Below are 115,343 nucleotides of genomic sequence, written 5' to 3'. Positions count from 1 at the left end.
AATTGCGTTACGTTCTCTTGCTAAATTAATATTAAGTTCATTCTTCGTTGAGTTATATTTTAAATTTATGCCGAATCTTTTATATATGTTAAATAATACGCTTTCGTTAATGGTATTTCCCAGAGAGTAACGTTTTATAGTTACTTTGCTTGGCCGATTAATGCTTAATATTGATGAAGCAATGTAGCTTAGTGATGTGAAATCAGTAGGAATGTTAATGATAATATCCCTTGCTTGATATTCAGTTGAAATAAATGCATTGCCTATGCGGGTGATTTTACTCCCCAGTGATGCCATCATTTTAATTGTTATATCAACATATCCATTCTTGGTTTCACTGTCGTTGTTAATGATAATACTTTTCCCTTTAATAAATGGTGAGACAAGAAGAGAGAATGAGAGAAACTGGGTACTTTTATTGAAGTTTAATGGAGATTGTGAGGGATATATCCGCCTGGAAATAACAACGATATTCTCTTGCTGCTTTTCTGCAAGTACATTCAGATATGAAAAAAATGCTTCGTCATACAGACTTTCTCTGTTAAACAAGGAGTCATTGCATTTTATGTAAACTTCTTTTTCTGTCAGTGAGGCTAAGGCGACACTTATTCTGAATAGCATACCAGAGCCATTAGCATGAATAATCCCATTACAATGATATATTGGATGTGCCCCTTTCAATGTGATGTGATTTTGGCTTCTATCCAGAATTTTTAGACCAAATTGTTGTAAAGCGGTAAGTAAATCTTCTGTTTCAGTACACCATGATAAATTATTTATTGTTGTTTTTTCTTCATTTAACAGTGCTAATAGTAGAGCCCTTTGGATATGAGGCTTAGATGAAGGTATGACTATTTCCCCATTAAGAGTGGAACCAGGGAGCACGTTAATTTTATTCATGCCAAGCCTCCAGATAGATCAATTTCCATTGATATTGTTATTTGATTTAATTATTTGCTGTCGATAGCAATAGTGGTAATTTCAACATAATGCTCTGGCTTCACCATCGATTTAACCGCAATCGTTGTATTAACAGGACGTATATCGCCAAATTTCTCGTTAAATGCCCGGCAATAATCATCAAAATGTTCGAAGTCAGTTAAATGCGTTACCGTACTGACAACATCGGTTAGTTCTGTGCCAAGCTCTTTTAAATATTTTTCAATTTTTTCTATAATAAATAGCGTTTGTTCGTAAGCATTTTCCCCTATAACATTTCCATCGCCGTCTGAGGCGACACATCCTGCAATAAAGATTTGATTACCAACCCTTTTCCCTCTTGAGTATCCCATTTTGTTTTCCCATGGAGATGGGCTGAATACTGTTTTCTTAAATTCATGAGACGACATAAATACTCCTATAGATAAAAAATACCCGGGAACAATAAATTAATTTAAACAATTTATTCCATTAACTAAAAAATATCCGTAAATTGATGTTGCATTAATAAAAGTATATAAATGATGATATGTCAAAGTAAATTAAACATTAAAATAGAATAGTTTTTGATTTTTTTATTTAAAAAAGTAATAAATGTTTTTTTCTGACGGTGAAGTTATTTTTTGTGAAAAAAATTATTAAAATTTAATCAGTTACGTATTAAAGACTTTAAGTATGTTGCGTTTTGATGGTTTTTATATTTGAAAGTTACCCTTGTTGAGACTATACATGATAATTAGCTTGTTTTAATTCTAGTATGAAATTTTATTATTAATAAATATAGATTGTTTTCGGAGTGAAAAAGATAAGTATATGTTAATAAAAAGCAACTAATGGTGGGGTAGATATGGGCGTTTTTATTTTTCTTGAAGTAAGACCGACTGAATGCTCGGCAATTGATTATATTAGATATTTGGGATTTTCTCCGGTTTTGTTAACTTCAATGGCATCAATGAATAAAGGATTATATGATGATTTAAAAAAGGAATTATTTGATAATATTTACTATATAGATACGGGAAGTAGCACAGATATTATTAATTTAATTAAAGATAATCGCATTCCTGTTGCCGCGATCCTTGGTTGTTATGATGATGTGATGATCACTGCGTCTGAAGTGGCGTTAGAGTTCGGTTTGCCTCATCCCGATCTAAAGGGTTTGAGGAATGCATTCAGTAAGAAAAATGCCAGGGATATCCTTGTACAACATGGTTATTATCAACCTGCCTACGAGGTTTTTTCTTATAATAATATTCCAGAACATCCTAAAGTTCCTTTTCCATTTGTTATTAAGCCACTCCGTGATGCGGGAGCTTATGGGGTATCACTTTGCAAATCTAAAGATGATTATCGTAATGTGACTTCTGGCATTTCGTCTAATGGCACGATGTCAATGCTCGGTAAAGTCAATGAGGAATTCTTGATAGAAGAGTTCCTTCAAGGCAATTTCTATGGGGCTGAATTGATCTATAATCATGATAAATGGCATTTAATTGGCATCAATAGAATTTTTGTTTCTCCTGATGATGGCTTGTGTATGATAGGTTTATCTCATCCTGCTGATGATCTGTCTGAAGTTGAATTTGCTATTGCTTGTGAGCTGGTGAAAGGGTGGGTAACCGCTCTGGGGTTACGGGGTGGTGCAATAAATGTTGAATTTATTTATACATCTCATGGGCCTGTATTAGTGGAAATAAACTTGCGTATAGCGGGTGCCAGAGCGGCTCAACAGATTTTCATGTCCACCGGGGTGAATATGGTCAAATATTTGATTGATTTCGTTTGTGGTATAGAAAGCACTATATCACCAGAATCAGTAATGACCTATCCATTCGTCGCTGATGCCTTTATTTTCCATCGTGGCGAAGCTATTGTGAATGATATTAGCGTAGATTCTGATTCCCCTTATTTTATTTTCGCCGGGTTTAAAAAGACACCTTTCAGTATTTCGTCGAAAAATAAAAACTTTGGTTCTATTATCGGTTATGCCTTGGCTCATGGTGATAGCTGTACGGAAGCTATGGAAAATGCAATGCGCATTGCTAATAGTGTGAAATTAAAAACAAATTAATAAGAGATCATAATTATGGCTATTTTGATGGGATTGATTTCGGCATTGTGTTGGGGAAGCACTGATTTTTTAGCTGGGCAAGCGGCAAGAAAAATCGGTGTGGCTAAATCGTTATTCTATAGTCAGTTATTTGGTTTTTCTGTTTTATCTTTATTGCTGTTTTTTTATTTCAAGATGTCGTTTGTCAATGCTAGTTTTTTTCAATTGACCATTTGTATTATTGCTTCTGTTTGCAATTTAATGGCAATGGTATTTCTACTTAAAGCGTTATCGATTGGGAAAGCTTCTATTGTTGCACCGATTGTTTCGCTTTATGGAGCAGTGACGACTATTTTGTCACTAATAAGTGGGAAACCGATCACCGCTTTGGTTTTATTTAGTCTATTTATGTGTGTTGTGGGTGCATGTTTAACCAGTGTGCCGAAATCTAAAGATGGACAGCGAGAATCGTCGGTTTCGATTCTCTTTGCGCTTTTATCTTCGCTGATGTTTGGTTTAGGTTTCTGGTTGCAAGGGGAATTTGCTGTTAGAGATCTTGGTGTTATCAATGCGTTATGGGTTTACTATTTAACCGCTGTCGTGCTTTTATTTCTCACATTGTTAAAAAATGGGGATTTATCATTACCGCCAGTTTCAATTGTAGCGTTGGTTTTTTCAATTAGTTTCTTTAGTCTGATAGGGTTTGCCTCATTGGCTTACGGTTCTGTAACTGGGCATGTTGCGATTGTTACTGTTCTGAGTTCATTAGCAAGTGGAGTCACCGCTTTGTTAGGTTTTTTTATTCGTGGAGAACGATTGAGCCGCATTCAGTGGATGGGCATTATTGTCATAATCGCAGGGGTCATTCTGTTGAAGTTGTAGTCGTTATAATGGATTGTTTCCCCGAAAAATTCGGGGAAACAGTGAGAAAATTAAGCTGATTGACGAGAGTTGTGGTGCCAGATTGATTATTTTTTATTTTGATGATTCCTCTGCTATTTCTAGTTGCCAACCCGTAACGTTATGCCAATATTCTTGCTCTTTTTCCAGATCAAGTTGCATCAGGGTATTTTCTGATAAGTAATTGTCAGGCAGATAGAGTGCCCAATGACCATCATCAGTAACCAGTCTGAGTGATTCAGGGGTGGTTGTGGATTGACGTTGATTATTGAGTAAAGTTGCCAGACGCAGGATTTGAATTAATGGCAGATATTGTTTTTTCTTAAATAGATTGAATCTTGGCAAATCATCCAGTTTTATTGTTTTGCGGTGACAGCGAACCAGTGTTGCCAATAGTAATTGTTGTTCCTGATTAAAGCCTGGCAAGTTGGTGTTTTGCAAAATATAAGCAGAGTGCCGTTGTAATCCGCTTAAATTAATACTTAGCCCAACTTCGTGCAGCATTGCCGCCCAGTGTAAAATCGCTTCGAGTTGGGGCTGCACCAGTTTTGGGTTCTGGATGGCCCATTGTTGGTAAAGCGCTTCAGTGGTATCGAGCACACGTTTTGCCTGTTCTCTGTCGATATTGTAGTGTTCAGCCAGGCTTTTTGCCGTTCTCCGGCGGATGTCCTGGTGGCGGAAGCGACCTTCCATTTCATATAAAACACCTTCGCGCAGAGCGCCATCTGATAGTTGTAACTCTTTTATATGCAAGGCATCGAATACACCGCATAAGATAGCCAGCCCGGGAACAAAAACGTGTTTACGATCATCGGATAATTCAGGTAAGTCGAGGGTTTTAAACTTTTTGAATTTAAGCACCTCTTTGACCAACATTTCCAGCCGTTCAGGTGTGATTAATCCATCCTTCTCTCCCATTGCGACCAGTACTTCATAAACGGCTTTGATTGTCCCGGATGCTCCGAGCACGGAGTTCCAGCCTTTTATGCGGTATTGCCATGAGAGGTTCTCCAATTTTTGAGCTGCTTCAAGCCGTGCTCGGCGGAATTTCTCCGCACTGATTTCGCCGTCGGAAAAGAATTGGTGAGAAAAACTGATGCATCCCATCCGGCGGCTTTCTATTAATAAAGGTTCAAAATTTTCGCCGATCACCAGTTCAGTAGAGCCACCGCCAATATCAATCACTAGCTTACGATCTTGTTCCGGCTGAGTGTGTTCGACGCCCATGTAGATCAGGCGGGCTTCTTCGTGACCGGAAATAATTTCAATCGGGTAGGGGATGACCTCTTGTGCCCGCCTGATGAATTCTTTGGCGTTGCTGGCTTCACGTAAGCTGTGAGTGCCGACTAGACAGACGTTATCTGCCGGAAAGCCTTGTAGTCGTTCAGCAAACAGCGCAAGGCAAGCCAGGCCGCGCGCCATGGCTTCTTCGCTTAATTCGTTTCTTTGATTAAGACCGTAAGCAAGGTAGACATGTTGTTTTATACGGCCAAGGATCTGCAATGCGCCGTTAACGATCCGTGCAATGATCATATGGAAACTGTTTGAACCTAGATCGATAGCAGCAATTTCCATTGGTCTGGGCGTAGATTTATCGTGTGTTAGCGGCATAAATTAGGCTCTTGGTCCAGGTTGTTCGAGGGCTTTTATATAGTCATAAATCGCCAGTTGTGCACGGATTTTCCGTTTATTGCCCCGTGGTACATAGCTGTTGCTCAATTCTTTATCGACGTAACGGGCTTTTACCGTATCGTTGAATTGTAGTTCGAGAATATCCAGCACACGTTGTTTCAATTGTGGATCAAGCAGGCAGACGGCAACCTCAATCCGGTAGTCGATATTACGGGTCATCCAGTCGGCAGAGGAGAGAAAGACTTTTTCATCGCCGCTATTGGTAAAGACATAAACCCGATCATGTTCGAGGTAACGGTCAACGATACTGGTGATTTGAATATTTTCGCTGAATCCTGGCTGATTGGGCACCAGTGAACACATACCACGTATTAGCAGGCGTATTTTCACACCCACTTCTGAGGCGTCATACAGACGGTCCACCAGATCTTTATCAACAAGGTTATTGATTTTTAACGTAATGCCAGCGGGTTTATCTGCTTTGGCGTTTGCTATTTCCTGAGAAATAAGCTGGTTGAGCATCGCGCGGGAATTTTGCGGCGAAACCATCAGGTTTTCAAAGTTGACCGGGCGATAGGGGTTTTCAATAAAGTTGAATACCCGACGCACTTCGTTGGTAATTTGCGGATTGGCTGTCAGCAGGGAATAGTCGGTATAAAGACGTGCCGTTTTTTCATTAAAGTTACCTGTACCAATATGGGCATAGCGAACAATTTCTTCGCCTTCCAGACGGGAAATAAAAAACAGCTTTGCGTGGATCTTTAGCCCCGGTGCTGAGAAAATAACATGCACACCTGCTTCGGTCAGCCGTTTGGCCCAATGAATATTGGCTTCTTCATCAAATCGTGCTTGTAATTCAACAACCACGGTAATTTTTTTACCGTTATGGGCTGCATGGATCATTGATTCAATAATGCGGGAGTCTTTTGCTACCCGATAAATATTGATCTTGATGGAAAGTACGCTTGGGTCAAAAGAAGCCTGGCGCAGTAATTCCAGCACGTGTTCAAAGGTGTGATAGGGATAATAGAGCAGAACGTCCTGTTCACGAATAGCATCAAAACCATTGCGAAAATGATCAAACCAGGTGTGCCGTAATCTCGGCAAGGGTCTGTTCAACAGGTTTTTCTTTCCCTCATTGGGAAATTTAATGAAATCTTTAAAGTTGTGATAGCGTCCGCCGGCAATCACCGAGTCATCATTTGACAAGCCAAGCTTGCTACGCAGTAATTCCACCATTTCATCCGGCATTTCTCTCTGATAAACGAATCTTACCGGTTCCGCAGTCAGTCGTTGTTTCAGCGTGGATGACATCAGTTCGAGCAGGCTTGATTCCATCTCTGTTGCTAAATCATATTCAGAATCACGGGTCATTTTCATTGAATAGGCATTTAGTGAATCATAGTCAAAGAAGCCTTTAAAAATTTCATCAAGACAGTAGCGCAGAATATTGTCCAGCAGGATCATTGATTTGCGTCGTCGTGGCATTTCAGGCGGCAAATTAACAAAACGTGGTACCTTATCTGACGGAATTTCCAGTAATGCGTATTGGATATTCTGGCTGTGGACAATTTCAACCGCCAGATAAGTGTAGTCATCTTTCAGAAATTCAACCAGATTTGTTTCCGGATTAATCAGGATTGGCGTGATATGAGGTCGCAGATGTTGACGAAAATATTGGCGTAACCAGATTTGCTGATTCGGTGAAATTTGCCGTTCATTGATCAGGAAAATTTGATTGCGGGCCATTTCCAGCAGTAACTCATTATAGAGCACATCAAATTCCTGATCGGTTTTAGCCACTTTAGATTGAATCTTTTTCAGTATGTGTCGGGAGCTGGTGGCAGCTCCCCGCGCTTCATTAATCAGTATTCTTCGCTTCACATCAGCAAAACGAACTTTGTAGAATTCGTCCAGATTATTGGAGTAAATACCCAGGAACCGCATCCGTTCTATCAATGGGTTGCTCTTATCCGCCGCTTCCTGAAGCACACGCTCGTTGAAGGATAACCAACTAAGTTCTTTCTCGGTATAGAGCCTGTCTTGGGACATTGTTACTCCAAGTGTTGAGGTAAAGGTAATATTATTAGTCGTGGCCGGTTGTTGTAATCTCGTCTGTCATGATGGGTTCAGGTCTTTTCATTTGCCTTGGATGCGAAATATTGAGGTTGGAAAACACACATGCGAATGGCTGTGCGGTAACAGCCATTAATAAAGAATTCATCTATTAATTCTCCCTCAGTGTAAAAACCCAGCTTATTATAGATATGAATGGCTTTGGTGTTTTCCTTATCAACAATCAGGTAGAGTTTATACAGGTTAAGGACAGAAAACGCGTATTCCATTGCCAGTTTTGCCGCTTTGATTGCATGGCCCTGACCCTGATAGGCCGGATCGATAATGATCTGAAATTCTGCCCGGCGATGGATGTAGTCGATTTCGACTAATTCAACCAGCCCAACTTTGGCGTTAGAATTCGTGATAATAAACCGACGTTCGCTCTGATCGTGAATATGTTTGTCGTAGAGATCGCTCAGTTCAACAAAAGCTTCATAAGGCTCTTCGAACCAGTAACGCATGACGCTGGCGTTGTTATCTAATTGATGGATAAATGGCAGATCTTCCCGCTCAAGGGGACGTAATCTGACAGGTGGAGAATGAGAACCACCAGACATTTGATACCTCGGTGTTTTTAATCAATAAGAGAGTATTATTAACAATAGTTCGCAGTGCCGGGTATATTACCACAGCACTGTAATTAGGGGGGAATAAATAGATTATTCTGCGGCATAGCCTTGTGGAGGAAGGATATTCCCATCCAAATGGGCTTTGCCATTAACCATGCTCAGGCGCCCTTCGACAAACCAGTTGATCACTAATGGGTAGATATCGTGCTCCTGAGTTTGAACTCGTTTAATCACCTCACTTTCTTGATCATTTGCAAAAATAGGGACTTTGGCTTGCAGGATCACTGGGCCGCCATCCAGCTCTTCTGTCACAAAATGAACGGAAGTGCCGTGTTCTGTATCGCCATTTTCCATTGCCTTGCGGTGAGTATGCAGACCGGGATATTTGGGCAATAGAGAAGGGTGAATGTTTAGCAGGCGACCAAAGTAGTGTTGAACAAAATCTGGCGTCAGAATACGCATATAACCTGCGAGAACGACTAAATCGGGTTGATACTGATCGATGGCGTGTTTCAGTGATTGATCATAAGTCTGGCGATCCGCATAGTTTTTCGGGCTGACGACATGGGCGGGAATTTCCGCCTGTTTAGCCCGTCGCAGACCGTAAGCATCGGCGGTATTACTGAATACCGCACAAATTTGTCCACTGATTTTGTTCTGTTGGCAGGCGTCAATCACCGCTTGGAGATTGCTGCCGTTGCCGGAGATCAATACAACGATGTTTTTCATTGAATAACAACCTGTTGTTCGTTCTCTTTCTGTGTGGCAATAGAGCCGATTTGCCAGGCTTTCTCACCGGCGGCGTTGAGCAATTCAAGCGCTTGCTTAACAGCTGTTTGTGGTAACGCAATGACCATGCCGACACCACAGTTGAATGTACGGTACATTTCATGACGGCTGACATTACCGGTTTGTTGCAGCCAGTTAAATATTGCCGGCCATTGCCAACTGGATTCATTAATTTGCGCCTGGGTATTTTCAGGCAGGACACGTGGAATATTTTCCCAGAAGCCGCCGCCGGTCAGATGAGCAATCGCGTGAACATCAAGGTGTTCAATCAGGGATAAAAGGGATTTCACATAAATTTTTGTCGGGGCGAGCAGGTGATCTGCCAGTGATTTGCCTTCAAGCTCAGTTGCTTCCGGATCTGTGTTGCTGACGGCCAGAATTTTGCGTATCAGAGAATAGCCGTTTGAATGAGGACCACTGGCGGCGAGAGCAATCAGGGCATCACCCGCCTGAACTTTACTGCCATCAATGATTTCTGATTTCTCAACGACACCAACACAGAAACCAGCAACATCATAATCTTCACCGTGATACATCCCCGGCATTTCCGCGGTTTCACCACCCACCAGAGCACAGCCGGATAATTTACAACCTTCCGCGATACCGGTAATAACGCTGGCGGCGGTATCAACATCCAGTTTTCCGGTTGCATAATAATCAAGGAAGAACAGGGGTTCTGCGCCCTGGACAACCAGGTCGTTGACGCACATTGCAACTAAATCAATGCCGATAGTGTCATGGCGTTTCAGATCCATCGCCAGACGCAACTTGGTACCAACACCGTCGGTACCGGAAACCAGAATAGGTTCGCGGTATTTTTGCGGTAATGCACATAAAGCGCCAAATCCACCTAAACCGCCCATGACTTCTGGACGACGAGTCTGTTTTACAACACCTTTGATACGGTCTACCAAGGCATTACCAGCATCGATATCTACACCGGCATCTTTATAGCTGAGAGAGGTTTTGTTGGTCACTGAGAAGCCCTCAAGGCGGTTGCATTTGATAAATTAAGATAGAACACTGACAATTCTAACAGCCTGAGCAAACGTTTGCGAGACTCTTATTTAGGATCTCAGTTATCGGAGAAAAGCCGTGCGTTTGATTAAAATCAACGGATTGGTAGTGGTGTTGTGGTTAAAAGGCGGTATAATCTCGCGATTTTTTGTCTGCCGATGACTTGACATACAGTAGGAGAAGTCCATGAAGATCGTTGAGGTGAACCACCCACTTGTTAAACATAAACTCGGCCTGATGCGAGCGAATGATATCAGCACCAAACGCTTTCGTGAACTGGCCGCAGAAGTCGGAAGCCTTCTGACTTATGAAGCCACCGCTGATTTAGAAACCGAAAAGGTCACGATTGATGGCTGGTGTGGCCCGGTAGCTGTTGAGCAGATTAAAGGTAAGAAAATAACCGTTGTGCCTATTTTGCGTGCAGGATTGGGTATGATGGATGGCGTATTGGAGAACGTACCAAGTGCCCGGATCAGTGTCGTAGGTGTGTATCGCGATGAAGAAACGCTAGAACCGGTCCCTTATTTCCAGAAACTGGCTTCTAATATTGATGAACGTCTGGCGCTGGTGGTTGATCCCATGCTGGCGACCGGCGGTTCCATGATTGCAACTATCGATTTATTGAAAAAAGCAGGCTGTCAGTCAATTAAAGTTCTGGTTTTGGTTGCGGCACCTGAAGGTATTACTGCGCTGGAAAGAGCCCATCCCGATGTAGAACTGTATACCGCTTCTATTGATGAGAGACTTAATGAACAGGGCTACATTGTGCCCGGTCTGGGGGATGCAGGCGATAAAATATTTGGTACAAAATAATAAGTTAGCCGACTTTTGAGTCGGCTTTTTTTTGGTTCGTGATGCGATAATATCAAGAGGATAAACAAATGACCCGTCGCACTATTGGGGTAGATGAGCGGCTTCCACTTTTACAGACCATTCCACTGAGCTTCCAACATCTTTTTGCTATGTTTGGTGCGACGGTATTGGTGCCGATTCTGTTTAAAGTTAACCCGGCGACGATTCTGCTATTTAACGGGATCGGTACATTGTTATATCTGATTATTTGTAAGGGAAAAATTCCGGCGTATTTGGGATCGAGTTTCGCATTTATTTCGCCGGTTTTATTGTTGTTGCCATTGGGGTATGAATTAGCATTGGGCGGTTTTATCCTGTGTGGTGTGCTGTTTTGTCTGGTTGCATTAATTGTTAAAGTGGCGGGACGAGGCTGGATTAATGTGCTGTTTCCACCTGCGGCAATGGGGGCGATTGTTGCGGTTATCGGGCTGGAGCTTGCTGGTGTTGCGGCTGATATGGCCGGTTTGCGTCCGGCAGAAGGCGCTGATGTTAATCCAACGACGCTGACAATTTCGCTGGTCACACTGGCGGTGATTGTTCTTGGCTCCGTAATGTTCCGTGGATTTCTGGCAATCATTCCGATTTTGATTGGGGTGTTGGTGGGCTACGCACTGGCATTCCTGTTGGGGGAGGTTGACTTGACTCCTGTGCGTGAAGCACCGTGGTTTGCATTGCCAACTTTTTATACGCCCCGTTTTGAATGGTTCGCCATAATGACGATCCTGCCTGCGGCATTGGTTGTTATCGCGGAACATGTTGGTCATTTAGTTGTTACGGCAAATATTGTGAAGAGAGATTTGTTGAAAGAACCCGGTTTGCATCGTTCTATGTTCGCGAATGGTTTCTCAACTGTGATTTCTGGTTTCTTTGGTTCAACCCCGAATACGACTTATGGCGAAAATATTGGTGTGATGGCAATTACCAAAGTTTACAGCACCTGGGTTATTGGTGGCGCGGCGGTATTGGCGATTCTGCTCTCCTGTGTCGGTAAACTGGCGGCAGCAATTCAAGCCGTGCCTGTTCCGGTCATGGGCGGTGTTTCTCTGTTGCTTTATGGGGTTATCGGAGCATCCGGTATTCGGGTGCTGATTGATTCCAAAGTGGATTACAATAAAGCACAAAATCTGATTCTGACCTCCGTTATTCTTATTATTGGTGTCAGTGGCGCGAAAATAAATATTGGCGTTGCTGAACTTAAAGGGATGGCGCTGGCAACCATTGTGGGTATTGGTATGAGTCTGATTTTCCGCTTGATTAGTATTATTCGTCCTGAAGAACGATATATTGAATCTTCTGTTGAATCTGTTAAGCGCGATAAGTCATTGAAGCAATAAATTCGATTTATTTCCCCGTTTTGAATGGTTTTAATCAGGGAGAGCGGGGGAGGTGGACGTAAACTTATTTACGGTACCTGCGTTATGGAGGAAAAAGGAGCGAAAAGCTCCCTTTTCAGTTTATCGGACTACGTACCAGTTTCGTTTTTCATTGAGATACTGAACAGTACCTTCTCTTTCGGATTTTTTTAGGGCACTGTAAGCGGCTCTCATACGTTCAGCTTTTTTAGCTACCGCTTTTTCGAGTTCAAGCTTTTCTTTTTCGGCTTGTTTGTTATGTATGTATGACATAACCCCTCCTATTTGGATCTAACTTATCTGTCATGGTAAAGCCGTTTTGTGTCACAAATCGATTAATATATCGTTTATAGACCCTGTTCAGTCGCTCATCTGCGGCTAGCAAAATATATCCACTAGGACTAACCGCATTATAGTGCTCATTAATCAACCTCTCAACTGCGGACATAATTATGATCATTTGAGCATGGTTATTTGTCGGGTACCTCTCAAATAGTGTGTTATTGTCTAAATTGTTTTTTGCATATTCCACGCCAGACACTTCAAAGTCTGAGAGATGTGCTTCGCCATATCTGAGGTTTTCTATTTTAAAAGGCATAGATTTTCCCAAAGTTTCAACATGTTGAAACCTTATATTTTCAGTATTCTTCAATTAATTGCTTTCATGGCAGAATTATAATACTGATTTTACTGTTCAAACTTGGCAGGAGAAATAAATGCGCGTTACGCCGCAAAAAAAAGAGGTTATAAGGTCAGTTAACGATAAAAGATATCAGTATTAGTCTATTAGTTACTAATAACTGATATCTCTTTAATTTTATGCTCGTTCTGGTTTCAGGTTATTCAACCAGGTGCAGATTATTCATTAAAATTGCGGCAGATAATCACGATTTATCGCTAATACGTCATCCAAAAGCGGAAAAGCAATATCCACATCGGCAACCAGTGGGTTGGTGATCAATGCCCGCAATGCAGCGTTGCGATCGCCATGAACTGCTGCTTCAATCGTCAAACGTTCGAAGGTTTTTATCTGCTGGGTCAGAGAGTACATACTGTCAGGTAGGCGGCCAAATGTCAGCGGGTGAGCGCCCTCTGCATTAATGATACAGTTGGTTTCAATGACGGCATCGTCCGGCAGGCCACGAATAGCACCGCGATTAGGGGTATTAACCACCAGCTGGCTGCCAAGATTGTTGTGAATAGCGCACATCAGATCCAATGCAACCTCAGAATAGAATGCACCACCGCGGAAACTGAGCTGTTCTGGTTTGTGAGCAAGGTTTGGATCGGCATACAGTTCAAACAGCTCCTGTTCTACTTTCATGACTTGTTCTGCCCGTGTGCCTTGTTTGGCGGCGGCTTCGCGCTCTTCTTGCAACATGCTGTGGGTCTGGTAGAAGTAACGGTGATAAGGGCAGGGGATTGCACCTAATGCTCTGAGTAATGGCGGGGGCCAGGGGGATTCTTTAATGTTATTCATGGTTAATGCTACACCGTTGCATAACATATCAAGTACCCGATGTGTTTCATCCCGCCCTGAAACCAGTACCTGATGTACCCAAACCATATGATTAAGCCCGGCAAAACGTAATTGCACATCTTGATAAGGGTGTTGCAGCATATTGGCAATCATATGGTGCATGGTGACCGGGACATTACACAGGCCGATAATTTTTGCTTTGCTGTAACGGGAAACCGCTTCGGTGACGATCCCAGCCGGGTTAGTGAAGTTAACAATCCATGCATCTGGCGCAAGTTGTTCAACTTTACCGGCGATATCCAGCAAAACGGGGATGGTACGCAGCGCTTTGGCAAATCCACCTACGCCTGTCGTTTCCTGACCGATTAAGCCATATTTCAGCCCCAGACGTTCATCCATAGCACGCGCCGGAAGCTGGCCGACACGCAATTGAGTCAAAATAAAACTGGCGCCGCGAATTGCATTATCCGGTGTGAAATGTACGCTGACGATAACGTGTTCCAGGCCATGGCGGGCCAGCATACGACGGGTAAGTGCAGCGATAATTTCTACTTTCTGTTTTCCACCATCAATGTCAACTAATGCCAGTTCAGAGAGTGGAATGCTTTTGTTGCGCTGAATGAGTCCTTCTACTAACTCAGGTGTGTAGCTGCTACCGCCACCGATAACAGCTATTTTGATCTGTTTCATATTTTTTCCTCCTGTGATGGCATCCGGCGGTAGAGTTCAATCATATCGCCGGCAAGATCCTGAATAACCATCGCGTTCATCAAGTGATCCTGTGCATGTATAGTGATCAGATTGACAGGCAATTTACCGCCGCCTTCATCCAACCCGATTAAAGTAGTTTGAATGGCATGCGCTTCCTTGATTGCCTGTTGGGATTCAGCCATCAGTGTTTGTGAAGCTTGAAAGTCACCGTTTCTGGCATGTTGTAATGCCATCAGCGCATGGCTGCGTGCGCTCCCGGCATGAATCAGCAGTTCGACAATAGTTTGTTCCAAATCCATGTGTAAATCCTCCGAAGATCATGGCTAAGATTGCGTTTCTACGCTGGTGGATATCGTCTCTTCTTGTTGTTTATTTTCTTCATTGATTAATTGCTTTTCATAAACTTTGAAGAAGGGATACCAGATAAATAGATCGATTATCATCAGCACAATAACCAGCACTGCCGCACGGTAATCCCAGGCGGCGGAAAGCATTGCACCGAATGGGGCCGGTGTGGTCCAAGGAGAGATAGCGACCATTTTATGCACCAGATCAAGATGTAGGGTGCTGTAAGACAAGACTGCATTGACCAATGGCACAACCAATAATGGAATTAATAGGGTTGGGTTCATAACAATCGGTGAGCCAAATAGCAGTGGTTCATTAATGTTGAACATGGCCGGAACTGCGCTCAGTTTTCCGATAGTACGCAAGTGTATAGAACGGCTGCGTAGGTAAAGAATAGCCAGAGCCAGGGTGGAGCCGGAGCCGCCAATACAGACATAAAATGACCAATAAGCATCAGTGAGAATTTGGGTTGCCGCAGCTCCTTGAGCCATTAATGCTGCATTGGTGGCAATATTTGCCATAAATATTGGGCTCAACAGGACAGTAACAATGTTGGCACCGTGAATACCGGCAAACCACAGTAGATTGGCAATCAGCACTGCTAGCATAATGGCGGGCAGTGTGTCACCAACGGAAATGAGAGGTTGGAAAATTTGCATTATGGCGGCAGGAAGCAGCAGATTGAATTCACTCTGCAAGAACACGCTGATCGGGTAAACCGTTAGCAAGATACCGATGACCGGATACAGAAGTTCAAAAGAACGGGCAATTGCCGGTGGTACTTGTGCCGGCATACGGATGGTGATGTTATATTTTTTTAATAAACGCGTCAGTTCAACTGACCAGATAGCGCAAATCAATGCGGTGAATACACCTGCTCCTCCGAGAAAATCGAGTGCTATTTTGTTTTCTATTTGCGGTGCTGCCGCTAATAAAAATGCCATTAGTGACAGTAAAGCAGAAGTTAACCCATCCAGACCGTAGGATTTAGCCAGGCTGTAGGCCGTGCCGACGGAAACAAATATGCTCATTAATCCCATGGTCATAAAGTAAGGCATGGTGATGGTGTCCCAGTGAGTTTTCGCAAAGGACAACCAAACTTGACCAAATGAGGATGAAGTTTGTGCATCAAATGGCGGGTTTGCCACAATTAGCATGATACTGCCGATGAGCAAAAATGGCATGGCTGAGATAAAACCGTCACGTATCGCACTAATATGTCGCTGGTTACCGATTCGTCCTGCAAGTGGGACAATATGGCTTTCTACGACACGTATGAAAGCAGTATAGAGGCTCATAGGGCACTCCGTATGATGATGAAGTTAATTATTCCAACAGGCTTAATGCCTTATCGAGAATTTTGTCACCACGGAGAGCGCCGTAATCCATCATGTCAATAATGTCTATCGGCTTGCCGAGTGGTTTGGCGATAGCGGAAAAATGAGCCAGCTGATGTCTTACTTGCGGGCCAAGTAAAACAACGTCGGCATCGGTTATTAGATGTTTTAATTCGATGGTAGAGGCGGCCTTGATCTCAATGTCCAATGCTCGTTTTGTCACTTCTGCCTGCATACGTTGTACCAGCATGCTGGTGGACATGCCAGCAGAGCAACACAATAGGATTTTTTTCATTACTCAGCTTCCTGTTTATTATGTCAGTTGATAATGGGGTAGGCGGTAAATCAGAGCGCCCCCACTTCTTATTAAGATTAGCACTTATGTTAAATTTGTTGCGATTTTGTTGGCATATTATTCCATCCAAAAACACATGCACACAGATACTTGTATGGCGTACAGTCCTTCCTCAGCATGATGGGCTGTGAGAGGCTTACCACAAGAATTTTTCAGGTTCTTTCTTGAAAATTATTCTATTGTCGTGTCTGTTAGTGAGCAGACATCAGATGGGCGCAGGTTCTGGGAGCGTATGATTGCTTGGGCAATCAATGCTGATGGATATCACGTATATGTTTCTGATGGTACCAGAGAGGAGCGTCCGCTGAATTTGATTACATCATGGGATGATTTCTATATAACTTGGGCTGATTATTGTTGGGGCTATGACAAGGATTACCACTATCATCGCCTTTTTGTTATCAGTAAAGAACTATTACATTGATCCTTCTGAAAACTGACAAATCTCACCATCTGACTATTCCCTCTTAGATAGCATGAAATTAAAAACTTAGCCCTTTCCTGCTTTCGCATTCAGAATATTTCACCAGTGCTTGCAGGTTGTTCTGTATTGTGAAGAAATATTGTACATTTAAGGCGAGGCTGACATGGGTTTAACTTATTGAATCCAAAAAATAGTTTTTTTATTATTTATCTATACAGTTCATTTACAACTATTTTCTGTGATAAACTTGTTTGCGCTTGTTACCTGCTCTGTTTGAGGTGCTTCTGAACACACCATCGCAGCTTTCATTACCTTTATATCTTCCCGATGATGAAACTTTTGCCAGTTTCTTTCCGGGGGAAAATGCTACCCTGTTAGCTGCACTCAAATTGGCCATTAATCAGCCGCATGGCAGCTATATTTATTTTTGGTCCCGTGATAGTGGGGGGCGAAGTCATTTGTTGCATGCCGCATGTGCTGAATTGTCCCTGAAAGATGAAGCTGTGGGCTATGTTCCGCTGGATAAACGTGCCTATTTTATCCCTGAGGTGCTTGAGGGCATGGAACACTTATCACTGGTTTGTATCGATAATATCGAATGTATTGCTGGTGATGAAGAGTGGGAAATGGCGATTTTCAATCTTTATAATCGCATTCTGGAAATCGGTCGCACTTGTTTGCTTATCAGTGGCGATCGTCCGCCTCGTCAAATTGATCTCAGGTTACCTGATTTGGCTTCCCGTCTGGACTGGGGGCAAATTTATAAATTACAACCGCTTTCCGATGATGAGAAATTACAGGCTTTGCAACTGCGTGCAAAATTACGTGGGTTTGAGTTGCCGGAAGATGTGGGGCGTTTCTTACTGAAAAGATTAGACAGAGAAATGCGGACGCTGTTTATGACATTGAATCAGTTAGATCATGCTTCGATCGTTGCCCAGCGCAAGCTGACGATTCCATTTGTGAAGGATATTCTGCATCTTTAAAGATGATGGTGATTTCACCATCATCATATCTACCAGATTAGGCAAGAATTTCTTTTATTTGTTCCGGCGGGCGCCCAAGCCTGGCTTTATCACCACAAACGACAATAGGACGCTCAATCAGTTTAGGATTGGCACCCATCACTTTCAGTAGATCGTGTTGAGTGAGTTTTTCATCGGCCAGATTTAACTCTTTGTATAGCTCTTCTTTCGTTCGCATCAACTGGCGCGCATCATGAAAACCAAGCTGTTTTAACAGAACAGATAATTGCTCTACTGTAGGAGGGACCTCCAGATAGAGAATAATCTGTGGCTTAATTCCTTGCTCTTCAATAAGAGCCAAAGTTTCACGGCTTTTGGAGCAGCGGGGGTTATGATAAATGATCACCTGTTGCATGAAAATTCCTTAACGTTTGTATTGATTGTAACGTTGTTGTAGCTGGCGTAACTGATCGATACGGGCATCATAACGTTCTTGATCGTAACTGCCTAATTTTACCAATGCGCTGGCACTGCTGAGGTATTTAATGGCATTGTCAAACTGACCAAGAAGTGCCATTTCTTCAGCATATGCTGATAATTCTTCATGGCGTTTGCCTTGTTGGGCGGCGGCTTCCCTCATCAGGCTCCAACCGTTTAGATCATCAGGATTATTGAATGTATAACGGTAGAGCAGCTTTACAGCCTGTGGGTATTGCTTTGCGTGAACCAGTGCGTTTGCCAGATTAATCTGTAAGACCACATTGTCTTTTTGTTTCTGTAAGGCGTTTTGTAATCGGGTGATCGCCTGAGCCGTTCGGTTCTGTTCAATATCAATATCGGTCATCGTGTCAATAAACCAGAGGTTATCTGGTTGTTTTGCTAATAATGGTGCCAGAATTGCCCGCGCCTCAGTGTATTTTTTATCCTGAGAAAGTAAGATTGCCTGCCCATAAGCGGCGGCAAGTTGCTCTTTAGCTGTGCCTTGACGGTAATTTTCTAAAATCTGTTCCAGATAGTCGCGTTGCTTTGTGGTGTACATTGCCATAATACGGACCTTGGCGAACAGAAAATCTTGAGATTGTGGAACACGCTTGGCGGGGTGTTGGTTAGCACGGTTACGAGCATCAGCAAGGCGGCTGTCAGGTAATGGGTGAGTGAGCAACATCTCTGGTGGTTTAGAACTGTAACGGGTCTGATCTGCCAGGATCTGCATAAAATCCGGCATACCTTGGGGATCAAAACCCGCTTTGCGTAGCGTCTGCATGCCAATGCGGTCAGCTTCCTGCTCATTGGATTGGGTAAAGCTGATCATACCTTGTTGTATACCGGCAAAAGTTCCGCTGAGTGCTGCCATTCCCGCTTGTGGGTTAGCCATCATCAACAGAATAGAGCCCAGCATACTTGCCCAGGCCAGTGGTGCGGTACGCTGCTGATCTTCCATCATTCGTGCCAGATGGCGCTGAGTGACGTGGGAAATTTCGTGGGCTACAACGGATGCCAGTTCGCTTTCATTACGGCTATAACGAAAAAGTGCGGCATGGAGTACGACGTTACCGCCAAAGAAAGCGTAAGCGTTAATATTTGGGTTATTGATCAGATAAAAATGAAAAGGTGTTTTAACTGAATCGGCATTAGCGACCAACCTTTGTCCAAGGGTGTTGATATATTGCGTCAATAATGGGTCATAAATCAGCGGAGCGTTGTCACGCATCTGGCGGACGTAAAAATCGCCCATTGCCAGTTCCTGATTGATGCTCAGGGTTGAACCTGCCGTGGTACCTATATCCGGCAATGAATCTTCAATAGAGGCGCTGAGAACAGGGGGACTTACTAGCAATAGTGTACTGATCAATATTGCTATCAGGGATTGTTTAGACCTTATTTTCATAAAACAAAAATGCTCTCATTTGGCCATCGTTTTAGATAATACGTGTATGATGAACAAGGGTACCTTAAAATTAACCAATTAGTACAATTTTTAATAAAAATAGAAACATGAAGATTGCTATCAAGGAGCCTGGTCAATGCTGGATATGATTATACAGTGGTATCGCCGTCGGTTTACTGATCCGCAAGTTATTGCGTTGTTTGTCATCCTCCTGGCAGGGTTTTGCATTATTTATTTTTTACATGGCATTTTGACGCCATTACTGGTGGCGATTGTTCTCGCGTATTTATTGGAATGGCCAACTGCCAAACTTGAGACGCTGGGATGTTCGCGGACAGTGGCTGTTTGTATTGTGCTGATTATTTTTTCCGGGATCAGCTTGCTGGTTATTCTGATTGTGGCACCAACGGCATGGCAGCAGGGAATTAATCTGTTGTCAGATATGCCTAATATGCTTAACCGGTTTAATGAATATGCTCAAACATTACCGGCCCGTTATCCGGCTTTGGTTGATGCCGGCATCATTGATATGATGGCCGAAAATCTGCGCAGTAAGATTTCAACGGCTGGAGAATCCGTGGTGAAGTTTTCGGTAGCTTCATTGATTGGTTTGCTGACATTGGCTATCTACCTGATTCTTGTGCCACTCATGGCCTTTTTTCTGCTAAAAGATAAAAACCAGATGCTGCAAGCGTTACAACGGGTTTTGCCACGTAACCGTATTTTGGCCGGGCAGGTATGGCGCGAAATGAATCAGCAAATTACTAACTATATCCGTGGTAAAGTGACGGAAATGGTGATTGTTGGTATCTGTACTTACGCTGTATTCGCATTTCTTGGGTTAGATTATTCATTACTGCTTGCGGTTCTGGTTGGGCTGTCAGTGTTAATTCCTTATGTAGGCGCGGTGATTGTTACTATTCCTGTTGTACTGGTTGCTTTATTTCAATGGGGCGTCGGGACAGATTTCTGGACCTTGATTATTGCTTATTTGGTTGTTCAGGGGCTGGATGGCAATTTACTGGTGCCGATTTTGTTCTCTGAAGCCGTAAACTTGCATCCGCTGGTGATTATTCTTTCTGTGATTACTTTTGGTGGCTTATGGGGATTTTGGGGCATATTCTTTGCTATTCCGCTAGCGACGCTGATTAAAGCCGTTATTCATGCATGGCCGGAGGAGATGGTTATAACAGAAGACGATGAAATAAAAGAATAAATCTATTTTTAATATGAAAGTGGACTTTGTATTTATTTCTGGGTTAATACCGGTTATTCGTTATTAGGGCAAGTACGGAATGGGAATCTCTCTCCCGTACTTGCCACAGGTATCTTGAGTTGCTGAATGAGTACGATTAATTTTTTAGCGGTTTTTTATTAAAGATACTGTTTCAGATAATCCACCACGATCTGATGGTGATCACTGGTCTTAAATTTATCAAAAACATGCTTAATATTACCTTTGGTATCAATCAGGAAACTGATACGGTGGATACCATCATAGGTTTTCCCCATAAACTGTTTCTCACCCCAGACACCAAATTGTTCAGCAATTTGATGATCTTCATCGGACAGCAATGTGAAGTTCAGCATTTCTTTCTCCACAAAGCGTGACAGTTTACTTGGGTTATCGGTACTGATACCCAGCACCTCAACACCTAATTCCTTTAATGTATGCATTTCATCGCGCAGACCACAGGCTTGTACAGTACAACCAGGAGTCATTGCTTTAGGGTAAAAATAAACTAAAACACGCTGACCTTCGAAATCAGACAAGTTGATTGTTTCTCCATCTTGGTCAGGAAGGCTGAATTGAGGGGCCTTATCACCGGCTTTCAATGGGCTCATCACGTATTCTCCGTTTAATCTTTCTACTAAAGTGGTTCAAGAATACTAATACTGCCTTGTGCATTTAGATCTGTACATAGCTTATTAAACGTCTGCTTAATAATTATGCCGTCATCATCTAATAGACTGTGAGCGGTAATCTGGATTTGTAGCCGGGCAGGGATATCATCTTCTGGTGACTGTGTTTTTGATACCAGTTCAGCAATATTAAAATCCTGCGTGGTAAACAGATTGGTAAACTGCTCAACAATACCGGGTGAATCATCAACATCAACCTTAACGGAAACCGTGGAAGGAAATGTTGTATGATCATCACATCTTGTACGTTTCATGACGAGAAGAAGATCCAGCTCGGCCCCTTTCTGTGGCAGCGAAGATTCAATCATGGTGATGGCGTTCCAGCTACCGGAAAGCAGCATAATGAAGGTGAATTCCTCACCAAACATCGCTAAACGGCTGTCTTCAATGTTACAACCACATTCACTCACAAGACGAGTGATCGTGTTGACGATACCAGGACGGTCAGCGCCTAAAGCGGTTATAACGAGAAAATGTTGTTCTGATTGTGGCAAAGTCACTTTTCCTTCTCTGCTGTAGTTTATTTAAGGTAAACACAAAAAGGGTATACTGCCAAGGTCAATCGTATCAAAGTTGCTCTATTGTTCTCATTCCCCACCTTTGAATTTCAATAAATTACTTTGGTTATCACTTCTTTTTAATGGAGATTATCCGGTATTAACAAAATTCATTGAAATCCTGTGTTAAATAGTTTCCTTCTGTATGACTAGAAAGTACCATTAAACTCTTGTTTGTATAGGGGGGTATGTAATGTCTAGCGGGAGTTTTGAATTTACAGGCAGCATTGTTGCACTGGTAACACCAATGGATGCGAATGGTCATGTTGATAAGGCCAGTTTGAAAAAGTTAATTGATTACCATGTTGCCAGTGGTACATCAGCGATCGTTTCGGTAGGAACAACCGGAGAGTCTGCCACATTGAGTCACGATGAGCACGGCGATGTTGTTTTGACAACGGTGGAACTGGCCGACGGACGTATTCCGGTCATCGCCGGAACAGGCGCGAATGCGACTGCTGAGGCAATATCTCTGACGAAACGTTTTGAAAACAGTGGTGTTGTTGGTTGCCTGACGGTAACGCCTTATTATAATAAGCCATCACAGGAAGGTTTATATCAGCACTTTAAAACGATCGCTGAACATACTGATTTGCCACAAATTCTGTATAATGTGCCCTCCCGTACAGGGTGTGATCTGTTGCCGCCAACTGTAGCGCGTTTGGCGAAAATTAAAAATATTGTCGCAATTAAAGAAGCTACAGGGAACTTAAGTCGTGTCAGTCAAATCCAAGAGTTAGTTAATGATGATAACTTCATCTTGTTGAGTGGTGATGATGCAAGTGGGTTGGATTTTATCCAGCTTGGTGGTAAAGGGGTAATTTCTGTTACTGCAAACATTGCGGCTGCTGAAGTGGCTGAATTTTGTAAGTTGGCGTTGAGCGGCCAGTTTGCAGAAGCGCGTAAACTGAATAACCGCCTGATGGATTTACACCATCAACTCTTTGTTGAACCTAACCCAATTCCAGTCAAATGGGTATGTTACAAATTAGGGCTGATTGCTGATGACACGCTGCGTCTGCCGATGACGCCATTGACAGATGCAGGAAAAGTCTCAGTCGAAAAAGCCTTGAAAACGGCTGGATTACTGTAAAATTTAGGGAATTTTAATGGCAATATTGTTGCAAAAATCAAAGGTGATGAAAGCTGCTGGTATGTCACTGGTAGTGTTATTGGCCGCGTGTTCTGGTGACCAAAGTTATAAGCGTCAGATCAATGACGATGACACGTATCTTGAAACTCCTCCTCTGAAAGCGCTGAATGTTCCTGCGGGTATGATATTGCCATTACAGAATGGTGAATATGATATTCCTCCAACAGTATCAAAAGGACAGGTTGGCAAAGGGCTTGATATTCGCCCACCGTCGCAGGCATTGGCCCTGTTGAGTGGCACCCGTGCTGAAAATAGTGTGAAGAGCAGTAAATTGCTGCTTGAAAACACACCTGAGAATAGCAATCTGTGGTCACAGATTAATCATGTTCTGCTGAAAAAAGGTTACAAAGTTAGCCAGCGCGATGATGCTGGTCAGACACTGACAACCGACTGGATTGAATGGCCGCGTGCAGATGAAAATGTTCCGTATCAGATTCGCTATCGTATCAGTATTGCACACCAGAGTTATCAGATTGAATTATCAGTGACCAATGAAGGACTGAGACAAGGTGATCAACTAATCACTGATCCTATCGAAATCCAACGTTATAACGCACTGATGCTCAATGAATTGATCGAAGGTGTGAACCAACAGCGTGAACGGATTAGTGATAATACAGCAGCCCGCAATTTGGGGCCATTAGATGTACAGAGTGGCGGTGATACTTCTGGGTTACCTCAGATGATTGTTCGTGCGCCATATAATATCGTCTGGGATAGGTTACCGGCAGCGCTGGAAAAAGCGGGTATGAAAGTGGGTAGCCGCAGCCGTTCGACGGGTTCTATCGCTGTAACTTATAAAGGTCTTAGCGCATCGGACTGGAAATCAATGGGGGTTAATGAACCTTCCATCAGCGAAGGTGATTATAAATTACAGGTTGGTGATTTGAATAACCGCAGTAGCTTGCAGTTTATTAGTGATAAAGGTAAACCGTTGACTCAATCACAAAATGATGAACTGGTTGCAGCATTGAAAGCCGCTTTCAGCCAGACGACAGGATCATAGATATAAATAAAGGGGCGAAATGAATTGCCCCTTTGTTGTAATAGTTAATGCAGCAAGTAATGGCCCTGAAAGAATTTTTGGATTCACGAAAAGCGGAATTTTATTTGCAGGTAATAATTCTGGTTATTTTAATTGGATGAGGAGAAGGCTGTTGGCCTAAAAATGAGTTCGTTTTGTAGACTAATTTGATAACGATAGAAAAAATCGACCTTTTGAACAGGATTTTGTTAGCAATCTGCTTTATTATTTATCTCTGACGTTTATTCAGTAGTGATATTTTGGAGTATATAAGATGCAGAAAAAAGCTGAGTTGTATCGTGGGAAGGCAAAAACGGTGTACACCACTGATGATCCTGATTTGCTGGTGTTGGAGTTCCGTAATGATACATCAGCATTGGATGGCGAACGCATTGAACAGTTTGACCGCAAAGGGATGGTGAATAACAAATTTAACCATTTCATCATGAGCAAACTGGAAGAAGCGGGTATCCCGACACAAATGGAACGTCTGTTATCAGACACCGAAGTCTTGGTTAAAAATCTGGATATGGTGCCGGTTGAATGTGTTATTCGCAATCGTGCTGCGGGTTCATTGGTTAGACGCCTTGGTGTTGAGGAAGGTGTAATATTGAATCCACCTTTGTTCGATCTGTTTCTGAAAAATGATGCCATGCATGACCCAATGGTGAATGAGTCTTATTGTGAAACGTTTGACTGGGTTAGCAAAGAGCATCTGGCTGAGATGAAAAGATTAAGCTACAAGGCTAATGAAGTATTGAACAAATTATTTGATGATGCCGGTTTGATTTTGGTTGATTTCAAACTGGAATTTGGTTTGTTTAAAGGGCAGGTGATTCTGGGGGATGAGTTCTCTCCTGATGGCAGCCGTTTGTGGGATAAAGAGACTTTAGACAAAATGGATAAAGATCGTTTCCGCCAAAGTCTTGGTGGCCTGATTGAAGCGTATGAAGAGGTAGCGCACCGTATCGGTGTTATTTTGGATTAATTGCGCAAACGATTACCTGGGCCGAAAGGCCCTTTTATTGATATAAATTCATTTTGGTTATAATTCTTTTATTTATTTTTTGTGACCAGATATTATCCGATAACATGGGTAGTGAATATAAATTAATTCAATGTAAGAGTAGATTACCGTTTTATTAGTCATAACTCGCTGAAATTATGGGCAACTCAAGGTGTGTCAATATTGAATGGAAATTCATTTATATAATCGCTATATATTTGTCAAAATCATTATAATTCGTTGGGATTATCACCGGTTTTTCCTCTATTTATGATTCATGGCTTGGAGCCAGTTATTTATTATTCACATTGGTGATATATCTTCCAATTAGGATGTTAAATAACCTTACGAAGGTATTGACATTATAGAATAAGATATAAATTTTGTTTTCTTGTGATAGTGTTTATAAAGACTTTAATCAGATAGTGATAAATGCGGATATTTTGCGATAATTGCATTTTGCTAACTGTGAACAAAATCTTGCTGTTGTAATCGATCTGTTATTAATAATCCCGATGTTGTGAATAACATCCCTAATTTTACTGAGGTGCCATAACCCAAAGATGGAAAACATCATGTCAAAGAAGTTAACTGTATGGCGGATATTGCTACATAGCGCCATACCGTTTAAGGGAACGGTTATATGTGCTTTTCTGGCTTTAGCCGTGACATTATCCTGTGATCTGAGCGGTCCTTATATTATCAGGAATTACGTTGATGAGGCGACATCAGGTACGACTGCTGATCAACTTATCGTACTGGCAATCATTTATATTTTTATCGCGTCGATTGGTGTGATCGGTAGTCTGGTAACCAGTTACATGAGCACTAAGGCCGGTTGGGGTATTGCTGATACCATTAGATATAAGCTCTTTCATCATGTGATGACTGTTCTACCTGTATTGGAAATAGAACGAAGATCGCAGGGCGAGTTGCTGGAAAATATTGAAGGCAATGCTGACATTATAGGAAAAACGATTTCTAAAGCGGGTTTCAAAGCCATTGCTAATTTAGCAATGACAATAGGTACATTGATAATTATATTCAGCGTCATGCCTCAGGCCGGTATTGCTATGGCTATTGTTGTCATACTGGTGGCCTATGTATTAATTCAATTAACTCGACTTTCTGTTCGTCGCTGGCTTATTGCACGCAATGAGAAAGCCCGAATCTTTGGTTTTATCGGTGATTCACTACATGCAATGGATGATTTACAACCATTGTCACAGGCGCATTGGCCGGCCACTGCATTTCGTAAGATGCTGTTGGTATTACTCAAATTTGAACGCAGTGCCTATATTGGTGGCAGAGCGTTTTGGCCAATTACTCAGCTCTTCTTTGCATTGTGTTTCGGTATAGGTTTTGGTTTTGGGCTTCAATTACTTGGTGAGAACAGCTTAAGCATCGGGACATTGACCATGATTTATCTCTACGTTGATAAACTTCGCGAGCCGGTGGAGGAGATGTCATCAGAGATAGAGCTGATACAGAAATTATTTGCTGCTTTATCACTGGCGACAAAAACGTTAAATGAAGGTGCGCCAGGTAAACCATCAAATAATTTGTTGCCGGATGGTCCTCTTTCTATCCATTTTGATAATGTTGATTTCAGTTATAACGGGGAAGAAGCACTGGTTTTGCATGGTGTTAACTTTTACGTCGCTCCGGGAAGTAAAATTGGCATTATCGGCAGAACAGGCGCGGGAAAAAGTACCATTCTTAATTTGATGTGTGGATTTGCGAGACCCGACTCAGGAAGAGTGACTATTGGCAATATTGATGTCTCAACAATTAAACCTGAAGAGTTTGCCAAAAAGGTTTCCGTTCTTAGTCAGCATTCTCATCTGTTTTCTGCAACGCTGCGAGAAAATTTAACGCTGTTCAGTGATGAAATATCTGACAAACAAATTTGGGAGGTCCTTGAGGAGTTAGATGCGCTTGAATGGGTCAGAGCGTTATCTGATGGTCTTGATACGCAGGTCGGCACTAATGGCCGAATGCTGTCAGAAGGTGAAATTCAGATGATTGCGGGTGCCAGAGTGATGTTGCAGCATTGTTCGCTGGTGATTATTGATGAAGGAACATCTCAGCTTGATCCTCGGACTGAAGCGAGTTGGCTGAAATTGCTTGAAAAATTAAGCCGCAATCGCACCGTAGTAATGGTCGCACACCGTCTTCACACGCTTTCAGCCGTTGATGAAATCATCATTGTTGATGATGGACGGATCCAGCAGCGGATCCCAGAAGCTGAAATCGCAACGTTAACGAGCAACCATGGACTTATTGTATGACTGTATCCAGTGTATCAACTAAACCTAAAATGTTACCGGCTTTGATTGACCTCGTGAAAAGGTTTGCGCCTCTCTATTTCATCACTATGGCTGTGTGGACACTTATGCATGGTTTTCCTCTACTGGTTGGTTATTTGATTAGTCAGTTACTGGATAGAGCGATGAATGAACCTGCTAACCCTGTGGTCTGGTGGTTACTTGCTTCTGCGATAGCAACAATGGTTTTACGATCGCTGGTTCTCTTCCTGGGATTAAGCCTGGATTTTACGCTGATCTTTAAAGTCAGTGCTTACCTGAAAGAACGGGTATTGTGGGGTGTGAGCCATTGTTCCCACAATCAGAGACACACTTTTTCGCAAGGCGATCTTTTGAACCGCATTCGTGATGACAGTGATGAAATTGCAGAATTTTTGAGCTGGACCTCTGATTTTCTCTACCGTGCCTTACTTTTAATTATCGCATTAGTTGTGCTTATCAACACCGACACAATAACCACGCTTGCTCTTATGCCTATGATTGCGGGCCTTTGGATTGGGGCGATACTTAAACGCAAAGTAGGTAATTTACAGGCGAGTAAACGTCAATCCCAGGGAGATATTGCCGGCAAGATTACTGATGTTTTAACGGGTATACGCGATTTGCGTCTTGGCAACAAAATTGAGGGGCAGATTGAGAGATTGTCGCAGAAATTTGTCAGTCGCCGGGCTATTCAAGCCAGACATCAGGTATTTACTGACCTGCTTTCTGGTTTGTTCAAAAATATTGTGATCCTTGGAACGTCAGCTGTTTTATTGATAGTCAGTAAACGAATTGTTGATGGCAGTTTTACCGTAGGTAATCTGGCATTATTTTTGACCTACATCGGCTGGATCAGTGAACAGATATTTTTCTTTGGTCGGGCCGTTGCCTATTACAAGAATGCTGATGTGTGTTATGGGCGAATCAAACAGCTTTTGTTAGATAAAAAAGAGACCAAAGAATATGAGCAAGATGAGAAAGGTGAGGCGCTGCATAAGTTGAGTGTTAATCATCTTGCCTGCTCAAATACTCAGCTCCCGGTTTCGTTTGAGGCGACGGCTAATCAAATTATTGGCATTGTTGGTGATATTGGCGCGGGTAAAACCACCTTTTTGCGTTACTTGATTGGCTTGGAAAAATCCAGTTCCGGCAGTGTGCTGTGGAATAACAGAGAAGTGTTGGGGAATGAAAACTGGTGGCGGAATCCACGTATCGGTTATGCCAGGAAGAAAGCAGGTTTTTTTGGTGGAACGGTAAGACAAAACTTAGCATTGGGTGATACGGATATTAACGATGATGTCATGGCAGCGGCTTTGGAGGCGGTAGGTTTGACTCCCGGATCATATGAATTACCGGAAGGGCTTGATACTGTCATTAATTCTGGCAATGCCGGGCAATTGTCGGGTGGTCAGCGTCAGCGTTTGGCTCTGGCCCGGATGCTATGCCGTCCTGCTGACGTTTATGTCGTTGATAACTGTGATTCGTCATTAGATGCAGATACGGCTCGTCGCTTGTGGTCCACTTTACCTGAGCGCTGGCCCGGTTTGTGGATTGTGGTTTCACACAATGCCGATCTGCTCGCTAAAGCTGACCATATTGTGACTGTTCAACGGCAGAGGAAATTAGCATAATCCACTTGACATCCACTTCTGGCTAAGTCGATGGAAGTGGGTGTCAATAATGAAATGGGATATATTTTTTCTATATCAAACGAGGAGAGACTATGGTTAAACAAGCTGTTTTTACTATGAAACTTGAATCAGATTTGCGTGATCACTTTATGGCTGCCACGGCAGCAGAGCACCGTCCGGTCTCTCAAGTTGTCCGTGAACTGATGCGTGAGTATGTTCAACGTCATAAATATCGCGCTTTCCTTCAGGAAAAGGTTGATGTCGCACGCCAATCTGTAAAAGAGGGTAACGGTGTTGAACATAGTGATGTAAAAACTATTTTTGCGGCTCGAAGAGAACAGGCAAAGGTTCGTAAGTGAACGTGATTTGGACACCTCAGGCGCTTTGCGATAGTGAGGCAATATGGGACGAGATTGGCAGTGAAACTGTCTGGATTTTAGCTTTAGTACATACATCACGGTTGTGGCCGTCGGAAACTGAGTAAAGACATGCTTGTTAAGCACTTAATTGCCACATTGGATGGGGAAATACAGGTATTAATAACTGTGTTGCTTGACGAGCAGTGGGAAAGGGCCAGGGAATTGATGAGTGAGCCATTGCGTATGGCGGCTGATGATCTGGCCTTAACAGCGTTGGCAGACAGTTTGTGTAACTCAGATATTGATATTATCTCCCGGCAGCAAAATGCTTGCCATCTGCGACTAAATACCTTGAATGGAAAATTCAACCTTTATATTGGGCTGAAAGATCAGCTAATTAGCTCGCTTATGCTGACTCCGTGCCCGCTACCTGATGCGCATGAACAGTCAGGCATCTTCACCGAAAAAAACCTAAGAGAGTTTGGTCTTGAAGATGTTCCAGACGGTCTGGTGTGTTTGCCATCCTCCCCAAATACTACAGCGCTTGTACTATTGGTTGCGGGTTCTGGTCCGCATTCGATGGATTATGATGTTGGGCCAAATCCACTGTTCCGCATGTTGGCACATGAATTAAGCCAACATGGTATCGCCAGTGTACGTTTTGACAAACGCTATTATCGCGCCTGTCAGGGGAATACCGACTCTGAGGCTATCGATCTCAACACAGAAATTATTGATGATGCATGCAATATTTTAGCTAGTCTGATGGAACATGCTGAATTCTATAATGTGCCCGTCTTCCTTATCGGGCATAGTTTCGGCGGATATGTCAGCCCGCTAATTGCAAAGCGTTTGCGGCAAAGATCAGGCAGAAATATTATGGGCATTGTGATGCTGGCTACGCCTTTTCGTAGTTTACTCCAGGTGATTTTATCCCAGTTACAAGATGTTAATTTGTCCCCGGAATGTACCGCCAGCCCAGATACCTGCGGGAAAAACACCACATCTCTCGCAGATTTCCTTGCCGTGCCAGATAGCTATCTCAAGCAGCTTAAGGATTACCACGCATTTACCTGCTTAAACAGCTTACCCGCAATGCTTCTCTTCTTCGTTCAAGGCGATCAGGATTTTCAGGTTCCGCATGATATTGACTTCACAATGTGGAAAACCGCATTGCAGGGCAATAAACAGGTGGCGTTCAAACTCTATACGGGATTAAATCATATTTTGTTGCCCACGACAGGATGTACCGGTAGCGAGGATTATCTGCAACCAAGGCAGATCCCAGCGCAGGTGATTGCAGATCTTGCTGCATGGATCAGCCACCACTCATCATGAAACAGCAGACTGTGACATTAATCTTTTGCCATCAGATTGACCCAGTCATTGATTGTCGGCCACCGGACCAAATCCGCAAATTTGACTGGATACCCTGCATATTTTAGCCGATCAACCAGCATCAGCATTTTTATCGAGTCGAAACCGATATCAAAAAGATTTTCATCTGCCGGTATGGCCTCAACTTCTGGGTGAAGAGCCATAATTTCCCGGTGTAGAATTTCATACAAAAGCTGATTTTTCATTGAGCCTCCAAAGTTGCATTAAACAAAACAAACTACAATTCCCTGATCCCTTCGATCGGTGCAGAGGCTGCTGCACGATGTGATGGATAGACACCAAACACTATCGTGATAAAGCATGCCGAGAGGGAAGCTAATAAAAAGGAGTAAAAAGAGAAACCAACAGCAATATCAAATAACGATAATATTCTGAAACCGATAAATGAGAATAATAATCCCAATAACGCACCCAATAATGAAATCAAAAATGCTTCGGTAAGAAACTGATAAAAAATATCGGAATAACTTGCGCCTACGGCAAGCCGTATACCAATCTCCCGTCTACGTTCTCTGACACTGATCAGAATGGTATTCATAACACTGACACCGGCAACAAAGAGTGTGACTGATGAAATTGCCAACAGGAAAAGGTTAATTTGTGATTGAGTTTCATGCAGTGTGTTCAACAACTCGGTGGTATTACGTATCTCATAGCTTTGTTGACGTTTAAACCGTGACAACCGTTCTTCAACGGCGTGTTTAACCGATTCGACATGGGCGGCATCTTTGGCTTTCAATACTATGCCATTGGGAGATGTATTGCCGAACAGTCGCACCAGATAACTGTTTCTTGGTAAAAACGCGGTATCATCGACCCCGGCATCCATACCTTCCCCTTTCTGTGCCAAGATACCAATAACCCGCATGGAGATGTCGTTGATCTTGATACTCTGCTCAGATGCGGTTTCCTTTTGCGGCAATAGTCGTTCGGCTAGGGAGGCACCCAAAACAACGACATTTGCCAGGGCAGCGTCTTCTTGTGGTGTATAAAAACGTCCTTGTTCAATGACCAAATTACGGATAACCGCTATATCCGCATTGGCACCGATTAATTGCGCATCAGCAGTGCCTTGTGGAGAAACTATTGTTCCTGTAGCCGTGGAAAAAAGGATGCTGTGGCTGATATGTGGATTACCTGAAAGTAACGTTATATCTGCTTGTGTCAGATAGTCATGATGAGAAGCAAAAGCGCCGTTTTCCTGCCCTTTGTATTTCACTGAAATGATATTACTCCCCATTGAGGAGACCATTTTGACAATATGATCCTGAGTTGCCGATCCGACGGCTTGCATGATCACAATTGAGGCTACCCCGACAGCAATACATAACAAAGTCAGGAAGACCCGTGTTTTATGTGCGGTAAGGGAACGTGCTGCCATCTTGAGATTAAACAGGATAACAGTAGAATAAACGTTAAACTTTAAGGATATTTTACTCATGCCTATTGGGTCACCAAAGAACCATTATCCAGGTACAGCCTGCGTTTTGCATATCCAGCGACAACTTGATCATGCGTCACTAGGATGATGCCACATCCACGATGATGTAATTCAGTAAAAAGCCGCATGAGATTGGCCGCATTGGTGGTATCCAATGCACCGGTAGGTTCATCGGCAATAATAAATTTCGGATTGTTGATTAATGCGCGGGCTACAGCAACGCGTTGTTGTTCTCCCCCAGAGAGGTGACGCGGGTATTTAGCTAATAACGGATTAAGATGGAGGCGATCTATTAAATAATTGAAGTGTTCTCTGTCATAATCGAAGTTTCTTTTTAAATAGTACCTGGGCATCAGGATATTTTCATCAATGCGGTAGTTATCGAGCAGATTATAGTTTTGAAAGACAAAACCAAAATATTTCCGCCGTAAAAGCGCTAATGAGTGAATCTTTTGCTGAGTAACCTTGAGGTCGTTAATAATATATTCTCCCGCACTGGCGATATCTAAAAGCCCGATGATATTCAGTAAGGTACTTTTCCCTGAGCCGGAGCGCCCAAGAATGGCAATATAGTCATTCTGGCCGATTGTTAAGCAAATATTTTTCAGGACAAGATGCTTTTTACTCTCATTGCTGTAGGTCTTGCAGATATTATTGAGTGTTATCATTTTTACCCCCGGTATTATCTTGTTTGACCAGCACAACGATTTGTTCGTTATTCTGCAATCCGCTGGTAACGATTGAGCGTACGCCGTCGTTATGCCCGACAAGTAATTTTCTGACTACGATATTGCCATCTTTCATCTCACGTAAAAAATAGGCGGTTAGATTATCATCCAAAGGTTGATGCCGCTTATTATTCAATACATCACTGGGGATAGTCACTACCCCGGTGCTTTCGTGTGTCACAATAGTGACATCAGCACTCATACTGGGTTTTAGCAGGAAATTGTCATTAGGCACATCAAACAGAACGGTATAATAAACTGCATTATTAATTAAGTCAGGTTTATACATAATCTTCTTAACATTACCATGCCATATATGCTGATTCGCCCCATAGGTCCTAAAGGAGGCCTTTTGCCCCAGTACGATTTGGTTAATATCTGCCTCGGAAACTTTTGCATAGACAGTCATATTCTTGAGATCGGCAATCTGCATGAGAACCGGTGTTTGTTGATTAACATTCAGGGTTTGCCCTGGATCAACATGGATTGCGGTCACTACGCCGGCGATAGGTGAATAGATTTGGGTATAACTGAGGCTGACTTCTTCATTACGCAAAATATGTTCATTTTGCCTGATATCAGCGTTGAGGCTTTCAATTCTGGCCTGACTTTTTTTCACGCCAAAAGTGGCTTCATCCAGCAATTGCTGGCTGGTTGCAGAGTGCCGGTTAAGCTGTCTCTGGCGTTTTTCCGTGATGGACAGAAGTTCATAGGTGTATCGTTCCTCCCTTAGCATGGCACGTAATTTTTCCAGCCGTGCGCGGCTTGCTTCAACTTTGGTGCGATAAAAAGTGTCATCAATACTGGCAACCAGCTTACCTGCTTCGACAACATCTCCGACCTCAACATGCAATTGGATTAACTGGCCTGAGATTTGGCTACCAACGTTAACCTGGCGGGTCGGTTGTATAACACCGGCAGCGCCTACTATGGTGATAACATCACCCAGTGTTCCGGTGATGATTTGTTCTGTTATAACCGCAGGCGTTTCTTGCCGATTGAATTTGTCATAAATTACAGTAAGAAAAGCGATCATGATGATAGTGATAACTATCCATTTCTTTTGTTTAACCAGCACAATCAGCATCCATATTCGTGTTTGTTATCATTGCGGATCGACAGGCGCCAAGCCATATTGCGCACCCGTACAATCCAATAGGTCCAGCAAAAATAGCCCCATGTCGCTGATGATATCTTCTGAGAAAATATCATCGTCGTAGAGCCACTCCAGGCCTATCCCGGTTGGTGAATTGACCAGTTCAAGCGCGATATCCCCTTTAGGCTTGAGCCCTTTGATTTTCTCTTTTGTGCAATGGGTTTCACCAAGATGTAAACCGGTGGAGAATCCTATTTGAGAAGAGAAGTAATAAGCGATTTCCGGTAACTGTATGCCGTGGTGGTGGTGAAGGTGTTGTTTCAGATACGTCAGCGAGATATTTGAATGGGCGTTTGCATCCATCAGGAAATCACGAACATACCTGGATACGTTCATTAATGAGGTTTCCGCAGTAACATAGGGCAGTAGCAACGTTGTAGCAAAGCTGCCGACACTCTCGAATGACACAGGAGGAACGCGGTTGGCACAAGGGATACCCAGGATCAATTCGTCTTTATTAAGTAATGATCGGATAGTCATCAGAAATGCCCCAATCACGATCTGTTCCAGAGTCACCAGGTGTTTTTTCTGCACGCAGGACAGTGTGGTAATTAATTGAGGAGACAACGGCATTGAGTAGCGTCGGCCACGAACCCGAAGATTAGCCCCTGATATAATATCTCGCTGTCCGGCAACAGAAAGTACGTTGAGCAATTTTTCTGTCCAAAAATTTAATGTTTCGTCCGACATGCGCTGATTAATGACGCTAACGCTTGTTTCTGTAGTCGCTGCAATTTTCGCTGCATTATCCGTATAAGCTGAGGATAATTGTTGTAATACATGAGCAATCGACATTCCATCACAAAATGCATGATGGAAATTTAACAAAAAATAATGTTTATGCTCTGCTATTTTCAACAATTTAAAACATACCGGTGGATTGTCCTGCAATGACATCGGCTTGAATGCCATATCATTTAAGATTTTGCGCAACGAAATCTCAATATTGATGCCAGTAGCATGAGTCAGATCGATATATTCAAAGGGCAGGTTTTCTTCGGTTGCAGGTAAAAGGGTTAAAGAGAGTTGCCCATCCGTCATGGTGACTCTTTGGCAAAGAGCAGGGAAACATTGCAGGGTATACAGCAAAGCAGAGCGTAATTTCTTTAAATCGATATTACCGGCCAGATGATAATATAACGGGATATTATGGGCACCTGAACGATTAGAAATAGTATCAATTATCCAATAATACTGGTCATGTTGTTCTGTTAGGCAAGTGTTATTTTTGTAGGTTAGAACTGGCATCTGCCCCTGTTGAATGACAGATTGCAATAAATAACCCAATCTGGGGGAGTGGTAGAAATCTTCCAGGCGAATAGAACAATCAAAACATTGCTGGATCTTATTAATGAGCAATAATGCTTTAAGCGAAGTACCACCTGCGTCAAAGAAATTCGTATCTTCATCAACAACTCCATCGCTATCGCCAAAGACTTCGCGCCATAATGTAAAAAATATTTCGCGTTTTTCTCCTTTAATCTGTGAAACATTCTCTTCTTTATTCAACCCTGTCACGGAGGTGGAATAGTGGGATAATGCTGATTCGACAATAAAAGGCACCTGTAATTTTGGATAACATCCACGCAGGAATGAGACGATTTCGTGACGTGCAATTGAATATGAGTCATGAGGGATAAATATATTGATATACTGATACCCGGTTTCATTCTCCTTTATCGTTAAATGAATTTCATCAATATGAGTTGCCGCTGTAAGTATTTTTTGCATCTCTGCTAGATCGACACGTTTCCCATCAATTTTATGCTTTTTGTCCAGTCGTCCAACGAAATTTAAATTTCCCTGGGCATCGTAAAACCCACGATCTCCTGTTAAATAATAGATTTCTCCATCGTTTAACTGTAAGAATTTACACGAGGTTGACCGATTGTCGTTAATATATCCAGTACATATAGAATCCCCACGAATACATATTTCTCCACTGCTACCGCTGATAATATTATCAGTTCCATATTCCCGAATGACAATGGTACTATTTGCCAATGCTTTACCAATAATATTACCGGGTTGGAACTCATCATCTATTTTGTGACAGCTTGCCACAACACAACATTCTGTTGGGCCATAAGAGTTAATCAGAGAAATTCCGCCTCCTACTTTTTCCAACCAATGGTGGATGGCTTTATCCATTGCCAGATCGCCACCGATAATTGTCATTCTGATGGTTGGTGACAATTCTTTAATGGCTGCGTGCAGGAAAAAGACAATTTGGTGCCAATAATTCGTAGGAAAGTTAACGACAGTTACCGATTGTGCATGGCAAAATGAAAACAGTGAATCAAGCTCAACGATCATGTGATCACTGGCAATTGCCAGTGTCGCTCCCTGATAAAAACAGCCAAATACTTCCTCAATATAAGCATCGAAAACCGGAGTACTGAAATTAAGAATAACGTCATCTTGTTGAATACCATACCTATCTGTCATAGCGGCTAAATAAGCATAAAGCCCCTTGAAAGTTATCGGTACCGCTTTTGGTACTCCGGTGGTGCCTGATGTAAAAAAGATATAGGCTTCATCCTCTTTGGTCGCCGGGCATTTTATGTCATTTCCCGGAGATATCTGGGAAGGGAATGTGTTCATATCTTCAATAAAGAAAATCTGCGTATTATTAATATCACTCACTTTCTCATGATGGTGACGAGAAGTTATTAATAAAGAGATATCCAGCCCATGCAATATATTGCTGATTTCTTCTCGTCCGAATGTCATGTTGATTGGAATAAGGCATAATCCCGCAGTATGGATTGCTAATATAGACAATAAGGATTCCATTCCTCTGGGCAATAATACTGCTATTCTTCTGTTTTTTAGGGGGCAGGATAATAGCAGTTGGCTGAAAGTTAATAATTTACTGTAAAGTTCATGGTAATTAAGGCAATGTGCGGAGTTTATTGTGGTTTGATTTCCGCAAATTACTGCTTTTTTATTCGGCGATATTGTAGCGATTTGCGCTATTTTGGTAATTATATTCTCTTTGATGGGGTGATTAACGAAAATATTCTCTGGAGTCCCTATGCCAGATATCATATTACCAATGAGTTCAATTTTTTTATATTTTTCCCAATATGTTTCGACAGTTTCATTGATATTTTCTGCAATGGCGTTATAAATACATAAATAATCATCAACCAAAGCATCGGCGGTAAAGTTACTGTACAAGCGGCTTGCTGCATCCAATTCAACTAATGCTGACTTTTCGTCAGAAGAAAACCGGATATTAACCCCATAATCGTTTACTGCGCCGGAAGCCATACAGCCGCGAATCGCACGATTATTTTTCATAAGATCATGTTCAATCTCATGTAATAAATTGACATAAGGGACAGCAGTTAATTGATCTGCCCGGCTTATCGCGCCATCATTTAAATCACTTATATCAATACGGCTATGCCTGCTATGCAGACTAATTTGCGACTGCATTTCCATGAGGATCTGTTTTATCGTTGTTCCTGGCGATAAAGAAACCATAAGAGGTAAAGTGTTCATTGCCGGGCGATAATAACGGTATTCTCCTTTGTCACGTCGGTTAGAGAAAGGTAAATTAATGATGCTTGTTGATAAACGGCCCCGTTGGGTTATTTGCAAGCATAAGGCTAATATCATCATTAATTTATCATTAAAGGTAAAACCCTCGTTGTTTGTGGTGAGTGGTCGGCTCACTTTAATTGCTTTCGACGGAAACAGGCGTTTACTGGCATAATCCTCTAATTTGGGAAGTTGGTTGAGGTAATTATCCCAATAGTTTTTGTCGTTGGCATAATGTGCGCTTGCTTTATATTTAACATCATTAAGATAAGCTTGGTAGGTAAAAACAGACTCTGATGTTGAGTGAAATAGTTGTTGTTCATAACAGGACAAAACATCGTGAATCAACTGACTTATGCCCCAATAATCTGTGGCGACATGGTGAGCGATAATTCCCCAAAAGCAGCACCCAACATCATTAAAATAAAGATAATGCCTGATCGTCACACCATTTTCAGGAGCCAGTGGTTCAGTTATTCTTTTGTTGAAATCGGCTTTTGTAGCTTGTTCTATTGCCGGATTTGACAGTTTTATTGATATAACTTCGATCGGAGCAGAACACTTCTCCTGAAAAATATTTTGTTCAGAAATACGGTAACGTAAGGAAAAACCATCATTGAAGCTATGAATGGTCATAATGGTCTGTTCCAATCTTTCCAGACTAATACTGCCATTGAAGCTGACGAATTCGCCGACATTGAAGACAGACTTATCGTCAGCAACAGTATTAGCAATGGCTAAACGGAGCTGTGTATAGTTCAACGGCCAATAATTGTCGCTATATTCCATTATTTTTCTGCTCCACGTTATATTTTATCTCGTAATTCACCCTTTATTTTTTCGAAAACAGATTCATCTATGCATAATCCAATATTACTTTCTGCACTAAAGCATATTAAAGGGCGTTTACTGACTCGTAGAATGAAATATTTATTTCGTTTCTTGTGATAATATCCCGACGAATAATGGATAATATGTATACCATTACTGCGATGAAAATCTTTCAAGGAAACGCTTTCTTCCCGGCGCAATGAAGAAATAGCCCATTCGTGTGAATATACTCCGGACTTCATTAATAATTTTCCTTCCTTGACCATCGCCTTATTTGCTAGCAGTTGATAGCCTATAAATAAGGCAATGACCACGAAGAGAGTCGTCGTAATACTTGCCGCCAGCTTATTTGGGTTACTGCTATTAAGCCAGTATGGTACAGGCAGAAAAACCAGGGCGATCAGGACGAACATGGCGACGTTCATTAATATGACTTTGAAGTCTGGATTCAATCCCACAATATTGCTCATGCTGCGGCCATTCCTAAAGATAATTCGGTAAAAAGATGAATCACTTCTTTACGCTCTTCGCGTGTCGCCGGCAGATTGATATAACCACATTTTTGCGCAGCAAACAGGCAAGCGGTGATTTCCCTGCGGATAGCTTCTGTGACCAGGGTGTCCACCATCTTTTGATTGTTATAGAGTCTGGCAAGATGAAGAGAAGCCGTGCCGGTTGAAAGGTCACTGTGATCGATTTTAGGTAAATAATTTGCCATACATACAGTGACGGCTACTTGCACTGCCAGGCTCAAATAGGCTGCTACATTTACTGCCGCCGCTGCATTCACTGCCGCGACGACTCGGGTACCGACAGCCACATTCACCGCAGCAACCACGTTTGCCCCAACGACAAGACGGGCAATTTCGATACTGGTATCGTCTTCACTGTTCAAAGGCTCCAAAATTTCCTTCAACCTGATAAGGGGAGGGCTGTTTGTCTCTTGCAGCGGGTAGGATTCGATATGTTCTTTAAAATGTGCAACAAGGCTGGCGTCTTGATTGAGATGGTGGTTGATCCGGCTTCTCAGACTTGAACCTCTTTCGTTTAAACCATAGGCTTTCAGTCGGGAAAATAATTCTTCATAGTCATTGGTTTTTACTGCATTCATCAAATCTTTATCATAAGTGATGAACAACAGTAATTCCTCTGCTGAACCGGGGCTGACGATATTTTTGTCTATGCCGAATTCAGCCAGGACTTTTTCCGGTGATTCCCTGTATTCTAATGCTAAGTTGGGCTGCTGTTTGATGGTTTCCCAAAATCGGTTATAGGTGATGATCTCTTCCCAAACTTCAACCGGGAGTTTCGCGTTTGACATTGACAACCTTAACTTATTTTCTTCAACTTCTCCTGGAGAGAGCAATGAACGCGGCACGCCAAAGAGGCGATTGCTATCAGCACTGGCATTAACGGTTGGGATGACACTGCCAATAGCTGCTCCGGCTGCTACGCCAATAAATGTACGTCTTTTCATGATTCGTTCCTTTCTAAGTTGACGGAATTCTTTTTTTACTGGGTACTAGTAAGATGCGTACTAACCTTTTCTTATTAAATTTCTTTGTTGCTGAAATAATTTCATATAATAATTATTTGGCTAATATTTCTTACCAACGATATTTATCGTAAGTGTATATTGTGATTGCTGTAACAATATTTTGATATTATTCATAATGTTCAGTGGTGGAGCATAGAATAATTCGTCCTCAGCGCTATTAAAGGGTAGACGATACTAACTATTAGCCGGATAGTTCCATTTTGCAATATATTAGTTGATTAAATTTTTATTTTGAGTGTTTAGACTAAATATATCTTATTACAAAATCTGCTTATTTAGAGTCTGCTCACAAAACAGCAGGTAAAAATATTCCTAAAGGAGAATAAAGTATTTCTTTTCCTTGATTACCACCTTATTTAATAAAAACCTGATCGCCGGTAAATAGTGATCATGGTGATATTGATTAGTATGACGTTAAGGCCTGGATTCAATTCTGTCGTATTATACGGCCAACAACTACCCCCGTCACGATACTAATAAATGTACGTCGCTGCGTTATTACTCCTCCGTTAAGTTAACGGCATTTTTTTCTGCTGAATAGCAGATCAAATCCAGCCTTTCTTTGGCATTAAATTTCTTCATCACCGGAATAATTTCCCTATGATAGTTATCTAATAAATTCCGGCGTATTCCTTCGTCTTTATGCAGATGGGCACAGGCTTGGCAGGGGTGAACGATTTTTTCCAGATTAATGTTGCTATCATGCGGGCGATATTTTTTTAGAATTTTGTATGGTCCTTCTGTTCGCAACCATACTTTCATAAAGTCTTCTTCCTGTCCCTTGAAAAGCTGGGATAAATCGCCTCCCTGTAACCGACCCAGTTTCATCTCAGGAATATGTTCTAATGTCAGCCCACAGCAGGCGGAGATTTCACCGTGTGGTGTCAGTACGATATTTTCAAAGACCTGATCGCACCCTTTTGCCAATTGTTCATTCCGGTTTGGAACGTCTTTTCGTTCTTCACTGGTGTCATAGAACGGCATCCATGTATTGCGTTGCAGGCTAATTTTGTTTTGTTCTTTGAGGCGTTTGATGGTCGGATGCTGTGTGATTTGTGTCGCAATGGCAGAATCAGCAGTATCCTGTTCCACGGTAATCAGTGTCGTAATATTTTGTCCGGCTAATGCTTCTGCTGCCGCAACTACGCTGTCGATGGGTATCCATTCATTGTGATCTTTCCCGGTGCTGATATTTATTTCTGTGATCCCAGCATCAGTTAAATCTTGGGCGATTTTTTGTGCCTTTTCTCTGTTTTTTCCCCAGTAGCCGTTAGTCACGCAGCGAGTTAATAAGTTGTGATCTGAGGCGAAACGAATGGCTTCAATCAGATCCTTACCTAACAGAAAACACTCTCCACCACTGAAGACGACTAACTTTAACCCTGGAAAATTAGCCTTTGAGTGTGAAATAAATTGTTTAATTTCATCCAGGCTCAGACGCGCTTTCACGGAGGGATTACATTCAAAACAACACTCTTTGCAAGCAGCATTGCAAGTATATGTTGTGATCACTGTGGCAGTATTCGGATATTGTTCCCAATATCCAGTAGGAAAGCATGACATAATTTACTCTCTGTTGGATTAAAGGTCAGACGATATTTACTATTATCAGTATTAATTTATTTTGCAATGAATTGGTTAGTTAAATTTGTATTTTTGAGTGTTTAGACTAAGTATGAGTTGTTAAAAAAACACATATTTAGAGCTTGCTCACAAAATAGGAGAATATTTCTAACGTAGGTAAAGTAAATAATGAGTGACTATCGCGGAATGGATTGAAGTAACCGATTCTATCGTTGAAGTATTATATGCTATTTGAGCTGAAGGATTTCTATATAGAAAATTACTGTGGTTATTTTAGTCTCACAAGGTGATTTTATTTATGGTATACAAGATTATTTCTTGCAATTCTTTGGTAAAAAAGTCCTTTAACCATTCAATTAATTAAAAATATCCATTTTTTGAGGGTGTTTATTTTATAAAGAAAAAATATTCCCATTATAAACTTGTTAATTGTCTAAATTAGTAGGAAAATATAAGTCATTTCTGTGACATAAGGAAAAATTGCCCTGGCCTGATGGGATATAGGCTGCTATAGGGTATTGAAGTCTATGAGCCATCTTGATCCGACTTTATTTGTGCTGCTGGTGTTGGCGGTACTGGGTATCATTAGCCACAACATGACCGTCACTCTTGCCATGTTGCTCTTGCTGGTTATCCGTATAACACCCCTAAATCAATTCTTCCCCTGGGTGGAAAAATACGGGTTGACCATCGGTGTGCTTATTTTGACCGTGGGTGTGATGGCACCTATTGCCAGTGGAAAAATTACGGTACAAGCGGTTCTTAATTCGTTTATGAATTGGAAATCGTTACTGGCAATAGCAATCGGTGTATTAGTCTCTTGGCTGGGCAGTCGAGGGGTTTCCTTGATGTCTAATCAGCCTTCTACTGTTGCAGGTTTACTGGTGGGAACCGTATTGGGTGTTGCCCTGTTTAAAGGGGTTCCGGTGGGGCCGCTGATTGCTGCCGGGATTTTGTCATTGCTGATGGGTAAATCGTAGTCGTTATGTTGCCGGAATTGAGTGCGATACAGGCGGAAATGCAGCGGCAAGGATTACGCCGCTTGCTGGTGTTGAGTGGAGATCATAATTGGTGTTATCAACAGGCTAATGAGCTACAGCAGAGATTTACCGGTGATTGGTTATGGATCTCTTATCGCAAAGAGAAAGCGGCACTACCAGCAAAAGCGGTCAGCTTATTAGGTCAGGAATATCTGCACGGAATATTTGATGCTACCGAAGGTTTTAATGCGGAAGCACTGGCGATATTGGCGGGGACATTGAAGGCCGGAAGTTGGTTGGTGATGATGGTTCCATCGTGGTATCAATGGTGTTATCAACCGGATAAGGACAGCATACGTTGGAACCAACAATCAGACGCTATCCCAACTCCGCACTTTATTCAGCATATTCAGCAGCAACTTATTAATGATCCTCAAGTTTTGCTATGGCGGCAAAATACTTTTTTTCACCTGCCTGAATTTTCGCAATCCAGTGAGTGGCAACTGCCTGATGGTAATCCCACCGTTAGCCAGTATGCTATTTTAGCGCAACTTTTGCGGGTAAATCAGGGGGTCTGGGTAATTACCGCGCCAAGAGGGCGAGGTAAATCGACGCTTGCAGGCATGTTAATGCAGCAATGGCAAGGGAATAATTGCTGGCTGACGGCACCGGCAAAAGCAACGACTGAAATTATCAGAGGTTATTCGGGTGAAAAAGGGCAATTCTGGTCGGTAGATAATTTGCTGAAATATTGCAGACAAAACCGTGTGTCAGATATTGATTGGTTGCTTATCGACGAAGCCGCAGCTATTCCAACGCCTCAGTTATTTGAGCTGATAAGCTATTTCCCTCGGGTATTATTAACGACAACTGTGCAGGGATATGAGGGGACAGGACGGGGATTTTTACTTAAATTTTGTGCTGAAATTCCTGATTGTCATATTTTTAATCTGACAGCGCCTGTACGTTGGGCTGAGAATGATCCTCTGGAGAACTGGCTGGAAAATGCTTTATTGTTTGAAGATGCCATTCCGGTAAACAATTCTGATCAGGCGATCCGCTATCACATATATCAGCAGCAGCAATGGATTCAACAGCCGGAATTGCTGAGACAGTTTTACGGCATATTAACCAGTGCTCATTATAAAACTTCACCTTTGGATTTACGGCGTTTACTTGACGCCAAAGGAATGCAGTTTATTGCAGCGTTTGGAGATAAAGCCTTGACAGGTGCTTTGTGGATGGTTGACGAAGGCGGGTTGTCACCTGAGCTGGCACATGAAGTATGGGCAGGCAGACGTCGCCCCAGAGGAAATCTGGTCGCTCAATCGTTAGCGGCCCACAGTGGTTTACCTCAGGCGGCAGTCCTGAAATCTCAACGGATTAGCCGGGTTGCTGTACAGGCTAGCAACCGCAGACAGGGTATTGCTCAGGGAATGATTTCGTTTCAGCGGGCAAGAGCAAAAGGGCAGGGAATAGATTTTATTTCTGTCAGCTTTGGTTATACCGCTGAACTGTGGGCATTATGGCAAAAATGTGGTTTCCAACTAGTCCGTATGGGAACCCATTTGGAAGCCAGTAGCGGTTGTTATACCGCCATGGCGATTTTTCCATTGAGTGAGCAAGGAGTGGCACTTTGTATTCAGGCACAACAACAGCTTGCCCGTGATGCATATTGGCTGGAGTCACAGATTGGGTTCAGCTTGCCTGTTGATTACCAAATTGATCACCGTCTCAGTCAGAGTGATTGGCAAGAGCTTTCAGGTTTTGCATTTGCTCACCGGCCATTTTCTGCTTCATTACCGGCTTTGCAACGATTATTACTGAACAGTGATTTGCCGTTGCCCGCATTGAGAAATCATCTCCAGCAGGAGATGAGTATTGAGCAGTGTGTCACTGTGTTGAAGTTAAGCGGATATAAGGCATTAACATTATTCTGGCGGCAAGAAACCGCACAAGCGTTGGCAAGTCTCGACAAGAAATTGGCGGTACATTGGCAAGAATGGACTACTACTTTTTCTGAGGCCAGTTGTCCTTATCATCCCATTTGTCATTAAAATCCCGGTGAGGAGGAAGCTCTGGTTTATTATCCAGAAATTTTTTGACGTCCAGGCGGCGTAATTCTTTAATGGCATTGAGAAGAACGCCAACTAATAAAACTAAAATAATCCACCAATAATCAGCTAACCATTGCATTGGGTAATCTCCTGCGCAGTACCGAGGTAGTTTTCAAATAGATAAGGCAAGTTAGCCGATAACCAGTCAAGACCTGCGATATCATGTTGTTGCCATACATCCAGTAACATCTGTTTAGTCAGCAGTTTTTCCAGTTGTCCGGATAGTGGCCGGTAACTGATATGCCACGGCTCATAAGCGACACCATCACGCTTACCGACAAAAGGGCGATAAAAACCAAAATGGGCCATATTCTCTGTCAACCAATGTGTCAGCGGTTCAAAGTAGCCGCCATTTTCATATTCCCAAGGCTCCAGCTGTAATTTCTGGTTTTCCGGCAGCATCGTTGGAGCATAAATATCCAGTTCAGTACCCCAATGATGGCGGCTGGCACCGGGCAGGGCAGACCAGCGGAGAATCGCCTGACAAAGTTCTCCTTCTGTTAATTGGGTGATATCCATTGGTTGGCTATTTTCATCTAATACCGGGCGTTCTCCGCGGAATTTGCCATTCCAGATAGCCTGTTGACGCTGGAAATCGCGGAATGTACTGGCAGGTTGTAGATTAATTCCCGCATTTGCTGCTGCTTGCTGCATGGAAAGAAAAGATTTTACTGCTTCTGGTTGTAATCGGTGATTGCCAGAGAGAGAAATCAAGTGCCCGGTAGCCAGGCCAGTTAACATATTTGCGGTTATCACTGGATGAGTTGCTCCATAACGCGCTGATAAATCCGACTGAGTTGTTGCAGATCTGCGGCATTGACGGATTCATTAACTTTATGAATTGTTGCGTTGAGTGGCCCCAGTTCGATAACCTGAGCGCCCATCTGAGCAACAAACCGCCCATCTGATGTGCCGCCACTGGTAGATAATTCAGGTTTATAGCCACAGTAATGGTCTATTGCTTGTACGACGGCATTGACTAACTCGCCTTTGGCGGTCAGGAAAGGCTGGCCGGGCAATATCCATTCAATGGTGTAATTCAGTTTGTGATTTTTCAGGATTGTCTCAACCCGTTCGCGGATTTGTCTATCGGTCAGTTCCGTACTGAAACGGAAATTGAATTGGACCTGCAAATTCCCAGGGATCACGTTATGACTGCCCGTTCCAGCATGAATATTGGCAATTTGCATACTGGTTGCCGGGAAAAACTCATTTCCTTCATCCCACTGGGTGTTGACCAGCTCTTGCAAAACTGGCAGGGCCCGGTGGATTGGGTTATCAGCCAAATGCGGATAGGCAACGTGGCCTTGAATACCCTGTACAGTCAGATTAGCCGTCAGAGAACCGCGCCGGCCATTTTTCACCATATCGCCAAGGTGGTGCTGACTGGAAGGTTCACCAATCAGACAATAATCCAGCCGCTCATTACGGGATATCAAGGCTTCAACGACTTTAACTGTGCCGTGGGTGGCTTTTGCTTCCTCGTCAGAGGTAATCAAGAAGGCCAGGCGACCACTGTGGTTGGGATAATTGGCAACAAAGCGTTCAGCCGCAACAATCATGGCAGCCAGCGAGCCTTTCATATCTGCTGCGCCTCGGCCATATAACATGCCATTACGAATAGTCGGCTCAAAAGGGGGTTGTTCCCATTGAGATTCGTCGCCCGCAGGGACAACATCCGTATGCCCGGCAAAGGCCAATGTCAGGCCTGTGCCTCGATAGGCCCAGAAATTGTTTGTGTCGCCGAAAGGCATCCGTTCAATGGTAAAGCCAACGGCTTGCAGACGGGCGATCATAATATCCTGGCAACCTTTATCATCCGGGCTGACAGAGGGACGTTTTATCAGTTGTTGTGCAAGTTCAATTACAGGACAAGTCATTTCAGTGCGCCTCAGCAAAAAATTGCTGATATTCATCTGCCTTATAACCCAGCAGGCAGTTGCCTTTTGCAGAAATTAACAGTGGACGTTTGATAATAGCGGGTTGTTCCAGCATCAAGGCTTTTGCTGCTTCAGCGTTATTGATTGTCGCGCGTTGTTGATCACTCAATTTACGCCAGGTTGTACCACGGGTGTTAATTAATGGTTCCCAGCCAAGTTTGTCAATAAATGACTGCAAAAGCACGGCATCTAATCCATCAACACGATAATCGTGAAACAGGTAAGCGACTTCCTGCTCTTCCAGCCAACGACGGGCTTTTTTTATGGTGTCACAGTTCTTGATCCCGTAGAGCGTAAAAACAGGCTGAGAAGATTTATCCGACATAATTAAGAGATCCTTAAAAAAGAATTTAAATACCTAAACATAATGCTGGAAAATACCTGTTTTTTCCAGATGATGTCCTGATTTTTATTATCTGGGATATCAAAGGAGGGGAACGCAATCTTATCGGCCTGTCATCATAGCGATAAGAGCCGGCCCCCGGCAATAAACCAAAGAGGGCGGCTCAGGAAAAATATTAAGCTACGCCATTTTTCCTATGTTGCAGATACATAATTGTTGCAGCCAGGCGGGAACGTACGTTTAGTTTTTTTAACAAGTTTCTGATGTGTACTTTCACCGTCTCTTCAGAAATAAAGAGGACATCAGCGACTTCCTTATTGGTCATGCCACTGGAAACTTCTTTTAAGACATCTAATTCACGCTTGGTCAATTCAGATAAAGGATCAACATGTTTATGGCGGTTAGCCAGATGTTGATATATTTTTTCACTAAAGACAGTTTGCCCGCGGGCTGCGTGACGAATACTGCTTAATAGCGAATCCAAGTCACTGTCTTTCAGTAAATAGCCATTGGCGCCTGCGTCAATGGCTGCGTAAACATCATTCCGGTCATCTGAAACAGATAATACCAGGACATAAGAGTTGATCCCTTTTCTACGAATAGATTTAATCGTATCCACGCCAGAAAGACCATTCATATTGAGATCTATCATAATGACATCAGGTTTCAGTTTGCATGCAATGTTTATTGCTTCTTCACCATTGTCAGCTTCTGCTGTTACGGTAAGCGCTCGATCGAGCTCTACAATCTGTTTCAAGCCATGGCGAATGAGAGGGTGGTCATCAACTATCATCACTGAATGGTTATACATTTTCCTTCTCCCTAAAAGATTAAAGCCACGAAATGCACGATTAAAAGGCAGTAATGAATGGGTCTGCCCTAAATTAAATAACTATGAAAAAATTTTCTCAAAACCGATTGATTTACAGAATTGATAGCTCTGTAAGTCCAGAAAGCACATCCTGATATAAAAATATAAATAGCGCAAATTAGTTTGATAAGTAAAAAAAGAAGATGAGTAATTTTCACCAAAAACATATAACGATGAGGTGGAAAATAATATTGTAAATCAATTTGTTATAAATCTAATTATTAGATTTGTTTTCTTTTATAAAATTTATTTTAATTGAATTTATATTGAGGGTTTTTATAGGTTATAATTATCATAGTTATTATAACTAAAATAATATTATATAAATTATAATGTTTATTTATTGATGTTCCCATACTCAGTCGGTGGTATTGATGGGTAAATTCGGTCGTGTTTTTTGTGAGCAAAAAAGTGCTAATTTATGGGTAAAATGCTGTCAATGTTATGATTTAGCACACAGTACCCATTATACTGGTCCCGCTCTTACTCCAGATAATGTATATAAAGGATCCGACGATGGATGAAAAATTAAAACAGAGTGCATTGGATTTTCACCAGTTTCCACAACCAGGGAAAATCACGATTACTCCAACTAAGCCTCTGACAACTCAGCGGGATTTGGCTTTAGCTTATTCACCGGGTGTTGCCGCGCCTTGTCTGGAAATTGCAGAAGATCCATTAGCGGCTTACAAATATACTGCGCGTGGCAATCTTGTCGCTGTGATTTCTAATGGTACTGCGGTCTTAGGGTTGGGGAATATTGGTGCGCTGGCAGGTAAGCCAGTGATGGAAGGAAAAGGCGTACTGTTTAAAAAGTTCTCAGGTATTGATGTATTTGATATCGAAGTTGATGAGTCTGATCCTAATAAATTAATTGATATTATTGCGGCGCTGGAGCCGACTTTTGGCGGAATTAACCTCGAAGATATCAAAGCACCGGAATGTTTTTATATTGAGAAAAAACTCCGGGAAAAAATGAACATTCCGGTATTCCATGATGACCAGCATGGCACCGCGATTATTTGTACCGCAGCTGTTCTGAATGGCCTGCGGATTATGAAAAAAGAGATTTCAGACGTTCGCCTGGTGGTTTCTGGTGCAGGTGCTGCATCAATTGCCTGTATGAACTTGCTGGTTGCGCTTGGATTAAAACGTGAAAATATCGTGGTATGTGACTCTAAAGGGGTCATTTATCGTGGCCGCGATGAAAATATGGAAGAAACTAAAGCCGCCTATGCGATTGAAGACAATGGCAGCCGTACATTAGGTGATGTTATCCCGGGTGCGGATATTTTCCTCGGATGTTCCGGGCCGGGCGTATTGACTCAGGATATGGTGAAAACCATGGCGAAAGATCCCCTCATCATGGCGCTGGCAAACCCTGAGCCCGAAATTCTGCCGCCATTGGCTAAACAAGTTCGTCCTGATGCCATTATTTGTACCGGTCGCTCTGATTATCCGAATCAGGTTAATAATGTTCTCTGTTTCCCATTCATTTTCCGTGGCGCGCTGGATGTTGGTGCGACAACCATCAATGAAGAGATGAAACTGGCTTGTGTTCACGCTATTGCTGATTTGGCGATGGCAGAGCAGAGTGAAGAAGTGGCTTCTGCCTATAATGATCAGGATCTGTTTTTTGGCCCGGAATATATTATTCCCAAGCCATTTGATCCACGCCTGATTGTTAAAATTGCCCCGGCAGTGGCTAAAGCCGCAATGGATTCTGGCGTGGCAACCCGCCCGATTGAAGACTTTAGCGCGTATATAGAGAAACTGAATGAGTTTGTTTATAAAACAAACTTGTTTATGAAGCCTATTTTTTCTCAGGCCAAAAAAGCGGAAAAACGGATTGTTTTGGCCGAAGGGGAAGAAGTGCGTGTATTACATGCAACTCAAGAGCTGATCTCTCTGGGATTGGCTTACCCGATCCTGATTGGTCGCCCAAGTGTTATCGAAAGGCGTATCCAGAAACTGGGGCTGCATATTGAAGCGGGTAAAGATTTTGAAGTGGTTAATAATGAGAATGATCCGCGCTTCAAAAAATACTGGCAAGAATATCACCAGATCATGAAGCGCCGTGGCGTTTCTGCGGAACAGGCGCGCCGTGCAGTCATTGGTAATCCAACCTTGATTGGGGCAATTATGGTGCTGCGTGGGGAGGCTGATGGCTTGATTTGCGGCACCGTTGGCAGTTACAGCGAACATTATGATGTGGTGAAAAATGTCTTTGGTTTCCGTGATGGGGTTCATACTGCCGGTGCAATGAACGCATTACTCTTGCCAAGCGGTAATACTTTTATCGCTGATACCTATGTCAATAATGATCCAACACCTGAACAATTGGCTGAAATTACCCTCATGGCCGCAGAAAGCGTCCGCCGTTTTGGTATTGAGCCGAAAGTTGCGTTGCTTTCTCATTCAAGTTTTGGTTCTGCGGATTGTCTCTCAGCCCAGAAAATGCGTCGGACGTTAGAATTGGTCAACAAAGTGTCACCTTCACTTGAAATTGATGGTGAAATGCATGGTGATGCCGCGTTGGTTGAAAGTATTCGCCGTGACATCATGCCGGATAGCCCACTGAAAGGGGCGGCGAATCTGTTAATTATGCCAAATATGGAAGCTGCCCGTATCAGTTATAACCTGTTGCGCGTAACCAGTTCTGAAGGGGTTACCGTTGGCCCGGTGCTGATGGGCGTTGCAAAACCGGTACACATTCTGACGCCAATTGCTTCTGTACGTCGTATCGTCAATATGGTTGCTTTGGCAGCCGTTGAAGCGCAGACTCATCCGTTGTAATACCAATGGGTTAAAATAGTCCCGGCTCCCTGGTGGGAGCCGGGACCGGTTATTGTAAATAATTCTTATTATCTATATGATGCGGAAAAATATTATATGGATAACGGACGTTATGAAATCTTTCACCGTTGTAAAATCTTTTCTGATTATCTGTGGCTTACTTATCTTATCTGGGTGTACCTCTGTACAACAAAAGCCCACTCCCCAAGTGCTTTCACCCGAACTGACTCAGCAAGGGGGGATTGTCGATCTTAAAACAGGCAATGCTGTTACTCCTGATGAATTGCTCAACCAATTGGCATCACACCAGCGGATCATTGTGGGTGAAAAACACGATAATCCATACCATCATCAGATTGAGCTTTGGCTGGTTCAGCAGCTTCGTCTTAAAAGAGAACATGGTGCGGTTTTGCTGGAAATGATTAACCCCGACCAGCAGGAAAAAGTGAATAAAGTTAAAAGTTGGTTGCAAACTAAACCTAGCGTGCGTGAAAGCCGCATAAAAGAGTTGCTGGCATGGCACGATGGCTGGCCGTGGCAGTTGTATGGCGGGTTGGTCATGGAGCTTATGCAGCAGCCTTATCCGTTATTGTTTGCAAACCTGAATCGTAGTGAAGTTAAAGCTGTTTGCTGTAACCTGCCGGTTCTCCAGGGAGATATTTCCGTCGCCAAAAATGTAAAATCGCGGATTGAAGCGACGATTAAAGATGCTCATGGTGGTGAAATAACAGCACAACAATTATCTGTTATGACAACTATTCAGCAAATGCGGGATCGCCGAATGGCAGAGCAGCTACTTAAAGCCCCGGCACCTGCCACATTGATTGCGGGTGCATACCATGCAACAAAAATAATGGGTGTTCCTTTACATGTTCAGGATCTGTCACCACAAGAAGATCTGGTAGTGCTGATTATGGCTGAGAAAGGCAATGTAATGGACAGTCAACATGCAGACTATATCTGGTATACACCAGCAAAAAAACCATAGATATTTTAAGTAAATGATGGTTTCTTTCCGGTAGTTAAAGGGCCTTGGCACATGGATGTGCGCAAGTTAACGATATATATAAAAATAATTTTCATTAGCATATGAAATTAATTATCATTACTAAATGATAAGTAAAATTATGCGCTGTAATCCATGTTGACGCTGACAAACCCCATCTTTCAAACAAATCCTGTTAAAAAAGGACTTGCTTTTACTGTTGCTATTGCTGTTCACCTCATTTGGGTTATGTGGATTATCTATCAGCCAGAAGAAGTTTCCGATCAACTGATGCCCCCTCCGGCAGTGATGATGGAATTTTCATTACTGACCGAAGCAACACATCAAGTACAGAAACAATCTATTGGTATTGAACAGCAGCTTTCTGTTACTAGCCGGCAGCAGGAAAGTGCGGTTAATGAGATGAAAACACCTGAGCTTACTAAAAATGAGCAGGCTCAAATACGGGTGCATAAGCCGAAAAAACAAAAAAAGAATCTGGAAGAGCAGAATAAAACATCCCAAGTGAAGCGTCGGCAGGCAGAGGAAGAGAGTGAAAAGTCTCAGAATAGTGCTGCCAGGGTAAGCAGTACCGCTACGTCGGCTAATTTGACTTCGCGGGTTGCGGCCTCTTATGACAGTGATTCAAATACTGTCGTTGATGCAGATGCTTTATGGCGAGCTGAGGTTATCGGGCATTTGAACCGTTATAAACGTTATCCCGAGGATGCACAGAGAAGAAACCGCACTGGCCGGCCTACAGTCAGATTCACCATTAATAAACAAGGTTATGTCACTAACAGCGATTTAGTCCATCGTTCAGGTACCCATTCTCTGGACAGGGAAGCGAAGCAAGTTCTGGCGAGAGCGCAGCCATTACCGATTCCTCCCGATAGCGTTTTAAAAGGCAGTGAAATTACGATAGAACTGCCGATTGATTTTAATTTAACTAATCGAATCTTTTAGCGACTTAAGGACAGCAGATATGTTAAGGCAGCAAGCGCGGTTTGCCCTGAAAACTAAAGGGCTGTTATTAACGTTTTTATTGAGCGGCTGGTTGAATTCTGCCGCCGCAGAAGGAGAAATTATGCCACCAAAGGCCATGAAACAACCACATCAGATGACGATTCACGGTGATACCCGTACAGATGACTATTACTGGATGCGGGATGATAATCGCCAGGATCAAAAAATCATTGATTATCTGGCAGCCGAAAATAAATACACCGAACAGATGCTGAAACCCGGAGAGCAACTGCGGGATACCTTATATGAAGAAATGGTCGGCAGGATGAAACAGGATGATCAGTCTGTACCCTATACTTATAACGGGTATATTTATCGTACCGTCTATGAAGCTGGAAAAGATTTCCCGATTTATCAGCGTAAACCTGTTGATGGCTCATCAGACTGGCAGGTTCTGGTTGATGGTAATGAAAGAGCTAAAGGTCACGAATATTATCAACTGAGTCATTTTGCTATCTCTCTGGATAATAAACGTATTGCAATTACTGAAGATACTCAGGGACGCCGTAATTATCAGATCTCTTTTAAAGACATTGCTGATAACCAGTGGAATAATGACGTAATAAAAAATACTTCCGGCAACATTGTTTGGGCAAATGACAGTAATACACTGTTTTATGTGCGCAGACATTCACAGACTTTATTGCCATACCAAGTATTTCGTCACCAATATGGTACAGATACCACCGAAGACCAGAAAATATATCAAGAAGAAGATGAGCGTTTTTATTTAGGCATAGCTAAAAGCGCCTCCCGTGATTATATTATGCTGTCGATAATCAGTAATTCGACTTCTGAATATTTGCTGATTGACGCGAATAAACCACAAGCTGAACTCCAGATATTTTCTCCTCGTCAGGAAGGTCGGGAATATTATATTGATCATTTCCGAGGCCATTTTTACATTCGCTCAAATCATGAAAGTGAAACTTATGGGCTTTATCAAACTGATGCCATAAATACGCCGTGGAAAACAGTGATTGCTCCGCAACAGGAGACGGATCTTGAAGATTTTGCACTGTTTAATCACTGGTTGGTCGTTCAGGAGCGAATTAAAGGATTGCCGACTATTCGCCAGATAAGTTGGGAAACTGATCAGGAAAAACAGATTAAGTTTGATGATCCAAGTTATATGGCATGGATTGATTACAACCCTGAACCTGATACCGATGTTGTACGTTATGGTTATTCATCCATGACAACACCAAGTTCAACATTCCAGTGGAATATGAAAACCGGTGAGCGGGAATTACTTAAACAGCAGGAAGTCAAAGGCTTCGATAAACATCATTATGAGAGTCAGCGTATTTGGGTGAAAGCCCGTGATGGCGTGGAAGTTCCTGTTTCTTTGGTTTATCGTAAATCCCTGTTCAAAAAAGGCCAGAACCCGATCCTGATATATGGTTATGGGGCTTATGGTTTCAGTATGGATCCTTCATTCAGTTCACCACGATTGAGTTTATTAGATCGGGGCTTTGTTTACGCGTTAGTACATGTGCGTGGTGGCGGTGAATTGGGTAAAAAATGGTACTTGCAAGGTAAAGTCGAAAATAAAATGAATAGTTTTACTGACTTTATTGATGTGACCAAGGCACTGATTGCTCAGAAATATGGCGACAGCAAACGAGTTTATGCTATGGGAGGCAGTGCTGGTGGTTTGCTGATGGGGACGGTGATTAATCAGGCTCCGGAATTATATCGCGGTGTGGTTGCTCAGGTACCATTTGTTGATGCGGTGACAACCATGCTCGACCCTTCTATTCCATTGACAGTAGGAGAATATGAAGAGTGGGGTAATCCGGAAAATAAAGAAGATTATCTTCGAATTAAATCATATAGCCCGTATGACAATATAAAGCATCAGCGCTATCCCAACTTATTAGTCACGAGTGGATTGCATGATTCACAGGTTCAATATTGGGAACCGACTAAATGGGTAGCAAAATTACGCGATATGAAAAAAGGCGACTCTATTTTATTATTGGAAACCAATATGAGTGCCGGGCATGGTGGTAAATCAGGCCGTTTTAACCGACTGAAAGACACTGCACTGGATTACAGTTTTATTTTGATGCTGGATGATGCTAAGAAATATTTTCCACAATTAAAAGATAACTGAAAGAAATTATAAATATAAGTTTTTATTGAAAGCACTGATAATTATTTATCAGTGCTAAATATTGCTATTGTTTTTTGAAAATGGGCATGTAAGCAAATATTTATATGCATTTTGGATGATTGAAATGAAAATAATGACAAAAATAGCAGGGGCCAGCGTTGTTTTTATTGGGCTTCAAGGGCTTGCTTATGGTGAGGAAAAGCAAGAGGGGAAATCAGATAAGGTGCTGAAATTCAGTAGTCTTAAGGTTTCAGGTTCACAGGATAATACTGAAATTCGGGCAATGGAAAAGCCCGGGTCTTACAGTTCTAAAGGTGAAGATACTAAACTTCAGTCAGTGGATAGCATATTGCGCAGTATACCAGGAACCTATACTCAAATAGATCCGGGGCAGGGAACAGTGAGTGTGAATATTCGCGGACTAAGTGGCTTTGGGCGAGTGAATATGATGGTTGATGGTGTTAGCCAGAGTTTTTATGGTACATCTCCGACGAGTCCAGCTCACGGTACTACTTATAACCAATTTGGTGCAATAATTGATCCTAATTTTATCGTGGGAATCGATGTTAACCGTGGTCAATCTGATGGTTCAGATAGCGTTAATGCATTAGTCGGTAGCGCTAATTTCCGCACAATTGGCGTAGATGATGTGATATTCGCGGGAAATTCATTGGGAGTACGCACAAAAGCAAATTATGGCAATAATGGTATTGGTCATAATGGCATGATAGCGGTTGCGGGTAAAACACCGGCTTTCAGTTCTGAGGGTTCAATCGGTGCTATGCTGGCTGTCAGCGGGCACTCAATTGATGCGCATTATAAGAATGGTGACGGAGTATTAAGCGATGAGTTTGCGACAAATGAATCATTTAAGCAAAAACCCAATTCGCAATTAATTAAAATAAATATTAAACCGAGCGACTTTCATGATATGGAGCTCAGTGGACGGAATTATCATAATAAATTCACCCGTCGTCATATTGATAGTCGGGATATTTACCTAAAATACAATTACACACCATTCAGCGAATGGGTTGATATAAAATTACTGGTCAGCACCAGTGAGGGGACTCAACGCTACGAAGGTGATTCACTTTATAGGCTGCTAAATAGCAATGCTAAAAACAAATCAGATGCAATAGATATCAGTAATATCAGCCGTTTTGGCTATGGTGACACAGATTTTGAACTAACATTCGGCAGTAAGTTGATGAAAACGGAATATAGCAAGGCAACGGATAGTATTTATTCTGGTGAAGGTCAAAATGAAGAAGAAAGGAAAAAGTATGAAAAAACAGATGGCGAAGCAAAAGAAAATAATGTTTTTGCACCAAGTGGTAAACAAGATATTACCAGCATTTATGGCGGGCTGAAAATTAGTCGTGGAATTTATCGGGCAGACATTTCGTTTAATTATATGAACTACAGTGTCAAAGGCCATAAACCGGCTTGTGATCTGCGGATCCCTTGTTTCCCTCAATGGGAAACTGAATTGGATTTGAAAGAACATGGATTTAATCCAGGTGTTTTACTCTCAGCAGAAATTATTCCTGAATTCCAGCCATTCGTCAGTTATGCCCGTTCAATGAGAGCGCCAAATATTCAGGAAACTTTCTATAGTAATGAAGGGGGTGGATCTATGAACCCATTTTTGAAAGGAGAGACATCAGACACTTATCAAATTGGCTTTAACAGTTTCCGCCCAGACTTGATTGTAAAAGGAGATACTTTCCGCCTGAAAGCTGCCTGGTATCAATCTAAAATAGAGAATTATATTCTCAGTGATATCTGGCTTATCTGTGGCAATAGGAAAACATGTAAAGCTGATAGTTCAGTAGATTACGGTACAGTCGATCCTAACATCAAAATGTATATCTATCACAATAGTCTGACGCCGGTAAAAGTAAGCGGATATGAAGTTTCTGCTGATTATGATGCGGGTATATTTTATAGCAAATTGGCTTATAGCTGGCAAAAAACGCGTCAGCCAACTTCTGCCGCTACAGCACATTTTGGTGCCGATCCTGTGTCACAATTGCCGGATAGTTTTATGACTTTGGATACCGGTATCCGTTTATTTGATGAGAAAGTCCGTGTTGGTGCGATTGTTAAATATACTGGTGATTCTCATAGGATGGACCCAGATCAATATAATTTTGATGACGACGGGCGGGTTATATTGCAAAGAGAACCTAAAATCCCAACGATAATCGATCTTTATAGTGATTATCAGATAAATAAAAGCGTGTTGTTGAAGTTTTCAGTACAGAACTTGGCAAATAAAAATTATTCGGAAGCACTTAATCGCGCAAATTCGTCGCCATTAATGATTGAACAAACTTCGTCTATGCAAACCGCCAGAGGGCGTACTTATATTGCAGGAGCAGAAATCCGTTTCTGATATAAAATAAGTGGCAAGGAATGCCACTATTTCTAACTTGCTGGTCGTTTTTTACGTTCTTTCTTGACTTTAACCACTTCACTCTCAATCCAGCCATCTTGTAACCGGGTTCTCAGAGCATCACCAACATGCACTTGCTTGGTTTGTTTCAGTAATTTTCCATCAGGGGCTTCGCTGATGCTGTAACCACGGGCCAGTGTTGCCAGTGGGCTGACCGCTTCCATTCGTGAGCAGGAAACGGCAAATTTTTCTCTGGAACGGCTGATTTGTCGTTCGAACGCTTGTTTTAACCGAAAATCTTGTTGCTGAATCTGTTGGCTATACTGGCGGATCTGCCGGCGGGGTTCTGAATACCAGAGCCGTTGTTGCAATTTGTCATAAATCAGATTGCTTTGCCGTAAATGCCGTTGCAGGCTATCAGCCAGCCGCTGGCGTAAACTGACCAGCAAATTCTGCTGACGAGCCAACCGTAAATGAGGGTGCTGTTGTTGTAAACGGTGAGATAACAGGCTGAAAACCTGCTGTTTCTGCGCAAAGAAGTAATCCATTGCCATTTCCAATCGCTGTTGTTGCGACTGGATTTGACGTAACAATTCGAGTTGATTACGGCTGACCAATTCAGCGGCTGCTGAGGGGGTCGGGGCCCGCAAATCTGCCACGAAATCAGCAATGGTGACATCCGTTTCATGGCCTACTGCACTGACTATCGGAATATCACTGTGAAAAATCGCTCTGGCGACACGTTCATCATTGAAGCTCCATAAATCTTCCAACGAGCCACCACCGCGTCCGACGATCAATACATCACATTCCTGCCTTGCATTTGCTAATTCAATTGCCTGAATAATCTGTAACGGCGCTTCTGTCCCTTGGACGGCTGTTGGATAAATGACGATTGGCAATGATGGATCACGGCGCTGCAAAATATTCAAAATATCATGCAGGGCGGCACCACTGGCTGATGTAATCACCCCAAGCTGTTGAGCAGGAGAGGGAAGGGGTTTCTTATGACGCTGATCAAATAACCCTTCGTCATTGAGTTTCTGTTTCAATAATTCAAACTGTTGCTGTAACAGGCCATCACCGGCGGGTTGCATATTTTCAATAATAAGCTGATAGTCCCCTTTGGGTTCATAAAGCGTAATTGCCGCGCGGACCAAAACCTGCTGGCCATTTTGTGGCTTGAATGTCACCCGTTGATTACTACTGCGAAACATTGCGGCCCGCACCTGAGCGCGTTCATCTTTCAGGGTAAAATACCAGTGGCCGGAGGCGGGTTGAGAAAAATTCGATATTTCAGCGCTCAACCAAATTCTGCCCATTTCCATTTCGAGCAGTTGACGGACCGTCTGATTGAGGCGGCTGACAGAAAAAATTCCAGTATTAGAAGGTAGTGACATGTGAGCCAGATCAAATTCCAAAACAAGGGCTTAATTCACCGATACTAACGTTCGTTATGAAGTAAGCAAGAAATTTTTTAATAAAATACTGGAGGCAACCGATTACGTTCTGTATAATGCCGCAGCAATATTTTATTCCTTAAATTGTCCGCAGCCTGGTGAGATATTGCTTATGTTACGAATTAAAAAAGAAGCTTTAACCTTTGACGATGTTCTGTTAATTCCTGCCCACTCTTCTGTTCTGCCTAACACTGCGGACCTGTCTACTCAACTGACTTCCACTATTCGCCTGAATGTTCCCATGTTGTCTGCGGCAATGGATACTGTAACGGAATCCGGCTTGGCTATCGCGCTGGCTCAGGAAGGTGGAATTGGTTTCATCCATAAAAATATGTCTATTGAGCGTCAGGCAGAAGAAGTGAGCCGGGTGAAAAAACATGAGAGTGGTGTTGTGACAAATCCCGTCACGGTGGCCCCTAAAACAACGCTGCGTGAAGTTCAGGCACTGACAGAGCGTAATGGTTTTGCTGGTTATCCTGTTGTTACCGAAGGAAATGAGTTGGTTGGTATTATTACGGGTCGTGACGTACGTTTCGTGACCGATCTGGATCAGCCGGTTACTGCGGTAATGACACCTAAAGAGCGTCTGGTAACGGTAAAAGAAGGTGAAGCCCGTGATGTTGTGTTGCATAAAATGCACGAAAAACGGGTTGAAAAAGCGCTGGTGGTTGATGAAGACTTTCATCTGCTTGGCATGATCACGGTTAAGGATTTCCAGAAAGCGGAACGTAAGCCCAATGCCTGTAAGGATAAGCATGGACGTTTACGTGTTGGGGCCGCGGTTGGCGCGGGTGCCGGTAATGAAGAGCGTGTTGATGCGTTGGTTGCCGCCGGTATTGATGTTCTGCTGATTGATTCATCACACGGTCATTCTGAAGGTGTATTACAGCGTATTCGTGAAACCCGCGCTAAATACCCGAATCTACAGATTATTGGCGGTAACGTGGCGACGGGAGAAGGTGCAAAAGCGTTGGTAGCGGCTGGGGTTAATGCGGTTAAAGTCGGTATTGGCCCTGGTTCTATCTGTACTACCCGTATTGTGACAGGTGTTGGTGTGCCACAAATTACCGCTATCTCTGATGCGGTTGAAGCGCTGGAAGGCTCAGGGATCCCGGTTATTGCTGATGGTGGTATTCGTTTCTCCGGTGATATTGCCAAAGCAATTGCCGCCGGGGCCTCCTGTGTCATGGTCGGTTCCATGTTGGCAGGCACGGAAGAATCTCCAGGCGAAATTGAGTTGTTTCAGGGGCGTTCATTTAAATCTTATCGTGGAATGGGCTCTCTGGGGGCGATGTCTAAAGGCTCTTCCGATCGCTATTTCCAAACTGACAATGCCGCAGACAAACTGGTACCGGAAGGCATTGAAGGTCGTGTTGCCTATAAGGGGTTGCTGAAAAACATTATCCATCAGCAAATGGGAGGCCTGCGTTCCTGTATGGGGCTGACTGGCTGCGCAACTATTGATGAACTGAGAACCAAAGCTGAATTTGTTCGCATTAGTGGTGCGGGTATTCAGGAAAGCCACGTTCACGATGTCACCATTACCAAAGAGTCTCCAAACTACCGGTTAGGTCTGTAATTCATATTTATTGTGGCTCCTGTAGGAGCCACCTATCTCCTATGTTTTTATTTACTTGTTTTTTTGGAATTCGCCGCACATGACAACAAATATCCATCAGCACCGTATTCTTATCCTTGATTTTGGTTCGCAATATACTCAGTTGATTGCTCGCCGTATCCGTGAAATCGGAGTTTACTGTGAACTTTGGGCATGGGATGTAACGGAAGAACAAATCCGTGAATTCAACCCAAGCGGTATTATTCTTTCCGGTGGACCGGAGAGTACTACAGAGCAGGGGAGTCCACGTGCACCAGAGTACGTTTTTAACGCCGATATTCCTGTACTGGGTGTCTGCTACGGTATGCAAACTATGTCGATGCAATGCGGTGGTAAAGTAGAAAGTTCTACTGAACGTGAATTTGGTTATGCTCAGGTTGAAATCAAAGCGGAAAGTGCGTTGTTTCGTGATATTCACGATTCATTAAATGAGCAGAGTAAACCGTTGTTGGATGTATGGATGAGTCATGGTGATAAAGTCACTGCGATCCCTGCGGATTTTATCACTATTGCCAGCACTGATACCTGCCCGTTTGCCATTATCGCGAATGAAGAAAAACGTTTTTATGGTGTACAGTTTCATCCGGAAGTCACCCATACCCATCAAGGACAACACATACTGGAACGTTTTGTATTGGATATTTGCCAATGTGAAGCTCTGTGGACTCCGGCTTCTATTATTGAAGATGCGGTTGTACGTCTGCGTGGACAGATCGGTGACGATCACGTTATTTTGGGGTTGTCCGGTGGGGTTGATTCCTCTGTCACCGCGTTATTACTGCATCGCGCAATTGGCAAACGTCTGACCTGTGTATTTGTCGATAACGGTTTACTGCGTTTGAATGAAGCCGACCAGGTAATGGAAATGTTTGCCGGTAAATTTGGGCTGAATATCGTCCATGTTCCCGCAGAAGATCGCTTCCTTACTGCATTGGCTGGCATTAATGATCCGGAAGAAAAACGCAAAACCATTGGCCGCGTGTTTATTGAAGTGTTTGATCAAGAGGCAAGTAAACAGACTCAGGTTAAATGGTTGGCGCAAGGCACTATTTACCCGGATGTGATTGAATCAGCGGCCTCTGCGACAGGTAAAGCACACGTCATCAAATCTCACCATAACGTAGGTGGTTTGCCGGAAGAGATGAAACTGGGTCTGGTGGAACCGCTGAAAGAGTTGTTCAAAGATGAAGTTCGCAAGATTGGCCTGGAACTGGGATTGCCTTATGACATGCTAAACCGTCATCCATTCCCAGGTCCTGGTCTGGGTGTTCGTGTCTTGGGTGAAGTGAAGAAAGAGTACTGTGATCTGCTGCGTCGTGCGGATGCTATCTTTATTGAAGAACTGCACAAAGCTAATTTGTACAATAAAGTAAGCCAAGCATTTACGGTATTCCTGCCTGTTCGTTCTGTGGGTGTTATGGGGGATGGCCGTAAATATGACTGGGTTGTCTCTTTACGTGCAGTAGAAACAGTCGATTTCATGACCGCACATTGGGCGCATTTGCCTTATGATTTCCTTGGACGAGTTTCTAACCGGATCATCAATGAAGTCAATGGAATTTCAAGAGTTGTGTATGATGTCAGCGGTAAACCGCCTGCAACGATTGAGTGGGAATAATGACATAATCGTTTCCTATTATTGATAATGATTAGAAAAACCAGTAACTATTTTAGTTACTAACTTAGAACTGCACCTAAAAGTTGGATATTAAACCAACCACTGAGGGTGCAGTTTTTTATGGGTAAATGCTCATGAGAATTTAAGTTAAATGTTGTTGAAGATTCTTTGTCTGGAGTAGCAGTTAGTCGAATTCATGTTCAGAAGTTTAGCAAGGTCTATGGGTCTTGTGGTGTATTTGTGTTGTAGTCATTGAGATTCAGGCGTGAAGAGGGATATAAGTGAAATGCCCCAACAGAGTGGAGCATGGGATAGTTATTCTTTTGTTAATGTCATAGTGAAGTTGATGAAAAATATTCATTGTGAGAGTATTATATCGATCTTCATAAATTAAAATTCCAATAGACATTAAGGTAATTGAAAAAGGCTCTTTATTATGGTGATGTGTTTTAATAATTAAACAATATATAATTACCAGCAATATATTTGTGGCTATTTTATTTTTACCTATAAATATTAGGCAGAGTAAAGACCTATGACGATATAAAGATTAGTCTTTTCACCCTAGCCTATATTGATTTATCTTATATACGATTGTGGATTTCTGTTCAAAACATAAATAATCAAAATCGTTGTTACAGTACCGCTTCCGATAATGCCTGCTAACCAATTATGTTCATTTAGACCTAATATTAAAGCAACAAAGAGAGAGATAAGAGTCAGTAATAGCCCACAATTTTGTCCCCTTATGCTTTTTCTTATCGTTTGTTCTAAGGCAACTTTTTCCATTTCATGTCTGTGCTTTTGTTGTTGTTCAATAAGGATCAAAAATCTGTCAGCCGCTCCCTTTGTATATTGCTCATAAGTAGTTAATATTTCTGACTCAGGAAGCTGATCATATAATGAATTATTATCATCTGAATTTGATGGTTTAACGATTTCAGGGTGTTTTCTGTTTATTATTTCTTTCATATATCGTCTCTTTCCCTGTAGATAATATAATTTCATCATTGAATTGCTTTAGTACAGCAGCAAAATCCGCACGGACTTTATCCAGATCATCAGATAAAGTCTCAACATCACTCTTTGATGGAATAAGATCAAGATAGTTTGTATTCGGCATAATATCGAATCTTGGTGAAATAGATCTTAATTTATTAAAATATTGTATGAAAATGTTCATTCTATTACCTGCATTATTAGTTGTTTCTGTTAGTTAAATAGCTTATTAATACTTGATGTTTTCTTTGTTTTTGATTGTGAAATAATACCTGATAAATATATTTATTCCACAAAAATATTGCGAGCTGGCTCAAAGATAATTCTGAAAATAGTGGAATGTGATTTCATTTAAAATAATGATTAATCGCTTATATAAAGCTATTAAGTAGTATGATTTACGATGAAAAGTATCAGAATATGCTATAGTACCCGCTGGTTTTTACTTATTTTTTGGGAATCATATGTCTTATCAATGCCCCTTATGTCATCAACCTTTATTGCTAACCCGGCAGCAATGGCGCTGTGAAAATAATCATCAGTTTGATTGTGCTAAAGAAGGGTATGTCAATCTGATGCCCGTTCAGTATAAAAGGTCCAAAGAGCCCGGAGACAGCCCGGAGATGATGCAGTCAAGAAGGGCATTTTTGGATTCAGGATATTATCAGCCATTACAACAACGGGTTTCAGAACTGCTGGAAAAGTATTTGCCAGAAAATGCAGATAGTTTGCTGGATATAGGATGCGGTGAAGGTTATTACACCGCTGCGGTTGAAGAGCAGTTAAGCAAGGGGCGTAATCTTAATATCTATGGGTTAGATGTCGCCAAGATCGCAGTGCGTTATGGTGCTAAACGCTATCCTTCTGTCCGCTTTTGTGTTGCGTCAAGCCATCGTTTGCCATTTGCTGATGAGTCTCTTGCTGGGGTGTTACGAATTTATGCACCTTGCAAAGCAGAAGAGTTGGCAAGGGTAATTAAGCCACAAGGAATTATTCTGACAGTTGCTCCTGGCCCTCGCCATCTTTATCAGATTAAAGCGTTGATTTATCAAAATGTTCATCTTCATCCATTGAAGGCAGAACAATTGGCAGGGTTTGAATTGATAACAGATGAGTCATTATCTTATCCAATGAAATTAGATGGAATACAAGCGTGTCATTTATTACAGATGACGCCATTTGCCTGGCGGGCAACGGAAGAGGTAAAAAAAGAACTGGCAGATAAGGCGTTGTTTGAATGCGAAGCTGATTTTATATTGCGGGTTTATCAACGCATTAGGTAATCAGAATTTCAGCCCAAAATACAATTCTTGAAAGGTTAATATTTTGGGCTGAAGGAGTTATTTCGCATACATAAATAATTCGAGATGCTCAAATAAAATATTGAAACCAATCGCAATCAGAATCATCCCACCAATAAACTCAGCACGTTTGCCCAGCAGTGGACCAATATAGCGGCCAATTAACATCCCCAATGTTGCCATAATCATTGTCATCATACCGATAGCTATAGCAGTATGTACGATATTGACCTGAAGAAAAGCGAGCCCGATACCGATTGCCATTGCATCCAGGCTGGTAGCAATGGCTGTTGTTATTAGTACCATTGAGTTGTGGCGACAGGGCGATTCGCATTTCTTTTCCTGATTCACTTTAAAACTCTCTGTCATCATTCTACCGCCCAGAATAAATAACAGAGTAAAAGCGATCCAGTGATCCCACTCCATAATATATTGGCTGGTATAAAGCCCTATAGACCAGCCAATCAGTGGGGTACTGGCTTCTGCCAAACCAAATATCAAACCAGTACGGATTGCTTCACGAAAATGGGGTTTATGTAGTGTGGCCCCTTTACAAATTGCCGCAGCAAAGGCATCCATTGAAAGTGCTAAAGCTAAGATAAGGGTTGCGTATATATTCATTAAAATAACCTCGGTTGGGCGTTTCCATATACATATAATCCATCCCCAACCAATGATGGTGTTATATGCTATGGTCTTGCCAACCGAAATAAGGCTGCCCGCACCACGTTTTACTTTCAAACGAGCGTGTTGATACGAGCTTTTCAGAAAAATTGACTAAGCTATTTCTCTGAAACAGGCTACTCCCCATGACTTTTTAAAAGATAGCATAATAATTCAAAAAGGGAAAATAATATTGTTTTTAGGATTGAGGTGTGATGCCGATAATAGTTATCATTATCTATTGTGGAGTGAAAATGAGGTAAAAATAAAAGTCAGCACTAGGCTGACTGTTTATTATTTTTTTATATATTATTAATGTTTATCTATTTTCTTTCGATAAGAAATTTATAAATCTTTTCTAAATCATCAAGCTGGCTTACTGAGAGATATAATTTCTTATTTTCCAAGCCAATAAGCAAGATGCCATCCTCAGATAAATTTATGGTTTTTATCCGATCATAGGAAATAAATGTGTTTGCATAGAAAAAACCGTTATTTTTAAATGACAATTTAGGGGAGCGTATATAAGCAATATAAATAGTCACTAGGATAGTAAATAACAATAAATATGTGGTTAAACGGCTGCCATAAGCAGTGATGTTATTATAAACAACAATAAGTATCAGGATAATAAAGATGAGAGCATCAATTTTGTGCTTTCTTTTTAGCTTTATTTGTAAATCAGTTTTCCCTTTCAGCAGATTAACCACAAATTCATCATAGACAGCGAAAGCCAGCATTAATACGATTAAACCAACTAATACCATATCATTAAGGCTCATTCTTTAATCCCTGTGTTGCTGTAAAAAAATGCGGGGAGGAATTTTCCCTCCCCGAATGATTAACTATAGACCGAGGAAACCAAATCTGGCACCAATAATCCCCAGAATGAAGAAGCCAATAATAATCCACAAGGCATTCACTTTATGCCGTAACAGCCACATACAAGCAAATGTCAGCAAAAGTGGGACCAGGCCAGGCATCAACTGATCGAGGATGTTCTGAACCGTGGTTATGGTCTTTTCACCGGTTTGTGGGTTAGGAATTTCCGATACCACCAGCGGGATATTAACTTTCGTCCATTTATTAACTAATGCTCCCATGACAAACAGGCCAAGAATTGACGCCCCTTCCGTCATTTTTTGCAGGAAACCGCCACCCATATCCTGAACGATATCAATCCCTTTCTTATAGCCATAAGAGATACCTGAATAGAGAACCAACAGGCGTACCAGGTTGAACAAGAAGAAGAACAGCACAGGCCCAAGCCAGCTGCCACTCATGGCAAGACCTGCCCCCAGCGCAGCGAATACCGGGCGGACTGTGCCCCAGAAAATCGGGTCGCCAACACCCGCTAATGGCCCCATCAAACCAACTTTGATGCCGTTGATGGCACCATCATCAATCGGGGCACCGTTAGCGCGCTGTTCTTCCATTGCCATCGTGACACCCAGAACAGGTGCGACGACGTAAGGGTGAGTGTTAAAGAATTCCAGGTGGCGTTTAATGGCTTGTTTACGCTCATCGGTATTTTCCGGATACAGGCGGCGAAGCGTTGGAACCATAGCGAAACAGAAACCCAGAGCCTGCATACGTTCAAAGTTCCATGAACCCTGGAACACATTAGAACGGAGAAATACACCGCGGATGTCACTTGGCGTCAGTTTTTTCTGGCCTGCTGTCTGAGCAGCCGTTTTTGTTGTATCTAACATGTTGCTCATCCTCTTAATCTAATTCGTTATCAAGGTGGTTATTGGCTTGTCCAGGGGCCGCAACTACCTGAGATTTGTTATATTTGGGGCTTAACTGGATGTACAGCACGGCCATAACGATACCAATAATACCTAATGCAACTAGGTTGAATTCAGTGAATGCCGCAGTGACAAAGCCGAGGTAGAAGAATGGCATCAGGTAGCCGGCACGCATCATATTGATGACCATGGCGTAACCTACAACCACGATCATGCCTCCCGCGATGTTCAGGCCATCTGTGACGACTTTAGGGATAGACGCGAGTAATTGCTGGACTTCATTGGTACCAACAGATAAGGCGACAATCAGGGCAGGGATGGCGATACGCATAGCCTGGAGCAGTAATGCGGATAAATGGATAAAGCTGATTGCTCGAAGGTTACCACGTTCTGCTGCGTTGTCAGCGGCATGTTGGAAGGCAACAGTGATAGTACGTACAATGATGGTCAGCACTTGTCCTGCGGCTGCCAGCGGAATAGCCAGGGCGATACCTTCACCAATATCACGACCACCGGCAATGACCAGGATAGTTGAGATGATTGATGCTAAAGCCGCATCCGGGGCAATTGCAGCACCGATATTCATCCAGCCAAGCGCGATCATTTCCAGTGTACCGCCGATAATGATACCGGTTGTCATATCACCAAGGATGATCCCAATTAAAGTACAGGCCACGAGTGGGCGATGGAATTGAAATTCATCAAGAATGGAATCCATTCCGACTATACAAGCTACGATGAATATCAATGCAATTTGAACAACGGTAATTTCCATTGTTTGTCTCCTATAACCAAATTAAATTCGGTAAGAAATTTTTGTCATTGAGTAATAGTTAAATTGCTCTGGTTTGTTTTTCGTTTTTAACCTTCTGGAGCAGATCCATCATTTGCAGACGGCTGTCACTGGCAACTTTGCGGGCTTCAAGCTCAATGCCACGTTCATCCAGTTTTTTGAAGGCCACAATATCGGTTTCATCAACGGATATTGCGTTGTTAATTTGAGTTTTTCCTTGACGGAATGCCATTCCACCGATGTTTACAGATGTGATATCAACACCATCTTCGACCAGACGTAAAACATCCGTTGGATTTGTAAATAGCAACATAACACGCTCATTAGCGTATTTAGGGTTGTTATAAACACGAACACATTTGGCAACGTCAACAACGTGAGCACTGAGACCCGGCGGAGCAACTTGTTTTAGCAAGGTGGCGCGGACCGTATCGGCAGCAACTTCATCACTGACGACAATAATCCGTTTTACATTGGTCTCTTTTGTCCAACGAGTCGCGACCTGACCATGAATAAGACGGTCATCAATCCGGGCCAGGGTTATTTTCATATGACCACCCGTTGATGGGGTAAATGAAGGAACAGCAGCAGGCGTTACCGGTTTGGCGGGTTCGGCTTTTTGAGGCTCTTCCGTTTTCAGGGCCCGAATGCCTTCTTTTCCTGTTTCCAGGGCAACAGAAACCAGTTCTGTCAACGATGGGCCATCATCCCGGCACATAAAGGTTTCAACCAACATCGGAACGTTAACCCCGGTGATGATCTCATAATTCTCTTTATCTACAGCGATACGATTAGCTGCATTGAATGGACTTCCTCCCCATGTATCAACAAGGAACAGTACACCTTGCTTTGTGTTAAGTGCTGCAAGTTTATTGCTGTATTTTTCAAATAAAGTATCGGCATTTTCACCAGGAACGAAGTCAATATAAGAAACATTTTCCTGTTCCCCAATTAACATCTCTGCGGTACGAAGCAGTTGTTCAGCCGCAGCTCCATGTGTGCCAATCATAATGGCTATACTCACCTGTTTTCCCCTCTGTTAACAATATAAACGTAGGATTATTACAAAGTTACTCCAATTATTTTGATGAATCATTCCTCCAATAAAAAGCATGTTTGTACGAATAACAACCTTTTATCAATGTGATACCTGAATATTTGACTTGATTTAGACTTTATCTCTTATTGACTGAAAAAATAGGCTGCTAGAGTAACATCAGAAATACCTGAGGAAAATTGCTGTCAGTCAGAAAAAATGAAATAGATGAAAATGTTAACCATAAAACAATTTAATAAGCTGAATATTGAAAAATTAATCTATAATTATCTGTAATTTACTTATTTTTAGTTATTTATTCTGTTTCCGGTAACATCTTATTAGTTAAAAATTAAAAATATATTCATCTTTTCCGATCGAAAAGTGATCATTGAGGGGTTTTGCTAAAAAATATCCCTACTACAACATAGGGATATTTTGATTGTAGAAGACGTTACTGATCAAAAAACAGGTTATTTATTTGATTAATCACACTGAACTTTAATCGCCAGACCGCCACGGGATGTTTCACGATATTTAGCATTCATGTCTTTGCCTGTTTCGTACATGGTTTCAATGACTTTATCGAGAGAAACACGTGGTTCACTGGTACGGCGCAAAGCCATGCGGCTAGAGTTGATGGCTTTTACTGAAGCAATTGCATTGCGTTCAATACAAGGCACCTGTACCTGGCCTGCAACCGGGTCACAGGTAAGGCCGAGGTTATGTTCCATGCCGATTTCAGCGGCAATACAGACTTGTTCAGCACTACCACCTAGCAGTTCTGCAAGGCCGGCTGCGGCCATTGAACAGGCAACACCAACTTCCCCTTGACAACCCACTTCAGCTCCAGATATAGAGGCATTCATTTTATACAGAATGCCGATAGCGCCAGATGCCAAGAAATAGCGGATATACAGCTCTGGTGTCACAGGCTCAATGCAATGGTTGTAATAAGCGAGTACGGCAGGAACAATGCCACAAGCGCCATTGGTTGGTGCGGTAACAACACGCCCACCTGCGGCATTTTCTTCATTGACTGCCAGGGCGAACATGTTCACCAGATCCACGACATTCATTGGATCATTAGACAGGTTGTTTGACGAGGTCAGCATACGATGTAATGCCGCCGCACGGCGTGGCACACGTAATGGGCCAGGTAAAACGCCTTCGGTGTTCAGACCACGCTCAATACAAGCCTGCATGGTACCCCAGACATCAGCAAAATAAGCGTTAATTTCTTCTTTACTGTGGAGGTCCAGTTCGTTTTTCATCATTAAACCGGAGATAGATAGCCCGGTTTTATTACAATTCATCAGCAGTTCTTTTGCTGAATTGAATGGATATGAAACAGGTTTGATATCCTGAGAGGGTTTACCAAAATGCTCTTCATCAACAATAAAACCACCACCAATCGAGTAGTAGGTTTTGCTATAAACTTTTTTGTCTCCCGCGAATGCATGAATTTGCATACCGTTTTCATGTAATGACAGGTTATCACTACGGAAAACCATGCCGCTATCATGGGGGAAATCGACTTCATGTAAGCCATTGGCCAGCTTAATACGCTGAGTTTGCTCTACATCACGAATAAAACCGGGGATTGAATCAATATCAACGGTAGCCGGCAAATTACCTGCCAGACCCATGATAATGGCGATATCCGTATGATGACCTTTGCCGGTTAATGAGAGTGAGCCGTAAACATCGACGGCTACACGCGTGATAGAAGGCATTAAGCCCTGGTTTACCAGATCGTCGACAAACTGTTTGCCGGCTTTCATCGGGCCAACCGTATGAGAACTAGATGGGCCAATACCGACCTTAAACATGTCGAAAACGCTAATCACGCCAGACTCCTTAAAAAAGATAGAGATATAGTTATATATATTGGGGGACGCTACTTTACTGTGATTTAGTCGTGTTGATAAGGCAGTTTACAGTTTTTTTTGAAATATGATAGCAACCGTGACAAAAATGGATAGAAAAAACACAGGTTGATGATTTCTCATGATTTGGATCAAACTTGAACCTGTTGAGCTAATTGGTGAATGATAGCGGCTGTCAGGCCCCAGATGAGTCGCTTCTGATACCAGTAAAAATAGATGCGATGTTGCTGACCACGGCGGTTAACATCAAGATAATGATAATTTGAAAGTGAAAGCGCTTCAGCTAAAGGGACTTCGAAGATACTGGACACTTCTGTTGGGTTGCTGTGGAAAGACAATTCCGGGGGTAATAACCCGACAATGGGGGTCACCAGATAACCGCTAATGCTGTCCAAGGGCATGAGTTGCCCCAAAACTTGAACTTTCTGATGGGGTATGTTGACTTCTTCTTCTGCTTCCCGCAGTGCTGTAGCGATGATTGATTTGTCTTCGGGATCAGCAACTCCACCGGGAAAGGCCACTTGGCCGGCGTGTGAGCGTAATGTGGTGGAGCGCTGGGTTAGTAATAGTGTTGGTTTCGGCTTGCAGATGATCGGCAATAACACCGCAGCATGGCGGGTGTTATTTGCAAGCCGTTTAGGGGATGATGGCAGTTGTAACTGAAATCTGTTAATGAAATCAGAGAGTGGCATCATATCGATTTTATTTTCCCCAGTTGCGGCAAAATACGATTCAACTTATCAAATGTTTCCTGATACTCTTTTTCAGCAATACTGTCGGCAATAATTCCGCCACCTGCCCAGCAATATATTTTTTCTTTTTCGGTCAAGAGGGTGCGAATGGTGATATTACTGTCCATCGTGCCACAAAAGCTAATATAGCCAATTGAACCACAATATCCATGCCGGCGATGGGGCTCAAGCTCTTCTATTATTTCCATTGCTCTGATTTTAGGAGCACCAGTGATAGAACCTCCAGGAAAACAGGCGCGCAGTAAGTCTGTGGCATGCTGTTCATTTGGTAATGCTGCGGTAATTGTGCTGACCAGATGGTGAACGGCAGGGAATTGTTCAACGACAAATAATTCAGGAACTTTAACTGAGCCCGGTGTGGCTACCCGGCCAATATCATTACGTAATAAATCGACGATCATCAGGTTTTCGGCCCGGTCTTTTTTTGATGCCGCCAGTTTTTCAGCTTGTAATGCATCCTTTTTTGCGTCATTTAAGCGCGGTAATGTTCCTTTAATTGGACGAGTCTGGATTTGATTATTTTCCAGGAGTAGGAAACGTTCAGGAGAGACACTGATGACACTGTTTTCCGGTAAACGAATAAAGGCAGAAAAAGGTGCGCAATTGCTCTTATTCAGTTTTATGAATGCTTGCCATTCATCTCCCCGGTAATCAGCGCAAAATCGCTGTGCCAAATTGACTTGATAACAATCGCCGTCTAATAGATAGTCATGAATACAGCTAATCTTTTCATGATATTGCTCTGCACTCATATTTGACTGCCACTCGCTGGTCAGCGTAAAAGTCGTTTTTGGCGAAGCCTGGCGGGATATAAGCCAGTTCAGGCGTGCATCAGCATCACTGTAGCTGAATAAAGTCACCTGTTTTTTATGATGATCAACAATCAGCGCCCAGTCATAAATGCCTATTGCCATATCTGGAAATGACAACTCATTTTTGGCTTGTGACGGTAATTTTTCGATACAACGCCCAAGATCATATCCCCATAGACCCAGTGCCCCTCCCTGAAATGGCAAATCAGGATCAAAATTTGCTGTGATATTTAATTTCTCCAGCTGTTTTTTTAACAGATAAAAGGGATCTTCCTCAGTAATATAAGTATCACCACGTTCATTTATTGCGGTTGATTTCTCATGATTGAGAAGGGTTATCAGTGGTTCTGCAACCAGAATATCAAACCGGTTATGGGGATGGTTCGCAGAACCCGAATGGAGCAGCATTGCCCAAGGCTGGCTTGAAATCGGCGCGAAATAGTTGATGGCAGCGTCTGATTGATAAGGTAATTGTCGTTTTTGCAGTGAAGTACTCATTATGGTGTTGGTTTTAACAGTTGTAACGCGAGAGTTGGCATTGATTTTCATCCCCAGAGATTAACATAGAAATCCACTCCTTACCTGAGATAAAATCGCTATACTCTTCGGCGTCGATCAGTTTATTCAGAGGTTATTATCATGTTTTCAAGTATGCCAACCTTATCTCATCAGGAACAGCAACTGGCAGTGGAGAAAATTCAGCAACTAATGGCTGAGGGAATGAGTAGTGGGGAAGCCATTGGGTTGGTTGCTCAAGAGATTCGCGAACAGCATCGCACAAAAGAGCAGGTAAATGTGATGTTTGATGATGAAAAATCAACATAATTAAATTATTTATTTAACAATAATCATACATTTATTTCACTTGGCATGTTAGGTTAGTTCCATATTTAATCTCTTAGTTTGAGATATTAACAGGAGGTAGTATGAAAGCATGTCACATCATTAAGAGAGTTGTCCTATCAGGCGCTGCACTTTTGTTCACTGTCTCATTCGCAGCATCTGCTGTGTCAGAGGGCAAACGTGTTGATAAGTTTGTCTCTTGCGATAATTTAACCAAGTCGCAAATTGCCGCTCAGGTAAAACGTGATTTTCTGCAAAACCGTATCAACCGTTGGTCAGAAGATAAAAAGCAATTGGGGACATCGACACCTGTGGCGTGGATAAATGCAGAAAATATCACTGGTGATAAAGATATATTAAAAGTTCCCCTTACTGTTCGTGGTTCTAAGCGTGACAAAGATTACCGTGTTGTTGTTGATTGTCAGCAAAATACGATTAGCTATAGTGAATTGAAATAACATTTTCTGATAGTTATCTCTACCCGTCATTAGATGGACACCCGATTTGGTGTTAGCCAGTAAAGGAAATGTTATGTCAGAATTAAAAAAATTATATCCTGCTTGTGAAGCTTACCGTTCTGGTTATTTGGACACAGGTGATGGTCATCAAATCTATTGGGAATTATGTGGTAATCCTAACGGTAAGCCTGCCGTATTTATTCATGGTGGACCGGGCGGTGGTATTGCCTGTTATCATCGTCGGCTATTTGACCTGAAGAAATATCATGTCATGTTATTTGATCAGCGTGGCTGTGGGCGTTCAAAACCTCATGCCAGTCTGGAAAATAATACTACCTGGCATTTAGTTGAAGACATTGAGTGCTTGCGTCAATTAATGGGGGTGGAAAAGTGGCTGGTATTTGGTGGTTCATGGGGTTCCACTTTATCTTTAGTTTACGCTCAGACTCACCCTCAACGAGTTTCTGAATTAATTCTTCGGGGGATTTTCTTGCTGAGGCCGCAGGAGTTGCACTGGTATTATCAGGATGGCGCTTCTAATTTTTTTCCCGACAAATGGCAACGAACGATATCTATTTTGTCGGAGGAAGAGCGAAAGGATATTATCGGTGCATATAATAAGCGGCTGACTAGTGATGATCGTCAGGTTCAATTAGAAGCCGCTCGCCTCTGGAGTTTGTGGGAAGGAGAGACGGTAACATTGCTTCCTTCAGAGAGCGCGGAATCTTTCGCAGAAGATGAGTTTGCTTTGGCGTTTGCCCGAATTGAGAACCACTATTTTATCAATGAGGGTTTTATGAATGACGATCAGAAATTGTTGAATAACATTGACGTTATAAGGAATATTCCGGCAGTCATCATTCATGGCCGATATGATATGGCTTGCCGGGTGCAAAATGCCTGGGATTTGGCTCAAGCATGGCCGGAAGCAGAATTACACATCATTGAGGGAGCAGGACACTCATTTGACGAACCGGGTATTTTACATCATCTGATTAATGCAACGGATAAGTTTGCAGAGCAATAATTTGATATAACCACCGGTTATCCGGTGGTTATCCATTCTCATTAGATGATCAGCGGTTTTTTGGCTCGTAAGGTAAACGGGAAAATTGTTTGGATAACTGGCGATAATGCACCAAACGTTGTTGAAAATATTCCCTAAGGTGTGTGGGTTGTTCCTGTTCGACGGTGTCAGGAAGTACCGGCATATTGTAACGTTCTTTAAAAGCTACACCCGATGCCGCCAAATCAACATTGACTTTATCCATGTTCTCAGTAGAAAGGCCGGCCAGATTATGTCCCATAAGTGTCTCGCTGAATTGAAACCCAAATTCATAAAGCGATAAAGTTAATCCAGACTCGCTTTTCTGGCAAGGGCTGAATTGATTATTTTATAAATATAAATAATATTCATTATCATTAAATATAAAAATTTCTCAGTGAGTGTTATTTTGTAAATAAAATTCATTTCCATTTAAATATATTAAATGAGATTCATTTCTATTTGTGTTTTTTAAAAATATATATTTATTTCAATGTCATACGTATATTTTATTTATTTTTGCTTATTGGGTTTTATTATTTTAATATAGTTGGAATAATACAGGTAAATTAATAACTGGAGTGCCTATTATGTTAAATCAAGAAGTGGTTAATAAATTAAATGAGCAGATGAATCTGGAGTTCTATTCTGCGAATTTATATCTGCAAATGAGTGCATGGTGCGGTGATAAAGGATTAGCGGGTGCCGCCGCGTTTTTTAAATCACACGCTCAGGAAGAAATGCAGCATATGCATCGCTTATTTGATTATCTGAGTGATACTGGTGCGATGCCACGTTTGGGACAGATTGATGCGCCTTCTGCTGATTATGAATCCATATCTCATGTACTTAAGAAAACTTATGAGCATGAGAAGTTCATTACTGCTGAAATTAATAGACTTGCCCATTTGGCGATAACTACGCAGGATTATTCTACTTTTAACTTTCTGCAATGGTATGTAGCAGAACAGCACGAAGAAGAGAAGTTGTTCAAATCTATCCTTGATAAACTGGATATGGTTGGCGAGGATGGTAAGGCGCTCTTCTTCCTGGATAAAGATCTAAAAGCTCTGGCTGCTGCAAATCCTGTCTGATTGAATAGAATGGATTAGCCGCAGTAGCTGACAATAGCTTTAGATGTTTAAGGTTAATACTGCGGTTTTCCTTTATTTTTGCGCGATAGTTCACAAGACGAAATTCTCATTGTAAGTTATCGCGGATAAAATAATCCTTTTGATATAAGATGATATCAATTTATAGAAATTCATCTGAAAATTAAGAGGTCATTTATGGCTATTAGCGAAATTCACTCTTTTTGCCGAAAATTATCGGCTTTAGTGGTTCTTTTTGTCGGCATGTCTTGTCAGCAAGCTTTAGCCCATGCGCATTTAACAGAACAAATTCCAGCCGAAGATACGACAGTAGAAAATACACCACAGGTAATTACTTTGAGTTTTTCAGAAGGTATTGAGCTGAATTTCAGTAAAGTAAAAGTGACTGGCCCGGAAAATAAGCCTATAAAAACGGGTAAATTGAAGCTTGATCCGGCAACCAATACAAAACTTATTCTTCCAGTCGAAGATAACCTTGTGGCGGGTAAATATGATGTTGACTGGAGCGTAGTCTCTGTTGATGGGCATAAGACTAAAGGCGTCTATAGCTTTACAGTTAAGTAATTATGTCTCTGGCCGCTCTGTATATCCTTTGTCGCTTCACTCATTTCGTGGCAGTCATGCTGATGTTTGGCTTCAGCATATTTACTGCCATGTTGGTTCCCAATCGTTTATCTGTTCTGATTGATACCCGTCTCCGTTTGGGGGTAATTATCAGCACGATTGTGGCATTCATAACGGCAATTGGCTGGTTGGCGATGCAAGCGGGGATAATGGGGGATGGTTGGCAAGATACTTATAATCTGGAAATCTGGCTGGCAGTACTGGGAACAACTTTTGGCAAAGTTTGGCAATGGCAAATACTGGTTTCAATAGTTGCTACAGGGTTATTGTTTATCAATAACCAAAAAACCAGAAATGTTACTATGTTAATTCTCTCTGCCATTTTACTGTCTTGTCATGCTCTTATCGGCCATTCGGTAATACATAATGGGATGACCGGTGTTTTTCACCAGATTAATCAGGTAATTCACTTATTGAGTGTTGGATATTGGTTTGGTGGATTATGGCCATTTTTGTTGTGCCTGCAATTTTGGCGTATACAAAGTAAATTGGCTGTAGGGCTGGATAAACAGATCATGATTTCTATGATGCGTTTTTCCGCGTATGGTCATATTGCAGTAATTCTTATTATTGCTACAGGTATCATAAGTAGCTTGATTTTGCTCCCCGATTGGCCGGAATATAGTGGCAGTGAATATCAATTAATGCTATGGCTAAAGATAGCACTGGTGGCGGGTATGGTGGTACTTGCACTAATTAATCGCTATATTCTGGTTCCTAAATTGAGGCAACCTGGCCGCTATCAATTGTTAGTTATCAATAGTTGGGTTGAAATTATGCTTGGAGCGCTGGCTTTATTCTGTGTTGCTGTTTTCGCTACTTACCAGCCGGTTTGATTTTCTTGATTCATCCCCTGTTTCAGTAGGGGTTATTGGGGCGGTCTGTGTCTGATAATAGAATATAGAGTGAATACGGACGCCGTGCAGAAATCGGAGTGTACAGGTAGTGCGTAAGAATGAATCTGCTTTTCTTGTTCTTATATCTACATTGGTAACTATTATGAAACGTTTATTTTTATTACTTCCCTTGTTTTCTCTCTCTTTTCAAAGTATTGCTGCACCTATTGAAACGGTGAGTAAGCTACAGTTTGGTGATAAATGGGCATTTACACGGGAAGAAGTGATGTTGAATTGCAGAGCAAATCAGGCTCTGTTTGTGATTAATCCAAGTACGTTAGTGCAATACCCATTGAATGATATAGCCACAGAGATGATGAGGGTAGGGAAAGTGAATGCGAAGTCTTTGGATATTATTCTATTGAATGATCGCAAAAATCCGGCTCAAAAAATGAGTATAGAGCCATTCCAGCAAGCAGCTTTAGCATTGTGTGATAAAAAATAATGCCATTGAGTTAAGCGGTAGTATGATGTTTGGCTATTTATTACCCAAAAAGTTGGTAAAATGCCGTATGTCAGCTACGCTTTAAACTGTAAGTTGTTTACGTCTCAATGACACTTTTAGCGCACGGCTCTTTAAGAGCCATTTTCCCTAGGCCGAGTAGAGGAGTCAACTCGGCCTTTTTTTGTCAAAAGTTTTTTAGACATCAGACCACCCTCATAACCCATGCATGTTTTTGTCTGTCATAATGTTGCCTGTATAGCAGAATGTGCTTATCGTTTAGTAAGGCGGGAATACTGGTATGTTCATCCCACCCATCCAGCTGCATACAAAGCTCGTGGTCAGAATTACAAGGGATGCTAATGGTCGTGTCGTTTTCTTCGGTAGGTGAAGACAAAATAGCATCATCGATTTCGTAGCTGGAAATTCTTAACTTTGTCTGATTCATGATGGTTCCTTAGCTTTTAGTTAACAGGTACGACCAGTAAGGCCATCATTTGAGAATAGATCAAATGACTGAGATTGCCAGTAATAATATTTTCCATGCTGTATTATCGGTAGATGATATTGCTGTTATAATTATCTGTTCTAAAACTTACTCTCGTCATATTGCTTTTTTCGTCTGCGCTATTCTTTGACCTTTTCCACATTCAGTAGGAAATATTTATTTGGTGTGGTCATGGGCGCTGAAAGTGTTAACGATAAAGGGGTAGTGCAATAATTCTACGGATAAATTGTTTGAATGTTTTGTTTTTTTACTTCATGAAGCGTTAACTCTAAAATGAAAGAAACTAATGATTGGTACGGTTATCAGATAATTGATCTTTATAATTGCGGAATAATTCAGTCTGATTTTTATTGCGTGAGGGCATTGAGGTGCTTACAGTGAATCATATTCATACTGGCTACACTTTTTAATGTTTTGGTAAGAGGTGTGATATCTCACTAGCCTTTACCCATGTTCAATAAATATAATAAAGAATATCTTATTAAAGACAGTAAAAAATTTACGTCAGTGTGACAGGCTGTTAACCTTATTGTTATGGGCATCTGATATTTTTTTGATATAAAAAATAGAGATGCGTTTTGTAAATTTCATCGGATAGGTCAATATGAATAAAAATGAGTTCTATCGGGAGCTTGCAGCGGACTTAAAAGCTCTGTTGTCTGGTGAGTTTGACTTAATAGCGACGTTCGCTAATGCCAGTGCATTGTTGTATGAACGCTTGCATGACGTTAACTGGGTCGGTTTTTACCTGATTGATGGTGATACGTTGGTTCTGGGACCATTTCAGGGAAAAGTCGCCTGTGTGAGAATACCGGTTGGCAAGGGGGTATGTGGAACTGCTGTATCAGAAAAGCGTATTCAGCGTGTTGATGATGTTCATGCATTCCCCGGTCATATTGCTTGTGATGCTGCCAGTAACGCTGAAATTGTGTTGCCATTGATTGTAAACGATAGAATCATTGGTGTGTTGGATATTGATAGTACGATTTTTAATAGATTCGACGAAAAAGACGAATTTGGCTTACAAGCCCTTATTGATGGGCTTTGTGCTCATTTAGAACAGTGCGTTGTGCCGAAATATGTTGAATTGAACGTAACTTAACATATGGATAACGTGCATTTATCAGCAACGCTATTATAATGACGCCAGTTCATGCCTATGCTGGTTGGCAAAACCGTTGTAATCAGGAAATTTCATGGAAAATCAACCTAAGTTGAATAGTAGTAAAGAAATTATTGCTTTTTTAGCCGAGCGTTTCCCGCTCTGTTTCGTAGCTGAAGGTGAAGCTCGTCCTTTAAAGATCGGTATTTTTCAGGATATCGTTGAACGTATCCAGGACGAAGAGTGTTTAAGTAAAACACAATTGCGCTCTGCTTTGCGTCTGTACACATCAAGTTGGCGTTACCTGTATGGTGTTAAAGAGGGCGCGCAGCGTGTTGACCTTGATGGTAATTCATGTGGTGAACTGGAAGCGGAACACATTGAACACGCTCTCCAGCAACTGACTGAAGCCAAAGCACGGGTTCAGGCACAGCGTGCAGAGCAAAGAGCTAAAAAACGTGAAGCTGAAAATGCTGCGGCCGGTGAAAAAAATGAACGGCCTGTAGCCAAAAAGCCAGCGCCTCGTCGTCGTGCCAATAAAACTGAAGGGGAAAAACGGCAACCACGCCAACAAAATCGCTCTCAGCAAGCACGTAAACTGGCGGCTCAACCTGCTCAACCTGCACCGACTCAGATCGCTGATGTTTCATCGCTGAAAATTGGTCAGGAAATTAAAGTAAGAGTGGGTAAAAGCTCGATGGATGCTTCTGTGCTTGAAATCGCCAAAGACGGTGTACGGGTACAATTGCCTTCCGGTTTAGCGATGATTGTACGCGCAGAACATTTACAGTTCTGATACGGAGGCCAACCAGGGCATGAACATATTCGTCAGACTGGCTTTTGTCTTAGGCGTTTCAATTTTTGGTACTTGTTATGCAGATACAAACAGTCCAACGGCTGTTCCTGTTGGTATTGAACAACTGCCTGTATTGAAGCAAGAGCCTCAGCATTCAACAGTGAGCGAGCGGGTAACATCCCGCTTCATTCGCTCTCATTATCGTCAATTTAATTTAAATGGTGATTTTTCAGCAAAAATATTTGACCGCTACCTTAATATACTGGATTACAGCCATAACGTATTACTGGCGTCAGATATAGCTCAATATGCTGATAGGAAAAAATTGTTAGGCAAGGAATTGGAAAACGGGAATCTGGAAATCCCGTATGATCTGTTTAATTTGTTGCAAAAACGTCGCTTTGAGCGATATCAGTACGCGTTATCTCGTCTTGAACAGCCAATGAATTTTGATGGTAACGATACAATGGATGTTGATCGTTCCAAAGCGCCTTGGCCGCAGAATATCGAAGAGTTAAATAAACTTTGGGATACTAAAGTCAAATATGATTGGCTCAATCTCAAACTCACCGGTAAAGACGATAAAGAAATTAAACAAGTGCTGACCAAGCGCTATCAGTCTGCGTTAAAACGCCTGACACAAAGTCAGAGTGAAGATGTTTTCCAATTGATTATGGCGGCGTTTGCTCGTGAAATCGATCCTCATACCAATTATCTTTCACCACGCAATACTGAACAGTTTAACTCAGAGATGAGTCTTTCCCTGGAAGGAATTGGTGCTGTTTTACAGATAGATGATGATTATACCGTCATAAATTCGATGGTTGCCGGTGGACCTGCCGCCAAAAGCAAAGCGTTAAACGTGGGTGATAAAATTATCGGTGTCGCTCAGTCAGGGAAGTCCATGGTGGATATCATTGGCTGGCGTCTGGATGATGTGGTTGCACTGATTAAAGGCCCTAAAGGCAGTAAAGTACGGCTTGAGGTTATTTCTGATACCAAAGGGGCAAAACCACGTACTATCACGTTGACTCGTGAACAGATCCGTCTGGAAGATCGGGCTGTGAAGATGTCAGTCAAGACAATGGGTAAGGAAAAAGTGGGCGTTCTTGATATCCCAGGTTTTTACGTTGGCTTGACTGATAATGTTAAAACTCAATTGCAAAAACTGACTAAACAGCATGTCAGTGCTATTGTCATTGATCTGCGTGGTAATGGCGGTGGTGCACTGACAGAAGCGGTTTCTTTGTCTGGCCTGTTTCTCCCAAGTGGCCCGGTTGTGCAAGTCAGGGATAATAATGGGAAAATCCGTCAAGATTCTGATACTGATGAGGTGGTGTACTATAAAGGGCCTTTGGTTGTCTTGGTAGACCGTTTTAGTGCTTCTGCTTCTGAGATTTTTGCCGCAGCAATGCAGGATTATGGGCGGGCGCTGATTGTTGGTGAGCCAACGTTTGGTAAAGGTACGGTTCAGCAATATCGTTCTTTGAGTCGTATTTACGATCAAATGATGCGCCCTGATTGGCCGTCACTGGGTTCTGTTCAATATACAATTCAGAAATTTTATCGTGTGAATGGCGGTAGCACCCAACGTAAAGGTGTTACACCTGATATTGTGATGCCAACGGGGATTGATCCGGCAGAAACAGGGGAAAGTTTTGAAGATAATGCTTTACCTTGGGATAGCGTTCCTCCTGCCCGTTATACTGGATCTAAAGTTATTGCCGGGTTAGTTCCTCCGTTGAATGTAGCTCATAGTGCCCGCATCGCGGATGATCCAGAGTTCAAATATATCAATGAGGACATTGCACACTATAAGGCAATGAAAAAGCATAAAAATATGGTTTCTCTTAACTATGTACAAAGAGATAAAGAGAACAAGGAAGATGATGCTTTAAAACTGAACCGGATTAATGATCGCTTTAAACGAGAGGGTAAAAAGCTGTTAACTTCACTGGATGATTTACCTAAAGATTATCAGGGTCCGGATCCCTATCTTGATGAATCAGTGAAAATTGCACTTGATTTGGCTCACCAACCTGCTGAGAAAATGTTAGCTAAATCTAAGTAGAGTCATTTTTAAATAGCCCGTTAACGATGTCCAATACCGTTCACTTTAGATGTTTTGAGTGAACGCTGTATTGGGTTTTTAATCTCTGTATAAATGGTGCTTTTTGAGGTGTCTTCTCTTTTCAGGAGGATGAGTTGTTTCACATTTTCTCTTTGTTACCGGGTATCGGAGTATTTTGCTTAACCAATTGGTGTTAGGCTGATACCGGTTTTTTTATAATTTTGTAAAGTTGTGTTGATTTTATCGCTTGAGGAGTTAAAAGCCTTGAATATAGCAAGAACAGCCTTATTTATAGATTAACTCTGAAAGTGCATTGATTATTAATAAAGGAAGCCGGTTTTTATGATGCGAATTGCTTTGTTCCTCCTCACTAACCTCGCTGTTATGTTGGTGTTTGGGATAATACTTTCTCTGACAGGAATTCAGGGAAGTAGCGTACAAGGTTTAATGATTATGGCTGGCCTGTTCGGTTTCGGTGGGTCGTTTATTTCCTTGCTGATGTCCAAATGGATGGCCTTGCGTTCTGTTGGTGGTCAGGTCATCGAACAGCCAGCAAATGAAGTCGAACATTGGTTAGTTGAAACTGTTCGCCGTCAGGCGGAGCAGGTCAATATTACGATGCCACAGGTTGCGATTTATGCTGCACCTGACATTAATGCCTTCGCTACCGGCGCTCGTCGTAATGCTTCTCTGGTCGCTGTTAGTACTGGCCTGTTGGATAATATGAGCAGGGCAGAAGCGGAAGCCGTTATTGCCCATGAGATTAGCCATATCGCTAATGGTGATATGGTGACGATGACTTTGCTGCAAGGGATAGTCAATACTTTCGTTATCTTCATTTCCCGTCTGTTGGCTCAGGTTGTATCAGGTTTTCTGTCTGGCAATAATAATGAAGAAGAGGGTAACTCTTCTGGTAACCCGATCGTTTACATGGTTGTTTCAATGGTGCTGGAAATCGTATTCGGTATTCTGGCAAGTATTATCACCATGTGGTTCTCCCGTTACCGCGAATTCCATGCAGATGCAGGTTCTGCTAAGTTGGTAGGCCGTGAGAAGATGATTGCTGCTTTACAGCGTCTTAAAACCAGTTATGAACCGCAGGAAGAAGGCAGTATGATGGCATTCTGTATTAATGGTAAATCCAAGACGTTCAGTGAGCTGTTTCTGTCTCACCCACCATTAGACAAACGTATTGAAGCTCTGCGTAGTGGGCAATACCTGAATAAATAATATTGTGAATAAAATAAAAAAGCCAAAGAATGATGTATTCTTCGGCTTTTTTTATGATTTTTGAAATTCAAATCATAGCTGGTTTAATTCAATTTCTTCTTCCTGATTGAAGATAGTTTTATCAGTTTGTCCCATTAACTGGCTGGTAATTGTACCGGCGGTCATTGAACCACTCACATTCAGCGCGGTACGGCCCATATCAATAAGAGGCTCAACAGAAATCAGCAGGGCAATTAGCGTTACAGGTAATCCCATTGCGGGTAAGACAATCAGTGCGGCAAATGTGGCACCGCCGCCCACACCAGCGACACCGGCGGAGCTGATAGTCACAATACCAACCAGTGTTGCAATCCATACAGGATCAAATGGGTTTATGCCTACTGTCGGCGCAACCATGACTGCCAACATGGCCGGATAAATCCCGGCACAACCATTCTGACCAATTGTTGCGCCGAAAGATGCTGAGAAACTGGCGATAGATTCCGGTACACCGATACGGAGTGTCTGGGTTTCAACGTTCAGTGGGATACTGGCTGCACTTGAACGGCTAGTGAATGCAAAGGTCAATACCGGCCAGATTTTTTTGAAAAATTTAAGTGGATTGATACCGGTGAGAGAGAGCAGAAACCCGTGAGCAACAAATACCAACGCCAGTGCGACGTAGGATGCGATAACAAAGCTGCCCAGTTTCACAATTTCGTGGATATTGGAGTTGGCAACGACTTTGGTCATTAGAGCCATAACACCATATGGCGTCAGGCGCATAACCAGGCGAACCAGTTTCATTGCCCATGCTTGCATAATATCGATAGCAGCTAGTGCACGTTCACCACGTTCGCGGTCATCTTTCAGCATTTGCAGTGCGGCAACCCCCAGGAAGGTTGCAAAAATAACAACGCTGATAACAGACGTTGGATTAGCACCGGCTAAATCGGCAAATGGGTTTTTAGGAATAAAAGATAAAATTAACTGTGGCACAGACAAATCAGAGATTTTGCCGATGTAGTTATTTTCGATAGCCGACAGACGTGCTGTTTCTTGAGTTCCCTGCACCAGACCTTCAGCCGTCAGACCGAATAGGTTAGTAATAATGATACCGATCAGCGCTGCGATCATCGTAGTGAACAGCAGGCTGCCAATGGTCAGAAAACTGATTTTTCCCAGAGAAGATGCTTTATGCAATCTGGCAACAGCGCTTAGAATAGACGCAAATACCAGCGGCATAATCACCATTTGCAGAAGTTGTACATAGCCGTTACCTACAATATTGAACCATGAGATTGATTCTTTCAGTATGGTATTATCAGCTCCATAAGTCAGTTGTAGCGCCAGACCAAAAATAACGCCAATGGCAAGGCCGAAAAGAACCTTTTTTGACAGACTCCATTGGTGTGAGCTGGCTTTTGACAATAGTAAAAGCAGTGCTGCGAAAACGAGCACATTTAGAATTAATGGTAAGTTCATCCACAAACTCCAGATTTTAATTATTGAGGGAGTTAAGCTGTATTAATCGAGTTAAGTTATAAACTTATACCCTACAGCAAGTAATTGAGAGTATGGTACCAGCTAAGGTTATCGGCTCTTATAATTAAATCGAATTTGATATAATCATCATGGCAATTAAGATTGATTTTTATGCGATTATAACACTTGAAATATTTTCAAAGGTTATTAAAAGTACAGTTTTTTGATGTAATCTATGTAAATAAGTATAGAGTATTCAATATGTTCTGGCAGAAAAACGGCAATGACAATCAGCAAGGCAGAAATAAATCTTTCTGCTTTCTTGTTTCCTTGTTTGCCAAGTACAGGCAGGCGGAAACGTGTCTTTATTGGCCATAATAACGGCACACCAGCAGGAGTCAGCATATCTGCTACCAGATGACTTAGATAACCAATAATCATGGCATGGAAAAAATCGGTTGGTATAGGCCACTCTTCTGGTATTTTGAGCCAAAGTAAAGCGATACCTAATGCAAGAGCAAGTAAACTGTGAGTAAATCCTCTGTGACCACAGAGTTTGGCAATTGGAATTGAGATAAATCTGAATAATCTACCCAAGGTTGAATTTGGGTGATCTATATCTGGTAACAATGCAGTAAGCAGCACGCCTGGTAGCATATGCAACCAGTCACCATTGGCTATTTCTGGTGTTATTTCAAGTTTGTGCGCCATAATAATACTGGCAACTGAAAATAAAAGATGCCCTTCTGCGGTCATAAATTCCTCTGACTGATAACTGTCTATCCATACAGTTGACGAAGTATAGTGGGTTTTATGTGGGTAAGATAGGGGGTGAAAAGCAAAATATCTTATTTATTAATATATAAAGCTAATATTTAATTAGATTTCCATTTGACAGAATAAGGAATAAACGCTAAGGCGGCTATGTGAGCAATTAGAAACTGCCATTTAAACAGATAATGGCAGCTAAAGTTATAGTCAGATGATATCTGTTACACTTAATTGTTCAAGTGAGCGTAGTTTAATATCTGCTAATGTCCAACGTAGATCATCAAAATGATGGACTGTTGGAACAACGATTGAACGCATTCTTGCTGCTTTTGTCGCTATCATTCCATTAAATGAATCTTCCAGAGTCACACAATTTGTGGGGGAAACACTCAGTTGTTCAGCAGCGAGCAAATAAACTTCGGGATGGGGTTTACTGTGGGGTAATTTGGCAGCAGAAACGACAGTATCAAAATAATGACTCAACTTGAACATCTCAAGTACTTGTTCCAACATATATTGTGGAGAAGCTGAGGCCAGCCCGATTTTTAATCCTTGTTCACGGCAAAGATTTAAAGCATATTCGGCACCTGGGAGCAGGGGACGGTTTTCTTTTACCTGTCTGATAACATGATCAATAATCCGCTGTTCCACTTCTGATTTTGATGCGCTTTGCCACGGAGAAGCTTGGTACCATAGCTCAACAACATGGTCAATACGCAACCCAAGAGTATCTGGTAGTGTCTTTGCCAAAGATAAATCCAGACCTAATTCACTGAATACTTCTTTTTCTCCTTGGGTCCAATATGGTTCAGAGTCAATCAGTAAACCGTCCATATCAAAAATGACTGCTTTTATTGGTAAATGAAAAGACATGAGTATCTCCCACTGGTCAGACAGTTAGCGAAAGCTGATTGTAGCAATCTCGGCAGATGAAATCTTCTTCTTGTCGGGAATGGGGTAAGAGATGCTTAGTTAATTAAATATAAAGTTAAATTTAATGATTGATGGGCTATGATTAGCCAAAAATAAAATCTATTTATTACTATGAGGAGTATCGATGACTTACCAAAAAGCCGGATATCTCGCTATTATTAAGCGAGTCTTAGGTTGGGTGATTTTTATTCCGGCACTTTTATCGACTATCGTTTCTGTGATCAATCTTGCCTGGCTACGTGGTATTAAAGGTGATGGCATCAATGCTGTTTTAGATGATTTTCTGAAAATGATGGCCGAAATGGTGCGTTTTAATACGCCATTTTTGGAATTTTTCTGGAAAAATTCACCAACTCCTGTTCGTTTGGCTGGCTTCACTGGGGAAAATATGAGCTTTCTGATTATTTATTTTCTTATTTTCGTCGGTCTTGCTATGAATGCATCAGGTCAGCGTATGTATAGACAAGTGAAATTTGTACGTGAAAATATTGAAGATCAGTTGATTCTTGAAAGAGTCAAAGATAATGGTGGCCTGACAAGAGAGCAGATTGAATCAAGAATCAAACTTCCGCACCATACATTGTTTAGTCAGATTTATATTTTATATGTTTCACCGGTAATTATCGGTGCAATTTTTTATTTTCTACTGGGAATTTTAGGCTGGTAAATCTTCTGATGGTGATGGCTGCGGAATGAAGCGTTTCCGCAGCCAATTATTTCTTCATTGCATAATGTCATCAATAATGTCTTGCGCCGCAATAAAATTATCACCACCAAACAGATTACAACGGTTAAGCAAATAATAGAGCTGATATATAGGTTGTCGATCAATAAAATTGGCAGGCAGTGGCCACACACTCTGATAACCATCAAAAATTTGCATTGGTAAATCAGGGTACAACGGTAGCATAGCAAAATCACACTCACGATCTCCCCAATAACATGCAGGATCGAAAGCAACAGCGTGATCATCCAGAGAAGCGCAATTAGCTGGCCAGAGATCGCCATGTAAGAGAGAGGGCTGTGGTTGGTGATGTTGAAGCTTGTTACTTACGACCCGAACAATATTATCAATATCACCAAATATCATGCCTTTTTCTGCTGCAATCTGTAATTGCCAACCAATTCGTTTCTCTGCATAAAACTGATGCCAACGTCGTTGCCAACCATTTGGTTGTGGTGTTGTTGCCAGCATATTGTCAAAATCAAAGCCGAATTGGGGTTGCTCACTCCACTGATGAAGTTTTGCCAATTGTTGACCGAAACAATAAGCATTGTGTGGGTTAAAAGATTTTAAAGGCAGAAATTCAAGTAACAGAAAACTGTAGTCTCGATCACAGCCAACACCATAAACCCCTGGGACACGAATAGTTTGACTGCGTGTCAGTAGTTCAAGTTGTTCAGATTCTGCTTTGAAGACAGGGAGCATTTCCTTCAGATTTGATTTGACAAAAACTTGCCGTTTGCCATGAGTGACTTGCCAGGCTTGATGAATATCGCCTCCAGTTAACGCAGTTTTATCGTGAATCTCGGCAGCACCGAAATATTCATTTAGCAAACGATTTACTGCCTGCCACATGGTTCACCTCTCTAAATCGTCAATCACTTTAATGAACAATTATAGTCAGAGAAAATATATGAGTCGGTAAAAAAGATGATTAACGGGGTTATATCTTAAAACAGATATAACCCTTTTTGTTATTAATTAGGTTCGTCGGAGACTTGGAGAGTAGCTTGATGGGTTTTATGTTTGAGTTTCGTTCTTGCCTGCTTTATCTGGTTGTAACTCAGTGCCAGTGTAAAGAAAATAGCCTGGACAATAACAATGCATGGCCCTGTTGCACCATCAATATGGAAACTAATCAGTGTACCAAGAACACAGGAACTGACCGACGCAACAGTAGCGACAATTAACATTCGGTCAAAACTGCGACATAGCATAAAAGCGATAATTCCCGGCGATATTAACATCGCAATAACCAGAATCATTCCCACAGCTTGCAGGGAGGCGACAATAGTCATTGCCAGTAAACAAAGCAAACCGTAGTGCAAAAACTTAACAGGTAACCCTACTACGCGCGCTTGGTTTGGATCAAAACAATAGAGCATGAAATCTTTACGTTTTAGCAGTACCACCGCCATGGTAATACCGGTAATCCATAATGTTTGATTCAATTCATCTTTAGTGATCCCCAGCATATTACCAAACAGAATATGAGTGAGATGTTGGTCGGTATCCATTCGGGCAAAAAGCACTAAACCAAGAGCAAACATGCCGGAAAAGACAATTCCCATCACAGTATCTTCTTTTATCCGGCTGTGTTCTTTCAGATACCCTGTTGCAAAAGCACAAAAAATACCAGAAAGGAACGCGCCAATAGCCAGAGGCACCCCGGCAGCGAAAGCCAGTACAATCCCCGGTAATACAGCGTGAGAGATTGCATCTCCCATTAACGACCACCCTTTAAGTACCAGGTAACAAGAGAGTATCGCACATACTGTGCCTGTCATAATCGCTGCGAATATTGCCCGTTGCATGAATGGAAACATAAACGGCTCAGTGATTAATTGAATCAACTGATTCATAGAAGTGTCTCCTTAGCCAATGCTGCGGATTCTTTTTTGGCACGTATACGGGAAGCAAGTAATCCGTGTTTTGGTGCGAAGAAGAACGCCAATAGGAAAATAACGGTTTGCAGCGTGACAATGACACCACCGGTGGCACCATTAAGGAAGAAACTTAAGTAAGCACCAAACGCACTGGTCAGGGAACCAATAGCCACTGCAATTATCAGTAAGTGTTTAAAACGGTCAGTCAGCAAATAGGCGGTTGCTCCTGGCGTCACTACCATTGCAATGACCAGAATAGCGCCGACAGTTTGTAAGGCAGCAACGGTACAGGCACTCAGTAAAGTAAAAAAAATGATTTTCATCCGTAAGGGCGATAAGCCAATAGAACGTGCATGGGTTTCGTCGAAGAACACAACCAGCAAATCTTTCCAAATAAGCATCAACACGATAAATGAAACCGCAATGATAATTTCAACCTGGAGAACATCTTCATCAGCGATACCGAGGATATTGCCGAGGATAATGGTTTGTACATTAACGGATGTGGGATTGAGAGAAACGATCAATAAGCCGGCAGCAAAGAAAGTAGAAAATATAAACCCGATCACCGCATCTTCACGTAAGCGAGTGATATGGCGAACCAGAGTCATTGATAGCGCTGCCAGCATGCCGGTAAAAAAAGCGCCACCGGCATAAGGAAGACCCAGTGCGTAAGCACCGGCGACACCAGGTACAACCGAGTGAGAGAGCGCATCTCCCATCAGTGACCAGCCTTTTAGCATCAGATAGGCAGAGAGAAAGGCACAAACGGCACCGACAATGGCACTGACCCAGATAGCTTTCACCATGTAGTTATAGTGAAAAGGTTGCAGCAAAAGTTCTATCATGGTTGATGTTTCTCCTTTTGCTGGGTTTGCCGCGGTGGAACATGGTTGTCTTGACCGTAAAACACCGCTGCACGTTCATCATCAGTAATAACCGTCAGGGAACGTGGATCATCATCATTATGTAACTCCGGCCCGGATAAATTAATGTGACGAAGTACTCCACCAAAAGTCATCTCTAAATTCTTCTGGGTGAACGTTGTTGCTGTCGGACCACTTGCCAGAACAGTTCGGTTGATCAGGATAACGTGGTCACAGAATTCGGGCACACTGCCAAGGTTGTGTGTTGAGACTAAAACCAGATGACCCTCATCACGTAAGTCACACAGCAGGTCAATGATGGCATTTTCTGTTTTTACATCAACACCGGTAAAAGGTTCATCCAGTAACAGAACTTTTCCTTCCTGAGCCAGCGCTCTTGCAAGAAAAACCCGTTTTTTCTGCCCACCAGAGAGCTCTCCAATTTGCCGGTTGCGCAGAGCGGTTAAGCCAACACGTTCAAGTGCTTCATCAACAGCCTGGAGATCCTTTTTGCCTGGGATTCTCAAAAACCCCATTTTGCCGTAGCGGCCCATCATAACGACATCGGAAACCAGTACCGGAAAGTTCCAGTCTACTTCTTCTGTTTGAGGTACATAGGCGATGATATTTTTCTTTAACGCACTTTTGACAGGCATATCGCTCAGGGTAACTTTCCCTTGAGATGGGTTTACCAGCCCCATAATGGTCTTAAACAGTGTGGACTTACCACTGCCATTAATACCAACCAATGCACAGATAGTACCGCCGGTGATAGAAAAACTGGCGTCATAAATAGCCGTGTGGCCGTTGTTATAAGTCACAGTGGCGTCATCAACCACTAAATGAGGACGTTCAAACAGCATATTGCTATTCATTGATTAAATCCTTTTGCGATGGTATCTACCGTTTTGTTCAATAAATCAATATAAGTGGGTACTGGCCCGTCACTGCCGGAGAGTGAATCCACATAAAGAACGCCACCATAGCGGGCATCGGTTTCTTTACTGACTTGTTTGGCTGGTTTATCGGAAATGGTACTTTCGCTGAACACCACCGGGATCTTATTGGCTCTTACCGTATCAATCACATAACGAACTTGTTGTGGTGAACCTTGCTCTTCCGCATTGATTGGCCACAGATAAACTTCCTTAAATTGATAATCTTTAGCCAGATAGCTAAAAGCCCCTTCACTGGTGACTAACCAACGTTGATCCTGTGGAATACGGGAAAGACGCTCTCGCAGTGGTGAATCCAGTTGGGCGATTTTTTCAGCATAGGCTTTAGCATTCCTATTATAAATTTCTGTATTTTCAGGATCATACTTCACCAATGCTTTGCGGATATTTTCAACATAAACCAAAGCGTTGGTGGGTGACATCCAGGCGTGCGGGTTAGGGTTTCCATTGTAAGGCCCTTCACGAATAGGTAGTGGCACAATGCCTTCAGTAATGACAACGGCGGGCACATCTTTGAGGTTTTCAAAGAAACGTTCGAACCAGCGTTCCAGATTCAATCCATTCCAAAGGATCAAATCAGCATGTTGAGATTTTATAATATCTTTGGGAGTAGGCTGATAATCATGGATTTCAGCGCCCGGCTTAGTAATTGATTCAACAATTGCAGCATCACCTGCTACATTTTGTGCTATATCCTGAATGATAGTAAACGTGGTGACGACTTTGAATTTTTTGGCGGCGGATACCTGCTGGCTAAATAAGATTATGGATAAGAGAATCAATACGATTCCAGGTATGGGGTAAGGAAGCAGAGAGAGTTTCTTTTTCATGAATTCAAACCTTTACTTGTTATAAATATGCATATGATAACGATTATCAATATCATCTAAGTAAAGTCAAGATTATAAAATTTGGAAACAGAGATTATTGCAATAGTCATTACATATGATATGAACATGAATAGAGTTAAAAGTTAAGTAAAATATTTTTGGGTTGTGAACGAAATTGTATATGCTGCGCTATAGTAGATTTGATCCAGAGGATTAAAAGGGTGAAATTAAGACTCAGCTTTGTGGCACTGATTGTGCTATTAGTCGGTTGTGCTGGAAGAAATGCCCCGCAAACCAATATCGGAAAACAGCCAGGTCAGCAACGTATGCTCAGTAATAGCTCTGCTAATGTAGTTGGGTTTTCTTCTTTCCCACCGACACTTTTTGATACATTTATTCAACAGGCATCCAATCGGTACGGTGTTGATGAAACGCTTATCAGGGCGATTATTCAAGTTGAATCAGGTTTTCGCCCCGATGCCGTTAGTAAATCGAATGCAATTGGCCTTATGCAAATTAAAGCATCAACAGCCGGGCGGGATGTGTATCGACAGAAGGGGCGTTCTGGTCAGCCGACAACTCGTGAGTTGAAAGATCCTAAAACTAATATTGATCTTGGTACTGCTTATATTAGTCTTCTAAAAGAGCAGCATCTGGCGGGTATTGATAATCCGGAGACGCTCTACTATGCCACTATCGTTGCTTACGTCAATGGCGCAGGTGCGCTCTTGCGTACTTTTAGTGTTGACCGCCAGTTAGCCGTTAATAAAATAAACCGTATGACACCGGATGAGTTTTATCAGCATGTCAAGGATAATCATCCGGCACCTCAGGCTCCACGTTATTTGTGGAAAGTGAAGAATGCTTACCGTTCATTGACCATGGCAGATTAAAGAGCTGACAATAATGGCTATTCCATTTCTAATGAGTTTTTCTGAAATATATATTTGATTATGATTATATTCAGTTAGAACTGGGAACCGCCATTACTGTTTACGCCTGTTTCCTATAAGATTTTTTCAAGACTTGCATTGATTTCAATATCAAGCTGGCGATATCTATTCCGCTTTGTAATAGGAGCAGAAATCGTGCTTTTTCGTTGTTGCTATGATGGTGTTATTGATGCAGTGGATTATTAAGGCTGTATGTCCTTTGATTTTGTGATTAAACATAGCCGTGACCTGAATGTTTGTTGGTGGTATATTTTCGCGATGTTTCGGTATCAAAGGCAGTCACTTTTTACATCGTGTACCAATCTTAGTACCAAACTTTAATGGATTGACTAGATAATAATTTGAATCGTTATTTTAGTTGAATATCGAACTCCTTCAAGTGACCTTTCGTGCGGGTCACCACTGTAGATAAGGATTTTAAATGCCTGTTATTACTCTTCCTGACGGTAGCCAACGTCAGTTTGATCGTGCCGTTTCTGTCATGGATGTTGCCTGTGATATTGGTCCGGGTTTAGCGAAAGCATGTATTGCTGGCCGCATAAATGGTGAATTGGTGGATGCCTGTGAATTAATCGATTCTGATGCAAGACTGGCGATTATGACCAGTAAAGATGAGAAAGGGCTGGAAATTATCCGCCATTCATGCGCACATCTGTTGGGCCATGCGATTAAGCAATTATGGCCAGATACTAAAATGGCTATCGGGCCGGTTATTGATAATGGTTTCTACTATGATGTCGATCTTGGCCGTGCCCTGACACAGGAAGATATTGAGCTACTTGAAAAACGCATGTTGGAGCTCGCCAAAAAAGACTATGACGTCATCAAGAAAAAAGTGAGTTGGCAAGAAGCTCGTGATACGTTCGTTGCCCGTGGTGAGGATTACAAAGTACAGATTTTGGATGACAACATTGGTCGTGATGATCGCCCTGGTTTCTATCATCATGAAGAATATGTTGACATGTGCCGTGGTCCACATGTGCCAAATATGCGTTTCTGTCATCATTTTAAATTGCAGAAAGTGGCAGGGGCATACTGGCGTGGGGACAGCAACAATAAAATGTTGCAACGGATATACGGTACTGCGTGGGCTGATAAGAAACAGCTCAACACTTATCTGCAACGTCTGGAAGAAGCCGCTAAACGTGACCATCGTAAAATTGGTAAACAGCTGGATCTGTACCACATGCAGGAAGAAGCGCCGGGTATGGCATTCTGGCATAACGATGGCTGGACTATTTTCCGTGAACTTGAAACTTTCGTGCGCACTAAACTGAAAGAATATCAATATCAGGAAGTTAAAGGCCCATTTATGATGGACCGTGTGATGTGGGAAAAAACAGGTCACTGGGAAAACTATGGTGAGCATATGTTTACCACTTCTTCAGAGAACCGTGAATATTGCGTTAAACCAATGAACTGTCCAGGGCACATTCAGATTTTTAACCAGGGTTTAAAATCTTATCGTGACTTGCCTTTGCGTATGGCTGAGTTCGGTAGCTGCCACCGTAATGAACCGTCAGGTGCATTACATGGCTTGATGCGTGTTCGCGGCTTTACTCAGGATGATGCTCATATCTTCTGTACAGAAGAGCAAATTCATCGGGAAGTCAGCAGCTGTATCAAGATGGTGTATGACGTTTACAGTACTTTTGGTTTTGAAAAAATCGTGGTTAAGCTGTCAACCCGTCCGGAAAAACGCATTGGTACTGAAGAACAATGGAGTCAGGCCGAAGAAGCTTTGGCTGCGGCGCTGCAAGAAAATGGTGTTCAGTTTGAGTATCAGCCAGGTGAAGGCGCTTTCTACGGACCAAAAATTGAATTTACTTTGCATGATTGTTTGGATCGTGCGTGGCAATGTGGTACTGTGCAGCTTGACTTTTCGCTACCGGGCCGTTTGAGTGCGTCCTATGTAGGTGAAAACAACGAACGTAAGGTTCCTGTAATGATTCACCGTGCGGTTCTGGGTTCACTGGAACGGTTTATCGGCATCCTGACTGAGGAATATGCGGGTTTCTTCCCGACATGGATTGCTCCGCAGCAGGTAGTTGTGATGAATATCACGGATAGCCAGGCTGATTATGTACAGGAATTAGCAAAAAAACTTCAAGATGCTGGCATTCGTGCAAAAGCAGACTTGAGAAACGAGAAGATTGGTTTTAAAATCCGTGAACACACTCTGCGTCGTGTTTCTTATATGCTTGTTTGTGGTGAAAAAGAGGTCGAATCAGGAAAAATTTCTGTTCGGACCCGCCGAGGTAAGGATTTAGGTAGCATTGATGTTAACGAGTTCATCGAAAAACTGCTGATAGAAATACGCAGTCGCAATCTTCATCAATTGGAGGAATAAAGTATTAAAGGCGGAAAAAGAATTCAAACGGCGCGTCCTAATCGCATTAATGGAGAGATTCGCGCTTCTGAAGTTCGTTTAACAGGTTTAGATGGCGAACAGATTGGCATCGTCAGTCTGAGAGAAGCTCTTGAAAAAGCTGAGGAAGCAGGCGTTGATTTAGTTGAAATCAGCCCGAATGCCGAGCCGCCAGTTTGCCGTATCATGGATTACGGCAAGTTCCTCTATGAGAAGAGTAAGTCAGTCAAAGAACAGAAGAAAAAACAAAAGGTTATTCAGGTTAAGGAAATTAAATTCCGTCCTGGTACAGATGAAGGCGACTATCAGGTCAAACTACGCAACCTGATTCGTTTTCTGGAAGATGGCGATAAAGCCAAAATCACCCTGCGTTTCCGTGGGCGTGAAATGGCGCACCAACAGATTGGTGTCGAAATGCTTAACCGCATTCGCAACGATCTGGATGAACTGGCAGTGGTTGAATCCTTCCCATCGAAGATTGAAGGCCGTCAGATGATAATGGTGCTCGCTCCTAAGAAGAAATAGTCGGGCAATCAAGTAATAAGCTCCAGTCGGCTCGTCTGGTTGGGGCTTATTCGCCTTACTGATTCGTTGTAATTAACAATGCGAAGTGGAAATTAAAATGCCAAAGATTAAAACAGTACGCGGTGCCGCTAAACGCTTTAAAAAAACCGCAAGTGGTGGTTTTAAGCGTAAGCACGCTAACCTTCGTCACATTCTGACTAAGAAATCAACCAAGCGTAAACGTCATTTACGTCCAAAAGGCATGGTCTCCAAAGGTGATCTGGGCCTGGTTGTTGCTTGTCTGCCATACGCATAAGCAATTTTTAGATTAGAACTCAGAGACGATAGGAGAAGTATATGGCTCGCGTAAAACGTGGTGTTGTCGCCCGTGCACGTCACAAGAAAATTTTAAAGCAAGCGAAAGGTTACTATGGTGCCCGTTCGCGCGTTTACCGTGTTGCCTTCCAGGCAGTAATCAAAGCAGGGCAGTACGCTTACCGTGACCGTCGTCAGCGTAAACGTCAGTTCCGTCAACTGTGGATTGCACGTATCAACGCTGCTGCACGTCAGAATGGTCTGTCCTACAGCCGTTTCATTGATGGCCTGAAAAAGGCTTCTGTTGAAATCGACCGTAAGATCCTAGCTGACATCGCTGTGTTTGACAAAGTGGCATTTGCTGCTTTAGTTGAAAAAGCGAAGAGCGCTCTGGCATAAGTTAGAGTAGTGAGAGGGGGAGCACGCTCCCTCTTTTGCTTTGTTTAAAAATGTGGCTTACTAGAGCGTCATTGTCAGAAAAAATATTTTTTCCGAGAGAACCAATATCATGCCTTTAGCTTTTTTTCGCTTCTTCTTTTACTTTAGCGCCTAAATTCAGGGGGCTTTGCGCGTAAGAAAAGAAACGAAAAGTAGCGCCTGAGCCTCCGTTGTGGAGGCTTTTTTGTTTTTATCACATAAAAACAGAAGCAGGTTTATAGAGTCATTAACGATCATTATTAGCAGGCCGTTAGGCCGAAGAAAGAGGAAAACGATGCCACATCTCGCTGAATTGGTTGCAAATGCAAAAGCAGCCATAGAAGATGCCCAGGATGTTGCTGCGTTGGATTTGGTGCGTGTTGAATACTTAGGCAAAAAAGGCCATTTAACTCTCCAAATGTCATCGCTGCGTGATCTGCCGGCCGAAGAACGTCCAGCCGCAGGGGCGGTTATTAATCAGGCGAAGCAGGAAGTCCAGGAAGTTTTGAATGCCTGTAAAGAAAAACTGGAGACGGCTCTTCTGAACTTCCGTTTAGCCGCAGAGAAGATTGATGTATCTTTGCCTGGTCGCCGTATGGAAAATGGTGGATTACACCCGGTTAACCGTACAATAGAGCGCATTGAAACTTTCTTTGGTGAATTAGGTTTTTCTGTAGAATCAGGCCCTGAAATTGAAGATGATTATCACAATTTCGATGCATTGAATATTCCTGCCCACCATCCTGCACGCGCTGATCATGATACTTTCTGGTTTGATGCCAAACGTCTGTTGCGTACTCAGACTTCAGGCGTTCAGGTCCGGACTATGCATAACCAACAGCCGCCAATCCGTGTCATTGCACCTGGCCGTGTATATCGTAATGACTACGACCAGACACATACGCCCATGTTCCATCAGGTGGAAGGTTTGATTATTGATCGTGGCATCAGTTTTACTAACCTGAAAGGGACATTGCACGATTTCCTGACTAATTTCTTTGAAGAAGACTTGCAGGTTCGTTTCCGTCCTTCTTACTTTCCATTTACAGAACCTTCGGCGGAAGTTGACGTAATGGGTAAAAACGGCAAATGGCTGGAAGTGTTGGGTTGCGGTATGGTTCATCCTAATGTGCTGAATAATGTTGGCCTTGATCCTGAAATTTATTCTGGTTTTGCTTTTGGCATGGGGGTGGAGCGCCTGACAATGTTACGTTACGGTGTAACTGACTTGCGTGCATTCTTCGAAAATGATTTGCGTTTTCTCAAACAGTTTAAATAAGGCGGGAATATCTCATGAAATTCAGTGAACTCTGGTTGCGCGAGTGGGTAAACCCAGCCATTGGCAGTGAAGAATTATCTGATCAAATCACTATGGTTGGTCTGGAGGTTGATGGCGCAGAGGCTGTTGCTGGTCAATTCCATGGTGTGGTTATCGGTGAAGTTGTTGAATGTGGCCAGCATCCCAATGCGGATAAGTTGCGAGTAACAAAAGTGAATGTCGGGGGTGAGCGCCTATTAGATATCGTTTGTGGTGCCCCGAACTGCCGCTTGGGGTTAAAAGTTGCAGTCGCCACAATAGGCGCTGTACTGCCAGGTGATTTCAAAATCAAAGCGGCTAAACTGCGTGGTGAGCCTTCGGAAGGAATGTTGTGTTCTTTCTCTGAACTGGGTATTTCTGAAGATCACGACGGTATTATTGAATTACCAACTGATGCGCCTTTAGGTGTTGACCTGCGTGAATATCTGAAACTGGATGATAAAGTTATCGAGATCAGTATTACACCTAACCGTGCTGATTGCCTGAGTATTATGGGGGTTGCACGTGATGTGGCAGTCGCTAATAAAATGCCATTATCTGCACCGCAAATTGAGGCAATAAAGCCAACAACAGATGCTGTTTTTCCTATTCATGTTGAAGCAACAGAAGCTTGCCCTCGTTACCTGGGGCGGGTAATCGAAAAAATCAATGTGAAAGCGACAACCCCATTGTGGATGCGTGAAAAACTGCGGCGTGGTGGTGTTCGTTCTATCGACCCGATTGTCGATGTGACTAACTATGTGTTGCTTGAATTAGGCCAACCATTGCATGCGTTTGATTTAGAACGTTTAAATGGTTCAATCACTGTGCGTATGGCGAAACAGGATGAAAAACTGATTTTGCTGGATGGTACAGAAGCCACGCTTTCTGCTGATACTCTTGTTATTTCTGATGAAAAACAAGCCATTGCAATGGCGGGTATTTTTGGTGGTGAACATTCAGGTGTGAATGAAGAAACGCAAAATATTTTACTTGAGTGCGCGTTTTTTGCACCTTTGGCGATTGCGGGTCGTGCTCGTCGTTATGGTTTACATACCGACGCTTCTCACCGCTATGAGCGCGGTGTTGATCCTCAGTTACAACACCAGGCAATAGAGAGAGCAACTCAACTACTGATTGATATTTGTGGTGGTGAAGCCGGTCCGGTCATTGATATTACTGATGGATCTCAATTACCAAAACCTGCGACAATCACGCTGCGCCGTGAAAAATTGGATCGTTTGATTGGTCACTGTGTGCCTGATGAACAGGTTGGTGATATCTTGACCCGTTTAGGTTGCAAAGTCACTGTTCAGGAAAACTGCTGGCAGGCGATTGCGCCAAGCTGGCGTTTTGATATGGAAATTGAAGAAGATCTGGTGGAAGACGTTGCCCGTATTTACGGTTACAACAATATTCCGGATGTACCGATGCGTGCAGACCTCATCATGAAAAAACACCGTGAAGTGGATCTTTCCCTGAAACGCGTTAAAACCATGCTGGTTGACAGAGGTTATCAGGAAGCGATTACCTACAGCTTTGTTGATCCCAAAATTCAGGCATTGTTGCATCCACAGCAACAGTCATTGATGCTGCCTAACCCAATTTCAGCGGACATGTCTGCAATGCGTTTATCTTTGCTGACGGGTTTGCTGACAACCGTGGTGTATAACCAGAATCGCCAGCAAAACCGTGTACGTTTGTTTGAAACCGGCTTGCGTTTTGTTCCTGATGAAAATGCGGGGCAGGGTATTCGCCAGGAGCTGATGTTAGGTGGTGTCATTACCGGCAATCGTTTTGAAGAGCATTGGTCACTAGAAAAACAATCTATCGATTTCTTCGATATGAAAGGCGATTTGGAAGCTGTTCTGGAATTAACGGGAAAATTATCTAAGATTTCTTTTAGAGCAGATGTAAATCCGGCGTTGCACCCAGGTCAAGGTGCCGGGATTTATCTGGAAAATGAATACATCGGATACATTGGTGTTATCCATCCGGAATTAGAGCGTAAACTTGATTTAAATGGTCGTACCGTGGTATTTGAAATACTCTGGAATAAGCTGTCAGGCCGCGTGGTTCCTGACGCGAAAGAGATTTCACGTTTCCCGTCAAACCGTCGTGATATCGCCATTGTGGTGCCTGAAAACGTTGCTGTAGAGGATGTTTTGGCAGAATGCAAGAAAGTTGGCGTAAATCATATAGTTGGCATAAACTTGTTTGACGTGTATTGTGGTAAAGGTATAGCTGAGGGTCATAAGAGCCTTGCTATAAGTTTTATCTTGCAGGATACCGCACGTACACTGGAAGAAGAAGAGATTGCTGCAACTGTCAATAGATGTGTTGCAGTACTGAAACAGCGATTCCAAGCATCCTTGAGGGACTGAACCTATGGCGCTTACTAAAGCTGAAATGTCAGAAAATCTGTTTGAGAAACTGGGAATTAGCAAGCGTGATGCTAAAGATCTGGTTGAATTATTCTTTGAAGAAGTGCGTCGTTCTTTGGAGAATGGTGAGCAGGTAAAATTGTCTGGATTTGGCAACTTTGATTTACGGGATAAAAACCAACGTCCGGGACGTAATCCTAAGACGGGTGAAGATATTCCGATTACCGCTCGCCGAGTAGTGACATTCCGTCCTGGTCAGAAGTTAAAAAGCCGGGTTGAGAAAGCCACACCTAAGGAATAATCAAAAAGGCCGCATTAATAGCGGCCTTTTTCTTATTAAAGATCCTCTCTCATGAGCTGATTCCCAATGCAACCCACCTATTCCATTGCTGAATTAGTGACTCGTCAGAAAAGGCGTGATTATCGCTTTCTGACAATTCTAACTTGTTTATTTTTATTTGTTTTTTTTCTCTCACTTTGTGCTGGGGAAAATTGGATATGGCCTGATAAATGGTTTTCTGAAACGGGTCAATTGTTTGTGTGGCAGTTGCGTTTTCCTCGTGTTCTGGCTGTCGTTGCGGTAGGTGCAAGCCTGACTGTGGCGGGTGCGGTGATGCAGGCTCTGTTTGAAAACCCGCTGGCTGAACCGGGATTATTGGGGATCAGTAATGGTGCTAGCGTGGTGGTTGTGTTTTTGGTGCTGATGTTTCACGGTATTACGCCATTCTGGTTATTGAGCATTGGCGCTGTACTGGGCGCGCTCACTGTCACCATGATATTACTGACCTTTTCAAGAAAGCGTCATCTGAATAATGCCCGTTTGTTATTGGTGGGTGTCGCTTTCGGTGTCGTCTCTGGTGCATTGATGACATGGATGGTTTATTTGAGCACCAGTCTGGACTTACGCCAGCTAATGTACTGGATGATGGGCAGTTTCAGTGGGATAGACTGGCGACAGCAATGGTTGGTGGTTGCTTTATTTCCTGTAATCATTTGGTTGAGTAGTCAAGGAAAAGTACTTAATTTTCTTTCACTGGGAGAAACAACATCTCAACAGTTAGGTATTTCACTTTATCGCTGGCGTAATCTATTTGTATGCGCGATTGGATTGCTGGTGGGGTTAAGTGTTGCACTTGCCGGAACCATCAGCTTTATTGGTTTGGTGATCCCACATATTTTGCGTTTGTGTGGTTTGACAGATTATAAAACATTACTGCCTGCATGTGTTCTGGCTGGCGGCTATGGATTATTGCTGGCTGATTTACTTTCTCGCCTTAGCCTGACGAATGCAGAAGTACCGATTGGTGTTGTGACTGCAACATTGGGAGCACCGGTATTCATCTGGTTATTGTTAAAAGTCAGAGACTGGAGTTAAAAAAGTGAATGATGTGCAAATCACCAGCCAGTTGATGACTCTCCACCAAGTTTCAGTACAAAACCGATTAATGCCGCTGACAGCCTCAGTACAACAAGGTGAACAAATCCATCTCATTGGGCCGAATGGTTCAGGGAAAAGTACGTTATTGGCCTGTATAGCAGGTATTCTGCCGTGTAGTGGTGAAATTGATTTGCAACAAAAATGCCTGAGTCAATACAGTCACGGTGAATTAGCGCGGCACAGAGCATGGCTTAGTCAGCAAATTTCTTCTGTACCAATAATGCCGGTTTTTCAATATCTGCAACTGCACTTGATGCACCACCGGGTTAATTGTGACGATGTGCTGTCAGAACTCTGTTCTTATTTTAAATTGGGAAGGCTGCTGGAGACACCGGTAGGAAACTTATCTGGTGGTGAATGGCAAAGGGTGCGGTTAACCGGGGTTTTTTTACAGGTCTGGCCATCAATTAATTCGAAAGGCACATTATTACTCTTGGATGAGCCTGCAAATAACCTTGATATCACTCAGGTAGCAGCGCTTGATCTATTGGTAAAGAAATTCTGTGCACTCGGTGGAACCGTAATCATGAGTGGTCATGATCTTAATCACAGTTATGATAAAGCTGATCGGATCTGGTTGCTTGCCAATGGCCTATTGGTTGCGGATGGAAAACCGGATGAGGTAATGAAAGAAAATACGCTTTCCTGCGTTTTTGCGGCTGATATCAAATGCGTATCAGAGAAAAGGCATAAATATTGGCGAGTTTTTTTGCCTTGATCATAGTTCAGTCAGAGTAAACTTATTGTAATTTTCACTTAATTTAACCTCAGCTTCGTTTAAAAATAGCGATATCACAATCCCGTAAATTCAAGCTCGGTTTTTTAGGTTGGAATGTATAAGCAATTAGGCCAGCGACGATTTCCAATAAAAAACCGAGCTGACTGCGGTGTCTTGAATGCGCTATCTGAGAAATATTTTTGAGCTGATCCACGATCGTTTCTATCAGAAATCGCCTTCTTAACATCAGCTTATCCCAGAGAGATAACGCTTTTGCCTTCATGTTACTACGGACATGAGTGATTAACGTTATTCCTTCTGCTTCCAGTTCATCGCACAGGGCCTGTGACAAATACCCTTTATCGCCATACAAACACCCTGTTAACCCTTGGACCCGCGTTTTGACGGGATGACGATCATCTTTATTTCCTGAGGTCAGCTTAACCGCCAAAAGTTCACTACAATCATTGATAACCCGATGAAGTTTAAAGCCATAAAACCAGCCTGTACTGGTTCCCTCGCTGTGCGACGCCCTGAAATACGCGATGATGAGGAATACGGAGATTGTGGCAAACGGCAATTTTGGTTGAATCAATAAAAGCGATCCCCTGGGTTTCAGCCTTGCGTGATGAAAGAAAAGCACAGAGAGGAATGAGCGTCCTTTGCTTCAAGGTTAACATCCGGGTGTAGCTGACCAGCCGGGGAAAATCGGCCTTAAGATAGTATTTAACATGCTGAATATAAAACGTTTTAAAATCACGATAATGGCTCATGTGGAATAAAATGAGGAGCGTCATCACTTCACTGAGAGAAAGGGAAGCTTCGCGGCGAGGTTTGAGCAAACCATGTTCAATTAACTGTTGATGCCAGAGAGGAATAAATTGTTGGCAAAAGTCATCGACGCAGCAGTAAAGTTTTTCTAAATTAAACATGCCTGAGGATCTCCACGATTTTGTTTTCTTTGACAAAAACTTTGATCGTGCCTCAGGCACTTAGTTCTCTTTTTAAGCAAACCTCAGGTTAAACCTATTGTAATTTTCACTTAATTTACTAAATCATACCTGCGTTGATGATTCGTTAAAATATAGTCATCTAATATGTCATCATATTATGAATGAATTGGACTGTTTTTTATGGATCGTTTTCTGCCATTTTCCCGTCCTGCCATAGGTGATGAAGAAATTCAGGCGGTAGAGAAAGTTCTTCGTTCGGGCTGGATTACAACAGGCCCGCAAAATCATCAATTGGAACAGGACTTTTGCCGTATGTTTGGTTGTAAACATGCGGTTGCCTTAGCCTCTGCAACGGCAGGTATGCATCTGACATTAATGGCGTTGGGCATTGGCCCCGGTGACGAAGTTATTACGCCGTCTCAAACTTGGGTTTCCACAATAAATATGATCAGTCTGCTTGGTGCCGAGCCGATCATGATTGATGTCGATCGCAATACCTTAATGGTCGAAGCAGAAACCGTAAAAGAAGCAATGACGTCCAGAACCAAAGCGATTATTCCTGTTCATTATGCTGGGGCTCCCTGTGATTTGGATGCACTGCGTGTCATTGCTCAAGATGCCGGTATTCCGTTAATTGAAGACGCAGCTCATGCAATAGGGACTCGTTATAAAAATGAGTGGGTTGGTGAGCATGGTACAGCTATTTTCTCTTTTCATGCCATAAAAAATGTCACCTGTGCGGAAGGTGGTTTAATTGTTACTGATAATAATGAACTTGCTGAACGGATCCGATGTCTAAAGTTTCATGGATTGGGTGTTGATGCTTTTGATCGTCAAATTCAGGGCAGGAAACCGCAGGCGGAAGTTGTAGAACCAGGTTACAAATATAATTTATCTGATATTCATGCTGCCATTGCTGTTGTGCAATTAAATAAATTGGAATCAATGAATGCTCGCCGTCGGCAAATTGTAGCCCGTTATTCAGTGGCATTAAAAAATTTGCCGTTGCAGATGTTAAGTGTACCTGATTATGAACATTTACATGCACATCACCTGTTTATGGTGCGGATTAATAAGGAAATCTGTGGTATTGACCGCGACACATTAATGGAGCGTCTAAAAGAAAAAAATATCGGCACAGGTTTGCATTTCAGAGCCGCACATACGCAAAAATACTATCGGGAACGTTACCCGCAATTGTCGCTGCCTGAATCAGAATGGAATTCAGCAACGCTTTGTTCATTACCGCTTTTCCCTGATATGAGTGATGACGATGTGGATCGTGTAATTAATGCTTTACAAGAAATTATTTCGGAGTGCAGATAAGTGTCCTTTGAACAAATTAAGAAAGTGTCTGTTGTTATTCCAGTTTATAACGAAGAAGAAAGTTTACCTCTTTTACTGGAAAGAACCTTGGCAGCTTGTGAACAATTGACTCAGGAATATGAGCTTATTCTCGTTGATGATGGCAGTAGTGATAAATCTGCGGAAATTCTGATTCAGGCAGCGGAACAACCTGAAAATCATATTATTGCAATTCTGCTTAATCGTAATTACGGCCAGCATTCAGCAATCATGGCGGGTTTTAATCAGGTCAATGGCGATCTGGTTATTACGCTTGATGCAGATTTACAAAATCCACCGGAAGAGATCCCCCGTCTGGTTAAAACCGCTGAACAGGGTTATGACGTTGTGGGTACCCGCCGGGCTAACCGGCAGGATTCCCTGTTTCGTAAAACAGCTTCAAAAATCATCAACGCGATGATTACTAAGGCAACAGGGCGTTCTATGGGGGATTATGGCTGTATGCTTCGCGCCTATCGCCGTCACATTATTGAAGCTATGTTGCAGTGCCATGAGCGTAGCACCTTCATTCCTATTCTGGCAAACACGTTCGCCCGTAAAACGATAGAGATTGATGTTGCCCATGCAGAGCGTGAATTTGGTGATTCCAAATACAACTTCATGAAGCTGATTAACCTGATGTATGACCTGCTTACTTGTCTGACAACCGCCCCATTGCGTTTATTGAGCGTAGTCGGGAGTGTCATTGCAGTTTCAGGTTTTTTACTGGCGGTGCTGCTGATGACCTTACGTCTGATTTTCGGTTCTATTTGGGCTGCGGACGGGGTGTTTACCCTGTTTGCCATCCTTTTCATGTTTATTGGCGCACAGTTCGTTGCAATGGGCTTATTAGGTGAATACATAGGCCGTATTTATAACGATGTCCGTGCACGCCCACGTTATTTTATTCAAAAAGTGGTCGGAAATAAAAAGACCAACGATAACCCAGAAAACCAGGAAAAATACTAAATGAAAGCAATTATCTTTGCCTATCATGATATCGGTTGTGTCGGGATCAATGCCTTAACTAAAGCTGGCTTTGATATTCAGGCGGTATTTACCCATACAGATGATCCTACTGAAACCCATTTTTTCTCTTCTGTTGCCCGTTTGAGTGCAGATTTAGCGCTGCCGGTTTTTGCACCAGAGAACGTTAACCATCCACTTTGGATTGAGCGTATCCGGGAAATGAAGCCTGATGTGATTTTCTCTTTTTATTACCGGAACATGCTGAGCGAAGATATCTTATCGCTGGCGAGCGCAGGCGCATTTAATCTGCATGGTTCTCTGTTGCCAAAATACCGTGGTCGTGCCCCCATTAACTGGGCGATTTTGCAGGGTGAAACAGAAACGGGGGTCACCCTGCATAAAATGGTATTGAAACCTGATGCAGGGGATATTGTTGCTCAACATAAAGTTGCTATTGCAGAAACAGATACTTCGCTGATTTTGCACGGTAAAATTCGTGAAGCCGCGGAAAAACTGCTTGATCAAGTATTACCTCAGATCAAGGCAGGAACTTACACTGCAACCCCGCAGGATGAGAAGCAGGCAACTTACTTTGGTCGCCGTACTGCTGCTGATGGCGAAATTAATTGGAACAAATCAGCTACGGAAATTAACAACCTGATAAGGGCTGTGACGGAACCTTATCCTGGGGCATTTACTTTCCTGGGTGAGCGCAAGATGACTATCTGGCGGGCTTCCGTGCTGAATAAAGCGCATAACAAACAGCCAGGCACTATATTATCTGTGGCTCCGCTGATGATTGCCTGTGGTCAGGGTGCGCTGGAAATTATGAGTGGGCAGAATGAATCCGGTCTGTATGTTCAGGGGACGCGTCTGGCGGCAGAGATGAGCATTGTGACTGATATCCGTGTCGGCCCAAAGTCAACCTCTCAAATTAGCCACCGTAAGCGTGTATTAATTCTGGGTGTGAATGGTTTTATCGGTAATCATCTGACAGAGCGCCTGTTGCGTGATGGCAACTATGATATCTACGGTATGGATATCGGTTCTTCTGCCATTGAGCGCTTCATTGGTAACCCACGTTTTCACTTCATTGAAGGTGATGTCAACATCCATACTGAATGGATCGAGTATCACATCAAGAAGTGTGATGTGGTTCTGCCGTTGGTGGCTATTGCAACCCCGATTGAATATACCCGTAACCCACTGCGCGTATTTGAACTGGATTTCGAAGAGAATCTAAAGATTGTTCGTTATTGTGTTAAATACAATAAACGGATTATTTTCCCATCCACATCAGAAGTTTACGGCATGTGTGATGATAAAGAGTTTGACGAAGATGACTCTCGTCTGATTGTTGGTCCGATTAACAAACAGCGCTGGATCTATTCTGTATCCAAACAATTATTGGATCGAGTTATCTGGGCATATGGTGAGAAAGAAGGACTTAAATTCACGCTGTTTCGTCCATTTAATTGGATGGGGCCACGTTTGGATAACCTGAACTCTGCGCGTATTGGCAGTTCCAGAGCGATCACACAACTGATATTGAACTTAGTTGAAGGCTCACCGATCAAGCTGGTGGATGGTGGAGAACAGAAACGCTGTTTTACTGATATTAATGATGGTATTGAAGCGCTATTCCGGATTATTGAAAACCGTGGTGGGTTGTGTGACGGTCAAATTGTCAATATTGGTAATCCGACTAACGAAGCCAGTATTCGCCAGTTAGCAGAAATGTTACTTGATAGTTTTGAGAATCATGAGTTGAGAGGTCATTTTCCGCCGTTTGCCGGATTCAAAAAGATTGAAAGCGGAAGTTACTACGGTAAAGGCTATCAGGATGTTGAACACCGTAAGCCCAGCATTAAAAATGCGCAACGGCTGCTGGGTTGGAAACCAACCATTGAAATGAAACAGACGATCAATGAAACATTGGATTTCTTCCTGCGTGGTGAAGTGGAAGAATTAGGGAAAAACGCATGAAACAAGTTGGCTTGAGAATTGATGTGGACACCTATCGGGGAACCTTTGAAGGGGTACCGCGGTTGCTTAACATCTTGGCAAAGCATCAGATTCAGGCCAGTTTTTTCTTTAGTGTCGGGCCGGATAATATGGGACGTCATTTATGGCGTCTTTTACGGCCGAAATTCTTATGGAAAATGTTGAGATCAAATGCGGCATCTTTGTATGGTCTTGATATCTTACTGGCGGGTACTGCATGGCCGGGTAAGAAGATAGCCAGGGACTTAGGCTATCTGATGAAGCAAACGTTGGATGCAGGCCATGAAGTTGGTTTGCATGCATGGGATCATCAGGGCTGGCAGGCGAAAGTTGGCCGCTGGTCTGAGGCTCAGTTAACCGAGCAGGTTAAACTAGGAGTGGAGGCTTTGGTACAGGCGACCGGCCAACGGGTAACGTGTTCCGCTGTTGCTGGCTGGCGGGCGGATGAACGCGTACTTGCGGTAAAGCAGCGGTTTGGTTTTGATTACAACAGTGATTGCCGGGGGACGCATCCATTCAGGCCCATGTTACCTGATGGGACTATTGGCACTGTGCAAATTCCGGTGACGTTGCCAACTTATGATGAAGTGATAGGAATTCAGGTCAAAGATGAAGATTTTAACCGGTTTATCCTTGATGAAATAAAAAACAGCCAGGGAATTCCGGTATATACCATCCATACGGAAGTGGAAGGGATGTCCAAATCCACAGAATTTGCAGCTCTGCTGGAAATGGCTCACCGGGAAAACATACAATTTTGTGCATTGAGTCATCTGCTGCCTGAAAATATACAGCGAATTCCTGTAGGAAGAATCGTTCGTTCCGAATTTCCCGGCAGAGAAGGGTGGTTAGGATGTCAACAAGAGGTTTAACTTATCTATGTTAAATAACCGGGCGTGTAAAGTAGGGGCCTTTTTGATGGCTCTTTTTTTTGCCCTTACCTATTTATTACCCCTTAATGGCCGTCTGTTGTGGCAGCCAGATGAAACCCGTTATGCAGAAATTAGTCGTGAAATGCTGCAACGAGGAGATTGGATTGTTCCGTATTTACTGGATATTCGTTATTTTGAAAAGCCGGTAGCGGGTTATTGGATTAATAATATTAGCCAATGGATTTTTGGTGAGAATAACTTTGCTGTCCGTTTTGGATCCGTTTTCTGTATTTTCATCAGTACAATTTTATTATATCGGCTTGCTATGATGATGTGGCAGGACCGGCATATTGCTTTTGCCACCAGTTTGATTTATATCTCAATGTTTCTGGTTTTGGCGATTGGCACTTATAGCGTGCTTGATCCGATGTTCTCTTTGTGGATGACAGCGGCCATGGTGTGCAGTTTCTGGGCATTAAAAGCCGATTGTACCCGGCAGCGGGTTATAGCATATTTGGTGCTTGGTTTATGTTGTGGTATGGGCTTTATGACGAAAGGGTTTCTGGCCCTGGCCGTTCCGGTGATTGCTATGTTGCCGATTGTCATTTATCAGAAACGGCTCCGGCAAATAATATGCTTTGGTCCGCTTGCCATTATTTCTGCGATAGCAATTAGTTTACCGTGGGTCATTGCGGTTGCTCTGCGTGAGCCTGATTATTGGCACTATTTCTTCTGGATTGAACATATTAAGCGTTTCTCAGCCGATGATGCCCAACATATAGCACCATTCTGGTATTACATACCGATTCTGATCCTTGGGGTGATCCCGTGGCTTGGATTATTGCCTGGGGCTGTGATTAAAGGCTGGAAAGAGAGAAAATCTCATCCTGAAATGTTTTTTCTGCTTTGCTGGTTTGCTGTGCCATTATTATTTTTCAGTATTGCAAAAGGAAAACTGCCGACTTACATCTTGCCCTGTATGGCACCATTGGCAATGATGATGGCTAAATTGGGTGTAGATTGTGTAAAAAATGGCAAGATGAGGTTATTGAAGATCAATGGAATGGTTAACGTATTCATTGGTCTGTTGGCGGTAATGGCTTTGTTTGCTATGGAAGCCGTGACAAAACATGCTTTATACCAGCCATCAGAATGGTCGAAATGGGTCTTAGCGATTGTTGCCTTTGGGATCTGGGCAATTATTGGCTATCTGTGTTTCATGCTGAATGGGAAATACTGGTTGTGGGCGGCATTTTGCTCTATTGTTGTCAGTCTGACGATTGGTAATGCTTTGCCTGAAAATATCATTAACTCCAAATTGCCTCAGAGTTTTATTAACCTGCATCGTCAGGAGCTTGCAGACAGTCGATATATTGTATCGGAAAGTGTTGGCCTTGCGACCAGTGCTGCATGGGAGATGAAACGCAGTGATATTTATATGCTTGAGCGTTTTGGTGAACTGGAATACGGTTTGAATTATCCGGATAGCCGATACCGGCATATTAACGATAAAGATTTTCCGCAATGGCTGGAAAAAGCCCGTAAAGAAGGCCGGGTATCAGTACTTTTTCATTTGTATAAAAATGAAGAATTACCTGACTTACCAAAAGCAGATCAAGTCAGCCGTAATTACCGCTTCGTTATTATGGTCTATGAGAAACGCCCATGATAAGTTTTGCTTTGCTGTTGCTGGTCAGCCTGATGACCTGTGCTGGTCAGCTATGTCAGAAACAGGCTGTGATATGCTGGCAGAATGATGCTGGTAACAAGAAAGCATTAGCGCTGAAATGGTTGGTAGGGGCGGTGATTCTGTTAGCTGCTGGGATGTTATTTTGGCTGCGTTTGTTACAGATATTGCCGTTGGGAATAGCTTATCCCATGTTGAGTATCAATTTTATTATGGTCACTTTAGCGGGGAAATTTCTCTATCAGGAAAAAGTAGGCAGAAAACATTGGAGTGGGGTTGCTTGTATTATGTTGGGGATTTTGTTGATGAGCCTGAATGAATGAAAGGTTATATTTGGGGATTAGCCAGCGTATTATTGGTGACAATAGCACAGCTATTACTGAAATGGGGCGTTGTAAATTTGCCGGCATTGAACCTTGGCTTGCATTGGTTTGATCTTGAGTGGTTATGGGATAATCGTAATTCTCTCGTGACGATAATGGCTGGTCTGGCTGGGTATCTGTTATCTATGCTATGTTGGTTATTTACACTGAAATATTTGCCATTAAATAAAGCTTATCCATTAATAAGCCTGAGTTATGTATTTGTTTATTTCATGGCGGCTATATTGCCCTGGTTTAATGAAACAGTCACCTTGTTGAGAACAGCAGGTGTAATTTTCATTTTATTTGGTGTCTGGTTGATTAGCCGTCCAGAACGGATAACCAAATAAATACTTAGCTCTTCTGCTTGAAAGACAGCCTTGTTTTTTGATTGGGGTCTGGATAGAGTTAGCGTATTTTGCGGGTTCTGTGAGGTGAGGTTGATGACAATAAGAATAAAAGAGCTGTTGTTGTTACTCAGCCTGTTACTCATTGGTTGTTCCAGCCATACCCCCAGAACTCAGGCACCTGCGTTAAAAACGGCGCTTTCTGATCCCATCATGGTGATTGCTCAACTTAAAGAGCAGCTTAATCAATGGTACGGTACACCCTATCATTATGGTGGGATAGATCGTAGGGGAGTCGATTGCTCTGGTTTTGTTTACCGTACATTCAGTGACCGGTTTGATATTCAATTACCTCGTACTACCCGTGGGCAAGTAGGGTTAGGAACCCGCATTGATAAAGATGATTTAATGCCGGGTGATTTAGTTTTTTTCAAAACAGGCAGTGGTGAACATGGGTTACATGTTGGTATTTATGATGCCAATAATGAATTTATTCATGCATCAACCCATAAAGGTGTAACCCGCTCATCCATGAATAACGTTTACTGGAGAAAAGCTTTTTGGCAAGCCCGCAGGATTTAACGGAAAAACAGGTAAAATTTTTAATCAGTAAAGGTGTTTTCCCACCCCGTGTTTTTCGGCGGCGGTTATTAAATGATTTTACCGATTTATTTAAACACTATTTAAATAGATGTCGATCGGTAAGCTGTTTTTTTTCGGTGATCCGTTAACTGAGGATAAAAAACAGGTATCCATTAATGCCAGATTTTGAAAAGGTGCAGAATACCATTTAAAAGCACGAAAACAGATGTATTAAAGCTTTTATATAAAAGACGGATTTAACTATAAGTGCAGTTTTTTAAATGACATTAACCATTAACAGAAAACCTAAAATAAATCAGCGAGAAAAAGAATATTATCCGAAAAAACATAACAGGGTATCTTTATACCACCAGGCTATTTACGGATTGATTTATGAAGATAAAAGACTGATAAAAACTTTTCATACTTGCAAATAAAACAACGCCAGTAAAGATAAAAAGCGAATTGGTTAAACGTAAAATACAATGTACCATGATGATTAAATTTAATAAAAACCAAGGGTTAAAAGCAGTAAAAACAACGGATAAAACTTTATTATACAAGTTAAAACCAGAGGTTGAAAAAGGATTTTTAATAACAGTTTAAAACCTGCCCATTATAAAATGATTTTACCGATTTATTTAAACACCATTTAAATAGATGTCGAGCGGTAAGCTGTTTTTTCGGTGATCCGTTAACTGAGGATAAAAAGCAGGCATCCATTAATGCCAGATTTTGAAAAGGTGCAGAGTAACTAAAAACGGTTTATTCCCTGTCCTGTCATGACTATTTAAAACCACGAAAACAGCTGGATTAAAGCTTTTATATAAAAGACGGATTTAACTATAGGTGCAGTTTTTTAAATGACATTAACCATTAACAGAAAACTTAAAATAAATCAGCGAGAAAAAGAATATTATCCGAAAAGACATAACAGGGTATCTTTATACCATCAGGTTATTTACGGATTGATTTATGAAGATAAAAGACTGATAAAAACTTTTCATACTTGCCAGTAAAACAACGCCAGTAAAGATAAAAAGCGAATGGGTTAAACGTAAAATACAATGTACCATGATGATTAAACTTAATAAAAACCAAGAGTTAAAAGCAGTAAAAACAACGGATAAAACTTTATTATACAAGTTAAAACCAGAGGTTGAAAAAAGGTTTTTAATAACAGTTTAAAACCCGCCACTGCTGCCATTAATGGCTGTGCTTATTCTTGAGCTTGCGATGGAATTATGAGCATATCCACGATGACAACCATGAAAGAATCAGGTCAACGTTAAATAGCCTGAGTCCAGTGGAGCTCCAGACTCAGGTATCATTAGCTGCCTAGATTTACTATTTTTACTAAGGTGATTTTCTCCTCAAAAAAATACATTCTGGAATATCGTTATATATATATTTCATCTCCCAAATTAAGCAAGCTAATCTGACCATAATTATAAAAAATAAAACTAAAGCCAATGACACATTGCTCAATTTCAGAGTAAATAGTATTAAAACAAGATAATTTCTGGCCTATCAATCCATTGAATATTGAATATTGAATGTTGAATGTTGAATGTTGAATGTTGAATGTTGAATGTTGGGATATATCCTTAATTATTTGTTTCCCGTATTCACCTAAGTCACCATCGATCATCGGCTTATTGCATACAACTAGTGATGAGCCGTCTTGACCGCAAGATATCTTCCTTGATATACCCGCCCCTTCAAATTCGAAAAATAATTCTTGAGGATACTCTATATCCTCTACATGCAGCATATAGACTAATCCCTGAACAGATTTAAGACGGTTGCCAATAATGCCTATTCCCCAATCATGGGATTCTTTAGATATAATATTCAACGAGATTCTCCTTTTAGGGCGTTTTTGACAGAAGTATTATTAACCCCATCTTTTAGGATAGTAATAAAAGTTCCGTCTGGTTTAGTAACAGCATCATTCCCCTTTATTTTGAAGAACACATCACCTCTTGTTCCATTAGGGCCCTGTCCAGCAAAAACTCCTAGGATTGTTTTATCTGCGTTGTTACCTATAAGATAATTTAATGCGCTCTCAGCCTCTACAAAGCCTTTAATATCACCGATAACAGGCACGAAGTCAGTACCAAAACTGATAATCTCTCCGGCTTGCTTACACGCCTCCGGTGACTGCTGACAAAAGGCTCTCTTTTTCTCCTCGTAAGCTTTGATTGTACCCAGTTTTTCTTTCTCTGCTGCGGACAGAAGGTGTGCCAGCGAATTATAGACAATAACGATTTCCTCGGTATTAGCACTACTGTTAGCGCCGCCAGTTCTGCGGCCAATGCGTCCAAGGTTAAATGGCCTGAGTCCGGTAGTTCTGGACTCAGGTATGATTAGTTGCTAAATGTAACCTATCCAACTTTATGAGGTCAGTTCACACGGGCCGGGATCTTTTTTAACGTAACCAGAATGGCGGATCATCTGGGCTTAAAGTATCGTATTGTTCTAAAGGCCGATGTTTATCGTTGAAATATAAAGGCATATCTGTAATAACCACCTTTAACGGCTCATATTGGTAGCCAGGATAAGATTTAAATTCTTCATACATAACTTCCGCAGACTCAAGACATTCTAAAAATGCACTAAAAAAACGTGAGAATACATCCGAAAGCATTAGTAATTTAGAATTCAACTTACTCTTTTCAGGATCGACTAGAATAGTCTGATCCCATTCAATAACTGAACTTGGCAGTTCCATAAATAGCCGCCTTACTTGCATCATCTGCTCTTTAGCAACTTCTACGTCTTCTAGACGTAAATAGCGTTTGTAGAGTCTATCTGTCAAAAGATGCCAATTTTGTTTTGGATATTTCCATTCAACAAAGAGTTTCAAACATTCAAAAAACAATGCTACATCATTGACTGTACCTAGCTCTACTATAAGAGCTCCTCCACTAAATCCTATATGCCTCATTCCGCTTTAAACCTGATTAATGAAGGGTGTATTGCACCGTTTGATTTTTTAACGATACCCCGACTGATTTCAGCTTGTTGTTTAGCTGTTACTATTTGCCCTCGAATATCAATAATAACCTCCTGTCTCATCCCCGCAGGTAAATTCTTCTGCCGTTCAATCGCCTGTTTAGCAACATTGTTAATCAGGCCATTTTTATTCGTTGCAATGTTATAGTTTTTCACTTCAACACTGCAAACATTACCCTGACACCAGTCTGGGCGAACGCTGCCTTTAGTGCCATAGGGGACTTCCTTACCCTCTTTAAATGTTACCTGACCATTCCAGCCATCCCCCAAATCTTTTCCCACATCAATTTCTGACTGTCTGTGACCCGGGCGTGATACTGAGGCTATTTCATCACTGGCCTTATTGATAAGCTTAGAAGCTTCCTCAACGTCGCTTTTTTGTAAGGCTTTCTCTGCCGCTTTGATAGTTTTTCCGGCGGCATCACCTGCACCGGGGATAATGGCTATCGCGGCTACCAGATAATCTAATGCGCTCTCAGCCTCTACAAAACCTTTAATATCCCCGATAACCGGCACGAAGTCAGTACCAAAGCTGATAATCTCTCCGGCTTGCTTACACGCCTCCGGTGACTGCTGACAAAAGGCTCTCTTTTTCTCCTCGTAAGCTTTGATTGTACCCCGTCTTTCTTTCTCAGCCGCAGACAGAAGGTGTGCCAGCGAATTATAGACAATAACGATTTCCCCGGCACTAGCACCACTGTTAGCACCTTCTGCGCTATTAGTCGCAATCGCACCAGCCACGCCGCCGATAATTTTACCGCCAGCCTGAATGCTCATTGGGTCGCTGAACGTTTTATCCAGCGTGATTGCTGCCAGTTCTGCTGCCAACGCACCCGCCGCCGCCCCTTTGGCATTGCCACCACCTATCTCGGCAGCCAGAGCGGATACCGCAGCATGGCTAATCGCTTTACCCGGCACACCAAGAATTTGGCCGTTATTGCCAATCAGATTGGCCCCTTCCGCATTCATCTGGCTGCCAATATTAGACAGCAAAGCCGTGGTGAAATTGTCTTTAAAACTGCCGCCATTAATCGTTGTCCCCAGACTGGCA

Annotated in this window: 109 protein-coding genes, 2 pseudogenes and 1 other annotated feature (1 of these 112 running past the window's edge); of the genes and pseudogenes, 55 read left to right on the top strand and 56 right to left on the bottom strand. The window is 42.3% G+C overall.

The genetic code is table 11. From position 1 onward, the window contains the following. Window positions 1–900: the 5' portion of a 3-phosphoshikimate 1-carboxyvinyltransferase gene (locus tag ACGF7G_RS04925; protein WP_387463909.1), read on the bottom strand. It extends 405 nt beyond the left edge of the window; the window shows 900 of its 1,305 coding nt (coding positions 1–900); its start codon is at window positions 898–900; its stop codon lies beyond the left edge, outside the window. A gap of 50 nt (window positions 901–950) precedes the next feature. Further along, window positions 951–1,349: a RidA family protein gene (locus tag ACGF7G_RS04920; protein WP_036849319.1), complete on the bottom strand. Its 399-nt coding sequence runs from the start codon at window positions 1,347–1,349 to the stop codon at window positions 951–953. Between the two features lie 437 nt (window positions 1,350–1,786). On the opposite strand from ACGF7G_RS04920, the gene ACGF7G_RS04915 reads away from it, so the two are divergent. Both ACGF7G_RS04915 and ACGF7G_RS04910 read left to right on the top strand, forming a co-directional pair. Beyond that, on the top strand, window positions 1,787–3,010 hold the full coding sequence (locus tag ACGF7G_RS04915; protein ID WP_387463907.1) for an acetyl-CoA carboxylase biotin carboxylase subunit family protein: 1,224 nt from the start codon (window positions 1,787–1,789) through the stop codon (window positions 3,008–3,010). Window positions 3,011–3,025: 15 nt separating this feature from the next. Continuing rightward, window positions 3,026–3,871, top strand: a complete 846-nt coding sequence (locus ACGF7G_RS04910; RefSeq protein WP_387463905.1) for a DMT family transporter — start codon at window positions 3,026–3,028, stop codon at window positions 3,869–3,871. 93 nt (window positions 3,872–3,964) lie between these two features. On the opposite strand, the gene ppx is transcribed toward ACGF7G_RS04910, so the two are convergent. From ppx to purM, 5 genes are all read right to left on the bottom strand, one after another. Further along, on the bottom strand, window positions 3,965–5,500 hold the full coding sequence (ppx, locus tag ACGF7G_RS04905; protein WP_387463904.1) for an exopolyphosphatase: 1,536 nt from the start codon (window positions 5,498–5,500) through the stop codon (window positions 3,965–3,967). Window positions 5,501–5,503: 3 nt separating this feature from the next. Further along, window positions 5,504–7,573, bottom strand: coding sequence for a polyphosphate kinase 1 (ppk1, locus tag ACGF7G_RS04900; RefSeq protein WP_387463902.1), 2,070 nt, complete (start codon window positions 7,571–7,573; stop codon window positions 5,504–5,506). Window positions 7,574–7,650: 77 nt separating this feature from the next. Beyond that, window positions 7,651–8,196 carry a spermidine N1-acetyltransferase gene (speG, locus tag ACGF7G_RS04895; protein ID WP_387463900.1) on the bottom strand — a complete coding sequence of 182 codons (546 nt, stop codon included), beginning with the start codon at window positions 8,194–8,196 and terminating at the stop codon, window positions 7,651–7,653. Between the two features lie 102 nt (window positions 8,197–8,298). Beyond that, window positions 8,299–8,937: a phosphoribosylglycinamide formyltransferase gene (gene purN, locus ACGF7G_RS04890; protein ID WP_387463898.1), complete on the bottom strand. Its 639-nt coding sequence runs from the start codon at window positions 8,935–8,937 to the stop codon at window positions 8,299–8,301. Then, on the bottom strand, window positions 8,934–9,974 hold the full coding sequence (gene purM, locus ACGF7G_RS04885) for a phosphoribosylformylglycinamidine cyclo-ligase (RefSeq protein ID WP_387463897.1): 1,041 nt from the start codon (window positions 9,972–9,974) through the stop codon (window positions 8,934–8,936). The genes purN and purM overlap by 4 nt, the downstream gene beginning before the upstream one ends. A gap of 226 nt (window positions 9,975–10,200) precedes the next feature. On the opposite strand from purM, the gene upp reads away from it, so the two are divergent. Together upp and uraA are read left to right on the top strand one after the other, a co-directional pair. Beyond that, on the top strand, window positions 10,201–10,827 hold the full coding sequence (upp, locus tag ACGF7G_RS04880; RefSeq protein ID WP_387463895.1) for a uracil phosphoribosyltransferase: 627 nt from the start codon (window positions 10,201–10,203) through the stop codon (window positions 10,825–10,827). 68 nt (window positions 10,828–10,895) lie between these two features. Continuing rightward, window positions 10,896–12,200, top strand: coding sequence for a uracil permease (gene uraA, locus ACGF7G_RS04875; protein WP_387463893.1), 1,305 nt, complete (start codon window positions 10,896–10,898; stop codon window positions 12,198–12,200). 120 nt (window positions 12,201–12,320) lie between these two features. Here the strand turns inward: uraA and ACGF7G_RS04870 are convergent, their stop codons facing one another. The 6 genes from ACGF7G_RS04870 to ACGF7G_RS04845 all read right to left on the bottom strand — a co-directional run bounded on the left by ACGF7G_RS04870 (window position 12,321) and on the right by ACGF7G_RS04845 (window position 16,389). Then, window positions 12,321–12,491, bottom strand: coding sequence for a hypothetical protein (locus ACGF7G_RS04870; RefSeq protein ID WP_166295634.1), 171 nt, complete (start codon window positions 12,489–12,491; stop codon window positions 12,321–12,323). Further along, a complete protein-coding gene (locus ACGF7G_RS04865; RefSeq protein ID WP_387463891.1) occupies window positions 12,475–12,870 on the bottom strand; it encodes a hypothetical protein in 396 nt (131 codons plus the stop codon). The genes ACGF7G_RS04870 and ACGF7G_RS04865 overlap by 17 nt, the downstream gene beginning before the upstream one ends. A gap of 213 nt (window positions 12,871–13,083) precedes the next feature. Next, entirely contained in the window at window positions 13,084–14,388 is a 1,305-nt protein-coding gene (locus ACGF7G_RS04860; protein ID WP_387463890.1) for a 6-phospho-beta-glucosidase, read from the bottom strand. Beyond that, window positions 14,385–14,708, bottom strand: coding sequence for a PTS lactose/cellobiose transporter subunit IIA (locus ACGF7G_RS04855; protein WP_133812714.1), 324 nt, complete (start codon window positions 14,706–14,708; stop codon window positions 14,385–14,387). Before ACGF7G_RS04855 ends, ACGF7G_RS04860 begins: the two co-directional genes overlap by 4 nt. Before the next feature lie 24 nt (window positions 14,709–14,732). Next, window positions 14,733–16,055, bottom strand: a complete 1,323-nt coding sequence (locus ACGF7G_RS04850; RefSeq protein WP_387463888.1) for a PTS sugar transporter subunit IIC — start codon at window positions 16,053–16,055, stop codon at window positions 14,733–14,735. Between the two features lie 28 nt (window positions 16,056–16,083). Continuing rightward, window positions 16,084–16,389: a PTS sugar transporter subunit IIB gene (locus tag ACGF7G_RS04845; RefSeq protein WP_387463887.1), complete on the bottom strand. Its 306-nt coding sequence runs from the start codon at window positions 16,387–16,389 to the stop codon at window positions 16,084–16,086. A gap of 98 nt (window positions 16,390–16,487) precedes the next feature. On the opposite strand from ACGF7G_RS04845, the pseudogene ACGF7G_RS04840 reads away from it, so the two are divergent. Then, window positions 16,488–16,873, top strand: a pseudogene (locus tag ACGF7G_RS04840) (hypothetical protein); the annotation flags it as partial. A 278-nt stretch (window positions 16,874–17,151) separates the two neighbouring features. Then, entirely contained in the window at window positions 17,152–17,859 is a 708-nt protein-coding gene (hda, locus tag ACGF7G_RS04835; RefSeq protein WP_133814184.1) for a DnaA inactivator Hda, read from the top strand. 37 nt (window positions 17,860–17,896) lie between these two features. Here hda and arsC read toward each other — a convergent pair whose 3' ends face one another. Beyond that, window positions 17,897–18,253, bottom strand: coding sequence for an arsenate reductase (glutaredoxin) (arsC, locus tag ACGF7G_RS04830; protein ID WP_387463885.1), 357 nt, complete (start codon window positions 18,251–18,253; stop codon window positions 17,897–17,899). 9 nt (window positions 18,254–18,262) lie between these two features. After that, on the bottom strand, window positions 18,263–19,726 hold the full coding sequence (locus ACGF7G_RS04825) for a M48 family metalloprotease (protein ID WP_387463884.1): 1,464 nt from the start codon (window positions 19,724–19,726) through the stop codon (window positions 18,263–18,265). A 136-nt stretch (window positions 19,727–19,862) separates the two neighbouring features. Here ACGF7G_RS04825 and ACGF7G_RS04820 point away from each other — a divergent pair, with 136 nt between their 5' ends. Beyond that, window positions 19,863–20,942 carry an AI-2E family transporter gene (locus ACGF7G_RS04820; RefSeq protein WP_387463882.1) on the top strand — a complete coding sequence of 360 codons (1,080 nt, stop codon included), beginning with the start codon at window positions 19,863–19,865 and terminating at the stop codon, window positions 20,940–20,942. A gap of 158 nt (window positions 20,943–21,100) precedes the next feature. Here the strand turns inward: ACGF7G_RS04820 and bcp are convergent, their stop codons facing one another. Both bcp and ACGF7G_RS04810 read right to left on the bottom strand, forming a co-directional pair. After that, window positions 21,101–21,571: a thioredoxin-dependent thiol peroxidase gene (gene bcp / locus ACGF7G_RS04815; protein WP_387463881.1), complete on the bottom strand. Its 471-nt coding sequence runs from the start codon at window positions 21,569–21,571 to the stop codon at window positions 21,101–21,103. Window positions 21,572–21,597: 26 nt separating this feature from the next. Beyond that, entirely contained in the window at window positions 21,598–22,143 is a 546-nt protein-coding gene (locus ACGF7G_RS04810) for a glycine cleavage system transcriptional repressor (protein WP_133812721.1), read from the bottom strand. Window positions 22,144–22,399: 256 nt separating this feature from the next. Between ACGF7G_RS04810 and dapA the strand changes: the two genes are divergently transcribed. From dapA to ACGF7G_RS04775, 7 genes are all read left to right on the top strand, one after another. Further along, entirely contained in the window at window positions 22,400–23,299 is a 900-nt protein-coding gene (gene dapA / locus ACGF7G_RS04805) for a 4-hydroxy-tetrahydrodipicolinate synthase (RefSeq protein WP_387463879.1), read from the top strand. A gap of 16 nt (window positions 23,300–23,315) precedes the next feature. Beyond that, window positions 23,316–24,365 (top strand): outer membrane protein assembly factor BamC, encoded by a 1,050-nt coding sequence (bamC, locus tag ACGF7G_RS04800; RefSeq protein WP_387463878.1) that lies wholly within the window; start codon window positions 23,316–23,318, stop codon window positions 24,363–24,365. Window positions 24,366–24,657: 292 nt separating this feature from the next. Beyond that, window positions 24,658–25,371 (top strand): phosphoribosylaminoimidazolesuccinocarboxamide synthase, encoded by a 714-nt coding sequence (gene purC / locus ACGF7G_RS04795; protein WP_387463876.1) that lies wholly within the window; start codon window positions 24,658–24,660, stop codon window positions 25,369–25,371. 593 nt (window positions 25,372–25,964) lie between these two features. Further along, a complete protein-coding gene (locus ACGF7G_RS04790) occupies window positions 25,965–27,680 on the top strand; it encodes an ABC transporter ATP-binding protein (RefSeq protein ID WP_387463874.1) in 1,716 nt (571 codons plus the stop codon). Next, entirely contained in the window at window positions 27,677–29,329 is a 1,653-nt protein-coding gene (locus ACGF7G_RS04785) for an ATP-binding cassette domain-containing protein (RefSeq protein ID WP_387463872.1), read from the top strand. Before ACGF7G_RS04790 ends, ACGF7G_RS04785 begins: the two co-directional genes overlap by 4 nt. 92 nt (window positions 29,330–29,421) lie before the next feature. Then, window positions 29,422–29,688 (top strand): antitoxin of toxin-antitoxin stability system, encoded by a 267-nt coding sequence (locus ACGF7G_RS04780; protein WP_387463870.1) that lies wholly within the window; start codon window positions 29,422–29,424, stop codon window positions 29,686–29,688. A 129-nt stretch (window positions 29,689–29,817) separates the two neighbouring features. Further along, window positions 29,818–31,026, top strand: coding sequence for an alpha/beta hydrolase (locus ACGF7G_RS04775; protein ID WP_387463869.1), 1,209 nt, complete (start codon window positions 29,818–29,820; stop codon window positions 31,024–31,026). Between the two features lie 17 nt (window positions 31,027–31,043). Here ACGF7G_RS04775 and ACGF7G_RS04770 read toward each other — a convergent pair whose 3' ends face one another. The 8 genes from ACGF7G_RS04770 to ACGF7G_RS04735 form a co-directional block, all read right to left on the bottom strand. Continuing rightward, window positions 31,044–31,271: a phosphopantetheine-binding protein gene (locus tag ACGF7G_RS04770; protein WP_387463868.1), complete on the bottom strand. Its 228-nt coding sequence runs from the start codon at window positions 31,269–31,271 to the stop codon at window positions 31,044–31,046. A 32-nt stretch (window positions 31,272–31,303) separates the two neighbouring features. Next, the gene (locus ACGF7G_RS04765; protein WP_387463867.1) at window positions 31,304–32,527 is read right to left on the bottom strand and encodes an ABC transporter permease; all 1,224 of its coding nucleotides are present in this window, start codon (window positions 32,525–32,527) and stop codon (window positions 31,304–31,306) included. A gap of 2 nt (window positions 32,528–32,529) precedes the next feature. Continuing rightward, window positions 32,530–33,195, bottom strand: a complete 666-nt coding sequence (locus tag ACGF7G_RS04760) for an ABC transporter ATP-binding protein (protein ID WP_387463866.1) — start codon at window positions 33,193–33,195, stop codon at window positions 32,530–32,532. Beyond that, window positions 33,179–34,342 (bottom strand): efflux RND transporter periplasmic adaptor subunit, encoded by a 1,164-nt coding sequence (locus ACGF7G_RS04755; RefSeq protein ID WP_387463864.1) that lies wholly within the window; start codon window positions 34,340–34,342, stop codon window positions 33,179–33,181. The genes ACGF7G_RS04760 and ACGF7G_RS04755 overlap by 17 nt, the downstream gene beginning before the upstream one ends. Before the next feature lie 18 nt (window positions 34,343–34,360). Next, entirely contained in the window at window positions 34,361–38,749 is a 4,389-nt protein-coding gene (locus tag ACGF7G_RS04750) for a condensation domain-containing protein (RefSeq protein ID WP_387463862.1), read from the bottom strand. A 17-nt stretch (window positions 38,750–38,766) separates the two neighbouring features. After that, a complete protein-coding gene (locus ACGF7G_RS04745) occupies window positions 38,767–39,261 on the bottom strand; it encodes a hypothetical protein (RefSeq protein WP_387463861.1) in 495 nt (164 codons plus the stop codon). Beyond that, on the bottom strand, window positions 39,258–40,268 hold the full coding sequence (locus ACGF7G_RS04740; RefSeq protein WP_387463859.1) for a hypothetical protein: 1,011 nt from the start codon (window positions 40,266–40,268) through the stop codon (window positions 39,258–39,260). Before ACGF7G_RS04740 ends, ACGF7G_RS04745 begins: the two co-directional genes overlap by 4 nt. A 579-nt stretch (window positions 40,269–40,847) precedes the next feature. Next, window positions 40,848–41,912, bottom strand: coding sequence for a radical SAM protein (locus tag ACGF7G_RS04735; protein WP_387463857.1), 1,065 nt, complete (start codon window positions 41,910–41,912; stop codon window positions 40,848–40,850). Window positions 41,913–42,460: 548 nt separating this feature from the next. On the opposite strand from ACGF7G_RS04735, the gene ACGF7G_RS04730 reads away from it, so the two are divergent. Together ACGF7G_RS04730 and ACGF7G_RS04725 are read left to right on the top strand one after the other, a co-directional pair. Next, the gene (locus tag ACGF7G_RS04730; protein WP_387463855.1) at window positions 42,461–42,913 is read left to right on the top strand and encodes a DUF441 domain-containing protein; all 453 of its coding nucleotides are present in this window, start codon (window positions 42,461–42,463) and stop codon (window positions 42,911–42,913) included. 5 nt (window positions 42,914–42,918) lie between these two features. Further along, complete coding sequence (locus ACGF7G_RS04725; RefSeq protein ID WP_387463853.1) at window positions 42,919–44,970, top strand: tRNA(Met) cytidine acetyltransferase TmcA; 2,052 nt, start codon at window positions 42,919–42,921, stop codon at window positions 44,968–44,970. On the opposite strand, the gene ACGF7G_RS04720 is transcribed toward ACGF7G_RS04725, so the two are convergent. From ACGF7G_RS04720 to ACGF7G_RS04700, 5 genes are all read right to left on the bottom strand, one after another. Continuing rightward, window positions 44,924–45,109 carry a YpfN family protein gene (locus ACGF7G_RS04720; RefSeq protein ID WP_387463852.1) on the bottom strand — a complete coding sequence of 62 codons (186 nt, stop codon included), beginning with the start codon at window positions 45,107–45,109 and terminating at the stop codon, window positions 44,924–44,926. The genes ACGF7G_RS04725 and ACGF7G_RS04720 overlap by 47 nt on opposite strands. Next, a complete protein-coding gene (locus ACGF7G_RS04715; RefSeq protein ID WP_387463850.1) occupies window positions 45,097–45,786 on the bottom strand; it encodes a M15 family metallopeptidase in 690 nt (229 codons plus the stop codon). The genes ACGF7G_RS04720 and ACGF7G_RS04715 overlap by 13 nt, the downstream gene beginning before the upstream one ends. Beyond that, on the bottom strand, window positions 45,783–46,910 hold the full coding sequence (dapE, locus tag ACGF7G_RS04710; protein WP_387463848.1) for a succinyl-diaminopimelate desuccinylase: 1,128 nt from the start codon (window positions 46,908–46,910) through the stop codon (window positions 45,783–45,785). Before dapE ends, ACGF7G_RS04715 begins: the two co-directional genes overlap by 4 nt. A gap of 1 nt (window position 46,911) precedes the next feature. After that, complete coding sequence (locus ACGF7G_RS04705) at window positions 46,912–47,295, bottom strand: ArsC family reductase (protein WP_387463847.1); 384 nt, start codon at window positions 47,293–47,295, stop codon at window positions 46,912–46,914. Between the two features lie 193 nt (window positions 47,296–47,488). Continuing rightward, window positions 47,489–48,124 carry a response regulator gene (locus ACGF7G_RS04700; RefSeq protein WP_011146941.1) on the bottom strand — a complete coding sequence of 212 codons (636 nt, stop codon included), beginning with the start codon at window positions 48,122–48,124 and terminating at the stop codon, window positions 47,489–47,491. Window positions 48,125–48,700: 576 nt separating this feature from the next. Between ACGF7G_RS04700 and maeB the strand changes: the two genes are divergently transcribed. From maeB to ACGF7G_RS04675, 5 genes are all read left to right on the top strand, one after another. Continuing rightward, window positions 48,701–50,980: an NADP-dependent oxaloacetate-decarboxylating malate dehydrogenase gene (gene maeB / locus ACGF7G_RS04695; protein ID WP_387463845.1), complete on the top strand. Its 2,280-nt coding sequence runs from the start codon at window positions 48,701–48,703 to the stop codon at window positions 50,978–50,980. A gap of 112 nt (window positions 50,981–51,092) precedes the next feature. Further along, window positions 51,093–51,968: a ChaN family lipoprotein gene (locus tag ACGF7G_RS04690; protein ID WP_387463843.1), complete on the top strand. Its 876-nt coding sequence runs from the start codon at window positions 51,093–51,095 to the stop codon at window positions 51,966–51,968. Between the two features lie 153 nt (window positions 51,969–52,121). Beyond that, window positions 52,122–52,931, top strand: coding sequence for a TonB family protein (locus tag ACGF7G_RS04685; RefSeq protein WP_387463842.1), 810 nt, complete (start codon window positions 52,122–52,124; stop codon window positions 52,929–52,931). Between the two features lie 121 nt (window positions 52,932–53,052). Further along, window positions 53,053–55,110 carry a S9 family peptidase gene (locus ACGF7G_RS04680; protein ID WP_387463953.1) on the top strand — a complete coding sequence of 686 codons (2,058 nt, stop codon included), beginning with the start codon at window positions 53,053–53,055 and terminating at the stop codon, window positions 55,108–55,110. A gap of 124 nt (window positions 55,111–55,234) precedes the next feature. Further along, window positions 55,235–57,511 (top strand): TonB-dependent receptor domain-containing protein, encoded by a 2,277-nt coding sequence (locus tag ACGF7G_RS04675; RefSeq protein WP_387463840.1) that lies wholly within the window; start codon window positions 55,235–55,237, stop codon window positions 57,509–57,511. 32 nt (window positions 57,512–57,543) lie between these two features. On the opposite strand, the gene xseA is transcribed toward ACGF7G_RS04675, so the two are convergent. Further along, window positions 57,544–58,911, bottom strand: a complete 1,368-nt coding sequence (xseA, locus tag ACGF7G_RS04670; RefSeq protein WP_387463839.1) for an exodeoxyribonuclease VII large subunit — start codon at window positions 58,909–58,911, stop codon at window positions 57,544–57,546. A 172-nt stretch (window positions 58,912–59,083) separates the two neighbouring features. On the opposite strand from xseA, the gene guaB reads away from it, so the two are divergent. Together guaB and guaA are read left to right on the top strand one after the other, a co-directional pair. Then, complete coding sequence (gene guaB, locus ACGF7G_RS04665) at window positions 59,084–60,550, top strand: IMP dehydrogenase (RefSeq protein ID WP_387463838.1); 1,467 nt, start codon at window positions 59,084–59,086, stop codon at window positions 60,548–60,550. A gap of 79 nt (window positions 60,551–60,629) precedes the next feature. Beyond that, window positions 60,630–62,207, top strand: coding sequence for a glutamine-hydrolyzing GMP synthase (gene guaA / locus ACGF7G_RS04660; protein WP_387463837.1), 1,578 nt, complete (start codon window positions 60,630–60,632; stop codon window positions 62,205–62,207). Between the two features lie 579 nt (window positions 62,208–62,786). On the opposite strand, the gene ACGF7G_RS04655 is transcribed toward guaA, so the two are convergent. Both ACGF7G_RS04655 and ACGF7G_RS04650 read right to left on the bottom strand, forming a co-directional pair. Further along, a complete protein-coding gene (locus ACGF7G_RS04655) occupies window positions 62,787–63,179 on the bottom strand; it encodes a DUF2335 domain-containing protein (protein WP_387463836.1) in 393 nt (130 codons plus the stop codon). Beyond that, window positions 63,148–63,330 carry a hypothetical protein gene (locus tag ACGF7G_RS04650; protein ID WP_133814188.1) on the bottom strand — a complete coding sequence of 61 codons (183 nt, stop codon included), beginning with the start codon at window positions 63,328–63,330 and terminating at the stop codon, window positions 63,148–63,150. The genes ACGF7G_RS04655 and ACGF7G_RS04650 overlap by 32 nt, the downstream gene beginning before the upstream one ends. 340 nt (window positions 63,331–63,670) lie before the next feature. Here ACGF7G_RS04650 and rlmA point away from each other — a divergent pair, with 340 nt between their 5' ends. Further along, window positions 63,671–64,489: a 23S rRNA (guanine(745)-N(1))-methyltransferase gene (rlmA, locus tag ACGF7G_RS04645; RefSeq protein ID WP_387463834.1), complete on the top strand. Its 819-nt coding sequence runs from the start codon at window positions 63,671–63,673 to the stop codon at window positions 64,487–64,489. A 57-nt stretch (window positions 64,490–64,546) separates the two neighbouring features. Here rlmA and mntP read toward each other — a convergent pair whose 3' ends face one another. The 8 genes from mntP to pabB form a co-directional block, all read right to left on the bottom strand. Further along, a complete protein-coding gene (gene mntP / locus ACGF7G_RS04640; protein WP_133812750.1) occupies window positions 64,547–65,128 on the bottom strand; it encodes a manganese efflux pump MntP in 582 nt (193 codons plus the stop codon). A gap of 365 nt (window positions 65,129–65,493) precedes the next feature. Further along, on the bottom strand, window positions 65,494–65,952 hold the full coding sequence (locus tag ACGF7G_RS04635; protein WP_133812751.1) for a DUF986 family protein: 459 nt from the start codon (window positions 65,950–65,952) through the stop codon (window positions 65,494–65,496). A gap of 63 nt (window positions 65,953–66,015) precedes the next feature. Beyond that, on the bottom strand, window positions 66,016–66,882 hold the full coding sequence (locus ACGF7G_RS04630; protein WP_133812752.1) for a PTS mannose transporter subunit IID: 867 nt from the start codon (window positions 66,880–66,882) through the stop codon (window positions 66,016–66,018). Between the two features lie 13 nt (window positions 66,883–66,895). Further along, window positions 66,896–67,696, bottom strand: coding sequence for a PTS mannose/fructose/sorbose transporter subunit IIC (locus ACGF7G_RS04625; protein WP_133812753.1), 801 nt, complete (start codon window positions 67,694–67,696; stop codon window positions 66,896–66,898). Between the two features lie 58 nt (window positions 67,697–67,754). Beyond that, window positions 67,755–68,738: a PTS mannose transporter subunit IIAB gene (manX, locus tag ACGF7G_RS04620; protein WP_387463832.1), complete on the bottom strand. Its 984-nt coding sequence runs from the start codon at window positions 68,736–68,738 to the stop codon at window positions 67,755–67,757. A 497-nt stretch (window positions 68,739–69,235) separates the two neighbouring features. Beyond that, window positions 69,236–70,600 carry an L-serine ammonia-lyase gene (locus tag ACGF7G_RS04615; protein ID WP_387463831.1) on the bottom strand — a complete coding sequence of 455 codons (1,365 nt, stop codon included), beginning with the start codon at window positions 70,598–70,600 and terminating at the stop codon, window positions 69,236–69,238. A gap of 170 nt (window positions 70,601–70,770) precedes the next feature. Then, window positions 70,771–71,334, bottom strand: a complete 564-nt coding sequence (locus tag ACGF7G_RS04610) for a CoA pyrophosphatase (RefSeq protein WP_387463829.1) — start codon at window positions 71,332–71,334, stop codon at window positions 70,771–70,773. Beyond that, window positions 71,331–72,701, bottom strand: coding sequence for an aminodeoxychorismate synthase component 1 (gene pabB / locus ACGF7G_RS04605; RefSeq protein WP_387463827.1), 1,371 nt, complete (start codon window positions 72,699–72,701; stop codon window positions 71,331–71,333). The genes ACGF7G_RS04610 and pabB overlap by 4 nt, the downstream gene beginning before the upstream one ends. Before the next feature lie 141 nt (window positions 72,702–72,842). Between pabB and ACGF7G_RS04600 the strand changes: the two genes are divergently transcribed. From ACGF7G_RS04600 to pip, 3 genes are all read left to right on the top strand, one after another. Continuing rightward, window positions 72,843–73,028 carry a YoaH family protein gene (locus ACGF7G_RS04600; RefSeq protein ID WP_021324233.1) on the top strand — a complete coding sequence of 62 codons (186 nt, stop codon included), beginning with the start codon at window positions 72,843–72,845 and terminating at the stop codon, window positions 73,026–73,028. Between the two features lie 101 nt (window positions 73,029–73,129). Further along, window positions 73,130–73,504, top strand: a complete 375-nt coding sequence (yebF, locus tag ACGF7G_RS04595; protein WP_133812758.1) for a protein YebF — start codon at window positions 73,130–73,132, stop codon at window positions 73,502–73,504. Between the two features lie 73 nt (window positions 73,505–73,577). After that, a complete protein-coding gene (gene pip, locus ACGF7G_RS04590; protein WP_387463824.1) occupies window positions 73,578–74,531 on the top strand; it encodes a prolyl aminopeptidase in 954 nt (317 codons plus the stop codon). Window positions 74,532–74,580: 49 nt separating this feature from the next. On the opposite strand, the gene ACGF7G_RS04585 is transcribed toward pip, so the two are convergent. Further along, window positions 74,581–74,811: a DNA polymerase III subunit theta gene (locus ACGF7G_RS04585; protein WP_387463822.1), complete on the bottom strand. Its 231-nt coding sequence runs from the start codon at window positions 74,809–74,811 to the stop codon at window positions 74,581–74,583. A gap of 328 nt (window positions 74,812–75,139) precedes the next feature. On the opposite strand from ACGF7G_RS04585, the gene ftnA reads away from it, so the two are divergent. The 4 genes from ftnA to ACGF7G_RS04565 all read left to right on the top strand — a co-directional run bounded on the left by ftnA (window position 75,140) and on the right by ACGF7G_RS04565 (window position 77,626). Beyond that, entirely contained in the window at window positions 75,140–75,643 is a 504-nt protein-coding gene (gene ftnA / locus ACGF7G_RS04580) for a non-heme ferritin (protein ID WP_133812761.1), read from the top strand. Window positions 75,644–75,838: 195 nt separating this feature from the next. After that, window positions 75,839–76,225, top strand: coding sequence for a CopC domain-containing protein YobA (yobA, locus tag ACGF7G_RS04575; protein WP_387463821.1), 387 nt, complete (start codon window positions 75,839–75,841; stop codon window positions 76,223–76,225). 2 nt (window positions 76,226–76,227) lie between these two features. Continuing rightward, the gene (gene copD / locus ACGF7G_RS04570) at window positions 76,228–77,121 is read left to right on the top strand and encodes a copper homeostasis membrane protein CopD (RefSeq protein WP_387463820.1); all 894 of its coding nucleotides are present in this window, start codon (window positions 76,228–76,230) and stop codon (window positions 77,119–77,121) included. Between the two features lie 163 nt (window positions 77,122–77,284). Continuing rightward, window positions 77,285–77,626, top strand: a complete 342-nt coding sequence (locus ACGF7G_RS04565; protein WP_387463819.1) for a YebY family protein — start codon at window positions 77,285–77,287, stop codon at window positions 77,624–77,626. A gap of 202 nt (window positions 77,627–77,828) precedes the next feature. On the opposite strand, the gene ACGF7G_RS04560 is transcribed toward ACGF7G_RS04565, so the two are convergent. Further along, window positions 77,829–78,071, bottom strand: a complete 243-nt coding sequence (locus ACGF7G_RS04560) for a DUF1480 family protein (RefSeq protein ID WP_133812765.1) — start codon at window positions 78,069–78,071, stop codon at window positions 77,829–77,831. Between the two features lie 664 nt (window positions 78,072–78,735). Here ACGF7G_RS04560 and ACGF7G_RS04555 point away from each other — a divergent pair. From ACGF7G_RS04555 to htpX, 4 genes are all read left to right on the top strand, one after another. Beyond that, entirely contained in the window at window positions 78,736–79,233 is a 498-nt protein-coding gene (locus ACGF7G_RS04555) for a GAF domain-containing protein (RefSeq protein ID WP_133812766.1), read from the top strand. 94 nt (window positions 79,234–79,327) lie between these two features. Next, window positions 79,328–80,029: an RNA chaperone ProQ gene (proQ, locus tag ACGF7G_RS04550; RefSeq protein WP_387463818.1), complete on the top strand. Its 702-nt coding sequence runs from the start codon at window positions 79,328–79,330 to the stop codon at window positions 80,027–80,029. 19 nt (window positions 80,030–80,048) lie between these two features. After that, on the top strand, window positions 80,049–82,100 hold the full coding sequence (prc, locus tag ACGF7G_RS04545; RefSeq protein WP_387463816.1) for a carboxy terminal-processing peptidase: 2,052 nt from the start codon (window positions 80,049–80,051) through the stop codon (window positions 82,098–82,100). Window positions 82,101–82,442: 342 nt separating this feature from the next. Next, window positions 82,443–83,330 (top strand): protease HtpX, encoded by an 888-nt coding sequence (htpX, locus tag ACGF7G_RS04540; RefSeq protein WP_046975986.1) that lies wholly within the window; start codon window positions 82,443–82,445, stop codon window positions 83,328–83,330. A 72-nt stretch (window positions 83,331–83,402) separates the two neighbouring features. Here htpX and ACGF7G_RS04535 read toward each other — a convergent pair whose 3' ends face one another. The 3 genes from ACGF7G_RS04535 to hxpB form a co-directional block, all read right to left on the bottom strand. Then, a complete protein-coding gene (locus ACGF7G_RS04535; protein WP_387463815.1) occupies window positions 83,403–84,794 on the bottom strand; it encodes an L-cystine transporter in 1,392 nt (463 codons plus the stop codon). Window positions 84,795–85,001: 207 nt separating this feature from the next. Continuing rightward, complete coding sequence (locus ACGF7G_RS04530) at window positions 85,002–85,550, bottom strand: metal-dependent hydrolase (protein ID WP_387463813.1); 549 nt, start codon at window positions 85,548–85,550, stop codon at window positions 85,002–85,004. Window positions 85,551–85,772: 222 nt separating this feature from the next. After that, entirely contained in the window at window positions 85,773–86,438 is a 666-nt protein-coding gene (gene hxpB / locus ACGF7G_RS04525) for a hexitol phosphatase HxpB (protein ID WP_387463811.1), read from the bottom strand. 184 nt (window positions 86,439–86,622) lie between these two features. Between hxpB and ACGF7G_RS04520 the strand changes: the two genes are divergently transcribed. After that, entirely contained in the window at window positions 86,623–87,165 is a 543-nt protein-coding gene (locus tag ACGF7G_RS04520; RefSeq protein ID WP_133812772.1) for a YniB family protein, read from the top strand. 54 nt (window positions 87,166–87,219) lie between these two features. On the opposite strand, the gene ACGF7G_RS04515 is transcribed toward ACGF7G_RS04520, so the two are convergent. The 5 genes from ACGF7G_RS04515 to ACGF7G_RS04495 form a co-directional block, all read right to left on the bottom strand. Further along, a complete protein-coding gene (locus ACGF7G_RS04515; protein ID WP_387463809.1) occupies window positions 87,220–88,077 on the bottom strand; it encodes a fructosamine kinase family protein in 858 nt (285 codons plus the stop codon). Between the two features lie 122 nt (window positions 88,078–88,199). Beyond that, window positions 88,200–89,084 carry a metal ABC transporter permease gene (locus tag ACGF7G_RS04510; protein WP_387463807.1) on the bottom strand — a complete coding sequence of 295 codons (885 nt, stop codon included), beginning with the start codon at window positions 89,082–89,084 and terminating at the stop codon, window positions 88,200–88,202. Continuing rightward, window positions 89,081–89,956, bottom strand: coding sequence for a metal ABC transporter permease (locus ACGF7G_RS04505; RefSeq protein WP_387463805.1), 876 nt, complete (start codon window positions 89,954–89,956; stop codon window positions 89,081–89,083). The genes ACGF7G_RS04510 and ACGF7G_RS04505 overlap by 4 nt, the downstream gene beginning before the upstream one ends. After that, on the bottom strand, window positions 89,953–90,849 hold the full coding sequence (locus tag ACGF7G_RS04500; RefSeq protein ID WP_133812776.1) for a manganese/iron ABC transporter ATP-binding protein: 897 nt from the start codon (window positions 90,847–90,849) through the stop codon (window positions 89,953–89,955). The genes ACGF7G_RS04505 and ACGF7G_RS04500 overlap by 4 nt, the downstream gene beginning before the upstream one ends. Beyond that, complete coding sequence (locus ACGF7G_RS04495; RefSeq protein ID WP_133812777.1) at window positions 90,846–91,760, bottom strand: metal ABC transporter substrate-binding protein; 915 nt, start codon at window positions 91,758–91,760, stop codon at window positions 90,846–90,848. Before ACGF7G_RS04495 ends, ACGF7G_RS04500 begins: the two co-directional genes overlap by 4 nt. Window positions 91,761–91,981: 221 nt before the next feature. Here ACGF7G_RS04495 and ACGF7G_RS04490 point away from each other — a divergent pair, with 221 nt between their 5' ends. The 11 genes from ACGF7G_RS04490 (at window position 91,982) to btuD (ending at window position 102,154) form a co-directional block, all read left to right on the top strand. Then, the gene (locus tag ACGF7G_RS04490) at window positions 91,982–92,653 is read left to right on the top strand and encodes a transglycosylase SLT domain-containing protein (RefSeq protein ID WP_387463804.1); all 672 of its coding nucleotides are present in this window, start codon (window positions 91,982–91,984) and stop codon (window positions 92,651–92,653) included. 481 nt (window positions 92,654–93,134) lie between these two features. Beyond that, a complete protein-coding gene (gene thrS, locus ACGF7G_RS04485; RefSeq protein WP_387463802.1) occupies window positions 93,135–95,063 on the top strand; it encodes a threonine--tRNA ligase in 1,929 nt (642 codons plus the stop codon). Window positions 95,064–95,066: 3 nt separating this feature from the next. Continuing rightward, window positions 95,067–95,606 (top strand): translation initiation factor IF-3, encoded by a 540-nt coding sequence (infC, locus tag ACGF7G_RS04480; RefSeq protein ID WP_133812780.1) that lies wholly within the window; start codon window positions 95,067–95,069, stop codon window positions 95,604–95,606. A gap of 97 nt (window positions 95,607–95,703) precedes the next feature. Next, window positions 95,704–95,901, top strand: coding sequence for a 50S ribosomal protein L35 (gene rpmI, locus ACGF7G_RS04475; RefSeq protein WP_006118955.1), 198 nt, complete (start codon window positions 95,704–95,706; stop codon window positions 95,899–95,901). Between the two features lie 41 nt (window positions 95,902–95,942). Then, the gene (gene rplT, locus ACGF7G_RS04470; protein ID WP_021323015.1) at window positions 95,943–96,299 is read left to right on the top strand and encodes a 50S ribosomal protein L20; all 357 of its coding nucleotides are present in this window, start codon (window positions 95,943–95,945) and stop codon (window positions 96,297–96,299) included. Between the two features lie 103 nt (window positions 96,300–96,402). Next, window positions 96,403–96,527: a sequence feature (Phe leader region), on the top strand. Next, window positions 96,409–96,453 (top strand): pheST operon leader peptide PheM, encoded by a 45-nt coding sequence (pheM, locus tag ACGF7G_RS04465; protein WP_133814189.1) that lies wholly within the window; start codon window positions 96,409–96,411, stop codon window positions 96,451–96,453. It overlaps the preceding feature by 45 nt. 85 nt (window positions 96,528–96,612) lie before the next feature. Further along, window positions 96,613–97,596 carry a phenylalanine--tRNA ligase subunit alpha gene (gene pheS / locus ACGF7G_RS04460; protein ID WP_387463800.1) on the top strand — a complete coding sequence of 328 codons (984 nt, stop codon included), beginning with the start codon at window positions 96,613–96,615 and terminating at the stop codon, window positions 97,594–97,596. 14 nt (window positions 97,597–97,610) lie between these two features. Next, window positions 97,611–99,998, top strand: coding sequence for a phenylalanine--tRNA ligase subunit beta (gene pheT, locus ACGF7G_RS04455; RefSeq protein WP_387463799.1), 2,388 nt, complete (start codon window positions 97,611–97,613; stop codon window positions 99,996–99,998). A 4-nt stretch (window positions 99,999–100,002) separates the two neighbouring features. Next, window positions 100,003–100,299: an integration host factor subunit alpha gene (ihfA, locus tag ACGF7G_RS04450; protein ID WP_011146885.1), complete on the top strand. Its 297-nt coding sequence runs from the start codon at window positions 100,003–100,005 to the stop codon at window positions 100,297–100,299. A gap of 66 nt (window positions 100,300–100,365) precedes the next feature. After that, entirely contained in the window at window positions 100,366–101,373 is a 1,008-nt protein-coding gene (btuC, locus tag ACGF7G_RS04445) for a vitamin B12 ABC transporter permease BtuC (RefSeq protein WP_387463798.1), read from the top strand. A 34-nt stretch (window positions 101,374–101,407) separates the two neighbouring features. Continuing rightward, window positions 101,408–102,154 carry a vitamin B12 ABC transporter ATP-binding protein BtuD gene (btuD, locus tag ACGF7G_RS04440; RefSeq protein ID WP_387463951.1) on the top strand — a complete coding sequence of 249 codons (747 nt, stop codon included), beginning with the start codon at window positions 101,408–101,410 and terminating at the stop codon, window positions 102,152–102,154. Between the two features lie 49 nt (window positions 102,155–102,203). Here the strand turns inward: btuD and ACGF7G_RS04435 are convergent. Further along, window positions 102,204–103,086: pseudogene (locus ACGF7G_RS04435) on the bottom strand (IS982 family transposase). 201 nt (window positions 103,087–103,287) lie between these two features. Here ACGF7G_RS04435 and arnB point away from each other — a divergent pair. The 8 genes from arnB to ACGF7G_RS04395 all read left to right on the top strand — a co-directional run bounded on the left by arnB (window position 103,288) and on the right by ACGF7G_RS04395 (window position 111,274). After that, complete coding sequence (gene arnB, locus ACGF7G_RS04430) at window positions 103,288–104,433, top strand: UDP-4-amino-4-deoxy-L-arabinose aminotransferase (RefSeq protein WP_387463796.1); 1,146 nt, start codon at window positions 103,288–103,290, stop codon at window positions 104,431–104,433. Next, window positions 104,434–105,420: an undecaprenyl-phosphate 4-deoxy-4-formamido-L-arabinose transferase gene (gene arnC / locus ACGF7G_RS04425; protein ID WP_387463794.1), complete on the top strand. Its 987-nt coding sequence runs from the start codon at window positions 104,434–104,436 to the stop codon at window positions 105,418–105,420. Further along, a complete protein-coding gene (gene arnA, locus ACGF7G_RS04420; protein WP_387463793.1) occupies window positions 105,421–107,406 on the top strand; it encodes a bifunctional UDP-4-amino-4-deoxy-L-arabinose formyltransferase/UDP-glucuronic acid oxidase ArnA in 1,986 nt (661 codons plus the stop codon). Then, window positions 107,403–108,296 carry a 4-deoxy-4-formamido-L-arabinose-phosphoundecaprenol deformylase gene (arnD, locus tag ACGF7G_RS04415; protein WP_133812788.1) on the top strand — a complete coding sequence of 298 codons (894 nt, stop codon included), beginning with the start codon at window positions 107,403–107,405 and terminating at the stop codon, window positions 108,294–108,296. Before arnA ends, arnD begins: the two co-directional genes overlap by 4 nt. A 7-nt stretch (window positions 108,297–108,303) precedes the next feature. Beyond that, a complete protein-coding gene (gene arnT, locus ACGF7G_RS04410; protein ID WP_387463791.1) occupies window positions 108,304–109,965 on the top strand; it encodes a lipid IV(A) 4-amino-4-deoxy-L-arabinosyltransferase in 1,662 nt (553 codons plus the stop codon). Next, the gene (gene arnE, locus ACGF7G_RS04405) at window positions 109,962–110,306 is read left to right on the top strand and encodes a 4-amino-4-deoxy-L-arabinose-phosphoundecaprenol flippase subunit ArnE (protein ID WP_133812790.1); all 345 of its coding nucleotides are present in this window, start codon (window positions 109,962–109,964) and stop codon (window positions 110,304–110,306) included. Before arnT ends, arnE begins: the two co-directional genes overlap by 4 nt. Next, a complete protein-coding gene (gene arnF / locus ACGF7G_RS04400) occupies window positions 110,303–110,695 on the top strand; it encodes a 4-amino-4-deoxy-L-arabinose-phosphoundecaprenol flippase subunit ArnF (protein ID WP_133812791.1) in 393 nt (130 codons plus the stop codon). Before arnE ends, arnF begins: the two co-directional genes overlap by 4 nt. Before the next feature lie 93 nt (window positions 110,696–110,788). Next, entirely contained in the window at window positions 110,789–111,274 is a 486-nt protein-coding gene (locus ACGF7G_RS04395) for a C40 family peptidase (protein ID WP_387463789.1), read from the top strand. A gap of 1,399 nt (window positions 111,275–112,673) precedes the next feature. On the opposite strand, the gene ACGF7G_RS04390 is transcribed toward ACGF7G_RS04395, so the two are convergent. The 4 genes from ACGF7G_RS04390 to ACGF7G_RS04375 form a co-directional block, all read right to left on the bottom strand. Next, window positions 112,674–113,132, bottom strand: a complete 459-nt coding sequence (locus tag ACGF7G_RS04390; protein WP_387463788.1) for a hypothetical protein — start codon at window positions 113,130–113,132, stop codon at window positions 112,674–112,676. Then, complete coding sequence (locus ACGF7G_RS04385; RefSeq protein ID WP_387463786.1) at window positions 113,129–113,383, bottom strand: hypothetical protein; 255 nt, start codon at window positions 113,381–113,383, stop codon at window positions 113,129–113,131. Before ACGF7G_RS04385 ends, ACGF7G_RS04390 begins: the two co-directional genes overlap by 4 nt. Window positions 113,384–113,705: 322 nt before the next feature. Further along, window positions 113,706–114,224 (bottom strand): hypothetical protein, encoded by a 519-nt coding sequence (locus ACGF7G_RS04380; protein ID WP_387463784.1) that lies wholly within the window; start codon window positions 114,222–114,224, stop codon window positions 113,706–113,708. Next, the coding region (locus tag ACGF7G_RS04375) for a DUF637 domain-containing protein (protein WP_387463783.1) at window positions 114,221–115,343 on the bottom strand (1,123 nt) is incomplete at its 5' end. The genes ACGF7G_RS04380 and ACGF7G_RS04375, both read right to left, overlap by 4 nt.

The sequence above is a fragment of the Photorhabdus sp. RM323S genome (genome assembly GCF_042879375.1).
GTDB lineage: Bacteria > Pseudomonadota > Gammaproteobacteria > Enterobacterales > Enterobacteriaceae > Photorhabdus > Photorhabdus tasmaniensis.
The sequence above is the reverse complement of the archived record's forward strand: the minus strand, read 5'-3'. Positions and strand labels throughout refer to the sequence as shown.

Coding starts and splice junctions, on each gene's coding strand:
- ACGF7G_RS04920 (WP_036849319.1), bottom strand. CDS start 1,349: ATGTCGTCTCATGAATTTAAGAAAACAGTATTCAGCCCATCTCCATGG.
- ACGF7G_RS04915 (WP_387463907.1), top strand. CDS start 1,787: ATGGGCGTTTTTATTTTTCTTGAAGTAAGACCGACTGAATGCTCGGCA.
- ACGF7G_RS04910 (WP_387463905.1), top strand. CDS start 3,026: ATGGCTATTTTGATGGGATTGATTTCGGCATTGTGTTGGGGAAGCACT.
- ppx (WP_387463904.1), bottom strand. CDS start 5,500: ATGCCGCTAACACACGATAAATCTACGCCCAGACCAATGGAAATTGCT.
- ppk1 (WP_387463902.1), bottom strand. CDS start 7,573: ATGTCCCAAGACAGGCTCTATACCGAGAAAGAACTTAGTTGGTTATCC.
- speG (WP_387463900.1), bottom strand. CDS start 8,196: ATGTCTGGTGGTTCTCATTCTCCACCTGTCAGATTACGTCCCCTTGAG.
- purN (WP_387463898.1), bottom strand. CDS start 8,937: ATGAAAAACATCGTTGTATTGATCTCCGGCAACGGCAGCAATCTCCAA.
- upp (WP_387463895.1), top strand. CDS start 10,201: ATGAAGATCGTTGAGGTGAACCACCCACTTGTTAAACATAAACTCGGC.
- uraA (WP_387463893.1), top strand. CDS start 10,896: ATGACCCGTCGCACTATTGGGGTAGATGAGCGGCTTCCACTTTTACAG.
- ACGF7G_RS04870 (WP_166295634.1), bottom strand. CDS start 12,491: ATGTCATACATACATAACAAACAAGCCGAAAAAGAAAAGCTTGAACTC.
- ACGF7G_RS04860 (WP_387463890.1), bottom strand. CDS start 14,388: ATGAAACAGATCAAAATAGCTGTTATCGGTGGCGGTAGCAGCTACACA.
- ACGF7G_RS04855 (WP_133812714.1), bottom strand. CDS start 14,708: ATGGATTTGGAACAAACTATTGTCGAACTGCTGATTCATGCCGGGAGC.
- ACGF7G_RS04850 (WP_387463888.1), bottom strand. CDS start 16,055: ATGAGCCTCTATACTGCTTTCATACGTGTCGTAGAAAGCCATATTGTC.
- ACGF7G_RS04845 (WP_387463887.1), bottom strand. CDS start 16,389: ATGAAAAAAATCCTATTGTGTTGCTCTGCTGGCATGTCCACCAGCATG.
- arsC (WP_387463885.1), bottom strand. CDS start 18,253: ATGCAACAGGTGATCATTTATCATAACCCCCGCTGCTCCAAAAGCCGT.
- ACGF7G_RS04825 (WP_387463884.1), bottom strand. CDS start 19,726: ATGAAAATAAGGTCTAAACAATCCCTGATAGCAATATTGATCAGTACA.
- ACGF7G_RS04820 (WP_387463882.1), top strand. CDS start 19,863: ATGCTGGATATGATTATACAGTGGTATCGCCGTCGGTTTACTGATCCG.
- bcp (WP_387463881.1), bottom strand. CDS start 21,571: ATGAGCCCATTGAAAGCCGGTGATAAGGCCCCTCAATTCAGCCTTCCT.
- dapA (WP_387463879.1), top strand. CDS start 22,400: ATGTCTAGCGGGAGTTTTGAATTTACAGGCAGCATTGTTGCACTGGTA.
- bamC (WP_387463878.1), top strand. CDS start 23,316: ATGGCAATATTGTTGCAAAAATCAAAGGTGATGAAAGCTGCTGGTATG.
- purC (WP_387463876.1), top strand. CDS start 24,658: ATGCAGAAAAAAGCTGAGTTGTATCGTGGGAAGGCAAAAACGGTGTAC.
- ACGF7G_RS04790 (WP_387463874.1), top strand. CDS start 25,965: ATGTCAAAGAAGTTAACTGTATGGCGGATATTGCTACATAGCGCCATA.
- ACGF7G_RS04785 (WP_387463872.1), top strand. CDS start 27,677: ATGACTGTATCCAGTGTATCAACTAAACCTAAAATGTTACCGGCTTTG.
- ACGF7G_RS04780 (WP_387463870.1), top strand. CDS start 29,422: ATGGTTAAACAAGCTGTTTTTACTATGAAACTTGAATCAGATTTGCGT.
- ACGF7G_RS04775 (WP_387463869.1), top strand. CDS start 29,818: ATGCTTGTTAAGCACTTAATTGCCACATTGGATGGGGAAATACAGGTA.
- ACGF7G_RS04770 (WP_387463868.1), bottom strand. CDS start 31,271: ATGAAAAATCAGCTTTTGTATGAAATTCTACACCGGGAAATTATGGCT.
- ACGF7G_RS04765 (WP_387463867.1), bottom strand. CDS start 32,527: ATGAGTAAAATATCCTTAAAGTTTAACGTTTATTCTACTGTTATCCTG.
- ACGF7G_RS04760 (WP_387463866.1), bottom strand. CDS start 33,195: ATGATAACACTCAATAATATCTGCAAGACCTACAGCAATGAGAGTAAA.
- ACGF7G_RS04755 (WP_387463864.1), bottom strand. CDS start 34,342: ATGCTGATTGTGCTGGTTAAACAAAAGAAATGGATAGTTATCACTATC.
- ACGF7G_RS04750 (WP_387463862.1), bottom strand. CDS start 38,749: ATGGAATATAGCGACAATTATTGGCCGTTGAACTATACACAGCTCCGT.
- ACGF7G_RS04745 (WP_387463861.1), bottom strand. CDS start 39,261: ATGAGCAATATTGTGGGATTGAATCCAGACTTCAAAGTCATATTAATG.
- ACGF7G_RS04740 (WP_387463859.1), bottom strand. CDS start 40,268: ATGAAAAGACGTACATTTATTGGCGTAGCAGCCGGAGCAGCTATTGGC.
- ACGF7G_RS04735 (WP_387463857.1), bottom strand. CDS start 41,912: ATGTCATGCTTTCCTACTGGATATTGGGAACAATATCCGAATACTGCC.
- ACGF7G_RS04730 (WP_387463855.1), top strand. CDS start 42,461: ATGAGCCATCTTGATCCGACTTTATTTGTGCTGCTGGTGTTGGCGGTA.
- ACGF7G_RS04725 (WP_387463853.1), top strand. CDS start 42,919: ATGTTGCCGGAATTGAGTGCGATACAGGCGGAAATGCAGCGGCAAGGA.
- ACGF7G_RS04720 (WP_387463852.1), bottom strand. CDS start 45,109: ATGCAATGGTTAGCTGATTATTGGTGGATTATTTTAGTTTTATTAGTT.
- dapE (WP_387463848.1), bottom strand. CDS start 46,910: ATGACTTGTCCTGTAATTGAACTTGCACAACAACTGATAAAACGTCCC.
- ACGF7G_RS04705 (WP_387463847.1), bottom strand. CDS start 47,295: ATGTCGGATAAATCTTCTCAGCCTGTTTTTACGCTCTACGGGATCAAG.
- ACGF7G_RS04700 (WP_011146941.1), bottom strand. CDS start 48,124: ATGTATAACCATTCAGTGATGATAGTTGATGACCACCCTCTCATTCGC.
- maeB (WP_387463845.1), top strand. CDS start 48,701: ATGGATGAAAAATTAAAACAGAGTGCATTGGATTTTCACCAGTTTCCA.
- ACGF7G_RS04690 (WP_387463843.1), top strand. CDS start 51,093: ATGAAATCTTTCACCGTTGTAAAATCTTTTCTGATTATCTGTGGCTTA.
- ACGF7G_RS04685 (WP_387463842.1), top strand. CDS start 52,122: ATGTTGACGCTGACAAACCCCATCTTTCAAACAAATCCTGTTAAAAAA.
- ACGF7G_RS04680 (WP_387463953.1), top strand. CDS start 53,053: ATGCCACCAAAGGCCATGAAACAACCACATCAGATGACGATTCACGGT.
- ACGF7G_RS04675 (WP_387463840.1), top strand. CDS start 55,235: ATGAAAATAATGACAAAAATAGCAGGGGCCAGCGTTGTTTTTATTGGG.
- xseA (WP_387463839.1), bottom strand. CDS start 58,911: ATGTCACTACCTTCTAATACTGGAATTTTTTCTGTCAGCCGCCTCAAT.
- guaB (WP_387463838.1), top strand. CDS start 59,084: ATGTTACGAATTAAAAAAGAAGCTTTAACCTTTGACGATGTTCTGTTA.
- guaA (WP_387463837.1), top strand. CDS start 60,630: ATGACAACAAATATCCATCAGCACCGTATTCTTATCCTTGATTTTGGT.
- ACGF7G_RS04655 (WP_387463836.1), bottom strand. CDS start 63,179: ATGAAAGAAATAATAAACAGAAAACACCCTGAAATCGTTAAACCATCA.
- ACGF7G_RS04650 (WP_133814188.1), bottom strand. CDS start 63,330: ATGCCGAATACAAACTATCTTGATCTTATTCCATCAAAGAGTGATGTT.
- rlmA (WP_387463834.1), top strand. CDS start 63,671: ATGTCTTATCAATGCCCCTTATGTCATCAACCTTTATTGCTAACCCGG.
- mntP (WP_133812750.1), bottom strand. CDS start 65,128: ATGAATATATACGCAACCCTTATCTTAGCTTTAGCACTTTCAATGGAT.
- ACGF7G_RS04635 (WP_133812751.1), bottom strand. CDS start 65,952: ATGAGCCTTAATGATATGGTATTAGTTGGTTTAATCGTATTAATGCTG.
- ACGF7G_RS04630 (WP_133812752.1), bottom strand. CDS start 66,882: ATGTTAGATACAACAAAAACGGCTGCTCAGACAGCAGGCCAGAAAAAA.
- ACGF7G_RS04625 (WP_133812753.1), bottom strand. CDS start 67,696: ATGGAAATTACCGTTGTTCAAATTGCATTGATATTCATCGTAGCTTGT.
- ACGF7G_RS04610 (WP_387463829.1), bottom strand. CDS start 71,334: ATGATGCCACTCTCTGATTTCATTAACAGATTTCAGTTACAACTGCCA.
- pabB (WP_387463827.1), bottom strand. CDS start 72,701: ATGAGTACTTCACTGCAAAAACGACAATTACCTTATCAATCAGACGCT.
- ACGF7G_RS04600 (WP_021324233.1), top strand. CDS start 72,843: ATGTTTTCAAGTATGCCAACCTTATCTCATCAGGAACAGCAACTGGCA.
- yebF (WP_133812758.1), top strand. CDS start 73,130: ATGAAAGCATGTCACATCATTAAGAGAGTTGTCCTATCAGGCGCTGCA.
- pip (WP_387463824.1), top strand. CDS start 73,578: ATGTCAGAATTAAAAAAATTATATCCTGCTTGTGAAGCTTACCGTTCT.
- ACGF7G_RS04585 (WP_387463822.1), bottom strand. CDS start 74,811: ATGGGACATAATCTGGCCGGCCTTTCTACTGAGAACATGGATAAAGTC.
- ftnA (WP_133812761.1), top strand. CDS start 75,140: ATGTTAAATCAAGAAGTGGTTAATAAATTAAATGAGCAGATGAATCTG.
- yobA (WP_387463821.1), top strand. CDS start 75,839: ATGGCTATTAGCGAAATTCACTCTTTTTGCCGAAAATTATCGGCTTTA.
- copD (WP_387463820.1), top strand. CDS start 76,228: ATGTCTCTGGCCGCTCTGTATATCCTTTGTCGCTTCACTCATTTCGTG.
- ACGF7G_RS04565 (WP_387463819.1), top strand. CDS start 77,285: ATGAAACGTTTATTTTTATTACTTCCCTTGTTTTCTCTCTCTTTTCAA.
- ACGF7G_RS04560 (WP_133812765.1), bottom strand. CDS start 78,071: ATGAATCAGACAAAGTTAAGAATTTCCAGCTACGAAATCGATGATGCT.
- ACGF7G_RS04555 (WP_133812766.1), top strand. CDS start 78,736: ATGAATAAAAATGAGTTCTATCGGGAGCTTGCAGCGGACTTAAAAGCT.
- proQ (WP_387463818.1), top strand. CDS start 79,328: ATGGAAAATCAACCTAAGTTGAATAGTAGTAAAGAAATTATTGCTTTT.
- prc (WP_387463816.1), top strand. CDS start 80,049: ATGAACATATTCGTCAGACTGGCTTTTGTCTTAGGCGTTTCAATTTTT.
- htpX (WP_046975986.1), top strand. CDS start 82,443: ATGATGCGAATTGCTTTGTTCCTCCTCACTAACCTCGCTGTTATGTTG.
- ACGF7G_RS04535 (WP_387463815.1), bottom strand. CDS start 84,794: ATGAACTTACCATTAATTCTAAATGTGCTCGTTTTCGCAGCACTGCTT.
- ACGF7G_RS04530 (WP_387463813.1), bottom strand. CDS start 85,550: ATGACCGCAGAAGGGCATCTTTTATTTTCAGTTGCCAGTATTATTATG.
- hxpB (WP_387463811.1), bottom strand. CDS start 86,438: ATGTCTTTTCATTTACCAATAAAAGCAGTCATTTTTGATATGGACGGT.
- ACGF7G_RS04520 (WP_133812772.1), top strand. CDS start 86,623: ATGACTTACCAAAAAGCCGGATATCTCGCTATTATTAAGCGAGTCTTA.
- ACGF7G_RS04515 (WP_387463809.1), bottom strand. CDS start 88,077: ATGTGGCAGGCAGTAAATCGTTTGCTAAATGAATATTTCGGTGCTGCC.
- ACGF7G_RS04510 (WP_387463807.1), bottom strand. CDS start 89,084: ATGAATCAGTTGATTCAATTAATCACTGAGCCGTTTATGTTTCCATTC.
- ACGF7G_RS04505 (WP_387463805.1), bottom strand. CDS start 89,956: ATGATAGAACTTTTGCTGCAACCTTTTCACTATAACTACATGGTGAAA.
- ACGF7G_RS04500 (WP_133812776.1), bottom strand. CDS start 90,849: ATGAATAGCAATATGCTGTTTGAACGTCCTCATTTAGTGGTTGATGAC.
- ACGF7G_RS04495 (WP_133812777.1), bottom strand. CDS start 91,760: ATGAAAAAGAAACTCTCTCTGCTTCCTTACCCCATACCTGGAATCGTA.
- thrS (WP_387463802.1), top strand. CDS start 93,135: ATGCCTGTTATTACTCTTCCTGACGGTAGCCAACGTCAGTTTGATCGT.
- rpmI (WP_006118955.1), top strand. CDS start 95,704: ATGCCAAAGATTAAAACAGTACGCGGTGCCGCTAAACGCTTTAAAAAA.
- rplT (WP_021323015.1), top strand. CDS start 95,943: ATGGCTCGCGTAAAACGTGGTGTTGTCGCCCGTGCACGTCACAAGAAA.
- pheS (WP_387463800.1), top strand. CDS start 96,613: ATGCCACATCTCGCTGAATTGGTTGCAAATGCAAAAGCAGCCATAGAA.
- pheT (WP_387463799.1), top strand. CDS start 97,611: ATGAAATTCAGTGAACTCTGGTTGCGCGAGTGGGTAAACCCAGCCATT.
- ihfA (WP_011146885.1), top strand. CDS start 100,003: ATGGCGCTTACTAAAGCTGAAATGTCAGAAAATCTGTTTGAGAAACTG.
- btuC (WP_387463798.1), top strand. CDS start 100,366: ATGCAACCCACCTATTCCATTGCTGAATTAGTGACTCGTCAGAAAAGG.
- btuD (WP_387463951.1), top strand. CDS start 101,408: ATGACTCTCCACCAAGTTTCAGTACAAAACCGATTAATGCCGCTGACA.
- arnB (WP_387463796.1), top strand. CDS start 103,288: ATGGATCGTTTTCTGCCATTTTCCCGTCCTGCCATAGGTGATGAAGAA.
- arnA (WP_387463793.1), top strand. CDS start 105,421: ATGAAAGCAATTATCTTTGCCTATCATGATATCGGTTGTGTCGGGATC.
- arnD (WP_133812788.1), top strand. CDS start 107,403: ATGAAACAAGTTGGCTTGAGAATTGATGTGGACACCTATCGGGGAACC.
- arnT (WP_387463791.1), top strand. CDS start 108,304: ATGTTAAATAACCGGGCGTGTAAAGTAGGGGCCTTTTTGATGGCTCTT.
- arnE (WP_133812790.1), top strand. CDS start 109,962: ATGATAAGTTTTGCTTTGCTGTTGCTGGTCAGCCTGATGACCTGTGCT.
- arnF (WP_133812791.1), top strand. CDS start 110,303: ATGAAAGGTTATATTTGGGGATTAGCCAGCGTATTATTGGTGACAATA.
- ACGF7G_RS04395 (WP_387463789.1), top strand. CDS start 110,789: ATGACAATAAGAATAAAAGAGCTGTTGTTGTTACTCAGCCTGTTACTC.
- ACGF7G_RS04380 (WP_387463784.1), bottom strand. CDS start 114,224: ATGAGGCATATAGGATTTAGTGGAGGAGCTCTTATAGTAGAGCTAGGT.